The organism is Mucilaginibacter sp. McL0603 (genome assembly GCF_049992945.1).
Lineage (GTDB): Bacteria > Bacteroidota > Bacteroidia > Sphingobacteriales > Sphingobacteriaceae > Mucilaginibacter.
Genome location: NZ_CP188251.1, coordinates 2,937,055 through 3,052,397 on the forward strand (window position 1 = coordinate 2,937,055; position 115,343 = coordinate 3,052,397).

A 115,343-nucleotide genomic window follows, 5' to 3' on the forward strand; every position below is an offset into this window, starting at 1 on the left:
GGACGATGAAAAATTATATTACTACTGAAAAATATGTAAAGGAGTTCTTGAAAGTTCATTTAAAAACAACAGACATGTTCCTGTCGGAGCTGAATTATCAGTTTATTACTTTGTTTGAAAATTATCTCAGAAAAAGAAAACCTGAAAAGGGGCAGAGGCCCCTTAGCACCAATGGGGTGATGAAACATATCGAACGCTTTTGTAAATTGCTGAATCTGGCGGTACGGCTGGAATGGTTGGTCAGAAACCCTTTTCAAGCCTATAAGCTAAAGTTTCAGAAGGTAGAGCGGCAATACCTTACAGGGATAGAACTAAAGACAATAGAGGGGAAGAAATTCAGCGTTCCGCGCCTGGAAGTAGTCCAGGATCTTTTTATATTCAGTTGTTATACCGGGCTGTCATATATCGATGTGTTCAATCTGAAGAAGGATTATCTCGTTGAACGTGGACCGGATGAATACTGGCTGCTCACGAGGCGCCAAAAAAGTGATGAACCGGTTAAGATACCCCTATTACAAAAGCCGCTGGCGATCATCAGGAAGTACCGGGACCATCCCCAGGTACTCGCCGAAGGTAAGCTGCTTCCGGCTTTGACTAATCAGAAACTGAACAGTTACCTGAAGGAGATCGCAGATATCTGCGGCATCACTAAACCCCTGACTTTTCATATTGCTCGTCACACCTTTGCTACCACGGTGACGCTTACCAATGGGGTGCCAATTGAAACTGTGAGCAAATTGCTGGGCCACACTCAGCTCCGGACGACTCAGGTTTATGCCAAAGTGGTGGAAAGCAAACTCGGTGATGATATGGCTCAACTGAGCCGGCGGTTAGCGAACAAATAGATCTTTCAGATCAATCGATTTTCTAAATTGTCCGGGGAAAATCCGGATGATGCCTGAGCGGCGGCGGGCGAATTTGTAGCCCGATCCTCCCCATATTTTAATGAGGACGGTTTGAAAGTATACATTTATTTTTGATAGCAGAAATAAACAGGATCATGGCCAGTGTTATTCCGGGGTTTTTTCTTTTCACCTGCTGCGATACTTCGGGAAGCTGTAATAATACCGGAGAGGCTGGTGAGGGAAAAAAGAAAAGGTAGCTGGGGACTGGCTGAACAAAAGAAAAGCCAATAAATAACAGGAGGGGGTGAAAAGTGAACGTGGAATTAATTACAAAAGATGATCTCGAGCTGTTCAAAAAGGAACTGTTCGAGCAGATGCAACAGATCATGAACAAGCCCCAATTCGGGGAGCAGAAATGGCTAAAAAGTTACCAGGTAAAGAACCTGTTAAAAATATCGCCTGGCACATTGCAGAATCTCAGGGTAAACGGTACGTTGCAGTTTACAAAAATCGGCGGGATCATGTATTACAAATATGAGGATATCGTTAAAGTACTGGAAGGACAGAAGGGGAGCAGCCTGGAAAGCAGACATCCCTTACGCAAATAATAGCCTCGCCATTCCAGGGATTGCTATGTCTTTTTTTTAAGGAGGGCTCTTTGTGCTTGCTGGGAATTGTTCATTATAGCACTTTGTTGATCGTTGGAAAAATGGGAGGGCCGAAGTTGTTTGAACAGGATAAAAGCGACGGCCTGCGTTTGGCAACTAATAAAGAATTACTTAATATTTATTAAATTTGGATTGTGACATGGAAAAAATTATGGAAACCCAATTTGTGACAGATGTGGTAACCGGGGAGCCTATAAGGGTCAACCTGAGTATGGATTACCAGGAGTATCTGGAGCTGGCTAAAAAAAATGACCTGCCTTTAACGCCGACGTCTACTATACAGGAACGCAATCCGCTGGATTGGTATTCACTGACCGAAAGCGCCAGTTCTATACTTAACGGACTTGTAGCCCTGGCATCCCGCGAGCATATGAAAGAACAGGATAAAGCAGATCCCGATCAAAAACGCTTGGCGGAGCTAATCGAGTTACGCAAAGAGGCAATTGCCGCAGTAAACAATAATGAAAATTTCGCGAGCCTTGAACGCATGGATGAGGTTATAAAAAAATATAGCCCGATTTTACAGGCCGAGAAAAAAAAACTTCAGATCTAAGCGATACGAATACGATCGATTTTTCAGCGTCCCTCGAGACATTGAACGCGGTTTCACCAAAGCAGTTTGAGCGGATTCAAAAGATCATAATTGATGACCTTACTACTGCCAAAAAGCCATCTGAAAGCCCGGTGGTTATTATTACAGGCGGGCAACCCGGTGCAGGGAAAACGGAACTGGAAAGATTGGCCCGGATTGAATTAGGCGGTAATATCGTTAGCTGCAACGCCGATAATTTTAGGGACTATCACCCCGGTGCTGAAGAAATTAAGCACAGATTCGAAACTTATTATCCTGAACTAACCGCCAAATATGCGCAGGACTGGAATAATGGCTTAAAAGTTTACTGTGAAGCAAACCGGTTGAATTATATCCTGGAAACTACTTTTTCATCCGGCCTGGTAATGAATAAAACCATTGCTGATTTGCAGCAGAAAGGCTACCGGGTGGAAATCAAATTGATAGCAGTGCACCCTAAAATAAGTTTATTGGGTACAAATGTCCGGTTTGAAGAAATGAAAGCCAAAGAAAAAACAGGAAGAATGGTGATCAAGGAAGCTCATGATGACCGTTACAGTAAACTGGTACCGACCCTAATAACAGTTCAATCTGCATCGTTATATAATAAACTGCAAATCTATGGCCGAAACGCGACATCTCATCAAAAGTCCGATATTGACGGAATACACCTGATCGCCACCAATCCCCCCGATGCGGTACAAGTATTCCAACAAGTGTTTGACCAGCCATGGCCGGCCAAAATGATGCAATATTTTGAAGAGAAAATGCAAACAGTTATCCGGCTTAAGGAAGCGAGGAATGCCCCTGCGGAGGAAATAGCCAAATTCAGGGAAGAAATGAGTGCGGAATATCTATCGCCCCGCCAGCTGCAGCAACTCTCAGATCAGCAGAGGCAGGAAGAAAATGCCGCTCAAAATTTGGGACAACAACAGGCCAAAACAACACGCCAGCAATTGAGGAAGGGGCCAAGAGTGAGGTGACGCTTTTGGCCCGGGTCACCGACGTGAAAGATGTGGAAGCTTGTTTAAACAAAAATAGTATCAGCAGATCATAAACCTATTTCCTAATATTGTGCCATGCGAAGAAAAGATGATGTCCTTTGGAAAGGCATACTCGAAGACGTCTTTGACGACTTTTTGCGTTTTCTGAACCCTGATGCCGAGTCACTGTTAGACTTTGGTAAAGGGTTTGAATTTCTGGATAAAGAATTACAGCAGGTGCTCCCGCCCGAAAATGAAGAATTTTCGCCAAAGGTCGTCGATAAATTGGTGAAAGTATTTACCAAAACCGGTGAGGAAAAATGGGTATTGGTGCATGTGGAAATACAGGGACAGTACCACCATGATTTTGCGAGCCGGATGTTCCGATACTATTATCGTCTGATCGATAAGTATGGGAAGCCCATCACCGCCTATGCCATCTTTACGGAGGCTAATCTTAAAGCCAGGCCTGATTGTTTTGAACTCGATTTTATGGGCACCAGTCTGAAATATACGTTTAATACGTATAAGATAGCCAGCCAAAGTGATGAAGAATTATTGGCGAGTGAAAACCCGTTTGCGCTCGTGGTTCTTACCGCAAAAACCGCTCTTTCAGGTAGCGGGATCAAAAGCAGCCTGGAACGGGATGAGCTATTGCTTAATTTAAAGCTGGAGCTGGCAAAACAATTGCTGATCAGACAGATACCAAAAGAAAAGGTACGGGTAATGATGAATTTTCTAAAATATTATACCCGTTTTGAAAATCCTGAAATAAATAGTAAATTTGAACTAGCTGTAGAAGTTTTAACCGAAAGGAGCAACACAATGGGTATTGAAGAATTATTATTGGACAGAGCAACCAAACAAGGTGAACAGAAAGGAAGCCATGATAAGGCAGTTGCGATTGCTAAGGAAATGAAAAAAGATGGTGTTGCCATTGAACAGATTGCGAAATTTACCAAGCTTTCTGTTGAGGAAATAGAAAAATTATAATCATTAAAGTTTTATAATATTCATGGAGCCACTGCATTTGTAGTGGCTTTCTTTTTTGCTGGTTAAACAGCCATCCCGATTATTTGACGACACCCTTTTCACTTTTCCGCCTCTCGGATGTGTTTTTTTTCCTCACCTGCAAGACTTTTACATCATGTTCAGGAGGCCCTTGGATAACCCATCCTCCATTTCATCAAAAGACACCGGCGCCAGCAAAATGATCGTCTTTCCCAACCTCACCCGACTTCGGAGGGGGAGGCCAGATTCCAGTTGTTGTTAAACAACTGTACATCTGGCCGATTGCGTGCAAGGCAATCTATCCCAATACCGGTGAGGGAAAGTTAAATGCCGGAATAACAGATGAAGCAGAAAGCGATGGGTCCTACTAACGTGATAAGGAACTACAAACTTTGCTGCAATGCTCGTGAAGGGCACGGCTCACGATGCGGCTAAAGGGTTTTGATCAGATGCTCTTTACCATTATAATCCACTCTCACTAACTCTTTTCTGTCGCAGTACTCATGAACCATATGTTTGTTAGTAGGACAAACCGACGCATCATAATAAGTAAGGTAGCCGCCCTTTGCAAACTTTTCCCTTTTGATAGCTTCAAAGGTCGGCCTTAGTCTTTCCCGTAGTTCCTCGATTGACAGGTCGAAGATCGAAACGGAATGGATATCTTTAGCAGGTATATTGCTCATGATCTCTTGAATTGCTCTCATACAAATATAGTTAAAAGGGTTAAAGAATAATAGAGGTTAACGAGCTTGCGGGGTTACTGGAGCGGCAAATTTAGTTGCCCGGTAAAGCATATATCTATGGGCGGCGGGAAAACTTCCAGGGGCCCGATCCTGAAAGTTTACCCCGGCAGGTCTGTTAGTCGCTTCCATGGTTTACAGGATGGCGCATGCTGGTTGGATCTGGGATATATTGTCCGCTCAAACAGGCCGCCCTGACAAATTATTCCAGCCTTTTGAAGCTTAAACTATTGATAGTGTATGATTAGATTTGCGTATTAATATTGGGTGTTGGCTCTAATTCTGATCAGGATACCGTGTGTTTTCTGAGTAACTAATTCCGTAATTATAAAAATAGCCTGCAATGCGCACATTTGTTATGGGGGACATACACGGAGCTTTCAGAGCACTCATTCAGTGCCTGGAACGATCCGGGTTTGATTATGAAAATGACCAACTGATTCCGTTAGGAGATATCGTGGACGGCTACCCGCAGGTATATGAATGTGTAGAAGAACTTTTGAAAATAAAACATTTGACCGCGCTTAAGGGCAATCACGACGATTGGTTCGATGAATTCATCAAATCCGATTTACATCCTTATTTCTGGAATCATGGCGGTAAGGGAACTTTGATCTCGTATTTAGAACATGCTGGAAAAAGCGGTCGTTTTTTCGCTAAAGGAAGCGGGTATAAAACCGCATTGGAATCACGGGATATTCCGGAAAGGCATAAACTGTTTTTCAGTGGGCTTAAGCCATATCATATTGATCAACACAACAGATGCTTCATACATGCCGGCTTTAACCGAAAATTACCCTTTCATGAACAAAAAACAACTGATTATTACTGGGATAGAAATTTATGGCGGCAAGCGCTTGAGCACGCTGAAAATGGAGAACCTTTTACCATGATGACGGTTTTTAAAGAAATTTATATCGGTCATACGCAAACGACGCATTGGGAAACGGACCAACCTTTACGGGCGTTTAATATCCATAACCTTGATACCGGCGCAGGGGGTGCCGGTCGATTAACCATTATGGATGTAGAAACTAAAGCATACTGGCAGTCTGATTTAACGTCGGATCTCTATCCGGGCGATTTAATGGAGAACCAAAAAACCTATTCGCATAGTTGAGCACGGTATAACCTGCATTTGAAAGCTATTATCAGAAGTACTGAAGAACAATTGGCGAAAAAGAACCTAAACCGGTACCGGTCGAAAGCAGATATAGCAATGCGTTCAACTCCATAAACTTTCATTTTATAAGAAATTTGCTTACTTTTGATTGAGTAAGTTCATTGACTATCACTTATACCGATAAACAGCTATAAAGGCGACCAAACCGCAGCATAATCTATGCGCCCTATTCGGTGCCCGTTCCTGTTTGTTTTCGATATAACTTATTGAATATCTTAGATTTAAGCGGCTGGATCATCGTCCTGCCATCCCGACAGATAGTGATACCAAAAAGAATCGAAATCCTGTAAATCGAAAGATTTACAGGATTTTGTGTTTTAGACCCCTTTATCTCTAGAAAATGCATCAGATGTCATTTAAATGTGTAAGAAATTACTGCTTCTTTGGCGGTATGAACATGTTTTTGAAAATATCAACACGTCTGCGCTTAATTTTACCTGCCTTATATTGATCGGTCCATTCTCTAAAGAAATTTAATGGCGGTTTTACTTTTATAATGCAGAGAAATATCCAATCAGGCGAAAATCCTCCGGAAAGTTAAATAATGTTAAACTACCCGATCTGTCGTGTCTAATCGCAATTTGCCCTCCTCTTTTCTCGTTCATGTAAATATTAACTTATCACAAACGAAATGTTGAGATCTTTAAAACCAACAGTATTTCTGGAGATCTTTCTGCACCTTTTGTTTTGGGCATTCATCACGTTCATGCCTATTCTTTCAGGCCCGTTTGGTCCGCGGGGATTCTTTTCGCCCTGGCATCTGGTTCTGATCAACACCTTGTTAGCCTTCCAGTTTTATCTGAACGCATTTGTCCTGATACCCATTTTTATAAGTAAAAAAAAGCAGCTTTGGCTTTATTTCGCCCTGATGCTGAGTTGTTTCATTGCACTCCACCTGGTCATTATCCATAGCAGGCCCCCTATGCCCTTTTTTCCGGGTTTTAAAAGGGCTGGCTTTCCGCCAAAGATTCCCTTTTTGGCCAATTTCAACTTGCTGCCACTGGCGGCCATTACTGCTGCTGCATTCGTCTACCGTTACCTGGCGGACCGCTTTCGCAGGATCAACGATGAACACGACCTTACTAATGTCGGCCTCGTTTCCGAGCTTGCATTTCTGAGGTCGCAGACCAACCCGCATTTTATCTTTAACGTTATTAACAGCGCCGTGGCATTGGCCCGCTTAAACCCGGCCGCTGTAGAACCGACACTAATACAAATCTCCCAATTGCTGCGACATGTCCTGTACCTGTCTGATCAGGAAAAAATAACCATGCGCCAAAAAACTGATTATTTGAGCAGCTATGTTCACCTGCAAAAATTACGGTTCGGGGAACAGATCAAAGTAGCCTTTCACATCAGTATCACCGCTCCGGAAAAGACACTCGAGCCGATGCTGCTTATTCCCTTTGTAGAAAATGCTTTTAAACACAGCTGTAGAAATACAGGCGACGCTGAGATCAGAATAAACCTTGTATCCGACGAAAAAAAGCTGGACCTCAGTGTTTATAATACTTACGATCCGGACGCCTTGCGACAGGACGAGCATCATGGCATTGGCCTTCACAACGTAAAAAGAAGACTCGCCCTATTATATCCAAACATACACCAGCTGTATATAAGTCAGTTCGAAAATACCTACCAGGTAATCCTTCAAATACAATTCAAATGATACAATGCTTACTTATTGACGACGAGCCCTTAGCACTCGACCTGATCGAAGACAACCTGAAACAGGTCGGCTACATCAGCATAGCAGGCCGGTGCCGCACCGCCGCGGAAGCGCTGACCTTTTTACAGCGTGAACCCATTGACCTGTTATTCTGCGATATAAACATGCCCGGGCTGAATGGTTTGCAGCTCGTAAGGAGTTTGATCACCAGCCCCATGGTCATTTTCATTACTGCCTACGAAAAATTTGCTGTGCAAGGTTTTGAACTGGATGTGGTGGACTACCTGGTAAAGCCTGTGGCGCTAGAGCGCTTCCTGAAAGCCTGTCAGAAGGCCCATCAGCTTTTTGAATTGAGAAAATTGTTACAGGGCAACATCCAGCCGCAACGAAAACACCTGTTCATACATGCGGAATATAACCTGGTTAAATTATCGCTCGATACAATTGAGTATATCGAGGGCCTGAAAGATTACGTCAAAATACATGTTACCGGCAGGGAAAGACCACTGCTCTCCCGGACGACCATCAAGGCCCTGGAGCTGCAGTTGCCACCTGATCAATTCTTCCGCGTGCATAAATCCTATGTCATTAATGTAGATTATGTCACCCGCATCCAAAAGGGGCGTATCAAGACCCTGAATTATGAGCTTCCACTGAGCGATAACTATCGTGATATGATAAATAGAATGATCGGCAGGCCCTTACCGGAAGCATAGATTAGTCTTTCGTCGGCACATCTAGTCCTTTCATCTCATTTATTTCGTTAGTCGCCGTTTTCAAGGCACTTTAGTGCCGACAGGAAGGACACGAATGAAGAAATTACTACTATTCCTGCTGGTACTTAATTTAGGACAACGGGTGCTTTGCCAGCAGCAAACCCAGAAAGTATTAAAGGGAAACACCCTGGATAAATTTGTTACCAGGCCGCTTGACGACCTGTTGGACACCTTATCAGCCAATTACAATTTAAGGATCGTTTTCGAACGCGATTCTGTTCACCGCTTTGATGTGGTAGCGCATTTTTTTAACGAACCGCTGAATAAAGTGCTGGACAAGGTATGCAGTCAATTTGACCTCAATTACTGGGTAGATGCCGACGGCATCATTTATGTCTTGCAAAATGTCGACGATATGGCCAGACTAAAGGTGCTTGCCCGAACCTTAAAACCCATAGAGAAGCCAAAACGGGATACGGTAAAAGCGGACACCCCGGACGAGCAGGATGTTGAAGCTTTGTATGATAAAAACAATAAATCCGTAACAAAAACGAATGTCCAGCCAAAACAGGTGATCACTGTGCCCCATATCGCCACGGAAGTACATTTGTCTGTAACGATCAACGGTCAGGTGATCGACCAAAGTTCGGGGACGCCGCTTCCGTCGGCAACCGTTCGGGTACGGAACAGCACGTTATCGGTCACTACCAACTCCGACGGAAACTTCGCAATTTTTCAGGTCCCTTCGGATACTGCAACACTTGATGTTTCTTATTCAGGTTATCAGTCTGATCATTTTAAAATGAACGCCGGAAAGCTCAGCAAACCGCTAGTTCTCGGCTTATATCCGGCACTCACTACCCTGAACGAAGTAACTATACTCGGCCAGAAAAGCGGTGTGATGAATACAGATGTGAAAAAAGTAGGTGTGCTGCAGCTCTCCCCGGCTAACCTTGATAAATTGCCCAACATCGGGGAAAAAGACATTATGCGTGCCTTCCAGTTGATGCCGGGAGTAGGGGCAACCAACGAGTCTTCGTCTGGCGCCTACGTGCGTGGCGGTACACCGGACCAGAACCTGGTCGTTTTTGACGGGTTTACCATTTACCAGGTAGACCATCTATATGGCTTTTTCAGTGCATTCAACAGCAATGCCATAAAAGATGTTCAGTTATACAAAGGCGGTTTCTCTTCCCAATATGGCGGCAGGCTATCCAGTGTCACGGAGATCAACGGAAAAGAAGGTAATAAAAACGAAACGGTCTATGGCGTTGATCTGAGCCTGCTGAGTGTAAACGCATTTATGGAGACTCCCGTGGGTGACAATTCTTCGTTGGTACTAGCGTTTCGGCGTTCTTACCAGGGGCCGTTTTATGATAAGATATTCAAACAGTTCAATACTTCTACCGCGGGTGGTTTTGGGGGAGGCGGGCCGGGAGGCCGCAGAGGAGGATTCGGTGAGCAAACCACACCAGCATCGCACTTTTATGATGCCGACGTTCGCTATACCTATCATTTAAATCCTGAAAATATATTGACCTGGAGCTTTTATTCGGGGTCTGACAAGACCGATAACAGCCGGCAGTTGCAGCTTCCTTCCTTCCTTGGGTCGGGAAGCGGACCGAGCATCACCGACTATACCACGTATGGCAATGTGGGCAGCAGTGTAAAATGGTTTCGGCAGTGGACCAATGAGATACATTCCAATACCTACATAACCTATTCCTCGTATTTTAATGATAGAAACAGGGGTACATCAGGCACCACCACCGATAGCAATGGGGATGAGACCAGTTTCAGCAATGGTACTGTAGAGTCTAATAATTTAAAGGACATAGGATTCAAGTCCGAATGGGAATGGCAGTTAGGCAACCAGATCAAGTTACTCTATGGCGGATTCGGGTCGCTCCAGCACATCAATTACGACTATGTGCAAAATGATACCACAAGTTTGATCAGCCAGCATAATACGGCACTTTCAGGTGGCGGTTATACCGAACTTGAGATCGACCCCAATAATCGGCTGCATTTACAGCCAGGACTTCGGAGTACCTGGTACCAGCCTACCGGCAAAGTATATTTTGAGCCGCGGTTTTCGGCAAGTTATGTTATTAATGACAACTATACCCTTAAAGCAGCTACCGGCCAATTTTACCAATACATGAACGAAGTTACCCGGGAAGATGTAAAGAACGGTAACCGAAATTTCTGGATTTTATCTAACGGGAGCAGTATTCCTGTAGGCATGTCAAGACATTTTATGGGAGGCATCAGTTATGAGAATGATCTCTTTCTTTTAGATGTGGAAGGTTATTATAAGGTGCTTAGCGGGCTAACGCAATTTACAGTCACGCAAACTGGTTTTGGACCCGGAGGCGGAACCCCCGGTGTAGCGGAGAATTTCTACACAGGTGCCGGAAGGGCAAAAGGAATAGAGATTTTATTGCAGAAAAAGCTTGGACGCTATACAGGCTGGCTAAGCTATACGCTGGCTGACGCTGAAAACAAGTTCGCGGTATATGGTGATCAATATTATCCTGCCGATCAGGACGTCCGGCATGAATTCAAAGCAATCAATATGTACCATTTGAACCGTTGGAATTTTTCAGCTGTATTCATTTTCAGTACTGGGCACCCCTATACAGCTCCGCTATCAACCTATTCGGTTACCAGCCCGGATGGCAACACTTCAACCTATTTTAATGTAAGTGCAAAAAATGCGTTGCGTCTTCCCGACTATCACCGCCTCGATCTTTCAGCCACTTATGACCTGCTTAAAATAAGCGGCAATAAAATAGGCAGTATCGGCTTGTCGTTGTTTAACGTTTACAATCATGTCAATACCTGGTACCGTGAATATTTTATCCAAAATAATGCTGCAGTTACTACCGATGTCAATTACCTCGGCTTTACACCTAATATTACGCTTAGTTTAAGATGGAAATAAAAAAATCTCTTTTTAAAATTTGCCTTGCTTTCAGCTGGATAGCAATCCTGCTCGCCTCCTGTAAAAAGGACAACCAGAGTTCTTCAACCGACTTGCCTGTAGTTCAGGCTTACCTTTATGTCGGCCATACATTGACCGTCAAACTGTACCAGCAAAAATCCCTGACAGATACTGCAAAATATGGCGCAGCTATCACAGGGCAGGTATTGTACGTCTCAGACGGAAGCAACCAGGTCAAACTTACCGAATCTGCAAAGGGCACCTATACCTATAATGACAATGCTTTTTTGACTGCAGGCAAAACCTACACGCTCAGTTTTAATTATCTCTCGAAGGAAGTAACTGCAAAAACAATAATGCCATCGAAACCGCAAAATTTCGCTACTCAACATACCACAGTTATCTACACCAGGCCCACAAATGTCAATGTAACTTCTGACACGCTGAACAGATTTACCTGGGACAATCCCGATTCATTGAACCATGTGCTGGTGTTTGATAATGTAGATGATACCTTTATTGCGCTGGGGCGGGCAACCGGCTTTAGTAATAGTAATTCTAATATATTCGAGATGAACACGGATCGCAAATCTGCTTATTATGTAGTTTCCAATAGCTTTCCATATTACGGAACCTATCAGGTCATTCTACTCCGCGTCAACCAGGAATATATTAACCTCATAGAAAGCAACATTCTTAATGCTAACTCACAAAACCTGCTCAATGTTCCCACAAATGTAGTAAACGGCTTAGGTATCTTTACAGCGATGCAAGCAGACACCCTTAGTTTCAGTCTTGCTGATTAAGAATATGAAATCTATCAATATCTATTCCTGTGTATGACGTCAGCCTTTTCTCAAACAAACACTGTAACTCATCTGTAAGAACACGATTGAAAGACATTTTCTATTTATCCCATATAATGCGACTATCTCCCAAATATGTCATCTGATAGTAACTATAGTCAGTTTCTTTATTCTTCTTCTTTTTCCTTAAAATGTTTCCTGACATTAATCGTCTACCACGGTAGGATGGGTGCAAGACGTGTCCTTCCATCAAACAATTAATGATTAAAAAGATTCTGACATAGAGATGAGAAGACTACCCCTTATTTTATTGGCATGGGTTATTGCCGATGTTTATTTTTTCCAGGCTGTAGGAACACTTACAGCTAACAATTTGATTCTGTGTGGATATTGGTTAATAGATGTGTTGATTGTAACAGGTTTTGGGGTTTTGATCAATCTTCGCAGAACGAATCGTCAACCGGCAAAGCTCATTTCATGGCTGATGGCCCTAACTTTACTTACAGTTGTTCCTAAAATTATCGCTTCGCCAGTTTTATTACTTGAGGATATAACCCGGATTTTTAGACATTTTCCGCCCAGGGCACAATGGGTTAGTGAACTGGCATTAATACTAGCAGCAGTGCCATTTTTAGGTTTGCTTTATGGGATGACCGGTGGCCGACATCGCTACAAAGTACATAAAGTAACTTTGAAGTTCGATGATCTGCCTGAGGCATTTGACGGCTTCACGATCACGCAATTGTCTGACATACATGCAGGCAGTTTTACCGGTAAGAAAGGTGTGGAAAAGGGGATTGCAATGGTCAATCACCAAAATAGCGATCTGCTGCTTTTTACAGGTGATTTAGTGAATAATCAGGCATCTGAAATGGAGCCGTGGATAGAAACCTTTTCAAAACTGAAAGCACCTTATGGTAAATATTCGGTTTTAGGAAATCATGATTATGGCGATTACATAAAATGGGAAAGCAAACAGGCTCAAAGTGCCAATCTTAATCAACTAAAAAAGGTTCACAAAGAGATAGGCTTTAAATTGCTTTTGAATGAAGCTACTACGATTCAAAAAGATGGTGAGTCTATTGCCTTGGTAGGAGTGGAAAATTGGGGGAAAGGCGGTTTTCATAAATATGGCAGCCTGACCAAAGCCGCTTCAACTGTGCCGGATGAGGAATTTAAAATACTGATGTCGCACGATCCTTCTCATTGGGAAGCCAAAACGCTGGAAAATTTAAAACATATCCATCTTACCCTTGCCGGGCATACGCATGGTATGCAGTTTGGCATTGAGTTATTTGGTTTTCAATGGAGCCCGGTTAAATATGTTTACCCTCAATGGGCAGGCCTTTATAAGATAAATGGCAAGTACCTGTACGTTAACCGCGGTTTCGGCTTTCTGGGCTTTAAAGGCAGAATAGGCATATGGCCGGAGATTACCGTTATCACTTTAAAAAAGGCTTAAATGAACAGCACTTCAGGAATTGATAGCAATATAATCTGAAAACACCCATCGATCATCTCCTATACGGCCCCATTCATCATTTGATTCCAGGATTGTAACCGTAGCATTTCTTTTAAGCTGATCTACCGGTGCAAAATCCGCACCTGGCCCACTACGGACATTGAGAACATCTGCATTTACTACTCCTGTTTTGGGTGTTGGGTTCTCTGGAATTGTGTTATTTTGATAATTATCGTATGCCTGTTGCACCAATGGTAAAAAGTTTGCAGTGGCATTGTCAACTTTGTTCCCTCCAAAAAATGCAGTTCCGGGACAAGTCTTGTGATCCAGATAGCCCGGATCGTTTTCTCCATTATCACGGAAACCGTCACTTTGCCTGAACCAATGATGGTATACCAGGCTGGTAGAATTCACCGGAAGTCCGAATTTAAAACACAGTAGTGCATTAATCCTAATAATTGTTTGTCTTTGAGAATCGGTCATGGTATCCTGGTTCCGGTCGAAGTTGCGAGGTTTTCAATACAAATCCCACCGGTATTGTGCCCATGGATACAGGTGGGTATGAGCGAAAGTGGTCGTCCGGTGCATATCGACCCATCCGGGAAGGTGTTATAGTGTTGAGCTATTTGTCCAAATCCCCTTGCAATATGGTCTGCTTCCATGCTGGTCATTTTTGCAAAATGGTTGCTCCCGTTAAAATTCCGGTATGACGGACTCCATGTATGATGGGTCTGTACATGATTAATCACCCTTAGATCAGAAATATCCATGTTTTTAATGTAGCCTTCAAATTTCTGCAGGTTCATTAAAATAAACTTTCCCTGTGTTTGCATATGAGTAGAATTTAGCCTACTGCAATTGGTGGCGGAGTAGGAGTGGACGGATTATCGACTATAGTAGTCATTTCATTAATATTTCGCTGATCTGTTACCGGTTCCTGGTTTATTGTTTGAGGATTGGGATTGTCGTTCTGTTGTGTTTCCTGAATTGTAATTTGTTGAGCGTTATCCTGTGGAACCTCCTGGTTTATTATTTCGGGGTTAGGATTGGTATTTTCCTGTGTTTCCTGAGTTGTAATTTGTTGAACGTTATCCTGTGGAACCTCCTGGTTTATTATTTCAGGGTTAGGATTGGTGTTTTCCTGTGTTTCCTGAGTTGTAATTTGCTGACCATTATCCTGACGTATTATTTGATTTATTTCAGCGTCAGAATTGGTATTCTGCTGTGTTTCCTGGAGCGCAGTTTGTTGGCCATTAGCCTAATGCGTTTCCTGGTTTATTTCAGGATCAGGGTTGGCATTTTGCTGTGTTTCCTGAACTGTTGTTGCTGTGTTTGAATTCTGTGCCGCTCCATTATTTGTTAATTGGGGATTAGTGTTAATAACCTGGGGTGTTTCCGGAATTATCGTTTGCGGAATAATTACCGTCACTCCATTATTTGGTAATTGGATAGTAGAGCTATTGCCTTGTGCTAAAGTTTGATCGGCTATTCCATTAATTTTATTATCGGGTACCGCTCCGTTGTTTGTTGTTTGAACATTAAGAGCATTATTGGGGGCTACGGTTTGATTTGTTGCCCCCGTATCCTTGTTATTATCTTTGTTTGTTACTGCGTTATTATCAGCATTATTTTGAGCCGCAGCCTGGGCTTTCAGATCATTGTTTTCCGGTACTTTTGTTCCAACATACGATGCTGAGCTTATACCTGCCAAAAAAAGCAGGGTAGACGAAAACACAGGCATACTTTTGTTTGCTATGGTATAGGTGATAAAATATAATCCCAATACAAGGTTCCATGCAAACGATTGTATACGTTGTACACTGTAACTTTCTCCATCAGATGTCAGAAGGTCCTGAATAAAGCCTTTTGTAAGTTTTGAAATGTCCTGATTGTTCTGTTTAAAACGGTTATCGATCAACGTAGCCGTCCCTGTGGTTCCCATACTTATTCCCAACATAATTAAGATCGACGAGTTTAAAGAAGTAGGAATATCGGTAAGTATTACGGTATAAATAAAAGCTGCAATAACCAGTATTGTCCAAAACATTAATTGTGTTAGGGAAAGGCTATATGCCTTGGTTTTATCTCCCTGGTGCAAAGTATTGGTATCAAAACACAAATAAACAAAGCCGCCAAGTAAAGCCGCAAACAAAACCAGCCAGGCAGCTAATGTTTTATTATAATAAAAGATGATATTTACATTAGGGACTTTAGAGTCCTTTTTTAGCGACGACATTCCTTCCCATCCAATGGAAGCATCTACATTAGCAAAATTGTCCCAAAAACTAGGTTTATTAGCATAAAGAAAATTCCAAGCCTGCTGTGTAGTGTCATTCCTCTTTAATTGAATATAAATTTCTGCTGTTTGGCCCAGATCGGGTATTTTGCCGGTGGTTAACATCATATCAGTAATTCCACTTTCCCAGGGTGTACATATTCCTTTAAGTTCTATTCCATTGGCATAAAAAATCACTTTTGCCCGGTCATTTGGCCTGGTCTTTAAAAATGTCATCGGATTTGAGATGGTGAAGTGGACTATAGTATTTGGATAAGCAACAACGGAGTTTTTAGCAGAGCCGGTTTTAGGGTCAGGCTTAAAATCCTTAGCATAGCTGCTTTGGCTTTCATTGAGTTTAACAATCTGGATAGATGTTACCACAGATGCCAAATTTGTGAGCGAGTCCGGAGCAGTAACTACGTGTGGTTTAACCTGAGCAAAAATATACTCTGTGCTTAGGCATGCGAAAAGCAGTAGTAATGCAGATATTTTTTTCATCCCGATAAAGGTTAAATTTGGTTAGGCTTTCGAGAAAATATTATTTCTTAAAACTTAACCCTAAGTTACATAAGTCTTAAATAAATCCCAAACGTATTTTTACGCTATTTTCAGATAATCAAATAGATAGCTTTTTATTTTTGATTTTTCTGTATAGATTTACATATACCTTCAAAAGCGTATAAAATAATACCTTGACCGCTTTAATTGCTTATTATTTAATTGCGAATCATATTAAGTAGATACCTTGATTAACGAAGAACAATATGAATGATAAAAATAACTTTTTAACACTGGGCAGAACGCCGGTTGAAAGCCAATGGCATGTTTTAAGAACTGATGGTGCCGATGTTCCGCCCTTATATAATAATAAAGGTTTGATTGCAGAGAATATTCCGGAATGGGTCATCCGAAACCTGGGGAACGTCTGGCAAACTCCTTATACGCCTTATCCATCTTATACAGATCCAGACAACAACGGGGTTTTTAAAATACCCAAACCATCGGACGCTCCGGTTACAATTGCTTTGCTTAGTGATTGGGCATCAAATACCCTTGAATGCCGAAAAATAGCCCAGCAAGCCGGTATAAATGATTATAGTATCCATCTTGGTGATACCTATTATGTTGGGAATGCCCAGGAGATTGCCGAAAATTTTGACCCCAGCCAGGGCGGATCATGGCCATATGGGACGCTGGGGAGCTTTGCAATGGCGGGAAATCATGAAATGTATTCGGGCGGTAAAAGCTATTTTACCCAGTTGTTACCGGCAATGGGGGCATATCAGGCTGACATTGAGGAACCGGTTCAGGTACAACAGGCTAGTTTCTTTTGCCTCGAAAATGATAACTGGCGTGTTATTGGCCTTGATACAGGATATACCTGCTTAAAAGGCATTACAGAAACGGACGATACAAACCTCAACCTGCACCAGGAACAATTGGATTGGCTGGAAAATACTGTCAATTTGAAAGAGGACAATCGCGGTATCATTATATTATCTCATCATCAGTGTTTTTCGGCTTTTGAAAGTGAATTTCTTAATCCGGCCAGTACCATTTCTAATTTAATGGCATCTGGCAGAAATATAATCTGGCTTTGCGGTCACGAACACTGGTTTTCTATTTATGGACCTAACACAATAGCTAATGGGGTTAATATTTTTTGTCGCTGCGTAGGCAATGGCGGTATGCCCGTAGAGCTCGATGTTCAGGGTGGTGTTAAAAAACCTCAAGATCCAAATAATGTCCACAACCCCCGCAACAGGAACCTTGTTTTTTATGATCAACGGCAAAGAGAAGTACTGGGAAATGGTATACGTTTGGGGCATAACGGCTATACCATTCTTACATTGCAGGGGAATACGGCAATAATTTCTTATTATGATGATAACTTTATGCAAGGTGATGGAAGAAATATCTTGGAAGAGAGTTGGTCTATCGATACCACAACAGGCTTGCTAAGTGGAACTTCAATTAAAGATCTCACCATCAATGGTGCTCAACCCGCAGCACTGCAGCTAAGCCTGTTTGGTGATAGAGCCGAAGATGCAATTAATGTTTAAGTCGATATATGTTAATCTTTAATAATTTTCAATTATGGCTAACTTTAATAGTGCTTATGATTTGACAATGAAAGCCGAAGGCGGGTATTCAAATAACCCTGCCGATACCGGCGGCGAGACTTTTAAAGGGGTCTCCCGGAAAAATAATCCTGGCTGGTCTGGCTGGGCAATTATTGATGCCATCAAAGCTACCAATCCTCCAAGTCTGAATGCTGCCCTTAATCAGAATAATGATTTGCTGCAGAAGATAATGACTTTTTACCAGGTCAATTACTGGGATGTTAATCATACAAGTGATATTAATGACCAACAGATGGCCAATCAGGTATTTGACACGGCAGTTAACTGCGGAACAGGTACTGCCGCAAAGTTTTTGCAAGAGGCGGCAGGAGTAACGGTTGACAGGATGATAGGCTCACTTACCCTTGCAGCGGTAAATGCTGCCGATCCTAAAACCTTATACAATCAATTTATTGGCTTCAGGAAACAATATTACCTGGATATTATAGCGCGCAGCCCGTCACAGGCACAATTTCAACACAGTTGGTTTAGCAGATTATGGCCTTATCAAGATCCTGCGCAGAGTTCTGCACAAGGTTCTGCGATCGCCTAATTATTATTGTTGGGGCCCCATCCGTTTTTGAGTACCCTCATGTAATTGGCCCAGCATATTTTATCAATTTCATCGCGTGTGATGCCATTAATTCCCGCTATGGCATTCACCAGCATGGGCATTTGACGTTCCCCTGCCAGATCACTTGGAATGGTGGTAAAGCCATCAAGGTCAGATCCAATGGCAATATGTTCATATGTTCCGGAGTTTCCTGCGCTGTCGGAAACGTCACGTATAAACTCAATACATTCAATAACAGACTGAATGCCGGGGCCTGAGTTGTCATTGCCATTAAGCCAGTAGTCCATAAAGATTATCCCGAGTACACCCCCACAATCTTTTATTGCGCAAATGTCGTCTGCATTTGGCAGGAAGGTGGCATAAGCATCCGGGATGCCTGGATTATTCCTTAATGCGACTTCTCTTATACCGGTATGTGCAAATACCAGCGGGCGTTTTTTTGAACGTGCGTTATTAAGGGCAAATATCATCGCTTTGGCTCCCGGATGGCAATGGCATAGATCTATTATAATGCCAAGGTCAAGCATTTTGCTGATGACGTTTTTTGCGATATCTCCATTATACCCGTTTTTATAGGTATTATAGTTGGCCGGATCATAGCTTATATCATCAGCCAGCCCGGGTGGAATGCCGCCTGAAGAAGAAACCAGGATGTTCTGGAAAAAATGGCCAAGTGTGAACTGACATAAACCCATGTTTGTCAAAGTAGTTACGTTATCTATCAATTGCTCTTCGGTAATATCACCGTTGCCAAGACTATGTGCGCCTTCAATGCTATGCAGAAATACAGTAATGCCATCATTGATCTTATTCTGCAAATCAGCATAATTTTTGGCGATTGCAACATTTTTTCCCAATGTATTCCTTGCATATGCGATCTGATCTTCAAATAACTGAATATATGACTGGATTTGCACAAAGGAAGCATTTGCTGATGATTTGTCTTCCAGTATTTCGTTAAGCCTGGCGCACAGTAAATCTACCAGCCACCTTAATGTGCGGAAAATGAATTTCTTCATTTCCTCGGTATTTAATTCCGTTTCGGGTAAATAATAAACAGAAACGGCAATACCCACATTGCCCTGGTTCATCTGTGCAATGTTTACAAAACAGTTTTCACTAAATTCAAGGTTTACGGGGTATACTTCATCATAAACATGATGGGATGGAAATAACCATGTTTTTAAAGCGGGATGACAATGGATGTCGATTACTTGTTGCTCTACCATGATCAAAGGATTTAATTGATGAATGTTTTAAATTGACGAACGAAATATATGTCTGAAAAAATTGAGACACCAAGACATGATATTTATTAACTTGATCTAAGTTAAGTACTTATGGTTTTTATTTCAATACGTGTTTTTACGCAATTTTATGTTGATCTGAATTTAAATTCATACTCAAACGATACCTTTTTATTGTCTCATATCAACCCAATATTGGACATATTGCGTGTATATTTAAAATATTCTAAACAATAAAAGTGGCCTGATGGCTTTCATGAACATTAAATTAAAATTTTGTCAATAACTTTTTCATTTCTGTATACCCATCGTGTTGTGATTTGATTATTTTTGTTTGTAAGATCTGCTAAATAGTATGCTAGAACAGGACTCAAAATCAGCCGCCGATTACGCCCGCGAACTAAAGGAACGCCAGCGCCTTCTTGGTTCTGACTCTAATGCTAAAGTTCAGGAAGAACTCCATTTTACATCCTATCCCACAGGAGAGCCGGGCCATTATATTAAAGAGTATGTTGGTGGCAGAAGAGTATTGGTTGAAATAGACGCGGTTACCGGTAAAGAATATTTTCTGAGGGAACTATAAGGTTCGATTTCACTTTTCCGGGATTATAAAATTAAAACACTTTCCAGGTTGTGCTACCTCCTTTTTTTTGTTATTTTGAAATATTATCGCATCAACTCAACGGTTGCAATGAGTGCTTAACATAAACTGTTTTTCTCTTAAACCAACATAATATAGTGATGGATGGTTTTAAGCTTTAATCAGGCCTTTTTGGATGAGATAGGTAACAATATTGGTGTATTAATACAATTAATAATACGTTAACAAGATTGTTACTTGTAGCGCCATATGTTTTTATCAATTTTGCAGGATACATCTGAGTAAAACAAGATAATAATAGGTTATGGATAATCATATCATTGTGGTATTATTATTATCTTAATGAATATTAGTTTATGAGAAATTATTTAATAAAATTGCCAATTAGTGTCTTTTAATATGGCAAACAATTCTTTTAGCAAGAGTACCTTCCGAGCTCTTTTATTTACAGTCGGATTGTCTTTTTCGGTGTTCACATTGCATGCGCAAAATGATAAAACGAAAACAGTCGCCCCGTCTTTAGCTGTGCCGGATACGAGCACGAATACTTTGCTTTTACCTATGACCATGCAGGACACCGGTAAAACAGGTGCTGAATCTTTAACACTAAAGCAGTGTATCGATTTTGCTATGCAACATCAGCCATCTTTAAATATATCGCTAATCAATATCGATATTACCAAAACAACTAATTCTATTAACCTGGCCGGCTGGCTGCCACAAGCGAGTGCTTCGGGTGACCTGATCCATTATATTCAGTCACCAAGTAGTGGCAGTCCAACTACTACTACCGGGGGTACTTCAACAAGAAGTGGCAGCTTTATTAATACTTTTATACCAGGCTTGACGGTTTCCCAGGCTATATTTAGTCCAAGTCTTTTATATGCTGCTAAAGCTGCACCTATATTGGTTAAACAGGCACAGCAAGTTACCGATAGTACTAAAATATTTTTGGTTTCGGAGGTCAGCAAATCCTACTATAATGTGTTACTTACCCTTGAACAGATCAGTGTTTTAAAAGAAGATACAGCACGCCTTGGCCGAAGCCTTCGCGATGCATATCATCAGTACAAGGGCGGGATTGTTGACGAAACAGATTATGAGCAGGCCGCTATTACGCTTAACAATTCTATGGCTCAGTTGAAGCAGGCAAAAGAAAATGTTGTGCCTCAATATGCTGCTCTGAAGCAATTAATGGGGTATCCGCCACAGAAGCAATTCAACGTTAATTTTGATACTGTTGAAATGGCTTCAAATATCCATATTGATACACTACAACAGCTTCAATATGAAAAGCGTATAGAATATCAGCAGATAATGACTGATAAGAGTCTGCAAGATCAGACTATAAATTTTAATAAATTACAATTCTTACCCACTGTCTCTGCTTTTTATAATTATAACCTAGCTTATCAAAATAATCAGCTCTCCCATCTCTTTAATAATTCCTATCCAAATTCGCTGATCGGCTTATCATTAAGCATACCTATTTTTACGGGATTTGCAAGATTACATAGTGTGCATAAAGCAAAGCTTCAACAGCAAATAATAAGTTGGAACGAAGTGGACTTGAAATCACAGATATACAAGGAATATACGTCTGCTTTAGCTAATTACAAGGGTAATTATTACAATTTGCAATTATTGCAAAGAAATGTGAACCTGGCAAAGCGGGTTTATTTTGTGGTCGATCTTCAATATAAACAGGGGATTGTTCCTTATCTGAATCTGATCACAGCCGAATCGAACTTGATAACGTCAGAAATAAATTATTTAAATGCTTTGTTCCAGGTACTGTCAAACAAGATAGATCTTCAAAAAGCAATGGGCAATATTACATACTAATGCATAACCAAAACCCCTCTATGAATAGAGTATTGTTAAGTACAATTCTTGTTAGCTGCCTTATTTTGGGAGCCTGTAAAAAGAAACAACCTCCGCAGAACACCGAGGTGCCTGTTAATTTATTGAAACTTACACCCAGGACCGTGTTATATTACGATAAATATCCCGCAACTACACGTGCGTTAAAGCAAGTAAATTTGCTATCGCAGGTATCTGGCGCAGTTACCGGTATATTTTTTACAGAAGGTACAAAAGTACAACAGGGTCAAAAATTGTACGAGATTGACGAACGCATATATAAAGCGGCTTATGACCAGGCGGTTGCCAACTTAGAAGTATCTAAAAGCAGCTTGGTTCAAGCGCAGCAGGATGCTGACCGTTATGATTACCTTAATAAATACAACGCCGTAGCCAAACAGCAGTATGACCATGCAGTAGTTACCCTTGCACAGGCAAAGAGCACCGTAAAAGCTTTGGAGCAGGCGGTAAAAACGGCCAAAACCAATTTAACGTATGCAACAGTTTACGCACCGTTTACCGGAACCATAGGTATAAGCCAGGTTAGGGTGGGAGAAGTTGTTACTCCTTCGGTAACCACGCTCGACACCCTTTCCACTGATAATCCAATGGCAGTTGATTTTATCATAAATGAGAAAAATTTGCCCTTCTTCGAGAAATTGCAGCGTGAAAAAGTAAAAATCGACTCTCTTTTTACCGTTTTACTGCCTGATAATTCGCTGTATGATCATCTGGGCAAACTTTCCATTATAGACCGGGCTGTTGATCCGCAAACTGGTTCCATTCGTGTGAGACTGGTTTTTGATAACCCTGGATTTTCTTTGAGGGCAGGTATGAGTTGTGTAGTACGTGTGCATAACCAGGACGTCGGGCCGCAATTGGTAATACCAAACAAAGCTGTTATTGAGCAAATGGGCGAATATTTTGTATATGTTGCAAAAGATACTGTGATAAAAGTAAGTGCAGACAGCTTGAAGAAAATGGATCAAAAAGCTGCTGCCGATGCAAATAAACCAAAATTGATTGCGGTACAAAAAAAGGTTAAGACCGGGCAGGTAGTAGGGCCTGATATTGTTATTAAAGGCGGCATTAACGCTGGCGACAGAATAGTTGTAGATGGTTTACAATCATTGCACGATGGCGCCCCTATTACAACGGCAAATAAAGTAGGCCCGGGTGGGGGCAAACGAGGCGGGTGATTTTAGGTCTTAAGTCAAAAGTCAAATCAAAATAATAGAAAATGACTTTCTCCTTTCGGCCCTGGACTTAAAATCCAAGATATCAGACTCAAGACTTTAGATTTTAAAAAGAATGATTGCTAATACCTTTATAAAGCGGCCAGTAACTGCAATAGTAATTTCTATTGTACTGGTGATTACCGGTACGGTTAGTATTTTACTGTTGCCTATTGACCAATATCCTGACATTACCCCACCAGTGGTGCAGGTGAACGGACAGTTCATTGGCGCTGATGCCCAAACCGTGGAACAAACCGTGGCGACACCTATTGAAGAACAGGTAAATGGTACGCCGGGCATGGAATACATGCAGAGCAACAGCACCAATAATGGGGCTATGCAGCTTAATGTAACCTTCAAAATAGGCACCAATATAGATGTAGCTGCGCTCGACGTGCAAAACCGCGTGAGTATTGCTACGCCATTACTGCCTTCAGCGGCCAGCCGGCTGGGCCTTACTGTGCGTGCGGTTAATCCCAGCATGCTGATGATGGTAGCGATATATGCACCTAAAGATTCACACAACATTACCTTCCTTGATAACTATACCAATATTTTTGTCCAGGATGCGTTGTTGCGGGTACCGGGGGTAGGTACAATAAGCCGGTTTACTGACGACTTTAGTATGCGTGTTTGGATGAACCCGCAAAAAATGGCTGCTAACGGTATTGAGCCGCAGGATATTATTAACGCGCTTAACGCCCAGAACGTACAGGTGGCAGCAGGTACCGCCGGCGTGCCGCCGCAAGCGCCAACGCAAACTTATGAGCTTGGTATTTTGGTGAACGGGCGCTTAAGTACCGTCCCTGAGTTTCAAAACATCATTATAAAAAACAACCCTCAAACCGGCGCACTTGTTTACCTGAAAGATGTTGCCCGCATAGAATTGGGTAAATTCACTTTTTCAAGTAACTCATTTGTCGACGGTCATCGGGCATCATATCTTCAAATATACCAGGCGCCTGGCAGTAATGCGCTCGAAACCGCTAACGGTGTTTATGCAGAGCTCGCCAAGCTGAAACAAACCTTCCCGACAGATGTAGCTTACAGCGTTCCGTTTGAAGCTGTAACCGTTGTAAAGGTTTCGATGACCGATGTGGTACAGACCCTATTAATGACCCTTGGTCTGGTGGCTATCGTGGTGTTCCTCTTCCTTCAAACTTTTAGGTCAACGCTTATTCCTATCCTTGCTATACCTGTATCCATTTTCGGTACATTCTGCTTTTTTATCCCGCTTGGCTTCACCATTAACACCCTAACCATGTTTGGCTTCGTACTGGCTATCGGTATAGTGGTGGACGATGCTATCATCGTGGTGGAGGCAGTGCAGCATTATATCGACCATGATAAGATGTCGCCCAAAGAAGCTACCTACCAGGCGATGAAGGATATTTCGGCGCCGGTTGTAGCCATCGCGCTCATTCTTGCCGCCGTATTCGTACCGGTTGGGTTCATTCCCGGCATTGTGGGCAGGCTGTATCAGCAATTTGCCATAACCATTGCCATTTCGGTAATAATCTCGGCTTTCATAGCGCTTTCGCTAACACCTGCACTATGTACTATGCTGTTAAAGCCGACAGACGAAAGCAAGAAAAATAAAGGACTTACCAAATGGTTCACCAAATTCAATAACTGGTTCGACAGGGTAACAGCGAAGTACACAGAAGGTGTGCGCCGCAGTATAAAAGGGGCACGGTATATAGTTATCCTGCTGCTTTGTGTTTGCGTAGGCACTTACTTCCTCTTCAAGTCCAAGCCGACTGGTTTTATTCCTTCAGAAGACGACGGCAATTTATACGTAACATACCAGCTGCCGCCGGCATCATCTACAGCCCAGTCGGTTGATATCATGACCAAACTGATGAAGGTAGTTTCGGGCACGCCCGGTGTTGGCCACTATGCCGCGCTGTCTGGCCTTAACGTGGTAACTAACGCTACTAATTCCAACAACGGTACTATTTACGTACAATTGAAACCCTGGGACGAGCGCTCGGGCGATGATCAGAAGGTGCCCGGTATTATTAAGGTAATGCAAAAACGTATTGCCGATGCAGGCGTTACCAATGCTTCGGTTGAAGTAATACAGCCTTCGCCGCTTCCCGGTGTTGGCTCGACGGTAGGTTTCAGTATGCAGATAGAGCAGCGGAGCACTAATGATAACCTGCAGGATTTTGAACGGGTTGTTAATCGTTTTGTTGATTCTGCTAATAAAAACCCCGCAATTACTAAGGCTTTCAGCTTTTACACCGCCCACACACCTAACATGAGCCTTACAGTGGACCGAGAAAAATGTGAAAAGATGGGTGTCAGTATTTCTGACGTATTTACAACTATCGAAGCTTTTACTGGCAGTTTGTATATCAATGACTTCACCACCTATAATCGTACATTCCACGTGGTAGTGCAGGCCGATACCGTTTACAGGGCGTTAATATCTGATATGGAGAAGTACTATGTGCGCAACTCCAACAACAAAATGGTACCTTTAGGCTCCCTCATTAGTTTTAAGCCGGTTGAGGCAGCTCCACTGATATCGCACTTTAATATTTTCCGCTCGGCTGAGATAGACGGTTCATCTCCACCCGGTGTCAGCTCCACTGATGCAATCGCTGCGTTACAGGCATTGGCCAGCAAACAACTGCCACAGGGTTACACCTATGAATTTTCGGGGTTAAGTTATGAGGAATTGAAAGCCGGGTCTGTAACTATGTACATATTCGCGTTCTCCATCACCTTCGTCTTCCTGTTCCTGGCTGCGCTTTATGAAAGCTGGTCAGTTCCGTTTTCGGTGTTGCTTGCGGTGCCGATAGGGGCTTTCGGGGCTATTTTAGCTTTAGTGTTGGTGCCTTCTCTTACTGACAACGTTTATGCGCAGATCGGTTTGATCACACTGATAGGCCTTGCGGCAAAAAACGCCATCCTTATAGTGGAGTTTGCCAAAGTCCGGGTAGACCGCGGCGAAGACCTGCTTGATTCGACGCTCGAAGCCGTAAGCCTTCGTTTACGCCCTATTATTATGACGTCCATGGCCTTTATACTAGGTGTGCTTCCATTAGTTTTCGCAACTGGCGCGGGTGCAGTAGCACGGCGTACAATTGGTATGACCGTGTTGGGCGGTATGTTTGCGGCATCTACAATTGCTATATTTGTGGTGCCAGTGCTGTTCGTAATAATAACCCGTGCGGCTTACGGTAAGGAAAAATTAGATTACCTGAAAAAGCACCACAAAGAACTGATGGAAAAAGCGAAAAAAGTTGAAGCGCAAAATATCGACCCGGAACTGGAATTTGAATTACAGAAATCACGCGACCTGCATAAGTCAATCGAATCATGATTGCTAATACTTTCATAAAACGGCCGGTAACTGCTATCGTCATTTCCCTTGTTTTGATGATAGCCGGGGTGATATGCATTTTCAACCTGGCTGTTGATCAATATCCCAATATTTCGCCGCCCAGCGTAAGTGTAAATGCCAGCTATACCGGCGCTGATGCCCAAACCGTTGAGCAAACCACCGCTATCCCTATCGAGGAGCAGGTGAATGGTACCCCTGGCATGGAATACATGCAAAGCACCAGCAGCAACAGCGGCAACATGAACCTGCGTGTAACCTTTAATATCGGCACCAATCCACAGATCGCTGCGCTTAACGTGCAAAACCGTGTGGGTATTGCGACCCCTCTTTTGCCGGCAGTAGTAAGTAAACTGGGTGCTACCGTACGCGCCAGCAATCCCGACCAGTTGATGCTGATTGCTATTTACTCGCCGAAAAAGACACATAATATTACCTTTCTTGATAACTATACCAACACATTTATTCAGGACGCAATTTTAAGGGTACCTGGGGTAGGCGATGTGCAAGCGCGCACCGACCAGTTTGCAATGCGGATATGGCTCGACCCTGATAAGATGGCTTCTTATAGCCTGATGCCGTCGGATATAACCACTGCGCTTAGCGGGCAAAACGTATACGTTGCTGCAGGGTCGGTAGGTGCGCCGCCACAAAATCCGAAACAGGCCTTTGAAACCGGCATATTGGTAAATAGCATGCTTAGCAAGCCCGAGCAATATGAAAAGCTGATTGTAAAAACCATCCCAGGAACAGATAAAATGATCTATTTGAGAGACATTGGCCGGGTTGAGCTCGCCAAATTCACTTACTCAGGCGGTTCTTTTGTGGATGGTAACCGTTGTTCGCTATTGATGATCTTTCAATCGCCGGGAAGCAATGCGCTGCAAACAGCCGATAATGTTTACGCAAAGCTCGCAGAACTAAAAAAATCATTCCCGTCGGATGTTGAATACGTTGTTCCCTTTGAATCGGTTACTATTATCAAGGTGTCAATGGACGAGGTTATAGGTACATTGATTAAGGCGCTGATATTGGTTGCTATAGTGGTATTCCTTTTCCTCCAAAACTGGCGATCTACAATAATACCCATATTGGCTATCCCGGTATCCATTTTGTCTACTTTCTGTTTTTTCATTCCTTTAGGATTTACCATCAATACACTCACTATGTTTGGGTTCGTGCTGGCTATCGGGATAGTGGTCGACGATGCCATCATTGTAGTGGAAGCCGTGCAGCATTATATTGACGAACAGCACATGTCGCCTAAAGAAGCTACTTACCAGGCGATGAAAGAAATTTCAGCGCCTGTTATTGCCATAGCACTCATTTTGGCTTCGGTATTTGTTCCGGTTGGGTTTATCCCCGGCATTGTTGGCCGGCTTTACCAGCAATTCGCCATCACCATAGCCATATCGGTAATTTTTTCGGCCTTTATCGCGCTGTCGTTAACACCGGCCCTTTGTACACTTTTGCTGAAGCCCTCACATCATGGTTCAAACCCGACCACCTGGGTTGGCAAATTTTTTGCCTGGTTTGATCGTATTTTCTTTGGCAGCTTCAACCGTATGTTCGATAAGCTGAACAGCAAATATGCCAATGGCGTTAAGCGAAGTATAAAACGCTCTGCACTCATTATAAGCGTTTTGGTAGCCATATGCGTGTTGGCTTTAATTCTTTTCAGGCAAAAACCATCTGGCTTTGTCCCATCGGAAGACGGCGGACGACTGTTTGTAACCTACACCATGCCTGACGCATCTTCAACCACAGCCTCCAACGTTGTGCTGGCAAAGCTGATGAAGATAGTGGGCTCAACGCCGGGCATATTGCACTTTGTGGGTTCATCGGGTTTCAATATACTTGGCGGCGGCGGTAATAACAGCGGCACCATGTTTTGTATGTTAACCCCTTGGGACCAGCGCACAACCCCACAAACCACAGTGCAGGGCATCATGGACAATATTAAAAAGCGGGTAGCAAAGGCTGGTATAAAAAATGCTACCGTTGTAGCTATTCAACCGCCGCCAATAAGGGGTATCGGGATAGCGGCTGGTTTTTCAATGCAAATAGAACAGGGAAACTCAACGGATGATATTCATGCGTTTGAAAAAAATATTCAGAAGTTTGTCGCTGTTGCCAAAAAAACGCCGGCAACTTCAACCGCATTTAGCTCGTTTACGGCTCATACGCCAAGCTATACCGTTACTGTCGACCGTGAAAAATGCGAAAAGCTGGGCGTAAACATCTCCGATGTATTTTCTACTATGCAAGCCTTTATGGGCAGTTTGTTTGTAAATAATTTTACTTTATACAACCGAACTTATCATGCTGTTATTGAAGCCGACACTGCTTATCGTGCACTAATCACTAATATTAACAGATATTATGTGCGCAACCACAGCGGAAATATGTTGCCGTTAAGCACCCTGATAACTTACAAGGCAGATGCAACAGCAACATCGATATCTCATTTTAACATATTCCGGTCGGCTGAGGTAGACGGCTCTATTCCGCCGGGTTACAGCAGCGGCCAGTCATTAGATGCGCTTAAGCAAATTGCGGCCAAAGTACTCCCGCGTGGTTACACTTATGAATTTTCCGGCCTAAGCTACGAAGAGATCAAGGCGGGGAATATTACCATTTATATATTCCTGTTCTCCATCATTTTTGTGTTCCTCTTCCTGGCTGCATTATATGAAAGCTGGTCGGTACCTTTCTCTGTGCTGCTGGCAGTACCGATAAGCGCGTTCGGTGCGATAATAGCTTTAACGATGGCCCCAACCATTACCAATAATGTATATGCCCAGATCGGTCTTATCACACTGATTGGTTTATCGGCAAAAAACGCCATTCTTATTGTTGAATTTGCCAAATTACGTGTTGACCGTGGAGAACCGCTGCTGGAATCGACCATCGAAGCAGTACGCCTGCGTTTCCGGCCGATCATTATGACATCCATGTCCTTCATCTTCGGCGTGTTGCCGCTGGTGTTTGCCACGGGTGCCGGCGCAGAGTCCAGGAATACTATTGGTATTGCCGTTTTGGGTGGAATGATAGCCTCGTCAACTATATCTATTTTCATTGTTCCGGTATTATTTGTACTGTTCACACGCTTATCCTACGGCAAAAAACAGCTTCAATGGCTTCAAGACCACCACGACGAGTTGCTGGAAAAGGCAAAAAGGGTTGAGGAAAGTAATATTGACGCTGAACTGGAATACGATATTGCCGAATCTCGCGCAGAGAATGAAGCCAGTCGTGAAAAGCATGGAAAGGATCTGGGGAGTAAACATTGATTTTACCCCTTTGATCTAAATTTTAGTTCAAACTTTTTCTGAACTCGTTGGGGGTTATTCCCTCAACCCGTTTAAATAGCTTAAAGAAATAACTGAGATTGTTGATCCCGACAGAATAACAAGCCTGGCTGATGGTAACATTCATGTCTTTGAGTAATTTTTTAGCTGCTTTTATCCGTTCCTGTATAATAAAATCAACCGGACTTATATCAAACTCTCGTTTAAAGCACCTGAAAAAGTTGGGTTTGCTCATGTAGCAAAGGTTACTAAGCTTATCAATGGTGATATCTTCGTGAATATGTGATTTGATGTATTCAACCACAAAAGCAAAACGGTTGGTACTGGTGTTTTTATGATAACTATCTAATATCAGTTTCCTGGCCTGTGTTTGCATTAGTCTGATGAGTAGTTCTTTCAAGGTGAAATCTACCAGTACATCTTTGGCTGCATTGTTTTCAGTGCTGATGCTCAACAAGCGATCAATAGTTGTTTTGATCTCTAATGTGTTTTGTAAATGAAAGCAGGATAGATCGATTTTCCAGCTATCATCTTTTTCAACCTTCGGATATTTTTCATTAAGCAGATTTAATGTATCCTGTAAAATATCAGCCTGAACTGCCAGGGCAATGCATTGCGTAGGGTTCTCCTGATTAGCTTCCGGGAAATCGATCACCATTTCTTCATGATCAGGTACAATAACAGATTCGCCTGGTAAATAATCAAATTGTTCGGAGCCAAACAAGTGCATTATCTTTTTACCGCGCAACATGGTAGTCAGCACCATATCATCAAAAACTAATCTTACTTTTTCGGATTGCTGCCTGGTTTCATAAACGTTTAGCTCACAATGCTGCATGGTGTAAACCGACCGGTTTTCAACCAGTGTGCGTAAATCTTTTTCGGCTTTTAAAGGCAACAAACCGGGTTTAAAATTATGCTGCATAATTGTTTAATTAGCAATAATTAGTTGATAACGCCTGAATCGGTAAGGTAAATTGGTTGTAATAAATATAAGAATAAAACGATATTCTAACATTAATATTTTAATACATAAAACTGATAGGATACTGCATAAATGGTGGATGCCTGCATGCTTAATTTTATAAAAAACCAATTACTAAAATAATCTACAACTTATGGAAACCCAATTAGCAGAACAACACCTGGTAGCAAAACCAGCGTTTAAAGATCATTATGATAATTTTATAGGCGGCGAATGGAGAGCACCTATTAAAGGGCAATATTTTGAAAACATTTCGCCGATTGATGGGCAATCTTTTACCAAGATCCCACGGTCGGGTAAGGAAGATATTGAACTTGCATTGGATGCGGCACACAAGGCATTTGAAACCTGGTCGCATACATCACCAACGGAGCGGAGTAATGTATTGCTGAAGATCGCCGCCATAATGGAAGAAAACCTGGATTATTTGGCTGCGATAGAAACTGTAGATAACGGTAAACCTATCCGTGAAACCAAGGCAGCCGACCTGCCATTGGCTATTGATCATTTTAGGTATTATGCTGGTGTGATCAGGAGCGAGGAAAGCACGGTAAGCGAACTGGATTCTAATACAGTATCTTTAAACATACATGAGCCGATTGGGGTAGTAGGCCAGATCATACCGTGGAACTTCCCGTTGTTAATGGCTACCTGGAAACTGGCTCCTGCCTTAGCTGCAGGCTGTACCGTAGTAATGAAACCGGCCGAACAGACGCCGGTAGGTATATTAATATTGATGGATCTGATAAAAGATGTTTTGCCTGCAGGGGTAGTAAACATTGTCACCGGGTTCGGGCCTGAAGCAGGCAAACCTTTAGCAAGTTCGCCGAGGGTTGCCAAAGTTGCATTTACAGGAGAGACTACCACCGGGCGCCTTATTATGCAATATGCATCCGAAAACCTGAATCCGGTTACAATGGAACTCGGCGGTAAATCGCCTAATATATTTATGCCAAGCGTAATGGATGCCGACGATGAATTCTTTGACAAATGCCTGGAAGGTGCAGTAATGTTTGCACTGAACCAGGGCGAAGTTTGTACTTGTCCATCCCGTTTGCTGGTACATGAATCTATCTATGACCGTTTTATTGAAAGAGTGATCGAGCGTGTTGAAAGTATCAAAATGGGCCATCCGCTAGACCCAACAACCATGATGGGTGCACAGGCCTCACAGGATCAGTATGAAAAGATCCTTTCTTATATCGAAATAGGTAAAGAAGAAGGTGCCGAAGTATTAACAGGCGGAGCTAAAAAATATATCGATGGCTTAACAGAGGGTTATTATATACAACCTACTGTTTTGAAAGGTCATAATAAAATGCGTGTATTCCAGGAAGAGATATTCGGGCCGGTTGTATGCGTAACTACGTTCAAATCAACAGAAGAAGCCATTGAAATTGCTAATGACTCGCTTTATGGTTTGGGTGCAGGTGTCTGGACGAGGGATGCACACGAGTTGTATCAGTTACCAAGAGCTATACAAGCCGGTCGTGTCTGGGTGAATTGCTACCATGCTTATCCTGCACATGCACCATTTGGCGGATATAAAAAATCAGGTTTTGGGCGCGAAACACACAAAATGATGTTGAACCATTACCGCCAGAACAAAAATATGCTGATCTCTTATGATAAAAAGAAGCTGGGCTTTTTTTAATAGTTGAATGATTAATGCAAAGCATCATGGCATTTATTGTCATGATGCTTTTTACTTAAATATTTATGGCATCAGCAGAAAGAATTTCGGCAACCCCTGAAGCAATCAATTTGATCAGGCAATTGCGTAAAGAGCATGGCGAGTTAATGTTTCATCAAAGCGGTGGTTGTTGTGATGGATCGCAACCAATGTGCTTTGAGAAGGGTGAGTTTAAAGTCGGCTCAAACGACGTTTATTTGGGAGATGTAGATGGATGTGGCTTTTTTATGAGCAGTGACCAGTTTGAATACTGGCAACATACTAAACTGACCATGGATATTGTACCGGGACGGGGATCGAGCTTTTCATTAGAAATTCCGCTCGGCCTGCGATTTATTATACGGTCGAGGTTATTTACTGATGAAGAAATAGCCAATTTAAGTCCCGTAATTTCAGGAGAAGAGTATTACCTGGAATAATTAATTAGCGTAACTGATGCTATCAAAAATATCTTTCATTACAGGCTTTGAAATAAAGGTTGTAGCGAAAGGATATGATTTTGAACGGTTAATATCTACGGGATCAATAGAAGAAGAAACGATATAAATATTAATATTTTTTTTCAATGATTGATAAATACCCTGGAAGCGGTTTAAAAAATCCCAGCCATCGAACATTGGCATATATAGATCGACAAAAATATAATCAGGAAGTGATTCTGAATCTGATTTTTTCTCTTCAAGGTAATCAAGTACAACTTCCCCATCAAAAGAATAAGTCGCCTGGTTTGACAAGGTGCTGTTCTTAATGGTCATCTGAACTATTTTATGGAAAATAGGTTCATCATCAATTAATACCAGTTTGCACATTGGATTAAGTTTAGGATAAATTAATAAAGGTAGAAAACTATTAATTATATATTGTAATTCAAATTTAGTGAATTAATAATCAACCAATTAATTTATTTATCAACATTTTCTTGCTGTTAAATACTATTAATAATAATTGAATCGTTCAAATTAGTACTGTATTTTTTTAATTATTATGCAATTTTTGACTGTATGGAATCTATAATATCTTCATATTTATAGGATCCCAATGAATGGTTTTGTTTTGGAAATAGCTGTCATTGCAGGCAAGTGCGGGTGCAGCCGCTCTGAAACCAAATTCTGCGTCTTCTACAACAGCCTTGCCAGTGCGCATTGAATCAAAGAAATTAGCGAAATGCTCATTGGATGCATTATAGCCCTCTGGCGCCATATAGGTTACCGGGTCAAGTTTAGGTACTTGCTGATCTGCAGCTGAATATTTTTTATTATAATCATCCATCAGCGCCTTTTGCATACTTCCGGGGTAGGTTAATAGAGAATCCCAGCCACCTATGCCGGGAGCTACAGCCATTTTATTTTTATGGATGGTAAAACCATCACCTTCACCAGAAAGATCAATAACACCTTCAGATCCGATAACCCTGGTAGAGGTTCTTTCACCTTCGCCGCTTATAAAATTAACCTGCAATGATACCTGGAATGCAGGATGTTCCTGCGTTTCGGGATAGTGTATAACAGCCGTCATTACATCTGGTACGTTACGGCCATCTTTCCAATAGGTAAGATCTGCAATAGAGAATATTTTATCAGGCCCTTTTGAGTTGGTAAGGTAGTTAATGCCGGTTAAAAGATGTACAAACAAGTCTCCTGCTACACCTGTACCGTATTCACGGTAATTTCTCCAGCGGAAAAAGCGGTTACTTTCATAAGGATGCTTTATTTTTTCAGTAGCCTGGAACCTTTCCCAATCCACAGTTTGCGGTGAGGCATCCAATGGAATAGTGTATTGCCATGCACCCAGCGCATTTTGCCGGTTAAATGATGCCTGTATGGTATTGATCTTACCTATAGCCCCTGCCTGGAACATTTCTTTAGCCTTCTGGAAAGCAATGCTGCTTATGCGCTGACTGCCTACCTGGAAAATGGCCTTAGTTTCCTTTTGCGTTCTGATCTCGTCTAAACCTTCGCTGATATAATGCACCATTGGTTTCTCGCTGTAGACAGCCTTTCCGTTGCGCATGGCTTCGGTTGCAATACGGCTATGCCAGTTATCGCTGGTGGCAATGATCACAGCATCTATGTCTTTACGATTTAATATTTCGCGATAATCTCCAGTAGTAAAAACACTGGGACCATAAAGTTCTTTTGCTCTATCTAATCGGCCTTTGTACAGATCGCAACAGGCTGCCAGTTCAATTCCGGGGGATTGCAGTGCAGCATAGGTGTCGTTGTAACCCATAATACCCATTCCTATGGTTGCAATACGTATTTTATCATTCGGAGTGATCCTTTTTTCAGCTTGTAAAATCCTTCTCTCGTGTTCTTCCTGTGCGGCTAAAGTGGTAAGTCCAGCCGAAGTAAGGATAATGGTGCTACCTAATTGTTTTATAAATTTTCTGCGATCAGAGGACATAGTCTATATGTTAAAGGTTAAAAATTGGTAAAAGTGTAACTGGTAAAGTCCGGGGAAGACTTTTGTATTGCAATATAATAAAAGATCAATTGCGCCATCAATAGCTTGTTAAATAATTTAATGGTGTATTATGGACATTCTTTTTATGATCTTATTTAAAACCGCCATTATAGTTATTTGCGAATTGCTATTTTCACCCCAACCAATTATTTTAGTTTATCAACCTATGAACAGACGCCATTTTGTAAAAATATCAGCTGCAACTACTGCAGGAATATTATTTAGCAGGATAACTTCTTTAGCAGAAGGGTTTGCACCCATAATTAACTTGCCAGATGAGGTGTGGGCACAATCGGGTAAAGATTGGGTTCATTTAAAGCTTTCGGGTTCAACATATAGCAGCAACGGGATAGAAGTTAGCCTTAAACAGAATAGTGATGCTTTGTCAACATACGTTCAATCACCCGGGGTAGAGTTAAATGCTGTCCGCTTAAAATGGAATTATGGAGTAGCCCAGTCTACAAAAATTTTAGGCGATCATTGGGAGCGATCATACGGTGATCTGGCATGGAAAAGCCCGGATGCTGATGTTAAAAATCCATGGTATGTGATATTACATGATGGAAAGCAATCAGCATGTTTTGGCGTTAAGACAGGTTGCAATACCATTTGCTGGTGGACAGTAAAACCAGATAGCCTTGAGCTAACTATGGATACACAATCTGGTGGGGTTGGCGTTCAATTGGGGCAGCGTAAATTGCATGCGGCGGATATCATTACCACTAAAAGCAACGATGGTGAAACACCATTTACCACCACACAACGTTTTTGTAGATTGATGTGTCCAAATCCGCGTCTGTCTAAAAAGCCGGTGTATGGTATAAACGACTGGTATTTTGCCTATGGAAATAATTCGGTTAAGCTGATCAAAGAAATTACCGCATTAATGACTGACCTGGCACCTAATACTGATAATCGTCCTTTTTCAGTGATCGATGCGGGTTGGGCAACTTACTCACCTTTACTGCCGGGTGATGGTGGTTTTATGGATGATTTCTCTAAGCCGAACGATAAATTTAAAGATATGCATCAAATGGCTGAGGATATCAAAAAGCTTGGTATGCAGCCGGGTTTATGGACAAGACCATTATGCGCCAAACATGATGATAAGGCCAGTTTGCTTTTACCGCCTATTCCCGGACGCGATGATCCCAAACAGCCCATCCTCGACCCAACCATTGAAGAAAATATTGCACGCATTAAATATAATATCGATACCTATAAAAAATGGGGCTACAAATTGGTGAAGCATGATTATACTACTTATGATATCATGGGTAAATGGGGCATCCAGATGACAGACTCCTTGACGACACCAGGTTGGCGGTTTAATGATAATAGTCATTCTACTGCTGAGATCATCAATCAATTATATAATGCTATCCGCGAAACAGCGGGTGATATGTATATTATAGGATGTAATACCATGAGTCATTTATCTGCAGGGGTATTTGAGATGAACCGTATTGGAGATGATACCAGCGGCAAAGAGTGGGACCGCACACGCAAGATGGGTGTGAATACTTTAGGCTTCAGGATTGCGCAGCATAATGCCTTTTATGCAACTGATGGCGATTGCGTAGGAGTAACCCCTGATATATCCTGGAAACGCAACAAGCAATGGATGCAATTACTTGCCGAAAGCGGAACGCCTTTATTTATATCACCCCAACCAGATGCTTTGGGATCGGAGCAAAAGACATTTATTAAAGAATGCTTTGCTAAAGCAGCGAAAGTACAACCAACAGGTGAGCCTTTAGATTGGATGAGTAACCCGAGACCGGAGAAATGGAAATTAAATGGGAGAGTAGTGAATTTTGATTGGAGTTAAAAAAATATTCTGAAGTTTTAGTTTCTTAATAATAAATATGGCTGAAATGCATAACAACAATCCACCAACTGAAAATGAAATAAGTGCCTTTTTAAATCATATAGATTTTAAATTACCAGATAATTTCATTGATTTTTTTAGAAAAGCAAATGGTTCTGAAATAAATAAGAGTCAAGATTATATCGTCTTATGGCCTATAAGAGATATTATAGATTTAAATAAAAAATACAACGTTGAATTATTTGCACCTGGTTTTTTTATTTTCGGTTCTGATGGTGGTGGCACCGCATATGCAATAGAAAAGGATTCGGGTAATGTCTACGACATACCTTTTATAGGTATGTCAAAAGATGATGCTGTTCTCAAGAATAAAAGCTTTTTGGATTTCATAAATAGTCTTGGATAATCATGTCAAGATTATCATCTTATATGTATGGAAAATGCCAAAAACACTACCCATCACCGCAAGATCATCCACATCGATATGGATGCTTTTTATGCGTCTGTTGAGCAGCGGGATAATCCAGAACTGAGAGGAAAGGCGATTGCTGTAGGTGGCTCACCGGAAGGCAGGGGTGGGGTAGTTGCTACTGCAAGTTATGAGGCGCGCAAGTTTGGGGTGCGTTCGGCTATGCCATCAAAAAAGGCGCTGCAGCTTTGTCCCGAAGTGATATTCGTTCGACCGCGTTTTGCAGCATACAAGGAAGTGTCACAAAAGATTAGGGAGATATTCAGGCGTTATACTGATCTTATCGAACCGCTTTCATTAGATGAAGCTTATTTGGATGTAACACAGGATAAGCAAAATATTGGCTCGGCTATAGACATCGCCAAACTGATCAAACAAGCCATTAAGGATGAGTTGCAATTAACAGCTTCAGCCGGTGTATCTATTAATAAGTTTGTAGCTAAGATCGCCTCGGATATGAATAAGCCGGATGGTTTAACTTTTATAGGCCCATCTTCTATTGAATCCTTTATGGAAAAGCTGGCAGTAGAAAAGTTTTTTGGCGTGGGAAAAGTGACTGCTGAGAAAATGAAAAAAATGGGCTTGTTTACTGGTGCTGACCTTAAACAATTACCCGAAGATGAAATGGTAAAGCATTTTGGTAAAGCAGGTCGCTTTTATTACCAGATTGCCCGGGGAATAGACAATCGGGAAGTACAGCCTAATCGAGAAACGAAGTCCATAGGAGCAGAGGATACTTTTCCTTATGATCTGACAGAGATCGATGAAATGAATATCGAACTGGATAAGCTATCTCAGACCGTTGCTAATCGCCTGCAGCAATATCAGCTTAAAGGCCGTACAATCACCCTGAAAATAAAATATGGTGATTTTAAACAGATTACCCGCAATTATTCGGTAACAGACCCTGTGGGCGATTTCGGGGTCATATCTCAAACAGCTAAAAATTTGCTTTTAGCTACGGAACCGGAAGGTAAAAGAATCAGGCTTTTAGGGGTAACGCTATCTAATTTCGGCGAAATTACACTCAAACAGAAAAAGACCGATCATCCAGATCAGTTGGAGTTGTTTTGAATGCTTGATTGAATCGAGAATAGAATATTGCCGTTTAACTCAATCAAACCAACAACGGAAAACTTAACTTTTTTTTGCTTTGTAACAAATATTTTATACTTTCACCCCTATATAACCACTGATTAAACCATTTTCTTGAAAAAAATTGCAGCCATATTACTCCTTGCAGTTCACCTATTTTATTTAGGCGGGTATATGCTGGTTTTTCAATACTTCATTCATAAATCTGATGTTCAGATAGTTAAGCAGTTGTATGATAACAAAGTTGATAATGTGAAATTGGTGGAATTGAAAATTCCTGTTCACATGCCAACTATTGACGACTGGACAGAGTATGCCAACATACAAGGTCAGATACAGCTGAACGATGCGTACTATAACTATGTGCGCTTGAAAATGACAAAAGATACTATGTACCTGATATGCCTGGCTAATAAGGTTAAAGCAAACCTTGTTAAGGCCAACATTATCATGGCTAAAAATATTAACGATGTGCCTTTGAGTAAAAAAGGCGTCAGCAATTCATTCGCTAAAAAATCTGATCTGGGATACGACCATGTTTACCAAATTGTGCAATGCGATTATGTGCCATTAGCAAATCTGGTTAAAGGGAATTCTAACTCCTTTTTATCTCATTTAAGTAACCCTTATATTGAGTCTCCCGGCAAGCCGCCGAATACTGCCTGTTAAGCTGTCTGCTTACTTATTTCTGAATCTATTCATGGAAAAATTGTATGAATGTGTGTTCATTTATTAATGATATCATAACATGCTTTAGTTCCATTAAATCTTACAATGTAGTTATAAGCAGCGCGTCTACTCTAATCTTGTTGTTTTGTGGCTATAAAAATTATTGCAACGAAATAACGCCGGTCAAATCCTTCAAGCCATTCATATTATTTATATAATTAAGATTATGATCATACTGAGCAGGTTCAGTAACTTAATACACACGGACAATCAAGATGAAGTTTTTTAAAATATCTATAATTCTTTTTTTAGCATTTCTGACATCCTCCTGCAGTCACAAGTCCTCAACACCGCCGGACGATGCCGCAGTACTGCATGAGAATGAAGACCAGTTAACGAACGTGATCATATATGATGTGTTCACCCCGCCGGTAGCCTCCAGGATCTATGGCTATACCTCGCTGGCAGCCTATGAAGCCATCCGCTATGCCGACCCGAAATACAACTCGATCACCGCTCAGTTAAAAGGCTTCGGCAACCCGCCCGAACCGGAGAAAGGGAAGCAGTATAATTATACACTGGCAGCCACCAAAGCCTTCTTTACGGTAGCCCATAAGGTGACTTTTTCGGTGGATACGCTGAAAAAGTATGAAGACGGCGTATATGCCCGCTTTAAGGATCAGCTGGACGAGGAGACCTATACCCGCTCAATGGACTTTGGCGAAAAGATCGGCAAGATGATCCTGAAAAGGGCTAATATGGACTATTACCCGCAGAGCCGCGGCAAACCCAAATATTTGGGCAGCGGCGACCCGGGCAAATGGCGCCCTACACCGCCCGACTATATGGATGGGGTAGAGTTCTGCTGGGGACAGATGCACCCTTTGCTGATCGATTCGGCCTCCCAGTTCCCGCCACCACCGCCACCCGCTTACAGTGAGGACAAGAACAGCGCCTTTTTTAAACAGGCGATGGAAGTATACCAGCAAAACAAATCGCTGAGCGCAGAACAAAAGACGATCGCCACTTACTGGGATGATAACCCTTTTGTGGTGGTGCATAACGGCCACATGATGTTTGCCGACAAGAAGATCACTCCGGGCGGACACTGGATGGGTATCACGGCCATTGCCTGCAAGCAAAGCCATGCCGGTGCGATAAAGACAGCCCAGGCTTATGCACTGACCTCGGTTGCCCTGTTTGAATCGTTCATCACCTGCTGGCAGGTGAAATACAATTACAGCTACGAAAGGCCTGTATCGGTGATCAATGAGAAGATAGATCATGACTGGCTGCCGCTGCTGCAGACCCCGCCCTTCCCGGAATATACGGCAGGGCACAGCACGATCAGTGCAGCCTCGGCTACCGTGCTGACCCATGTGTTTGGTGACAACTATAAATTCCAGGATACCAGCGACCTGCATTACATCGGTCTGCAAAGGCATTTTGACTCGTTCAACAAAGCTGCACAGGAAACGGCGATGAGCAGGTTCTATGGCGGTATCCATTACAAAAACAGTTCACTGATGGGAGCCGAACAAGGCAACAAAGTAGGTGAATTCATCTGGCAAAAACTGAAATTGACTAAATAGAATAAGCAGAATGTTAGTATTAGATAAAAAGATACATTATACACTTCGTTTTGCAGCAGCCATGTGCTTTATAGGGCATGGAGCTTTTGGGATTATTACCAAGAAAATATGGCTCAATTATTTTGCCGTGTTTGGCATAAGTCACAACATGGGTTATCACCTTATGCCAATAGTAGGTATACTGGATATTCTGATGGGGATATCCTTAATATTTTATCCCACCAGGGCGATCTTATTATGGCTTGCTGTATGGGGCTTCATCACTGCTTTATGCCGTCCATTATCCGGTGAGCACTTTGCCGAAGTTATTGAACGTGCCGGAAATTATGGTGCGCCGTTAACCTTACTGATATTATCTGGCTTTGCCGGTAAAAAGATCAAAGCATGGGTAGCTGGTATTAACCCGGATACCCTCATCAATGAGAAAACATTGGCTGCAGCTACTACCTGTTTACGAATAATAGTATTTCTTTTATTAACCGGTCATAGCTGGCTGAACCTGGTAGAAAAGAAAGGGCTATTAGATCAATATGCATCTATTGGTTTTTCAAACCCGGCACAGGTAGCGCACATTGCTGGCATATTTGAAATACTCGCAGCATCAAGCGTTCTTATCCGCCCTATACGTTCTGTACTGATCGCATTACTGGTTTGGAAAATGGGAACCGAACTATTTTACCCTCACTGGGAAGCGTTCGAATGGATAGAGCGTGGCGGAAGCTACGGAACCATTCTGGCTCTGTGGTTCATATTGCCACAGGTATCAATTTTAAAACGAAATTCTTTACAAACAACCTAATTACAACAATTTTCAACCAAAACAAATTATGAAACTACTTTATAAATTAAATCTTATCACTTGTTTTTTTCTTTTATTAAATCATACTAACGTTTTTGCGCAAGGATGCGTTGCTATCCGCAGTACCGGTGGTGTATGCACAATGGATGAACACCCCGACAGTTCAATTAAACACGGGGCATGGTTGTTTAACAGTAACAGCCGTTATTATAAGTCTTTCAGGCACTTTGTAGGCAAACAAGAGCAATTTCAGCGTACGGAATTACAAAATAACGTTATCAATAAAGTTTTTACCCAGGATTTCGGATTTACCAGGATATTTAATGATCGCTGGTCAGTAGCTATTGACATTCCTTTTGCTGATAACAGCCGTTCGCAGGTATCAAAAGGCGGGACAAGATTTAGTACTCATTCATTTGGATTAGGTGATATACGTGTTACCGGGTATTATTGGCTACTTAATCCCGCAAAAGTGCATGATGGGAATATACAGGTTGGCTTGGGTGCAAAATTTGCGACAGGCGCATATAACTTACAGGATTATTTTTTACAGGCTGATGGAACTAAAGCTCTTGGCCCATTGGATCAGTCGATACAACTGGGTGATGGTGGAACAGGTGTAAGCGCCGAAGTAAATGCTTATTATAACCTATCGCATAAATTTGGATTTTATGGTAATTTCTTTTACCTGGCAAACCCAAGAGACGTAAACGGAACGCCACGTTCTGCAACGCCGGCCAGCCCCACCACCATAGCAGCAACCGGCGATATCCAAAGCGTGCCTGATCAGATGCTGATCAGAGTAGGTGCCAGTTTAGCTGTTAATCATTTTGATTTTTCGGCCGGCTTCCGTGATGACTGCCTGCCAGTGCGTGACCTTTTCGGGCAGAGCGATGGTTTCAGAAGGCCAGGTTATATTTTATCCGTTGAACCAGGAGTAACTTATCGAGTTAAAAATATAGCCATATATGCATTTGTGCCGATCGCTATCATTCGCGACCGTACACAAAGTGTTCCTGATATCAGAACCACAGAAATAACAGGAGTTTATACCCACGGAGATGCAGCTTTTGCTGATTACGTGGTTAACATAGGACTTACAATAAAATTTTAGTTGAACACGTATTTACTGATTGTTTAGTTGAAAGCCGGGAGTTGAGATCCCCGGCTTTTTTTATGAACTAACGTTCTATCTATTATGTAAATATTAGGTTGATTCAGCGTCACAATTTGAATATTAAATTCTGCATATCATTAATACTTTATAGTTTTATACTATGAATACAGCTGAACAAAATTTTGCAGCGCTGGGACTTAATCTGCCTCCAGCACCTCAGCCTCTGGGTGTTTATAAACCTTTTTTAATCGACGGAAAATATCTGTATGTTTCAGGTCACGGTACAGTAAAGGATGATAAAAGCCTGATAATCGGTCGTATAGGTCAGGACATGAATGCTGATGAAGGGAAGCTGGCTGCCCGTCAGGTTGGTCTGGCGATATTATCCACCATAAAAACTAATTTGGGAAGCCTGGATAAGGTAAAACGTGTGATCAAGGTATTGGGTATGGTAAATTGCACGCCCGATTTTGAAAATCATCCTTTTATCATTAACGGCTGTAGTGAACTGTTTGCCAAAGTATGGGGCGAGGACAATGGTATTGGTGTACGAAGTGCGGTAGGAATGGGTTCTTTGCCAGATAATATACCAGTGGAGATAGAAGCTTTGTTTGAGTTAGTTTAATTATAGTACTGAGTTTTGAGTATTAAGTTTTGAGTTCTAAGAGCCTGTCTCTTATTTACATTTTAAAATGTCAGAACAATAAGTTATAAGTAATATTTTAATGCAGGATTTTAAAAAGTTAGTGGTTTGGCAAAAAGCGATAAAGCTAATAACTGTAACATATCAAATTGTTTCTACCTTCCCGTCAGAAGAAAAATATGTGTTAATCAGCCAACTTAAAAGGGCGGTGTTGTCTATATCAAATAATATAGCAGAAGGCTGCGGACGGTTTACTAAAAATGATTTTGTGCATTTTCTTCAAATGGCATTAGGATCAACTAATGAAGTGGAAAACTGTATTTTAGTCAGTAAAGAACTCAAATACTTAAATGATGATTCATTTGAAACTCTAAATAAACAAAATACAGAAGTTCGTAAAATGCTGATTGCATTAATAGAAAAAATCAGAAAAGGTGAATAGTATTTTATACTCACCACTTAAAACTCATTACTGATGACTCAAGGGAACTGGTATATTATAAAAGACATCGAAAAATTAGATACCCCTGGATTGGTGATCTATCCCCAAAGGGTAAGGGAAAATATTAATATCCTTAAGAGAATGATCGATGATGTGTCGCGTTTGAGGCCGCATGTTAAAACGCATAAAAGCAAAGAAGCTGCTTTATTGATGCTGGATGCAGGTATCACCAAATTCAAATGTGCAACAATAGCCGAAGCCGAAATGCTGGGTATGGCTAATGCACCTGATGTATTATTGGCTTATCAGCCTGTTGGCCCCAAGCTTGAACGGTTTATCGAACTGAACAAAATTTATCCCGCAACCAAATTTTCTTGCCTGGTTGATAATAGCATTTCCGCGCAGAGCATTTCAGATACAGCGTTAAAAAATCATTTAAAGATCAATGTTTACCTCGATCTGAATGTAGGTATGAACCGTACCGGTATAACGCCGGGCTTAGAAGCTCTGCAATTATACATCGATTGCAATGCATTACCGGGAATAAAATTGATAGGCTTACATGCTTACGACGGACATATCCATGATGCAGATTTGGCAGTGCGAACAAAAAGGTGCAATGAGTCTTTTGAGCCCGTAAAAAAATTACAGCAAAGTATTAAAGAAAAAGGCTATCCTGAACCTATAATTATTGCAGGAGGTTCACCCACTTTTCCAATTCATTTGAAAAGGAAGGTGGTAGAATGCAGTCCCGGTACATTTATATACTGGGACAGGGGATATAGCTTGACCTGTGCCGAACAGCCCTTTTTAACAGCTGCATTAGTAGTATCAAGAGTAATATCCTTGCCTGATGAGACTAAATTATGCCTGGATGCAGGCCATAAATCAATATCCGCAGAAAATGAATTGAACAAGCGAATCTATTTTTTGAATGCACCGGAATTGGTCTTCATCGGTCAAAGTGAAGAGCATTTGGTGGTGGATGCGGGCAAGGATCATCATTATAAAGTAGGTGATGTATTTTACGGCCTGCCATACCATGTTTGTCCGACTATTGCTTTGTATGAGCGGGCAATTACCATTGAAGATTATAAGATAAGCGGAGAGTGGAGAAATATAGCCCGAGACCGGAAAATAAATATTTAAAGTTGAGTAAGTTGATTGCGTTGGATCAAGTTAATTTGTAAACTTTCAGCTCACTCAAACTATTCAATAATTCAAGCAATCAAGCCAATGTTTACCATAGATGCCCACCTCGATCTGAGTATGAATGCCCTGGAATGGAACCGCGATCTGCGCCGACCAGTTTCAGAGATTAATGAACGTGAAAAAAACCTGACTGATAAACCCGATCGGAGAAATGGTACAGTATCACTTCCTGAATTGCGTAAAGGAAATATAGGGTTGGTAGTGGCTACGCAGATCGGCAGGTACGTTGCTCCGGATAATCATTTACCCGGCTGGCATTCGCCAGAACAAGCCTGGGCACAAACGCAGGGTCAACTGGCTTGGTACAAAGCCATGGAGGAAGATGGTGAAATGGTGCAGGTAAACGATCTGTTGAGTCTTGAAAGACATATTGAGCTATGGAAATACGGTCAGCCTAATCAGTACAGGCCAATCGGGTATATTTTAAGTTTAGAGGGTGCTGATTCCATTATTAGTTTGAAACATTTGGAACGCGCTTATAAGCATGGTTTGAGAGCGATCGGTCCGGCGCATTACGGCCCCGGCAGATATGCCAATGGAACGGATTCAACCGGGGAAATGGGCAAAGAAGGACTGGCATTACTGAAAGAAATAGAACGACTCGGTATCATACTGGATGCAACGCATTTATGCGATGATGCTTTTTGGCAGGCGCTGGATAATTTTAACGGTCATATATGGGCAAGTCATAATAATTGCAGGGCGTTGGTGGATCATAACCGTCAATTTAGTGACGAGATGATAAGAGAATTGGTAAACAGAGATGCTGTAATAGGAGCAGCCTTGGATGCCTGGATGATGGTGCCGGATTGGGTGAGGGGCGTTTCGACTCCAAAAGTAATGAATTGCAACCTGGAGGTAATGATAGATCATATCGATCATATTTGCCAGATAGCCGGTAATGCTTTACATGTGGGTATGGGGACTGATCTTGATGGCGCATTTGGCCGTGAACAATGTCCGTATGATCTGGAAACAATTGCTGATCTGCAAAAAATTCCTGCCTTATTAAAAAAACGCGGGTATACCGAAGCTGATATGGAAAACATGATGCACGGGAATTGGCTGCGCTTCCTAAGGAATGTATGGGCGTGATTTTTTAATGGAAGTTGATTGAGTTAGATTAGGTTAATTAAGTTGAATAAGTTACAGAATGTATTTATTTAATCAGCCATTAACTAAATCAACTTATTCAACATAATCAACTAAAAATATGAATGCAGAACAAACCAGGTTGCAGGATGATGATTGGAAAAAATGGGGACCGTATGTAAGCGATCGTCAATGGGGAACCGTTCGGGAAGATTACAGTGCAAACGGAGATGCCTGGAATTATATTACTCATGACATGGCACGCAGTAAAGCTTACCGATGGAATGAGGAAGGTATTGCCGGTATATGTGATGAGCTGCAATTGGTGTGCTTCTCTATAGCTTTGTGGAATAAAAAAGACCCGATAATCAAGGAGCGTTATTTTGGCTTAAGTAATCCTGAAGGTAACCATGGCGAAGATGTAAAGGAGCTATATTATTACCTGGATAGTACACCCACGCATTCGTACATGAAAATGCTGTACAAATATCCGCAGCAGGAATATCCTTACAAATGGCTGGTTGATGAAAATAAAAGAAGAACCAGGGATGACCCGGAGTTTGAACTAATAGATACAGGCATATTTGACCAGGATAAATACTTTGATGTATTTACCGAGTATGCCAAAAGTGTACCTGGAGAGATATTTATAAAAATAACTGTTCATAATAGGGGTGATGAAGATGCTGCTTTGAATATTCTGCCTACGATCTGGTTTCGCAATACCTGGGATTGGGGATATGATGATTATCAACCATGCCTTGCCGAAGATTCGCCTGGGGTGATGGATGTTTATCATAAGGATTTGGGGCAATATTGGTTAAAGACTGAAGGTAAACCGGAGTTTTTATTTTGTAACAATGAGACCAATACTAATCGCTTATACAACGCTAACATCGGCAAAGAGTTTTTTAAAGATGGTATTAATGACCACCTGATACATGGGGTAAATACTGTCAATGCAAAAAAGAAAGGTACAAAGGCAGCTGTAAACTACGATATTAAAGTTGCTGCAAAGCAAAGCGTTACCCTTCGTCTTAGGTTAACGCAAGATGCCAAAAATACCTTTGATGATTTTGATAAGATATTTAAAGACCGCAAGACCGAAGCTGACGAATTTTATAATAACCTGCAACAACACTCCAGCGATACGGATCACGGAATGATACAACGCCAGGCTTTCGCAGGCATGTTATGGAGTAAACAATACTATCATTACGATATTCATAACTGGCTTCATGGTGATCCGGTCGGGCCGAAGCCTCCTGCTGAAAGATTGAATGGACGTAATAACAAATGGGAACATCTAAATACCCGGGCCATTATATCTATGCCTGATAAATGGGAATATCCATGGTTTGCATCATGGGATCTGGCTTTTCACTGTCTGCCTTTGGCCAATGTAGATATGGCATTTGCCAAACGGCAACTATTATTGTTAATCCGGGATTGGTACATGCATCCAAACGGGCAATTGCCTGCCTATGAATGGGATTTTGGAGATGCTAATCCACCTGTACTGGCCATGGTGACCTGGACTCTGTATAAACAGGATAAAGAAGCAAATGGTGGAAATGGCGACAGGAAGTTTTTGGAACGTATATTTCATAAACTGATGCTCAATTTTACCTGGTGGGTAAACCGGAAGGACGCACAGGGCAATAATATTTTTGAAGGCGGGTTTTTAGGCTTGGATAATATTGGAGTATTTGACAGGAACGCAAGATTGCCGAACGGTCAATATTTAGAGCAAGCAGATGGCACCAGCTGGATGGCGATGTATTCGCTTAATTTATTGCGGATCGCATCAGAACTGACCGTGGCTAATGTGGCTTATGCAGATATTGCATCCAAATTCTTTGAGCATTTTATTTATATAGTAGGAGCGATGTCAAACCTGGGCCAGAATAATGAAGGTTTATGGGATGACGAAGATGGTTTTTTTTATGATCAGCTGCGTTCGCCAGACAACAGTGTACAGAAAATGAAGATCAGAAGCATTGTTGGTCTGATTCCCTTATTTGCAACTGAAGTGCTGGATGACAGTGATATAACCGATAGTCCAATATTTAAAACCAGGATGAAATGGTTCGCTGACAACCGTCCCGACCTGGCCTCACTGGTTTCAAGATGGAATGAGAAAAACGCTCAAGGTAAACACTTGCTGAGTTTGCTGAGAGGATACCGTATGAAATCGCTATTACGCTATATGCTGGATGAAAACGAGTTTTTAAGCGAATACGGCATTCGTTCGGTATCTAAGTATCATTTGAATAACCCTTATCGTGTACAAGTCGACGGGCACGAGTTCAGCGTTAAATATTTACCTGCCGAGAGTGATAGCGGATTGTTTGGCGGTAACAGCAACTGGCGTGGACCGATATGGATACCGATCAATTATCTGATCATTGATAGTCTGCACCGTTTTCATCAGTATTATGGTGATGATTATAAAGTGGAATGCCCTACCAACTCAGGCAATTTTATGAATCTGAAGGAAGTGGCTGACAATCTATATTACAGACTGCTGAAAATATTTTTGCGTGACGAAAACGGCAAACGTGCGGTGTTTGGTCACTATGATAAAATACAATTTGATCCTGAATTTAAAGACTATATACTTTTTCATGAATATTTTGATGGCGATAGCGGCCGGGGAGTGGGTGCGTCACATCAAACCGGATGGACGGGTTTGATTGCCAACTGTTTATTGTAATTTATGCGAAAAGGATAATTTATAAAAAATATTCTTTTAAATAAATCATTCCATTCACATAAGTATATTTACTAAATTGTATTCTTGTAGATATTATAAACCAGATAATGAACTCTAAAATTACCGCCATTGGCGTATACGCCCCCTCTAAAATTATACCTAATGATTGGTTTGCCGATAAAATAGAAACGAATAACGAATGGATCATATCACGAACCGGTATTAAAGAACGACGATTTTCGGAACCGGATGAATACACCAGTGATATGTGTGTTAAAGCGGTACAAAACCTTTTAGCTGAGAACCCGGGTATCACTGTAGACGGTGTTGATTTCATTTTGGTAGGTACCACAACTGCCGACCAGGTAATGCCCAGCATGGCCAGCCAGGTGCAGAACTATTTTAAATTGCCAAATACAGGATGCCTTGATATTATGGCTGCTTGCGCCGGTTTTGTTTATGGCTTGATATTGGCCAAAGGGTTAATTGCAGCAGGTACACATAAAAAAGTACTGGTTTTAGGCGCCGAGACTTTGTCCAAATTCACAGACTATACAGATCGTACTTCGTGTATATTGTTTGGTGATGGGGCAGGTGTGGCCCTGGTAGAAGCTTCAGAAAAATTAAAAATATTTAGTGGTGTCACCGGCTCGGATGGCAGTCATGGTAAAGATCTATATCTCTCGCAACATGCTTCTGTAGTTAACGGTGAGCAAATTGACCCTAATGGCAAGATCCATCAAAATGGCAAGGTGGTATTCAAATGGGCGGTACAAACGATGAGTCAAAAAGTAAGGGAATTACTATCCATTAATCATTTGGAATTGGAGCAATTAGATTGGGTGATACTTCATAGTGCCAACTTAAGGATTATTGAAGCGGTTGCTTCGGAGCTAAATTATCCGATGGATAAAATGTTAACCAGTATTGAGCAATTTGGCAATACTTCATCTGCATCAATTCCTCTTTCATGGGATCTGGCATCTAAAGCCGGAAAAATAAAGCCTGGGAATAAAATATTATTGTTAGGCTTTGGCGGTGGGTTGACTTATGCCGGAGTAATTGTTGAAGTTTAATAACTAGAAGTTTAATACTTCAAACTAACTTTGAATATAAGCCTGCACAAATTCATCATCGCCTACAGCTTTTATAATATCAGCAATGATATTGAATTCCTGCGATTCAGACTCAATAGAATTAGAATATTCGTCTAAATCGTGTGCATAGTCTATGGCTTGCTGTTCATCGTCAAAGTGTATTATTACATTATTGTTTATTTCTGAGCTGAACCCATTGGGCGGAGCAGGTATATTATATTTTTCGAGCTGATTGAAGGTAAGCCCGGATGCTCCGTTCGAAGGTATATCTATATTTAGCATATGTTGTCTGTTTGTAGATATTGTTCCAACAAAAATATACTAAAAATGTTTCCTGTTCTATTGTACACAAACGTCTTAACAATTTGATAATCTTGCTTATTTTGATTTAACAAGCGCTTTAAGTATCTTAAAGCGGCAATAAATTTAAGCGCTATTAAAAATGTCTGATTCTCAACCAGAGCAATTAAAAAAAGTATTAAAACCCATTCACTTATGGGCTATTGCTGTAGGGTTGGTGATATCTGGTGAGTATTTTGGCTGGAATTTAGGCTGGGGTGTTTCTGGCACTATCGGATTTCTTATAGCTACATTAGTGATCACGGTAATGTATATTACCTTTATTTTCAGCTATACCGAACTAACGACAGCTATACCACACGCAGGTGGCGCATTTGCTTATGCCTATCGTGCAATGGGTCCAATCGCCGGACTGATAGCCGGTTATGCTACGCTTGTTGATTTTCTGTTTGCTACACCGGCTATTGCTTTTGCGCTGGGCAGTTACCTGCATTTTTTATACCCAGCAGTACCTGTTCTTCAATCGGCTGTTGCATTCAACCTGGTATTTATGCTGATCAATATCTGGGGAGTGAAAGAATCGGCAACCTTTTCGGTGTTTATTACCATTTTGGCTGTAGCCGAGCTATTACTTTTTATGGGAATCATTTCTCCGCATTTTAAAATGAGTAATTATTTAAGTCACCCTATGCCATTTGGTTGGGGAGGAGTATTCGCTGCTCTACCTTTTGCCGTTTGGTTTTACCTCGCTATTGAAGGTGTGGCGATGATAGCCGAAGAGGTGAAAGAACCTAAAAAGAATATTCCCAAAGGCTACTTATACGGACTTGGTACTTTGATGTTTTTGGCACTGGGAGTAATGATACTGACAGGTGGAATCACCGATTGGCGCAAACTAAGCAACCTGGATTATCCCTTGCCTGAGGCCATTGGCATTGTATTAGGTAAATCAAACAATCTAACTAAAATATTTGCCAGCATTGGTTTATTTGGGTTGATAGCATCATTTCACGGCACCATACTAGCTTCATCGCGGCAGGTGTTTGCTATGGCGCGTAGTAGCTATCTGCCACGTTTCCTGTCTGGTGTAAATCATAAATTTAAAACGCCTCATTGGGCCATTATCGCTGGTGGTGTAGTGAGTTTTATAGCTCTTTATACCGGTACTACCGCTCAGATTATATTGATCTCAGTAATGGGCGCAGTGTTAATGTATATGATAAGCATGATCAGTCTGTTTGTATTGCGGAAAAAGGAGCCTGATTTGGAACGTCCGTTTGCATCACCTTTTTATCCATATTTCCCGGCTATAGCCTTGATATTATCGAGTATATGTCTATTTGCCATTATTTATTATAACTGGGCCCTTAGCGTTTATTTCTTTGGAGGCCTTGCTACTGCTATTTTAATATTCATGCTGATGGGCAAACATAAAGTACGGATCACTGATGATGTGTTATTAGAAAAAGCTGCCGTAATGATTGAATCAGAATAAGCTATGTCATACCATCACACCATCGGCAGAAAAACCTATAGGTTCAAAGATCTGAAAACATTGCTTGCCAAAGCTTCACCTCATCGTTCGGGTGATGTACTGGCTGGCTTAAATGCCGAAAGTTATGAGGAACGGGTCGCCGCACAAATAACACTTGCAGATATACCTCTTAAGACTTTTTTGAATGAAGCTATTATACCTTATGAGAAAGATGAAATTACAAGATTAATTATTGATAATCATGACGATAATGCTTTTAGTTTAATAAATAGTTTAACTGTTGGTGAATTTCGGGATTGGTTGCTAAAGGATGAGACCAACGCTTCAACGCTAAAAAAGATAGCGCCTGGTATCACTCCCGAAATGGTTGCAGCAGTATCCAAATTAATGCGCAACCAGGATCTGATCGCAGTAGCAAAAAAGTGCGAGGTAGTAACTAAATTTAGAAATACGATAGGACTGAAAGGGCATTTTTCGACCCGGCTCCAACCTAATCATCCAACTGATGATCCCAGGGGGATAGCAGCCAGCATGATCGATGGCTTGCTGTATGGTAGCGGTGATGCGGTGATCGGTATTAACCCGGCTACTGATAGCCCGACTGATGTCAATAACTTACTGTTATTGATGGATACAATGCGACAGCAATTTAATATACCTACCCAAAGTTGTGTGCTTTGTCATGTTACTACTACATTGGAACTCATCGGGCAAGGTGCACCCGTCGACCTGTGTTTTCAATCTATAGGTGGTACAGAACGGAGTAACTCCAGTTTCGGTATCAGCCTGAGTTTATTAGATGAAGCCTACGATGCGACCTTATCGCTGAAAAGAGGAACTGTCGGCAATAACGTGATGTACTTTGAGACCGGGCAAGGCAGTGAGCTATCTGCCAATGCACATGAGGGAGTGGATCAGCAGACTGTTGAGGCCAGGGCTTATGCAGTTGCCCGAAAATATAACCCGTTGTTGGTAAATACGGTTGTAGGCTTTATCGGACCTGAATATTTATATGACGGCAAGCAAATAATACGTGCAGCTTTAGAAGATCATTTTTGCGGAAAGCTAATGGGGCTGCCAATGGGTGTTGACGTGTGCTATACCAATCATGCCGAAGCTGACCAGGATGATATGGATAACCTACTGACATTACTTGGCGTGGCAGGATGCAGTTTTATTATGGGAGTACCCGGATCAGATGATATCATGCTCAATTATCAATCAACTTCGTTTCATGATGCTTTGTATATCAGAAAGGTGCTTGGATTAAGGCCGGCACCAGAATTTGAGCAATGGCTTATTAAACAAGGAATAACAGATAAGTATGGGATGCTTAAAGCGCAAAATGATTTTAAGTTATTAATGGGGATGAAGAATTTATGGACAAAATAAAGCCCGGACACATTAATGAGAATGACCCTTTTGCGTACTTAAAGGAGTTTACTGCTGCACGGATAGGAATAGGCCGGACAGGAGCAAGTATTCCTTTAAAGCAATCATTGGCATTTAAATTGGCACATGCTCATGCAAGGGATGCTGTGTATTCTGAACTCGACACTGATAAATTATCCGAAGAGCTAAAACAATTTGAATTGCCGGTTTTACAATTGCATAGCCAGGCGGCTTACCGCGAGCAGTATTTACAACGACCAGATCTGGGCAGGCAGTTGAATGAAGAGTCCGTGGAAACTTTAGGTGGCTATGATAATTATGATATAGCTATAATAATTGCTGATGGCCTTTCTGCAAATGCGGTCAATAGTAATGCTATAGCGTTATTAAAAATATTGATCCCCCAATTACAGTCTGCCGAACTAAAGTTCGCTCCTGTATGTCTGGTAAAACAGGGAAGGGTGGCAGTTGCCGATGATATCGGTATGCACCTTAAAGCTAAATTGTCACTTATCCTGATAGGTGAAAGACCCGGATTAAGTTCGGCTGATAGTGTAGGTGCTTACATTACATTTAATCCGCAAACAGGATTAACAGACGAATCGCGTAATTGCATTTCTAACATCAGAGCGCATGGTTTGAGCTTCAGATCAGCCTCAAAAAAGATATTTTACCTGGTACAGGAAGCTTTTAAGAGAAAGTTATCAGGCGTAGGATTGAAAGACAACGCAGGGTTATTGTCTGAACCATGATTTACACGATTAAAAAATTAACTTGATTTTTATAGACAAGTAACAGGAATCATGAAAATCCCTAAATCCTATAAATCATGGTTCAGACTATTTTTTACTTCAAATATCCATCAAAAGTTATAAAATCCCGGTTAGCGCTGTTAACTGATAAGGAAGCATAGCCATCCGAAGAAATACTTAATGACAACCGACTCAGGTTCTTTACATCTGATGGTATAATAGTGATTTCCCAACCGCCTTTCTTCTTTTCTTTAACCTCATAGGTAAACTTGGTAGAAGTAAATTTTAGGCCACCATCACCACCTCCATAAGGTACATCAAAATAAGCCCGGCCAAAATAGGGTAAAAATGATATAACACTATCAGGAGTTACGCGCAGGTCATATTCTGAGGTTAGCTGTTTACCGCCACCTCTTTGTGGCAATACATAATTAGCCAGAAAGGTGTAATGCTTCGACTCAACATTTTTTTTTATAGCAGCAACTTTTGCCGCTTTTTTATCCTTGCTTGATGATTGTGCAATAGCAACGCTTAACCCTGTGCCTGCAATTAATAAAAAAGCCAGAATGATTTTTAGTGTTTTCATATGAAAGAGTTGGTTTAGAATTAGGGAAGAATAAGATAAAGTTAATTAAAGTATCTTTAATAAAAAAGGCCCTGAAACATCAGAGCCTTAATCTTTTTAAAATTTATTTTTTAAATTAAATTAACGCTGCGGTTAACAAATTCTGTCAAATCAGCACCGGTCAGTAAACCTTGTGAAAGCAACGCAAGATCAAAAGCCTGACGGGCCACTTGTGTTTGTTCCTGCTCATTTTCGTCCTGTAATATACGGGTGATCAACTTGTGATTGGCATTAATAACCACTTTATAATTATCAGGCATGCTGCCATAAAAACCCATACCGCCACCCATAGCAGCCATTTCTTTCATACGGCGCATAAACTCATCCATGGTTACAGTGACAGGTAATTCTTCAGGATTGAGGCTTTCCAGCTCCACCTTAAAGGCAGGGCGATTAATTGCCTTATCAAAAATGGTTTTCACTTTTATTGATTCATCCTCAGTCAAAATGTGAGCAGGCGCATCTTCTTTCTTAATCAGCTTATCAGCCACATCGGAGTCCACACGTTTAAGCGATGTTTTTTCGAGTTTTTGCTCTAAACTGCTGACAAAGTGGCTATCTATAGGAGAGTTCATCAACAATACATCATAACCTTTTTTATTGGCTGATTGGATAAAAGCATCCTGTTTTTCAGGATCATTGGTGTAAATATAAACCACTTGTCCATCTTTATCTGTTTGCTCAGGTGCTACTTTTTCCTTGTATTCTTCCAATGTAAAGTTTTGTTTGGCAGTGTTGGTTAACAGTGCGAAATCTTTTGCTTTGTCATAAAATTTCTCTTCGCTTACCATGCCATACTTTACAAACAGGCCAATGTCGGGCCATTTTTCTTCGTAAGCTTTGCGGTCGGCTTTGAAAAGTTCGGATAGTTTATCAGCTACTTTTTTGGTGATATACGTATTGATTTTCTTTACACTGCTATCAGCCTGTAAAAAACTACGCGATACGTTCAATGGAATATCCGGTGAATCGATCACCCCATGCAGCAACATCAAAAATTCAGGTACGATATCTTTTACTTCGTCGGTAATAAATACCTGACGCGAATATAATTTGATCTTGTTACGTTGAAAATCGAAGTCGTTTTTAACTTTAGGGAAGTATAAAACACCAGTCAGGTTAAACGGATAATCCACATTAAGATGTATCCAGAAAAGCGGCTCTTCTGAGAAAGGATATAATTGTTTATAGAATTCCAGGTAATCCTCATCTTTCAAATCATTTGGCGATTTTGTCCAGATAGGATTGGTATCATTGATAACATTAGGAACTTCAACCGACTTGTATTTTGGTTTGCCTTCTTCATCTTCGCCATCAGGTTCGTCTTCGGTTTTTGTTCCGAAGATAATAGGTACAGGTAAAAAGCGGCAATATTTATCCAGTATTTCTTGTAATTTATATTTGCTTAAAAACTCTTCAGAATCTTTATTAATATGCAGGGTGATCTCGGTACCACGTTCAGTCAAATTGCCATCACTCAGTTCAAATTCGGTACTGCCGTCGCATTCCCAGTGGGCAGGTTCAGCGCCTTCCTGGTAAGATAAGCTTTCAATTTCTACTCTATCGGCCACCATAAAGGCAGAGTAGAAGCCCAAACCAAAACGACCGATGATCTCATTGGCATCCTTGGCTTCTTTAAACTTATCCATAAATTCGGTAGCACCCGAGAAAGCAATCTGATTGATATATTTTTTGATCTCCTCTGCTGTCATACCAAGTCCGTTGTCAGAAATGGTAATTGTTTTCTTTTTTTCGTCAAAGGCTACTTCAACGCGAAGGTCACCCAGTTCGCCTTTGTATTGGCCTAATGAGCTCAGACGTTTGATTTTTTGCGTAGCATCAACAGCGTTAGAAACCAGCTCGCGCAAAAATATCTCATGGTCTGAGTATAAAAACTTTTTAATGATCGGGAAAATATTCTCGGTGTGTATCGAGATTGTTCCTTTTTCTTGCATAATCTATAATTGTTTAGAAATGAATGTACTTTATCCATGCCCATTCATCAATGCTTGTTCCAAAGTTGGGATATTGTCAAATTGGCAGGATGGATTTAGTTGAATGAGTTGATTAAGTTGGATTGAGTTGATTGATTTTTTATAGTGAATTGATAAAAGCTTTGATCAAAGTTTTAAGTCTTTGAGCTGTATATGGACTGTCACATTACCACTGGCATCCATCTTCGATCGGACAAATTGTATCAACAATGTAGTCTCTGGTGTAAGTTTGGCATCGATAGCGCCTAGTATTTTTATCATCGCTTCGTGAGCATTTTCACCGCCGGTTGATGCAGTGATGTGGGCGGTAGGTTTACCTGAGAAGGATGCGCTGGAAACTGTCCAATCCAAAGCATTTTTCAAAGCTCCAGGGACACCATAGGCATACTCGGGAGTGCAAATGATAATGCCGTCGGCTTCGGCTAATTGTTTACGGAATGAAGTTACTGCAACTGGCGGAGTATCATTATCTAATCCTGGATCGAATGCTGGTATCTCGCTTATGCCATTGTAAATGTTATAATTGATATTTGGTGGCATCATTTGGCCTAATGCACGCAATATGGCATGATTAGATGAACCTAAACGCAGACTTCCGGATATGGCGAGGATGTTTTTGGTTTGCATTTGGAAATGAAAATTCAATAATAGGGAATAGTCAAAATAAGCTGATACTACTTAATTGATTATTGCATGAGACTGACTGTAACGCTGTGGCAACAAAAAAGCTGTTCCTTGTGAAACAGCTTTTTTGTTGGGGGGTGAGGGGTATTGGAAGCAGTGAGATTTACTCATTTAAGCCAGGCATTGGTGCTGCTTCTCTTAATAAGCAGATAAACTATGGCAACTGAAAAAACAACATGAAAATACCCAAATTGAACGGCAACTCCTGCATTTAAACAAAAAATGAATACTGCTCCTACAGCATTAATAACAAGAAGGGCTAATGCGATTTTTGTGGCTAATTTAGTTGCAGCTAAATTGTCTGGTCCGTAAACAATTTTATTCGGAAGAGCCAGTATAAACTGGATAACAAATACAAAAATCACAAGTACATGTATTGGTGCTTTGTCGGCATTATAGCCCATGCTTTCACCAAAAAGAGGCAGAATGCTGAAGAAGCAAAGTCCGGATAGAAAGAGCTTTCTATCTAATTTTATTGCTCCGTAAACGGTTAATAGCACTAGGGCTGCGCCCACGACTGTGAAAATTAATTCAACTGTTGAGTTCATGATAATTTAGATTTTAGGGTTTAATAATTGGTTTATTAAATAAATGTAGAAAATGGAATTCAATAAATCTAATTATTCTGGATATAATTACTTATTACAGAGTTATTTAAGCTCTTATGTATGATACAGGTGTACAAGAATAGCTTGTGGTAGAGTATATCCATTTTTTTGATGAAACCTGGTTGATTTGTGCTTTTATGATTTAAGAAAGTCGTAAGCTATCACCCAATGCCTGTAGTATCGCATGATTGGATGAACTCAAGCGAAGGCTGCCGGAAATAGCGAGGATGTTTTTGGTTTGCATTTGGAAATGAAAATTCAATAATAGGAATTATCATTTTGAGGTCGAAACACGGGATTGTAAAAAGCTTTTTTAGTGTAACAGAATAGAACTACCTACATGTTATTCAGGGCCGGAGTGTTGTGTAGTGGCTCTAATGCTAATGTTTATATTTCAGCGAGTCTTTACAAAGGGAATATAGCCATGCTGATTTTACTTCGCCAGTTTTACCAGATATGATTTTATACGAAAGTGCATTTTTTTGCTTTATTACCGAATCACTTATTTCTGCCGAATCATAAATATCCATTAATTCGTCTGTGAATGCTATCCTGCCTGCCTTATTATTATTATCAACATAGATAAATACAGGCATATTATGATTACTCTGATCGATAATTTTTTTTGTGACTTTAAAGCTTATTTGTTGTTCATAAACCTCTTTATATAAATCGCAACCAGCATATTTTTTATTATAGTCATCGAGATAATGGAATGCCAAATAACATATTAGAATAAAAGCAGGGTAAATTAATAATCGCCATTTCATGCTTAAAGATATAGAAATAAAAATATTCTGGTAATAAATCACGATGACTCGGGGAAAACATTACCCATGCTATCGTATGTGTGCAACGTGTATTTCAAGTGGCCGATATCGTAATCGCACTACACCTATATCACCCCACAAACTGCAGTAAAAACGCCGATCCCTTGCCTTCAGCAGATTGCACCTGGATATTGCCTTTGTGCAACAGCATAATCTGTTTGCACAAGCTAAGCCCGATCCCACTACCCGTTTTACGAGTACTAAAGAATGGAATAAATATTTTATCAAGTAATTCTGTTGGTATGCCTGATCCGTTATCTGCAACTCTCACCACAGTACGGTTATTAGGTTGTACTTCAGCCGATAGTGTAATACGAGGGTCCTCTTTATCTTTTACGGCCTCAATAGCATTTACCAGTAAATTTATCATCACCTGCTCTAAAAGATTAATATCTGCTTCAATTGCCAGGGCAGGGTCGCGTAACACGATCTCCAGTTCTATGTGCTTTTTCTCCAAAGAAGGCTGCATCAAGCTATTTAAGTTTTCGAAAAGGTCACGTACCATTATTTTTTTCAGATCAAGCTTCGTGATCTTATTCAGGTTACGGTAGCTCTCGGTAAATTTTAATAATCCCTCACTGCGTCTTTTAATGGTATCTATACCCAATTCTAAATCTTCCAATTGACTGCTGACCGGGCTATTAGCTATTTCAGGAGCTTGCAGGCGGTTTTTTAACGTGTCAGCTAATGACGAGATAGGGGCCACTGAGTTCATGATCTCGTGTGTCATTACACTCAATAGTTTTTGCCAGGCTCTTGATTCAGTTTCATCCAATGCCTCGCTTACATTTTGGAATGCCACCAGTTTATATACTTTATCTTCACTTCGCAGCACACTGGCGGTAATGAGTATTTTGAACTGTTGCTGGTTTCGGGTGATAGCTATTATCTTGCTTTCGCCCGGCTTTATTTCAATGATCTCCTTGTATAATGCTTCCTCACGTTTTTCTAAGGAGGAAATAGTTTTAAGATATGGGATGCCGATGATCCTTTTAAAGGCTTCATTTATCCAACCCGTTTCTCCTGTATCGATCTCATATGACAGGATACCGGTATCCACCAGTTCCAATATCTTTTGCAGGTAATGATATTGTGTTTCCCGTTCCCTGCTGATTAGCTTAAAGGTTGTGTTGATCTCGTTAAAACCTTTACGAAGTGGTTTGAGCTCGTTAGGTGCCCTGCGCACATCAAAATGACGGGAGAAATCCCGGTAATGTATTGATTCAACAAATTGGCTTACTTCATCCTGCGCCTTTTTCTGAAAACGGATCATATCTATCAGTTCGTAAACCAATAGTGGACAAGCGATTACCATATACAGGTAAAGGCCCTGCACTGCAATAATTGCTGTACCTGTCAATGTAATAAAAAGTATCAGCACACGCAGCAAAAGCCGCCATTCGTAACGTTTAAATATCATATTTGCTCAGTCTGCGGTATAAGGCGGTACGTGTTAATCCAAGCTCTTTTGCGGCTCGTGTAATATTGCCATTGTTTTTTTCGATCACTCTCAGGATAGCATTTTTTTCGAGTGTGCTCAATGGTACATTGTCTGCATCTGTCTCGCTTTCACCGGGTGTTTCAAGTATAGAAAATATCAGGTCGTCAGCTCTCAATGTATGGTCATCAGCCATAATAACCGCCCTTTCAATAGTATACTGCAACTCGCGTACATTGCCAGGAAAATTGTATTGTTTTAATTTTTGTAAAGCGTTGGCATCAAAATCAACTGCCGGTTTCAAATATTTGCCAGCGTATAGTTTGGCAAAATGCCTCGCTAGTATTACAATGTCCTCGTTTCGTTTACGAAGCGGGGGCATATTGATCTCCACTGTGTTAATACGATAAATCAGATCCTTACGGAAACGATTCTCATTCGCCAACTCATACAATGGTAAGTTTGTAGCACATATTAGCCTGATATCAATATCAACTGCTTTGTTAGTACCCAGGCGTGTAACCTGCCTGTTTTGTAATATGGTTAGTAATTTAGCTTGTTGTTGCAGGCTGATATTGCCAATTTCATCTAAAAACAAAGTGCCACCTTCAGCATCTTCAAAGCGGCCTGTGCGATCTTCACGTGCATCCGTAAATGCACCTTTTTTATGACCAAATAATTCACTTTCAAATAAAGTATCAGTTAGAGCGCCCACATCCACTTTTATAAACGGTTTATCTGCACGTAATGAACGTTCGTGAATAGCCTTGGCCATAAGATCCTTACCAGTTCCATTCTCGCCCAGGATCAAAATATTGGCGTCAGTAGGGGCAATCTTATTTACCTTATGAAATATATCCTGCATCACTTCCGAATCACCTAATATGGATGTATTCCCAACGGATTTTACAGTTGCCTTTGCAGGTTTACTACCTTCCTGTTTATCAAGTAATTCCCTGATAGTAGCGATCAATTTCTCATTATGCCAGGGTTTTACCACAAAATCATTTGCGCCTTCTTTTAAAGACCGCACAGCCAAATCAATATCCCCATAAGCAGTGATCATGATCACACAAACATTCGGTTTCCATTCCTTTATTTTCCTCAACCAGTACAAACCCTCATTGCCTGTATTAATTGCACTGTTAAAGTTCATATCCAGCAAAACAAGGTCAACCTGATTACGCTGTAATAGCCAATTCAGGTTTTCAGGATTTTTCTCCGTGATCACTTCCTGAGTTTCGGTTTTGAGTAGAAGTTTAACCGCGGTTAATACGTCAATGTCATCATCCACAACTAATACAGTTGCCTTTTTTAGTATCATAGTATTCTATTTGTTTGTGGCCAATAGTTTATGGTTAATAGTAAAAAGCCCTAAATTAGTAATAAAAAAATAGCTTATAGCTGTAAGTTGTATGCTAATCATCTATGAATGGTGAATACAATTTCTGTGCTAAATTCTGATGTACCTATTATATCCGCTATAAATGATTAACTATGAACTATTAACTATGAATCATTACCCTTAATAATCAAAACTCAGTGTATCATAACCGAACACTTGCTGTAACAGAAGCGTACGCTTTGATTTGGTATTTTGATATTAATATACTGGAAAACAGCAATTTAATTTGTGGCATGTCTTTTTATAACCAATAACAAAATATAATTTATAACCGTGGACAGAAAAATTGAAAAAAGTACCTGGAACAGAAAACGTATACTAACTATTGCGGGCATTATGGCACTGGTAGCGCTGATTGTATTAGCCATTTACGGCACAGCAGGTAAAAGCAAGTATAATGCACCTATTGACCGTATTACTATCAGCGAAATAAAGAAGGGACCTTTTCAGGAGTTTATTCCAGTAAATGGCGTAGTGTTACCACAGATCACTATTTATCTGGATGCAGTACAAGGCGGTACAGTGCAGGAAAGATATGTTGAAGACGGAGCCAAACTGAAAAAAGGCGATCCGATCTTAAAATTATCCAACACGGATGTGGAATTAAGTTTGGCCAATTCTGAAAATAGTGTTTACGGGCAACAAACGCAGATGCAAATATCACAGAACAACGCGGCACAAAATACAGTAAATAAGTTGCAGACGATGGCCGACGCGGAAAGTGCCTATAGAGAAGCTGAACGTGTATATACTTTGGATAAAAAACTATATAATCAAAAGGCTATAGGATTACAGGAATATCAGCAAGCTGAAAATACATACAACTACCAATTAAAGAAAAAGAATCTTGCGAGAGAAATATTGAGACAAGATACCATCCTTTTAAGAGAACAAGATGCCCAGGCAAAAGAGCAATATCGTCAAATGAAGAGTAGTTTGCAGTTGATGCGTAAGGAGGTGGCTGATTTGACTGTAAAAGCACCTATAGACGGACAATTAACATCACTGGATGCAGAAGTAGGTCAGAACAAAAATAAAGGCGAACACCTTGCTCAGATCGATGGTTTTTCAGGACTAAAAGTACAGGCCCTTGTGGATGAGCATTATATAGCGAGAGTTATACCTGGCCTTACAGCTTATTATCCAACCGATGATAAAAACTACAAACTTATTGTAAAGAAGGTTTTTACGCAAGTTTTAAATGGACAATTTAAGGTAGATATGCTATTTGTGGGTGAAATACCTCCAGGCCTGAGAAAAGGACAGACTTTGCAGGTACGCCTTGCATTTAGTGATGAAGCACCGGCTCTGTTACTTCCTAAAGGCGGTTTCTATCAGCAAACTGGTGGTAACTGGATATTTAAAGTAAGCGACGATGGCAAAACGGCTTATAAAGTAGACATACAATTGAACAGGCAAAACCCTGATTTCTATGAAGTAACCAGGGGCTTGAAACCCGGAGACAAAGTAATTACTTCGAGCTACGAGAATTATGGTGATATCCAGGAACTTGTGTTAACGAAGTAACGTTTTGTAACTAAGCAACGTCTTATAAAAAACAACGTCCTATAAATAGAAAAACTGATTATTAACTAACATAAAAACAAAAATCAAATCCTTAAGCTAAACCAAAGGATTTAGGAGGCGCAAATGATTAAAATTACAGATCTTGAAAAATTTTACCGCACAGAAGAGGTAGAAACTATTGCACTGAACAAACTTTCGATCCATGTAAATACAGGCGAGTTTGTGGCTATAATGGGCCCTTCAGGTTGCGGTAAATCAACATTGTTAAACATATTAGGCATGCTTGATGATCCGGATGGCGGAAGTTATATGTTCAATAATATTGAAGTTGCCCATTTTAATGAGCGTAAACGTGCCGACCTGCGCAAGCATAACATCGGTTTCGTATTCCAGAGTTTTAACCTGATTGATGAGTTGACTGTATTTGAAAACGTTGAGCTCCCATTGATTTACACTGGCGTACCAAGCTCTGAAAGAGTAAAAAGGGTAGAAGAAGTGTTGGATAAAATGCAGATCATGCATCGCCGCAATCACTATCCGCAGCAGTTATCAGGTGGTCAACAACAGCGTGTGGCTATAGCCCGTGCGGTTGTAAATAAACCAAAATTGATACTTGCGGATGAGCCCACTGGTAACCTGGACAGCAGTAACGGTAATGATGTAATGGAATTGTTAACCGATCTGAATGAGCAAGGAACTACTATCATTATGGTAACGCACTCTGAGCATGATGCCCGTTACAGTCACCGCATTATTCGCTTGCTTGACGGTCAGACCGTCGTGGAAAATATAATGATCTAATCATAGGATCATTTCTAAAACTCGATTAGTTAAATAATCAGTTGATTAATGTGTGTCTCCCTAGCCCCCTTCTCTTTGTAGAGGGGGCTAGTTTGAGAGTTATTTCCTAAGAAATCTGCTAAAAAGTTTTCTCCTCTTTGGGGAGGTCAGGAGGGGTTATGTTAAAAAACTATATCAAAACTGCATTCCGTAGCCTTACCAGGAACAAGGCATATAGTTTTCTCAATATTTTCGGCCTGGCCATAGGCATAGCCTGCACTGCTCTGATCTTTCTATGGGTGGAAGATGAAGTAAATTTCGACTCCTTTAATACTAAAAAGGACAGATTGTATATCGCACGTGAAAACGAAAGATTTGATATACAGGTGTTTACCCACTCATCGACTCCTGGCATGATGGGGCTGGCTATGAAAGAGGAGTTACCCGGAATAGCCAATACCTGCCGCACAACCGAAGGGAATATCCCATTTTTATTTGCTGATGGCGACAGATCCGTTTATGCTACCGGAAAATATGTCGATCCATCAATATTTAGCATGTTCACCTTGCCATTTGTTCAGGGTAATGCAAGATCGGCATTCTCACAAGTTCATTCTATCGTAATTACCGAGAAAACTGCCAAGAAGTTTTTTGGCGATTATAAAAATATTATTGGTAAGAACATTCGTGTTGATAATAAACAGAATTACGTTGTTACCGGCGTACTAAAAGACATACCCACAAATTCAACTTTACAATTTGAATGGATAATGCCATTCCAACTCTATTTTGATCAAAACTCATGGTTAAAGGATTGGGGGAGTCAATCAGTAAACACTTTTGTTGAACTGAAGCCCGGTGTAACCCCGGAAACTATAAACAAACAACTATACAACTATATTCAAAAACGTGATCGTGCGCAATTGGGCCATGTTTTCTTATTTGGTATGAACAACTGGCATTTGTATGATAGTTTTAAAGACGGCAAAATGACAGGTGGGGGCCAGATAGAATATGTACACTTGTTTACAATAATTGCCTGGATCATTCTCTTTATAGCCTGTATTAACTTTATGAACCTGGCTACAGCCCGTAGCGAAAAACGTGCCCGTGAAGTGGGGGTAAGGAAAGTATTAGGTGCCGGTAAAAAATCACTGATAGCTCAGTTTATCGGCGAATCCATATTTATGGCATTTATAGCCGCAATGATTGCTGTATTTGTCGTATTGGCAGTGCTTCCAGCGTTTAACACTTTGGTTCAAAAACAATTAACAGTTGGATTAGGTAAAGTTAATCACATCGCTATACTATTATTTATTACGCTAATTTGTGGTTTGGTAGCAGGTAGCTATCCTTCCTTATATCTCTCATCATTTAACCCGGTATCGGTACTTAAGGGGATAAAATTAAAAGATAGCGGCGCTTCTTTAGTCCGTAAGGGCTTAGTGGTATTGCAATTTACAGCATCAATTGTATTGATAATAAGCACCATCATTGTCTACCAGCAGATCCAACATGTTAAAAGCCGCCAGTTAGGCTTTAATAAAAATAACCTGATAGAAATGAACCTGCAGGGGCAGATGGGCTCAAAATTTTATCCAATAAAGCAGGATCTACTAAACACAGGACTTGTAGAAAATGTGGCCCTATCAGACCATGCCATTATTTATGGGGGTAATAACACCTCAAATCTTACCTGGGAAAGCAAGCCACAAGGTTCAAAAGTACTCATATCTCAAAGGTATGTTACGCCTGAATTTATGGCGACATCAGGTTTAAAGATACTCGAAGGAAGAAATCTTACTGTGACAGATACGGCAATGCCAATGCGTATAATAATTACACAGTCATTGGAAAAATTAATGGGTAAGGGAAGTGCTATCGGAAAAACGATACATCAGGAAGGCGATACTACATCGGGTACCGTGGTTGGCGTGGTGAACGATTATGTTTATGGTAATATGTATGGCAAACCAGACCCGGTTATTTTTTTTAGCGTTCCTCCAAGAAATGCTTCGGTAATGTATGTCCGAATAAAGCAAGATGCTGATATTGAAAAAGCGCTATCTGGCATACAAAACATAATGAAGAAAGATAACCCAGCTTATCCATTTGATTATCGTTTTGTAGACGATCAGTTTAGCCAGATGTTTTTGAGCGAAATGCTGGTAAGTAAGCTTTCAAGAGTATTTGCTGCACTGGCCATAATTATTTCATGCCTGGGTTTATTCGGACTGGCGGCTTATACTGCAGAACGCCGGACAAAAGAAATAGGAATACGTAAGGTTTTGGGTGCAAGCGTATCAACAATTACAAGTCTGCTTTCGAGGGATTTTTTACAATTGGTAGTATTGTCCTGCTTAGTTGCGTTTCCGGTTGCATACTGGCTGATGCAAAACTGGCTCAAAACTTATGATTACCATATCAATATACAATGGTGGGTATTTGCAGTGGCCGGGGTTACAGCAATTGTTATTGCATTGGCTACTATTAGCTTTCAATCAATAAAAGCGGCATTAACAAACCCGGTGAAGAGTTTACGCAGTGAATAGGTAATTGATTTGTGAGTGTAGTGCTATTAGAAACTAAAGGTCAACCAATTAACTAATGAACAATTGAACCAATGAACTAAAACTATGATAAAGAGCTATATCACTATCGCATTCAGAAATATCAGGCGTAATTGGAGTTATGCATTTCTGAATATTTTCGGGCTTACCTTAGGTATCGCTTCCTGCCTCATTTTATTCCTTGTGGTAAGAAATGAACTTACTTTCGATAATTACAGCAAGGCAAATCGCATTTATCGTGTTACGCTGAATGCAATTGATTTTAATTCAAATGTATCACTAGCTGTCGCACCCAAAATGCGAAACGATTTCCCTGAGCTGGAACAGGTTTCGCAGGTAATGTATAGCCAGGAAGTGATGATCAAGATCAATAATAATCGCTTTAAGGAAAAAGATTTTGCCTTGGCCGATGAGCACCTGCCTCAAATATTTGATTTTCAATGGATATCCGGCGACCCTAAAACCGCTTTGAAAGAGCCCAATTCAATTGTACTTACTGAGAGCATTGCTAAAAAATATTACGGTAACACCGATCCGATGGGGCAGGTGATCAACGTTGAAAACCAATTTAATGCTAAAGTTACCGGTGTTATTAAAGATCTTCCCCCTAATCGGAGCGTGCCATTCCAAATCCTGTTATCGTTTGAAACCATCAGGAACCAGGTTAAAGGTAATATGAACAATTTCTGGGATATTGGCGGCGGGTTTTTTACTTTCATCTTATTACCGCCAAATTATCCAATTCAGCACATAAAGGACCGCATTCCGCAGTTTTTACATAAAAACTGGAACCTTAATCCAAAGGAAGTCAGGCTACCACTTCAACCGCTAAAAGACATTCATTTCGATCAGCGGTACATCAATAATGTCGTTACGCCAACCTCAAAAGATACCTACTACGCTTTGTTTGGCGTCGCGCTGCTAATCATTGTCACTGCCTGTATAAATTTTGTCAACCTCGCGACTGCCCAGGCCATAAAAAGAGCTAAAGAAGTTGGTGTACGTAAAGTTTTAGGTGCCAACCGAGGTCAGTTAATCAGGCAGTTTTTGGGCGAGACTACGGTTTTAGTATTATTTTCCCTGATCCTAGGCGTTGTGCTTGCTGCGATGTTTCTGTCAAGTTCAAATGCCTGGCTAAATATAAAACTCGATCCAACTCAACTGGCACAGCCAATGGTTATTGCTTATATCCTTGGCATTTCCATAATGGTTATTCTCATTGCCGGTTTATACCCTGCATTTGTGCAATCAGCCTTTCAGCCGGTGGATTCGTTAAAGGATAAAGGCGCCAAATTTATAAAAGGGTTCACCCTGCGCAAAGGGTTGGTTGTTGCCCAGTTCGCCATCTCGCAGATATTGATCGTCGGAACGATCATCGTGGCCAATCAAATGAACTTTTTTGAAAACCAGGACCTTGGGTTCAACAAAGAAGCAATCGTTTCATTTTATATTCCTGATAATGCTAAAAAAGATGTATTACATGAGCAATTGGTTAACAATGCTGGTGTAGAACAGGTTACGTTCTCTAATGGCGCCCCATCTTATAATAATAACTTCAACAGCTTTACGGCTCCGCAATTTGGCATAGTCAAGGATGATATTTGTGAACTGAAACGTGTTGATGAAAACTACATCGACATGTTCGGCTTGAAAATGCTTGCGGGTCAGAAGATATTCAAAAAATCTCCAAAAGATACGATCCTTCAGATTGTTGTTAACCAGACTCTTATTGAGAAAATGGGAATAACAAATCCTGAGAAAGCAATTGGGCAGCATATAAAATTCGATAATACATCTGCTACGATCATAGGTGTAATTCATGACTTCCAAAGTGAATCAAAGCATAAAAAACGTCGGGCCTGTGCATTATTTTATAATCCCAATAGCGTCTTTATGGCGAGTGTGAAACTACGTGCCGGTACTATAAACAAAACCATGGACAAGATCGGTAAATCATGGTCGGCTTTATTCCCTGATAATTTATTCGAATATAAATTCCTGGATGACCACATCGCCGGCTTTTATATCCAGGAGCAGAAAGAATACACTGCCTTTAAGATATTTTCAGGCATTGCCATCATTATCGGTTGTTTGGGACTCTATGGCCTCGTGATGTTTGCTGCGGCGCAACGCACTAAGGAGGTTGGCATCCGTAAGGTGCTTGGTGCACCACTCATAAGCATTATCGGCTTGTTCTCAAAAGAGTTTGTCACGCTGATCGTAATCGCGTTTGTCATTGCAGCACCGGTAGGTTATTGGATGATGAGTAACTGGCTGAACAATTACGCCTATCACATCAGCATAGGCCCAGGAATATTTTTGGTGGCTATTGTCGCGTCGTTTGCTATTGCAGCCATAACTATTGCTTATCAAACAATAAAGGCCGCCACGGTGAACCCGGTGAAGAGTTTACGATCAGAGTGATTTAGTAATAATTAATAGTCACTGATAATTAGAGTTTAGAATTTAGTTTTTTAGAATTTGAAATCATGATACGAAACTACATCAAAACTGCATTCAGGAATCTTTGGAGGAACAAAGCATTTTCTGTAATTAACATTGTTGGCCTTAGTGTTGGCCTGGCGTGCTGTATGCTCATCTTTTTGTATACGATGGATGAGGTGAGTTATGATCGTTTCAATGTTAAAGCTGATAAGATATATCACTTAACAGCCACATTTACCAGTCCTTCGGGAGAGGCTCACAAAATATCAAGTACAGGCCAAATACACGGACCTTCATTTAAAGAAGCGATTCCTGAAATTCAGGATTTTGTAAGGTTGCAAAGCGCAAATTATACTATTAAAAAAGGTAATGATGTGTTTGACCAGGATGCTTTATTTACAGATGACAATTTCTTTTCAGTTTTTACTTTTCCACTATTGCAAGGCAATCCAAAAACGGCTTTGAAGGATATTCACTCAGTTGTACTTTCTGAAGAGATAGCGGAGAAATATTTTGGCAAAAAGGATGTGATGGGTCAGGTACTCAACCTCAAGGTGGGTGATAATTTTCAGCCTTTTACAGTGTCTGCAGTGATGAAAAAATCACCCCAAAACTCATCGGTTAAAATAAAGATGCTGCTTCCGATGAAGTTTAATCAATTAACCAATAATGATACGCATTGGGTCAACTTTTTCCTGAATACATTTTTTATAGTTAAGCCCGGTACAAATATCAAGTCTCTTGAAACAAAAATTAATAAGGTGTTTAACCAGGAAGCTGCAAGCCAAATCAAAGATGAACAAAAAAACGGATTCACCGATAAAGTCTCATTCGGATTGCAACCATTGCTGCAAATGCATACCAGTACTGATTTTCCTGCTGATAATGGTTTATCTGATGCCAGCAACCCCGTTTATTCTTATATCTTAACTGGTATAGCCCTGTTTATTTTAGTTATCGCTTGTATCAATTTTGTAAACCTTACAGTTGCCCGCTCAATCAAAAGAGCCAAGGAAATAGGTATCCGTAAAGTGGTGGGTGGTCAGCGTGGTCAACTGATCATGCAGTTTTTGGGCGAATCGTTTGTCCTGAGTTTCGTTGCTTTTGTATTGGCAATTGTGCTGGTGCAATTGGCATTGCCATTTTTTAATACACTTGCAAATAAAGCACTCTCGTTTTCTTATTTACTCAGCTTTAAACTAGTGGCCGGGTATATTGGTATATTCCTGCTTACTGGTATTCTGGCTGGATTTTATCCGGCACTGGTGCTCTCCGGGTTTAATCCTGTACAGTCCTTGTATAACAGGCAAACTTTTATGGGTAAAAATTACCTTTCAAAAGGTTTGGTGATATTGCAATTTACCTTGTCAACATTCCTGATCATTTCGACAATAACCATTTATTCTCAGTTTAACTTCCTGATGAATTATGACCTGGGGTATAACGATAAAAATGTTGTGTCTATTAATTCTTTTGGTCTCGATAAGCAGAAGTTGGCTTTGTTTAAAACGGAATTATCAAAAGACCCGGCAATCAAAAGTATCACCGCTGACCAGGGAGGAAGATGGGGTACTATAGCTCATGTTAACAATGGTCAAAAGCTTGAATTCGATATGAAGCATATCGATGAGGATTATCTCCCGCTTTTTGAAGTCCCCGTTATGAAAGGAAGAAATTTCTCGAAAGATATGGTTTCAGACAGTGGTAATTCAGTACTGGTAAATGAGTCTTTTGTTAGAGCAGCCGGCTGGAAAAAGCCTATAGGTGAAACGGTTGATTTCTTTTATAACAAAAAGAAATATACTGTTGTGGGTGTGGTAAAGGATTATCACTTCCTGTCGTTGACAGAAAAAATCCCGGCAATGCTATATTCTATGAATCCGCAATATCCTTATGGTAATATTTTCATTAAAATAAATGGCACAAACAAATCTGCTGCATTAAATCACATTGAAAGGGAATTTAAACAGGTGTTCCCGTTTATTCCCTACCAATATATCTTCAAGGATGCACAAAATGCTGAGCAATATGATAAAGAATCTAAATGGAAGCAGATAGTGACCTTCGGCGCAATACTGACCATCTTTATTTCATGTATAGGGCTTTTTGGTCTTGCAACTTTATCAGCCGAAAAACGCAAAAAAGAGATCGGCATCAGAAAAGTTCTGGGGGCAAGTGTCGAAGGAATTGTGAGGAAGCTTTCGACTGATTTTTTAATATTGGTTTTGCTGTCAGCCATAATCGCTGTCCCGGCTGCGTTATGGGCCATGCATAAGTGGCTGGAAAATTATCCTTACCGTATCAGTATGAATGCCTGGATATTTTTATTTGCTGCTGCTTTCGTGGCTATCATCGCTTTGGCTACGGTTGGTTTTCAGGCAATTAAGGCTGCAATCGCTAACCCGGTAGACAGTTTAAGAAGTGAGTAAATTTATTATGATTTAATTGTCGAATGCATGCAACCTAATGTGTTGTGAAGTCGTCTGATATAAAAACAATTAATAAACTATGAAACCATTTATTAAACTCTTATTAGCTATATTATTAGTAGTAGGTAACTGCTATGCTTTTGCAAAACCCAAGGCGGCTTTACTAGATGATAGCACATTTGTAACTGTTGACCGTCATGTTTCAGGTTTTAATAGTTTACATATTTCAGGTCCTTTTGATGTACACATTACTCAGGGTACTATTGAATCGGTTACGTTGGATGCGCCCAAAGAAATATTGGATCGTATAGTTACTGAAGTCAACAATGGAGAGCTAAGAATAAGTAATAAGCACGATAACTGGGGTTGGAGCGAAAAGAGCTGGTGGAGCGATAAAAGCTGGTGGCGTCATCACAAAAAGATTGTGGTGCATGTAACGGTGAAGGATTTAAATAGTATTAAACTCTCCGGTTCGGGCAGCGCCTTATTTGAAGAAGGACTTTCCTCCAATTCTTTAAAACTGATGGTTAGAGGTTCTGGCAATATGCAGGGAAAAGTTGCTGTTAAAAAATTAGAAAGCCACATTTCAGGTTCAGGAAATATTAAATTATCCGGTACAGCCGAAAGTTCCTCTATCAGCGTAACAGGTTCTGGCAGCTTTACAGCGCCTGAGTTGATCACGTCGAATTCTGCTGTTCATCTTTCAGGTTCGGGGGGTGCAAAAATAAATGCCAATGATAAAGTTGATGCAGCTATAAGCGGCTCCGGCGGGGTAAGTTACACAGGTACTGCGAAAATTGTTAGCAGCAAAAAAAGTGGCAGCGGAAGTATCAGCAGGTTTTAAATGCCATGGCTTCTTTTTGATTTAGAATTTAGTATTTAGAAATTAAAATTTGAAGGCATCATGATCAGAAACTATATCAAAACAGCGTTTCGTAACCTTTTAAAAAATAAAGGGTTTACCGCTATTAATATCCTGGGACTTGCTTTAGGATTGGCAACTTGTTTGCTTATAGTGTTTTATGTATTTGACGAGCTGAGCTACGATAGATATAATACCAAAGCTGATCGCATTTATCGTTTAAATAATAATATCAAATTTGGTGGGAACGAAGGCTCATACTCAGAGTCTCCTGCGCCCACAGCTGTTGCACTGAAGAGCGATTTTCCCGAAATTGAAGATGTAACCAGATTTAGACAACGCGGCGGGAATCAGGTTAAAAAGGGCAATCAAAATATCCAGGAAGATAATATGGTTTATGCAGATCCTGCTATTTTTAATGTGTTTACACTGCCTATGAGTGATGGGAATCCATCTACTGCTTTAAAGGAAACACATTCGGTTGTAATAACCGAAAAGATGGCCCTGAAATATTTTAATAGTACAAAAGCGGTAGGTAAAGTATTGACTTTTAATGACACAGCTCTTTATAAAGTGACTGGTGTAATAAAAGACATACCTAAGCAGTCACATTTTACTTTCGATTTCTTTATATCGATGCCATCACTTACCGAAAGCAAGGACGACTCCTGGTTTAGCAACAACTTTGATACTTATATTCTGTTCAGGCCTGGTGTGGATTATAAAAAATTTGAAGCCAAGTTTCCCGAATTCATAAGAAAGCATGCTGAAGCCCAACTGCAAGGCATTTTGCGCATGACCTTTGCAAAACTGGAGCAAACTGGCAATTACTTTCGGTTTAGCCTTATCCCGCTGCTGAAGATACATTTGGAGTCTAAAACTAAATACGACATGGGAAGTAAGGGCGATATTAAAATCGTCTATATATTTTCAGCAATAGCCATATTTATATTGCTTATAGCATGTGTTAATTTTATGAACCTTTCTACCGCCCGCTCTGCAAACCGCGCAAAGGAGGTGGGTGTGCGTAAAGTATTAGGTTCACCACGTAAATACCTGATCGCTCAATTTTTAACAGAGTCTGTTATGGTAACCCTGGCAGGGGCTATTATTGCGGTATTTGTGGCCTGGGCTTTTCTGCCTTTATTTAATCAGGTTTCAGCTAAGGAGCTAACTGTCACTCCTCAAATTATTGGCTGGCTGGTTCCGGTAATGATCACATTTATTATTGTGGTGGGTTGCATTGCTGGTTCTTATCCTGCATTATTTCTTTCAGGTTTTCAACCTATCGAAGTGCTTAAAGGTAAACTGGCTTCCGGTTTTAAAGGCGGAATGTTCCGTAACTCGCTGGTGGTTTTCCAGTTTTCCATTTCCATTTTTCTGATCATTGGCACTGTTGTTATCTACAATCAGTTAAAATATATCCAAAGTAAAGATCTGGGTTATGACCGCGACCATGTACTCATAGTAAACCAGGTATGGACACTCGGTAACAAAGCCAAAACATTTAAACAGGAAATTAAACAATTAGCAGGAGTAAAGAGCGTGACTTTGACAGGATATTTGCCAACGTCGGGCTACAATAACAATTCTTCTCTATTTAAAGATCCAGTATTAGATGCTAAAAGAGCTATTCAAAGTGCCATATGGAATGTTGATGAGGATTATATACCTACACTTGGCATAAAAATGAAGTCGGGGAGGAATTTTTCAATTGATATGAAGACCGATACAAGCGCAATAATAATAAACGAGGCCGCCGCGCAATTATTAGGATTTTCAAATCCACTGAATCAAATTCTTTATTTGCCGATGGATAGCAAAGCCAGCATTATGAGGCCGTTTCATATTGTTGGTGTTATCAAAGATTTTAATTTCAAATCACTCAAGGAAAATGTAACACCATTAGTTTTATTCGATAGTGAAGATACAGGGAGTCTGAGTATACGCATTAACTCTACTGATATCCCTTCATTATTGGCACAGGTTAAAAGCAAATGGAAGTCTATGTCGCCTAATTTGCAGTTTAATTACTCGTTTATGGACGAAGATTTTGATAATAATTATCGTACAGAGCAGCGTATCGGACAAATCGCTATTTCGTTTACATCCCTGGCAATTGTAATTGCCTGTCTTGGCCTATTTGGCCTGGCGGCCTTTGCAGCGGAACAGCGTACTAAAGAAATAGGTATCAGGAAGGTATTAGGAGCTAGTATGTCAACAATTGTAGGGATGTTGTCTAAAGATTTTCTGTTGCTTGTGCTTATAGCCATCTGCATAGCATCGCCATTTGCCTGGTGGGCCATGCACAAATGGCTCGAGGATTTTGCATATCATCAGAATTTTCAATGGTGGATTGTAATAGTGGCAGGTCTAGGCGCTGTCTTAATTGCCTTTGTTACCATAAGTTTCCAATCAATCAAAGCCGCATTGACAAATCCGGTGAAGAGTTTGCGTTCGGAGTGATTAGAGAGATTAGTGACCTGTGATTGTTACTAATTAAAGGTATTTGGTATAAGCAAAATAACTAATGACTATTGACTAATGACTAATAAGCTAATATCATGATCAAGAACTATTTCAAAACAGCCTGGCGTAATATCTTAAAGAATAAGTTTTACGCGAGTATCAATGTGATCGGTTTAACTGTGGGGCTTACGGTTGGACTGCTGATTTTGCTTTGGGTAAATGATGAATTGAGCTTTGATGGGTTCCATAAAAAGACTGACCAACTCTATCGGGTGAATGCCCAATTAGGTACCGGGACCACCAAGCAGGTATGGGACGGGGTACAGGCACCTATTGCAACGTTTGCCTTAAGAGAAGTTCCGGGTGTACAAAACGCGGTAAGATTGGTCACGAATTTTAGCTACGCTATTTTTAAATACGGCGATAAAACACTGGAGCCCGGCGATAACGGGATGTACTATGTTGATCCATCGTTCTTTAAGGTTTTTGATTTCAAGTTATTAAAGGGAAATGCTGATCGCCCGTTTCCGACTGACCAGTCTATTGTCATTACTGAAACTACTGCTAAACGCTTTTTTGGCGATGCCGATCCGATAGGCAAGGTTATAAAGGCAGATAATAAGGATAATTACACGGTCGCAGGTGTTATGGCCGATTTTCCTGAAAACTCCAGTATCAAGGCTGATATGCTATTCCCTATTAATTTACAGGCTAAACAATATTCGGGTAAAGATTACTGGAAATCAATGGATTCGGATTGGGGTAATTATTATGCCACTACCTTTTTGCAGTTACAACCCGGTATATCTGTAAAGTCGATTGAGGATAAGCTAACACAAATACACATTCGCAATCAGCCCGGGGCCGACGCAGCAAATGTGAAATACTTGATGCAACCTTTATCAAAATTGCATTTGTATAATTCTGATGGCTCGGAAGGGGCTATACAAACTGTCAAAATATTCTTCATAGTTGGAGTGCTGATATTGCTGATCGCCTGCATCAATTACGTTAACCTTTCTACCGCCCGTGCGATGATGCGCTCGAAGGAAGTGAGTATTCGGAAAATTATCGGAGCTGAAAGGCGTCAGTTATTTGCACAGTTTGTTGTTGAAACCGTTTTGTTTTTCACCGTTGCATTGCTGTTTTCATTTGTGGCAGTAAAACTGTTGATGCCGGTATATAACGACGTTTCCGGTAAGCAGATGACCTTTGATTTAGCCGATATAAGCGTGTGGAAAGTGATCGGGTTGATTATCATAGGTACACTTGCTGCATCGAGTATTTATCCGGCGTTATTATTGTCATCTTTTAAGCCGATCAATGCATTAAAAGGGAAAATATCCATGGGTATTGGCAATGTGCTTTTCAGAAAAGTATTGGTAGTATCCCAGTTTATATTTTCGGTTGGCTTGATCATCGGGACACTGGTTATTAATGCACAATTGAAATATATCCGCGAGAAAGACCTGGGTTATGATAAATCACAGGTTTTCTGGTTCGGCATGCGCGATATGCAGAAGAATTATGAAGCCGTACGCGCAGAGTTACTGAATCAACAAGGTATACAGGGCATTACCAGTGGCGGCGACAATATAGTAAGTATTGGTAATACCACAGGTGATACGGATTGGGATGGAAAAGCAGTTAACCAAAGTTTTATGATCCACCCGATGAGTATTGACAAGAACTTTTTTGATCTGTTCAAATTAAAACTGGTTGCAGGCAGTAGCTTTTCAGGTGCTAAAGCAGATTCTGTTCATTTTATCTTGAATGAAACTGCGGTGAAGCAGGCCGGTATAAAAGATCCAATAGGAAAAAGATTTAAACTGCATGATTGGAATGGTACAATCATTGGGGTGGTAAAGGACTTTAATTTTGCATCGCTAAAGCAAAAAATTGAGCCTTTTGTATTCTTTTTCCGCCCTCAAAATAGCTGGCGAATGTTTGTAAAAACTTCCGGCAATAATTCGGCACAGGCGATCAGCGCAGTAAGAAACCAGTGGAAGAAGTATAATGCTCAGTTCCCTTTTGACTATAATTTCCTGGATGATGAATATGACAAGATGTATAAGTCTGATCAGCGTTCTGGAACCCTCTTCAGCATGTTTGCAGGGATTGCGATACTTATATCGTGCCTTGGACTTTTGGGATTAGCCACCTACACGGCGCAGGTAAAGATCAAAGAGATAGGTATCCGCAAAGTATTGGGGGCAAGTGTTGTCGATATCACAACAATGCTTTCAAAAGATTTCCTGAGTTTGGTGCTTATCTCATTATTGATAGCCAGCCCGATTGCCTGGTATTTAATGAGTAAGTGGCTGCAAAACTACACCTATCGAACTCATCTTGCGTTGTGGGAATTTGCCCTGGCAGGTACGGTAACTATACTTATTGCCTTTGCAACCATTAGCTATCAGGCTATAAAAGCGGCACTTACAAATCCAGTAAAAAGTTTGAGAAGCGAGTAAGACTAGTCAATGATCATTAGAGTTTTAGGATTTAGCGATTAGTATTTAGAGTTTACAATTTAGGTTTTAGAATTTTTAAAAATCATGTTACGAAATTATTTCAAAATCGCTTTGCGCAATTTGTGGAAGAACAAAATGGCTTCTTTCATTAACATTTTCGGACTAACTATCGGGTTATGCAGCTGTTTGCTGATCGGATTGTATATTCAGCACGAATTGAACTACGACAACTTTCAAAAGAAAGGCGACCGCATTGCCCGTGTGATAATGGAGTACAAGTTTGATGGTGGTACAGAATTTAAGAAAGGCAATTTTACAAGCGCCCGGGTGGCACCAATTTTCAAACAGACATTTCCTGAAATAGAATCCGCGGTAAGGATGACCGACTACACCCGCGTGGTACAATACCGGGATAAGCTCATCAATGAGAAGTCATTTATGTATGCAGATCCTTCCTTCTTTAACCTGTTTTCCTTCACATTACTGCAGGGTGATCCGGCTAATGTGCTTAAAGCGCCTAATCAGGTTGTAGTAACAGAATCTACTGCTAAGAGATATTTTGCTAATGAAAATCCGGTTGGGAAAGTTATGAAAGTAGGCACCGATACCACGCTTTATCAAGTGACAGGCGTTATACAGGATTGCCCTTCAAATTCGCAGATAAAATATGATTTCCTGGCATCATGGTCATCATTAAAATTGGCGGATGAAGAGAAAACTTACTGGGATGCAAATTATACTACGTATTTATTGCTAAGAAATAAAGAATCTATAGCCCCACTTCAAGGCAAGATCACACCATTTATGAGAAAGGAAATGGCTGGACAAGGAGCAACCGTAAATTTCGACCTGGAGCCTTTTGCAAAAATCCACCTTTATTCTCCGTACGACGGGTTCGAACCTAATAATAGCATTACCTACATTTATATTTTAGAAGCAGTTGCCTTGTTAATGCTGATAATAGCCTGCTTTACCTATGTTAATTTAAATACAGCCCGTTCTATGGAAAGGGCAAGAGAAGTAGGTGTACGTAAAGTGATTGGTGCAGACAATAAACAACTTTTCTGGCAGTTTATTGGTGAATCTGTAATGATCTGTACAATTGCCACTATCCTGAGCATTATTTTGGCAGCTATTCTTCTTCCCGTGTTTAACCAACTCACAGAAAAACAATTAAACATTAGTGCTTTCTTATCATTCCAATTTATTGGAGGGGCATTAGCATTAATCATATTGGTTAGTCTGCTGGCTGGTACTTACCCTGCTTTGATACTTTCTAATTTTCAACCGGTAAAAGTGTTAAAGGGAGCTTTTAAAAACACTGATTCGGGGCAGTGGGTACGCAAATCATTGATCGTATTCCAGTTCTCCATATCGGTAATGCTTATCATAGCTACTTTTATCATGCAAAAGCAGCTTAATTATATTCAAAACCGGAAATTAGGTTATAATCGCGACCAGATCCTTGTGTTACCGATGGACAATAAAATGCTGGCTAAGGTAGATTTAGTCAAACAGGAACTCAGATCAAATTCTAATGTAATCAGTGTAGCCCGTTGTACCAATCCTCCCACAAATATTGTGAGCGGATACAATATGCGTTCGTCCACAATGCCCGAAACCCAACAGATAGCGGTTACAGCCAATGTTGTGGATGAGGATTTTGTTAATACAATTGGGTTACAGATACTAACAGGCTCAAATCTAACACAGCAGGATGTAAAAGATGCATCTTATGACGATTATAAAAAGAACAACTTCCATTTTATTTTAAATGAATCAGCCGCGCGACAATTGGGGTGGACACCTGAACAAGCGATTGGAAAAAAGATGTTCCTGGATGATTCCCGTCCGGGTTATGTTAAAGCGGTTGTTAAAGATTTTAATTTCGAATCACTGCATAATCCTATTCGGCCATTAGTGTTGTTTCCGGAAGCCAGGGGACAGATATTGTTATTGAAATTAAAAGGCAATAACCTTCAGCAAACTATTTCTTTTTTGGAATCAAAATGGAAACAACTTGTGCCTTACCGGCCTTTTGAATATCATTTTCTTGATGAGGATTTCAATAGACTATACAGTTCTGAGCTACGGTTGGGAAAGGTACTAACCATTTTTGCCTCTATCGCTATTATATTGGCGTGTTTAGGTTTGTTGGGATTATCATCTTATTCAGCCAAGCAACGCATTAAAGAAATAGGTATACGCAAAGTACTGGGTGCAGGCATAGGTAACATTGCAGCTTTGTTATCGGTTGATTTTGTGAAATTGGTTTTTGTAGCTATCATTATTTCAACTCCGATAGCCTGGTGGATGATGAATACATGGTTGCAAAGCTTTGCTTATAAAACACAAATGAGCTGGTGGATATTTGTATTTGCCGGAGGTAGCGCAGTATTTATCGCTTTGGCAACTATCAGCTTTCAAGCCATTAAAGCTGCATTAGCAAATCCTGTTAAAAGTTTGAGGAGCGAGTAATTTTTAGTCTTAAGTCTCGAGTTTTGAGTATTAAGTCGTTGCTTACTTTTAACTCAAGACTAAAAACTCAGGACTCAAAAGACTGTATCATAACCGTACACTTGTGTTACACAAGCGAACATCTATTTTTATTCTTTTTATAATAAATAGTTGATTTATAATTGATTATCTATTTGGTATTTTTTTTAACACTTCTTATAAATTATATCTCCATATTTAAAATAGGATAGAGTTTAGGATTTAGAACTTAGAATTTAAAAGAATCATGATAAAGAACTATTTGAAAGTTGCCTGGCGCAACCTGGTCAGAAATAAGTTTTTTTCGGCTATCAATATATTGGGTTTGGCTTTGGGGATGACATGCAGTATCCTGATCTTATTATGGGTGCAAAATGAGTTAAGCATTGACTCATTTCATACCAATAAGGATAGATTATATTCTGTTTATGAACGACAGTTCTATGATCATAAAGTGCATGGACAATATTCAACTCCGGGTATTCTCGCAGACGAGTTAAAAAAAGTTGTACCTGATATTGAATATGCCACTGAAACTACACTTGGGGATATAAGTACTTTCCGTGCAGGTGAAAAAATATTGAAAATGCCAGGTGGTTTTGCAAGTGCTGATTTTTTTAAGATGTTTAGTTTCCCATTAATACGGGGCAATGTTCAGTCAGCGTTAAACGATCCGTCCAACATAGCTATTTCCAGAAAAATGGCTGAGGAGTTTTTTGGTAGCCCACAGGCAGCTATTGGAAAATCAATAAGGTACGAAAACAGGGTGAATTTTAACATCGCTGCGGTATTTGAAAATGTTCCTGAAAATGCATCTGAAAAATTTGATTATCTGGTCAACTGGTTCCAGTATTTAAAAGACAACCCATGGGCTAAAAATTGGGATAGCAATAGCCCGGCTACATTTATTATGTTAAAACCCAACACAGATGCCGTAACTGTAAATAAAAAACTCACTCATTTTGTTGACACTTATCTTAAACCCAGCCCTGCCTTCAAAGAGGAATTGGCAATGCAAAAGTTGGATGAAACTTATCTTAATTCTGATTTGAAAGAAGGAAAACCATCCGGCGGCAGGATTGAATATGTCCATTTGTTTAGCGTTGTTGCCGTCTTTATAATGCTCATTGCGTGTATTAATTTCATGAATTTAACAACAGCGCGCTCAATAAAGAGGGCTCGTGAAATAGGTGTGCGGAAAGTAGTAGGGGCGGTTCGGTCTGTATTGATCAGGCAATTTATTGGCGAGGCTATACTGTTAACCTTTTTGGCAGTACTGATTGCTGCATTCCTGGTTGCTGTATTGTTGCCGGTATTTAATTCGGTAACACAAAAACAGATTGAATACCCCGCCGGTCAGTTTTCTTTTTGGTTATGGCTTGCAGGTCTGACATTGGTGACGGGATTTATTTCAGGCAGCTATCCGGCATTATTCTTATCAAGTTTTAATCCTGTTAAAGTGTTGAAGGGTACAGTAAAACTTAGTGCAGGTTCAGCCATGTTTCGTAAGGGATTGGTGATTTTACAATTTTTCTTATCAATTATACTTATTGTCGGAACGATAGTGATATCCAAACAGGTGAATTACATCCAGAATAAGAATTTAGGTTATGACAGAGAGAATATGATTTTTGTCCCTGCTGAAGGTGATCTGGTATCAAAATATGAAATTTTTAAAGATGAAGCTTTAAAAATGCCCGGTATTAAAAATATAACCCGCATAACATCTAACCCAACAAACTTCAGCAGCAGCACAAGCGGGGTGACATGGGACGGTAAAGACCAGAATATCAATATCGAGTTTACCCAGGTGAGCGTAGGTTATGATTTTATAAAAACCATGAAGCTGCAAATGGCACAAGGCCGCGATTTTTCAAAAGATTTTGCGACGGATACGATAAATTACCTGATCAATGAAACCGGGTTAAAAAGAACAGGTTACAAAGACCCTATCGGAAAGCCGTTTACCATGTGGGGTAGAAAAGGGAAAATAGTCGGGATTTTAAAAGATTTTCATTTCCATTCACTTCATAATGCGATTGATCCATTAGTAGTGCGGCTGGGGGAGAATCTGGATTATGGCAGTATCTTGATACGGACACAACCGGGGCAAACAAAACAAGCGATAGCAACTATTGGAAAGCTTTGCCGCGAACTTAATCCCAATTTTACTTTCACCTATCAGTTCTCGGACCTCGAATATCAAAAGCTATATAACAATGAGCAAGTAATTAGTAAGTTATCTGATGCTTTCGCATTCCTGGCAATATTTATTTCGTGCATGGGATTGTTGGGATTAGCTATGTTCACTGCCGAGCAACGTACCAAAGAGATAGGCATTCGGAAGGTATTAGGCGCAAGTGTAGCTTCATTATTTACACTTTTATCCAGGGAATTTATCATACTGGTAATTATTTCACTATTTATCGCAACGCCAGTGTCATGGTATGCAATGAATAAGTGGCTATTGAATTATCACTATCATATCGACGTTGCCTGGTGGGTATTCCTGTTATCAGGTGTGATAGCAATACTGATTACACTGGTAACTGTTAGTTTCCAATCAGCAAAAGCTGCGCTGATGAATCCGATTAAAAGTTTGCGTTCAGAGTGATTTATTTGTCATTAGTCACTGGTCATTAGAGTTTAAGATTTAGAGCTTAGAATTTTATAATCATGATAAAAAATTATTTTAAGATCGCCTGGCGCAATCTTTGGAAAAACAAAGTGTTTTCCGCTATCAACATTATTGGCCTGGCTGTAGGCATGGCGGCATTTATGGTGATCATGATGTTTGTTGCCTATGAAAAAAGCTTTGATAACTTTCACACCAAAAACATTTACAGGTTAAATGAGGTGCAAACTGTAGGCAGCGAAGGTACTACTCAAAAGGTGGCCTTATCAATGTTCCCGATGGGACCTGCTTTGAAACAGGAAATTCCTGAGATCAAAAACTTTACAAGGATAAGATGGCAACAAAAATACCAAATGACTTATGACAAAAAGAAGCTCTTTTTACCTCAAACATTTTTTGTTGATTCAACCTTCTTTAAAATATTTGATTTTCAAATCGTTCGCGGCGATAAGCTGGGTTTATTAAAACCGCATAGTGCGATGATCACTGAGGAAACGGCAAAAAATTTATTTGGTGATACCGATCCGATTGGGAAAACAATAACACACTACGGTGATGATACGGTTACTTTCGCTGTAACAGCCATATTGGCTAATGTACCTAAAAACTCGCAATTACAATTTGATGCCTTATTCTCTTTCAGCAGTATATACAAGCCATGGATGTTTACTAACTGGGGTGGTAACTGGCTTAATACCTATCTTGACCTCGCGCCAGGTACCAATCCTGCATCGCTTGAGAAAAAATTTCCGGCATTCATAAAAAAACACCTCGGTCCGGACGGCAATAAGTACATGAAACTGTTTGTTTTGCCACTAAAGGATGTGCACTCTAACTCGGCCGATATCGGGTTAGATTATATCAATTTCCAAAAATTTGATAGAAAGTCGACCAATCTTTTTGCCATAATAGCACTTATTGTGTTAGTTATTGCATGTGTTAATTTCATTAACTTATCTACTGCACACTCGACAGAAAGGGCAAAGGAAGTGGGGATTCGCAAATCAATAGGAGCACATCGTTTTCAGCTGGCTATTCAATTTCTCAGTGAAACGGTTTTGATCTCTTTTATCGCATTGGCATTTGCAATAGGATTGGTTGAACTATCTCTGCCTTATATTAACAATCTAAGCGAAAGGCACATTTCATTAAATATATTCAACAGCTTGGGCTTTATAATTACTGTTTTTGGTGGTACAATATTGATAGGGGTATTATCAGGTATTTACCCGGCCATATATTTATCTTCTTTCCAGGCGGTAAGAGTTTTAAAGGGTTCAATCAAAATAGGTAAGGATAAAGGACTACTTAGGAACATATTGGTTGTTACACAATTTGCCAGTGCCATTTTTCTAATGATAGCCACTGTGTTTGTGCTAAGGCAGTTACGTTACATGCAGAAACAAGATCCGGGTTACGATCGCGAACAGATTGTTAATATTCCTTTAGACGGTGTTACTACAAAAAAATATGATTCGTTTAAGAGTGCATTAGCCGGCAATACTTTAATAACTGGGGTTACAGCTTCGCAGGATATTTTAGGAAGCCATTTAGATCAAACAACAGTAACATTTAAACCAACTAATGGAGCAAAGCAGCAGTTGGGCACAACGCTGCTGGTTGTTGATACTAATTATTTAAACCTCTATAAAATTAAGCTGGCAGCTGGTAAAAACTTCTCTGGTGGCAAAACACCCGATGGTCGTGAATATATTATTAATGAAGCACTGGCTAAAGAGCTTTTGAAAGACACTCCCAAAGCACCGATGTCGTCGTTAATAGGGCAGCAGTTCGGATTTGATTCATTAGGTACTATTCGAGCTGTAGTAAAAAACTTCAATTTTAATTCATTACAGTATAAGATCGAGCCATTATTTATGGTGGGCGCTGTACATTGGGGCTTTAGGAATATCTCAGTTAAGATCAATGGTGGACAAACTTCACAGGCGCTTGCTTTTATAAAATCAAAATGGAACAGTATTTATCCTGATTATCCTTTTGAATACCAATTTTTAGATGACCACTTTAACGAAGTTTATAAGGCAGATGACCAAAAAAGTCAGATTGTGGGTATCCTTGCCGGCCTGGCCATATTTATATCTTGCTTAGGATTATTTGGTTTAGCATCTTATTCTGCCGAAAAAAGGGTGAAGGAAATAGGTGTCCGCAAAGTATTAGGGGCATCCGTGCAAAGGATTGTACTGTTACTGTCTGGCAATTTCCTTAAACTGGTTTTGATCGCTAATATCATAGCATGGCCCTCAGCCTGGTATGCAATGCATGTATGGCTATCAGATTACGCTTATCGCATTGACATAACGTGGGTGACCTTTGTCATTGTTGCCGTTGTATCTGTGCTGATAGCACTTTTAACAATCAGTTTCCAGTCTATTAAAGCTGCGATTGCCAATCCGGTAAAGAGTTTGCGAAGTGAGTGATGAGAAATATTTAACAATTTTTATAAACTCATGCAACGTATGGGTTTAAAAGTAAGTCTAATAGATAAACCAAAACAAAAATTATGAAGACTTTTATTTTATCATGTTTTATTGCCATGCAGGCAGCTACATGTTTAGCACAGGACGATAAGACCCCATACCTTACCAAATCATTAGCCAGTGACGCTATTAATAGCGTTATAGTAAATACGTCAGCAGGCGGTATTGAAGTTAGCGGACAAAGCGGTCAGCAACCGAGAGTAGAAGTTTATATCAGGGGGAATAATAACCGTGTGCTTTCAAAAGAAGAGATCAAAAAACGCCTTGATGAAGATTATGATCTGAGCGTTACAGTTAACGGGCATGAGGTAACAGCTATTGCTAAAACAAAACATCATTTTGATAACTGGAGAAACCAGATCAGTATTTCATTTAAAGTATTTGTTCCGGAAAATTCATCTACTGATCTGAAAACCAGTGGTGGGGGAATTCAACTGGATCACCTTAAAGGCACAGAGAATTTTACCACAAGTGGTGGTGGGTTACAAATTGATCACCTAATCGGAATGATACATGGTCATACTTCAGGAGGCGGCATTGAAGTCTCTAATTCCAGCGAAGACATAGACCTGCAAACCAGTGGTGGTGGTATCAATGCGAAAAATTGTAGCGGCAAAATCAAGCTGAATACTTCGGGTGGCGGTTTGCGTCTTGAAAATTTAAAAGGAGAAATCAATGCGCATACCAGTGGCGGTGGCGTAGAAGGTAGCAATATAGAAGGTGAATTGATCACTAGTACGTCAGGCGGTGGTATCGATTTGAAAGGAATGAATTGCAGCCTGGATGCTACAACAAGTGCCGGTAGTTTGAATGCACAGATGATTCATGTTGGAAAATATTTAAGATTGAATTCAAGTGCAGGAAACGTTAATATAGAATTGCCTGCAAAGCAAGGCCTCGATCTTAATCTAAGAGGCGACAGAGTGAATCAACATCAATTTAATGGCTTTAACGGGGAATGGAATGAAAACCATGTAAGAGGTACTGTTAATGGTGGGGGAGTACCTGTAACAGCATCTGCATCAAGTGGCGATATTAACGTGAGATTCAATTAATAATAATCAATCAACATACCTAATAAATAAAATTATGAAAGCATATATCATATTATTTGTCCTGGCCTGCCAAAGTGTTTTTGTAGTAGCACAGGAAAACAAGCCACCTTACCTTACAAAACCCTTGTCAGGGGAAGCTATCAAGAACGTTTATGTAACTACATCTGGAGGCAGCATTACTGTTAGTGGTGCGGCAGACGAGAAGCCACGTATAGAGGTCTATATCACAGGTAATAATGGATTTACCCCATCAAACGATGAGATTAAAAAACGCCTGTCAGAAGATTATGATCTGAATATATCTGTTAATGGTGGCGAATTACGCGCCACGGCCAAAAACAAACATGATGGCAATTGGGACTGGAAAAAATCGTTGAACATTGCTTTTAGAGTGTATGTATCAAAAAATGTAGCTACTAACCTGGAAACAAGCGGTGGAAGCATTCATTTAGATAATTTAAGCGGCGACGAAAAATTCGGTACAAGTGGTGGCAGTTTACATATTGATAAGCTAACCGGTAATATACACGGAAGAACCTCTGGTGGAAGCATATCAGTTTCTAACTCGGGTCAGAACATCGATCTGCAAACCAGTGGCGGTAGTGTTCATGCCGATAATTGCACAGGAACCATCAAATTGGAAACTTCCGGTGGATCATTGCATCTGAACGAGTTAAGCGGGAAAATTGACGCTACAACCAGTGGTGGCAGCATACAAGCCAGCAACATTAAAGGCGAATTACGCACAGGAACATCTGGCGGTAGTGTTAACTTAAGTGGTCTTGCCTGCAGTTTGGATACCTATACCAGCGGCGGAAGCATCAATGTGGAAATAAGCCAATTAGGTAAATATGTTAAAATAGATGCCAGCAGCGGTCACGTTGATCTGCGTTTACCAAACAAAGGACTTGATTTAAACCTGCGTGGTAACAAGGTTAATGCTGACCTTGGTAGTAATTTCAGCGGAACTAAAGACAAAGACAGGATAGAAGGCAAACTGAATGGTGGCGGTATACCTGTTGATGTTAATGGCGGTGGTCGTGTTAACCTGACGCTGAATTAATAATCAGTGATTAGAGATTAGTTAACCAGTGATTAGTCAATTGGGATGCCTTTATAATTCGTCAATAATCTTTAGAGTTTAGATTTTAGGATTTAGAGCTTATTACATCATGATAAAAAACTATTTTAAAGTTGCCTGGAGAAATTTAAGACGAAACAGCCTTTACAGCCTGATCAATATTGGTGGTCTTGCTATAGGTATGACGGTTAGTTTTATGCTGCTCATATATGTTTATAATGAGTTTAGTTTCGATAAGTTCAATACGAATAGAGATCGCCTGTATCGTGTTCTGAGGAATCAACCAAGCAACGGCGAACTCATGACTAATGGGGCTACGCCGATACCTCTTGCTCCGGCAATGATAAAGGACTTCCCGGAGATTGAAAAAGTAGCGCGTACCAACTGGCCCTATGATGTCCTCGTGAATTATAAAGACAAGTCGTTAAAGGTAAATACCATGGCCGCAGATCCGTCAATACTGGATATGTTCAGTTTTGATTTTATTCGCGGTAACAAGAAAAGCGCGTTTAATGATATATCATCCATTGTACTTACCGAATCAAGTGCTAAATCAATATTTGGCGATGTCAATCCCATCGGACAAGTGATTAAATTTAATAACCAGGTTCCGCTTAAAGTTAGTGCTGTGATAAAGGATAATCCAGTGAATTCAACTTTTAACTTTAATGCACTTATTTCATGGGATCAGTTGGCGGCTCAGCAAAGCTGGTTGAAAACTTCGGGTTGGGGTAATTATTCTTTCATGACTTATGCTATGTTGAAGCAAGGTGCCTCACAAGCAAAAGTCAACGCCAAACTAAAGGGTATAGTAGCTAAATATGATCCGAATAATAAAGAGAACACCATATTTCTATATCCTTTTGCAAAATTTCACTTATATAGCGATTTTAAAAATGGTGTGGCTGTAGGCGGCGAAATTGAGCACGTGCGCCTGTTTTTATTCCTTGCTATAGGGATACTGCTTATTGCCTGTATCAACTTTATGAACCTTTCAACCGCCCGCTCAGAACGACGTGCGCGGGAAGTTGGGATTCGTAAAGCAATAGGTGCCCGGCGTTGGGGATTGATCACACAGTTTATGGGCGAATCCCTGTTGATGGCGTTTATATCGTTTGCGTTTTCATTGATACTGATATACAGTTTAATCGATGATTTCAGTACTATTATTAATATAAAACTTTCTATTCCATACACCAACGTATATGCCTGGCTGTCTGCTCTGGGTGTGATCCTGGTGACTGGGATAATAGCAGGAAGTTATCCGGCATTTTTCTTATCCGCATTCAGGCCTGTAAAGGTGCTGAAGGGCCAGTTAGTATCAGTGAAATCAACCATAACACCACGCAAAACACTGGTTGTAATCCAATTTGCATTCGCAACCTTCCTGATATTATCGAGTATATTTATTTACAAGCAGATCATCTTTATAAAGAATCGCCCTGTTGGATACGATCAGCGTGGCCTTGTCGAACTACCTGATGAAGGTACTATGGATAAACAGTTCGAGAACTTCCGGAGAGATGCCATTAATACAGGTGCAATTACAGACGGGGCATTAACAGGTAATAGCATATCTAATAATAATAGTAGTTCATGGGGGATTACCTGGCAGGGCCAGTTACCCGGTGAAGACAAACTTCCGATAGATCAAATAGCTGTTACTTATCATTTTACCAATACTTACGGATTAAAGCTTGTGGAAGGTCGTGATTTTTCAGAAGCATATCCTGCTGATTCAGCAGCTATTATACTTAACCAGGCTGCTGTAAAACTGATGCGTTTTAAAGACCCTTTGGGACAGATGGTAAAATATCAAGGGAATCAATGTAGGGTAGTAGGGGTAGTTGAAAATTTTGTGTGGGGATCGCCACACGAACCCGTTAAGCCTGCCATTATAGGTTTCATAAAAGGATGGACAGGAAGTATTGGCTTGCGCCTTAACCCAGCAAAATCAGTAAGCAGCAGTATGGCGATCATACAGGATATTTACAAAAAATACAATCCTGAGTATCCATTTGAATATAAATTTGTTGATGAAAAATTTGCCAGTAAGTTCCGCACTGAAAAAATGCTGGGTAATATGGCTATTGGTTTTACTTGCCTGGCAATTATCATTTCCTGTCTGGGTCTGTTTGGATTAGCCTCATTCTCTGCTGAACAACGTCGCAAAGAGATTGGCATACGCAAAGTATTGGGGGCATCTATCAGCAGTCTTTGGCTTAACCTGTCACAAGAATTTGTTTGGCTGGTATTGATAGCATTTCCGTTTGGCGCATTTTTTAGCTGGTATTTAATAGATAAATGGATGGCTGATTTTACTTACCGGACCCCATTAAGCTGGTGGGTATTTATAGCTACAATGGTGATAAGTCTTATTATCTGTATGATAACAGTGAGCTGGCAGGCAATAAAAGCGGCACTTACCAATCCGGTAAAAAGTTTAAGAAGTGAGTAACCTTTTTCTTTGACGGGTAGTCTTATAAATAATTCGATAACCGGTTGATAAAATCTTAAGATCATGATAAAGAATTATTTAAGAAGTGCATGGCGTAATATCACAAAGCACAAGTTTATTTCATTCATTAATATTTCAGGCTTAACCATTGGTATCACGTGTTGTCTACTGATACTGGCTTATATCATTAATGAATTGAGCTATGACAGATATAATGAAAATGCCGACCGCACGTACCGTGTTACCCGCATTTTTTATTCACGGGATGGTTCCGAGAACCTGCACCTGAGCTCTATAGCACCACCATTCGGTCCACTGCTGAAAGTGGCATTCCCTGATATACAAAAAGTGACCCGTGTGTTGCCAAGTGGCACAACTGTATTCAAATACAAGGACAAGTTATTTAACGAGCAGAGTGGTTTCTTTGCCGACGAAAACTTCTTTAATGTTTTCACTGTCAACGTAACTGAAGGGGATAAGAAGACAGCATTAAATGATCCTTATAGTTTGATGATCACGCCCGAGATTGCCAAAAAGTATTTTGGCAATGAAGATCCTATCAATAAGACAGTCATTTTGGATGATACCAAACACGAGTTTAAAATTACTGGGATTTTTGAGCCATTTCCTTCAAATGCCCACATGCACCCGAATATTTTAATGTCGTTTAATACACTAAAGGATACAGCAATAATGGGCGAAAAACAGTTAGAAACTAACTATGGAAATAACTCATTCTATACCTACCTGCTTTTGCCAAAGAATTACAATTCCGAAATGATTAGTGGGCAACTAAATAATTTTTTGGATAAATATGTGCACATGCCTGGGACGCCCCCTAATATAAAAACCTCTCAGACTACAAAGCTAACCATGCAAAAGCTGACCGACATCCACCTGAAATCGCGCCTGGATGATGAGATAGAGCCAGAAGGCAGTATGACACGAGTATACATTTTTTCAGTTATCGCTGTGTTTATCCTGCTGATCGCCTGCATTAATTACATGAACCTGTCAACCGCCCGGTCTGCATTACGTGCTAAAGAAATAGGGGTACGAAAAGTGATTGGTGCACAACGGAAAGAGATCATCAGGCAATTCCTCGGCGAATCGGTACTGGTTACCTGGGTTGCGTTGATCTTGGGTATGGTGTTAACCTGGTTGTTATTACCATATATCAACTCATTGGCTCATTTAAATCTCGCTTTCAGTAGTTTGTTCAGGTGGGATATTTTGATCTGTATACTGTGTCTGCCATTTTTCATAGGATTGCTCAGTGGCTTGTATCCTGCTATTTTCATGTCTTCGTTCAAGCCGGTACAAGTACTGAAAGGAGTATTAAAAGTAGGTTCCGGAAACATTTCCTTCCGTAAAGTGCTTGTTGTGGTACAATTCTCTGTTTCAATCGTCTTGATAGTGGCAACCACTGTAGTGTTTCAGCAACTGAGCTATATTGAGAATAAATCGCTGGGCTTCAATAAAGATCATATCCTGGTTACTGCCTATTCGGGCACATTAACCAAGCAGTTTGAATCTTTCAAACAGGAATTACTTAAAAATTCGGCAATACGGGCTGTTGGGCGGTCATCCCGTATTCCTTCCGGTCGTTTGCTGGACGATCAGGGCGCACAGGTGATAGAAGGAGGTAAGAGTGTACCAACCAATATCGAGTTGAAATACATAACCACCGATTTCGGTTTCATGGATACTTATGGAATGAAGCTGGCTGCCGGCAGAAATTTTTCCCGTGATTATTTAACAGATACGGCCAGATATATCATTAATGAAACCGCTGTTCGGCAATTGGGCTGGAAAACACCGCAAAACGCTATCGGTAAAGACTTGACATATGGTAACACCAAAGGAAAGGTGATCGGTGTGGTGCATGATTTTCATTTCGAATCATTGCACCAGGCCATTATCCCGATGTTGTTTTTTCTTCCCCCTCCTTCAAGCGGATATTATAACAGCATATCCATAAAAGTGAATGGAAATAATGTACAATCGGCAATAAATACCATAAGGGATACCTGGCACCAGTATGTGCCGAATGTGCCATTCGATTATACCTTCCTCGATGATCGTTTCCGGAAATTATATGACGCCGAGCAGCAGGAAAGCAAGTTGTTTACCATATTCTCATGCCTGGCCATATTTATTGCCTGTTTAGGTTTATTTGGCTTGTCCGCATTTACCATATCTCAGCGCATAAAAGAAATTGGCGTTCGCAAAGTATTGGGTGCCAGCGTGCCGCAAATTGTGGTTGAATTATCCAGAGATTTCCTGAAACTGGTTATTATAGCAGCCGTAGTTGCACTACCGGTATCATGGTTTTTCATGCATCATTGGTTATTGGATTTCGCATCCCGGATAGATTTAAGCTGGTGGGTATTTCTCGGAGCCGGTGTCATAGCATTCATCATAGCATTTGCTACGATTGGTCTGCAGACGGTAAAGGCTGCCAATGTAAACCCGGTAAAAAGTTTGCGGTCAGAGTGATTAGTGACTAGTTAACCGGTGATCAGTTGTATCACATCAACATTCCTGATCACTAATCACTGGTTAACTAATTAACTACAACAAACTGTATCATAACCGTACACCTGTTGTCCGCTTGCGTACATTGGGTGTATGGTATCTTATTTTAATATACTAATAATCAATAGTTTGTCTTATTGGTATAAGTTTTTATGCTGATTGTGCCTAACCAGTACAGTCATGATTAAGAACTACTTTAAAATCGCCCTCCGTAGTTTTAAACGGCACAAGCTATTTACCTTCATCAACATTATTGGATTGTCCATCGGTATTTGCGCCGCTTTGGTTATCTATCTCATTGTTAATTATGATTTTAACTTCGATAAATTTCATAAAGATGGAGATCGGATATACCGGGTGGTTACCGATTACTCCTTTGCCGGCGAAGTAGGTCACAATGGAGGTGTTACATGGCCATTGAGTGATGCCGCAAAGCATGACGTAACAGGTTTGGAAGGCACTGCGCAGTTTTTTACACTAAATTTCAGTGCTACTATACCGAACGGAACAAAGGCCCCGGCAAAATTCAAAAATGAATCGAATATTGTTCTAACTGATGGACGGTACTTTAATATGTTCCCTTATAAATGGCTTGCCGGTTCAGCTGGAACCGCATTGAACGGCCCCAATCAGCTCGTTTTGACGTCAGATCGCGCCAAAACGTATTTTCCCTCATTGTCATATAGTCAAATGTTGGGCAAACAGGTTGTTTATGAGGACACTCTAAAGATGACTATAACTGGCATCGTGCAGAAGTTTGAGGAGAACACTGATTTCAAATTCCAGGATTTCATTTCAATCAATAGTATCAACACTGCAAAATCTTTAAAGGATCAGGTACCACCTGACTGGGGCAGCACCACTTCAGCATCACAACTTTTTATTAAACTTTCTCCAAAAACTTCTACTGCGAATGTTCAAAAACAATTGAATGCTATATTAAAGAAATATAATCCGCCCAAACCGGAAGATAAGGGAAGCACTCAAAATTTCAGTTTACAAAAACTAAGCGACCTGCACTTTGACGAGAAATACGGCAATTTTGATATGAACAATATCGCCAGTAAAAATACGCTATACGGATTATTGGTTATTGCTGCATTTATTTTGGTGTTAGGTTGTATAAACTTCATCAACCTTTCTACTGCACAAGCCTCGCAACGCGCTAAAGAGATCGGCATACGTAAGACAATGGGGAGTTCCCGTTTTCAACTTATTGGACAGTTTTTGAGTGAAACATTCCTGGTAACGCTTATTGCCGTCATTATATCAGTATTATTAGTGCCAGTAGTTTTGAAAGTATTTTCTGATTTTATTTCAAAGGATATCAAATTAGATCTATCAGGCCATCCGGGAATGATCGTTTTTATTGTCTTATTAACGATAACGGTGAGCTTAGTAGCCGGCTTTTATCCGGCTTTGATTCTATCCAATTATAAACCTGTATTGGTCCTTAAAAACCAGGCTTACAGTGGTACCCATAAAACACGAAATGCATTGCTCAGAAAATCACTCACTGTTACCCAGTTTATCATAGCCCAGTTTTTTATTATGGCTACTATACTGGTAAGTAAGCAGATATACTATGTTTTGCATAAAGATCTGGGTTTTAAAAAGGATGCTATCCTGGTTGTTAATACTCCATACAAGAATAACACTGATAATAAGAAACAGGTATTTGCACAGCAACTCCGTTCCATTCCTCAAATTCAAATGCTAAGTGTCGGATGGAGTGAGCCATCTTCGGGAAGTACCATGTCTCAAACTACGGTTTATAAAGACGGTAAGAAAGAGATTAAAACCGATCTTCAGTTAAAGGAAGGGGATGAGAACTATATCAGCGTTTACCATATAAAATTGCTTGCCGGCCGCAATTTGCATGTGGGTGACACTACGCGACAAACCCTGATCAATGAGAAATATGCCAGGATACTTGGTTTCCGTGATCCGAAGCAAGCGATTGGTAAATATTTAGGCGATAAGCCTGATAACAAACGTGAGATAATTGGTGTAGTGGGCGATTTTTATCAGCATTCGCTGCACGCACCTATCAAGCCACTTGGTATTGAATATCATGGTTCCAAGTATAATAACGGTACATTCCACATTGCTTTAAAACCACAAACGGCAAACGGTAACGAATGGAAAACAGCCATAGAAAATATTAAAAGCTCATGGAAAAAATTATATCCTGACGATGATTTCAATTACAGTTTTTTTGATGAAAGCATTGTTAAATTCTACGAAAATGAGCAACATATGTCCAAACTGCTAACATGGGCAACGGGGCTTTCAATCCTCATCAGTTGTTTAGGGTTATTAGGTTTGGCTATGTTCACTACTAGTCTGCGGACAAAAGAAATTGGCGTTCGTAAAGTACTGGGTGCGACAGTTTCCCAAATAGTTACTTTATTATCAACAGAATTGGTTGTACTGGTTTTACTGTCATTTTTGATAGTTACACCTTTAGCCTGGTGGGCCATGAATAAATGGATGCAAAACTTTGCAGATAAGACGACCATAAGCTGGTGGATATTTGCCCTAAGCGGCGTTGGCATGTTGTTGACCGCATTCCTGACTTTAAGCTTTCAAACAATCAAAGCCGCTATAGCTAATCCTGTGAAGAGTTTGCGCTCAGAGTGATCAGAGATAAGTTATTTAGAGCTTAGTTGTTTTTGTACTGATATTATTCCACCATTGAACCAATAAACTACTTATGATAAAAAATCACTTCAAAATCGCATGGCGTAATTTACTAAGGCACCGGCGCATGACCCTTATTAATGTCGCAGGACTGGGTATCGGTATGGCTGCCACTATATTAATTGTACTTTGGGTGCAAAACGAATTGAGCTTTGATAAAGATCAGCCTGATGCGATCAACATCTATCGTATTAAAACCAAATTGGCCATATCGCCGCATGAGAATTGGTTATGGGAGGGTGCACCATATGCATTGGGTGAGCATGCACAAAGAGAGATTCCTGAAATAGAAACTTTAACCCGGCTATCGCCCTCAAACTACAGTGATGTTAATATACATTATAAGGATGAAATCATATCCGAGAAAAATGCAGCTTATGTTGATAACCAATGGTTCAATGTGTTTCATTATGATTTTGTCGAAGGTTCAACTGATGAGTTCAATAAAACCCCTTTTAGTTTGATTCTTACACAATCGGCAGCAAAAAAATACTTCGGGAATAGGGAAGCTGTAGGCGAGATAATGCGTATCGATTCAAATAATTACCAGGTACGGGCTATTGTAAAGGATAATCCTGCAAATTCGAGTTTTCAATATAATGTTCTCATCCCTATTGCTGCTCAACTTTCAAATGCAGATGCTAAAAAAAATGCACTTGTTTGGGGCAACTTTAATTACTTGACTTTTGTAAAGCTAAAACCGAACACCGATAAGAAAAAAGTATCAACTGAATTGTTTAACATATTGCATCGTAATCGCGATAAGGACGATGGCAAAGCATCATTTAGTTTGGTCAACATCAAAGACATGCATTTTGAAAATGATTTGATGAATTCTTCCTTTTTGCACGGTAATCATACGATTGTTAATGTATTTATAGCACTTGCTTCACTGCTATTAATCACCGCGTGTATCAATTACGTAAATCTTACCACTGCACGGGCCAGTATTCGCTCAAAAGAAGTTAGTGTCCGAAAAATCGTTGGGGCGGGACGGCTACAGTTATTCGGACAATTTATGTCTGAATCATTGTTAGTGAGTTTATTGGCAATCGCTTTATCACTGGCTTTAGTTCAATTAGCTATGCCATGGTACCAGGATTTTACAGGAAAACATTTCATCAATCCTATTTCATCGCTTTTAGTATGGGAGATTGTAGGTGTAACGTTATTAATATCATTTGTGCTCAATGGATTATATCCTGCTTTGTTACTCTCGTCATTCAGTCCGTTGAATGTATTCAGAGGTAAATCTATGCTTAATTTTAAAGATTCCTGGCTACGGAAATCGCTTGTTATAGTGCAGTTTACCATTTCTGTAATACTGATAATTGGAACATTGGTTATTTACAGGCAATTAAATTATATCGAAAATACCGATCTTGGTTATAATAGGGCGCACATATTTACTATAAATATGCCATGGAAAGCAATGGGCAAAAATCCCTGGAAAGATGGGCCTGCTATCTTAAATAGTATTAAGCAGGAAATGAAACAGCAAAGCTCAATTGCTGAAGTTTCACTTGCCCAGGGCCAATTAGTTAATTTCTCCAATGGAAGCTCCGGCTCTTTTGACTGGAATGGCAGACCGAAAGACTTTGATCCTGAATTTGCGCCATTGGAGGCTGACCAGGATTTCCAACACCTGATGAATATTGGAATCAAAGAGGGGAGATGGTTCAATGGCGGTAAAGCTGATTTGCACAATGTGTTACTTAATGAAACAGCTGTAAAATTGATCCATTTGCCAAAGCCTGTTATCGGACAAAGATTTATTCACCAGGGAGACACAGGAGTGATCATTGGTGTGGTAAAAGACTTTCATTACAAGAGCCTTCATGAAAAGATAGGGGCTATGATAATTGCTAATAGTGGTATTACCGGAACGATATATATTAAGACAACACCAGGAAATGCGAAAAAGGCAATTGCAGCCGTACAAAAAATAATGGAGAAATTTGCCCCGAATGACCCACTGGAGTATCATTTCCTGGATGAAACTTATGATAATTTATATCATAGCGAACAACAGTCGTCTGTACTTATTGCATTATTTGCTGGCATCGCTATACTGGTTTCAGCTTTAGGCTTATTGGGCTTAGCAGCGTTTGCTGCTGAGCAAAAAGTAAAAGAAATAGGCATACGCAAAGTACTTGGGGCAAGTGTGCAGCACATTGTTTCATTGCTTTCTGTTGATTTTTTGAAAATGGTGGTCATAGCCAGTATTATCGCTTTCCCGATTGCCTGGTGGGCCATGAACAAATGGTTGCAGGACTTTGCTTACCGCATCAGTTTATCCTGGTGGATATTTCTGCTGGCGGCCTGTATAGCACTCGTCATTGCTTTAATAACCGTTAGCATGCAGGCTATAAAAGCGGCTATGGCTAATCCGGTAAAAAGTCTGAGGAGTGAGTAGTCATTAGACAATGGTCATTTGTCATTAGAGTTTAGGATTTAGCTATTAGTATTTAGAGTTTAACTATTAGAGTTTAGAATTTTGCAAATCATGTTAAGAAACTACATCAAAATAGCCTGGCGTAATCTTATACGTCAAAAATTATTCAGCCTGATCAATATTTCCGGTTTGGCAATAGGCCTGGCAGTATGTATGCTCATTATGCTGTATGTTGCACATGAGCATAGTTACGACCGTTTTCAAAAGAATGCCGATCGGATATTCATTCCTGTTGCGCAATTGAAGATGAATGGCAGTACCATGAATTTGGATTATATGAGTTATGCTGCGGGCCCCCTGATCAGTCAGGGGCAGCCGACAGTTGAAGGGTATATGCGTACATTGGGATACTTTAAACCAGTAATCGTAAGCAATCCGTCTTCACCCGATAAGAAATTTTCTGAAAAGAAACTGGTGTTTGCTGATGCTGGTTTCTTTAATTTTTTCTCATTCAAATTGTTATCCGGGAATGCTTCTAATGTCTTGACCAAGCCATTTTCTGTAGTGATATCACAGGATATGGCTAAAAAATACTTTGGCGAAGAAAACCCTATAGGGAAACTGATCACTTTAAAAACCGATAGTGCATATACTTACCAAATAACCGGCGTTGCCGAAAACTGTCCGTCCAACTCATCAGTTGAGTATAATTTTGTAGCATCCGGCTCAAGTTTTCTTACGATGAAGGAGGCAAAGGATTACCTGGGGTCACAAGAGATTAGTTTTGGATCATTTAATGTTTACCTGCTCTTGAAGCATGCCTCGGATACGGCTAATTTGCGGCGCAGCCTTAATATGGCGGTTGTGAAAAAGGGGAAGGACTCCCCGGATATGAAGTTTTTATTAAGGGCATTACCAGACATCCACCTAAATTTCAATGAGGGTGATCAATCCAATATAAAATACCTGAAAATATTTCCGCTTGTCGCGGTTTTGATTTTATTACTGGCACTGGTCAATTACATGAGCTTGTCGACTGCACGGGCCACACTTCGCGCAAAAGAGATAGGAGTACGTAAAGTAGCCGGTGCCAGCAGAAAGAGCGTGGCAGCACAGTTTTATGTGGAATCGGGTTTGTATGCGGTATTATCATTCATTTTGGGCTATATCATTTGTTATTTGTTTAAACCTGTATTTCTGAATGTATTGCAGCTTAAAATTGATGATACGTTTCTTTATAACCCTCTAGTGCTGACTTTATTGGGCGTTTTGCTACTCATTACAATTCTTGTTGCCGGAAGTTACCCTGCGCTGGTATTATCAGCATTTAACCCTGTCGTCACACTTAAGGGTAAAATGAGTAAACAATCGGGTGGTGTCACCGTACGAAAGGTATTTACTACACTCCAATTTGCTATATCGGTAGGGTTAATCATCTGTGGGATCATTATTGACCGTCAGCTTTATTATTTCAGGCATGCAGATACCGGAGTCGACCGTGATAATGTGATCATGATACCTGTAGGAAACAGTTTCGGTAAAAACTATAACTCATTTAATCATGATATCAAGTCATTGGCAGGGGTGAGCAATGTCGCGACATCACGCTACGCGATGTTTACTTTTTATGACAACTATGAAATAGAAGGTAAAACCAAAGATCAAAATGTGATGCTGCCTTCACTTGCAGTCGACAATAATTTCATATCAGTATTAGGTCTGAAATGGAAATATCCACCCTCATCTCCATCACAGCTTGAAGGTAACGATAAATTAGTGATCAATGAATTAGCTGTAGAACAACTTCATCTGAAAGGAAACCCGATCGGTGCTTTTGTTAAATCCGGTGGGCGAAATTTAGAGATAGCAGGTGTGGTAAAGAACTTCAATTTCGGTTCAATGGAATATGTCATTAAGCCGCTCGGGCTTTTCGTTGTACCTGATACGCACCCATATTGGACTATGCGGGATGGCTGTAACCTGTTTGCTAAAATAAAGCCTCATACCAATTTACCAACCTTATTGAGTTCAATGGAAAGTATCTATAAAAAATATGATAAAGATGCACCATTCAATTACACGTTTATGGATGATTCATTTAATGCACAGTATAAAGCTGAAGACCGGCTGGCATCCATATTCAGCATATTTACGGCGATAACCATTGTATTGGCAGGTATGGGCTTGTTCGGTTTAGCTGCTTTTACCATTGAGCAACGCACTAAGGAGATTGGCATACGGAAAATATTGGGAGCAAGCCTATCATCCATCACTTCTTTATTGTCGGTTGACTTTCTGAAACTTGTACTCTTATCTATCCTGATAGCATCACCGATAGCCTGGTGGGCAATGCATGGCTGGCTGGAGCATTTTGCTTACCGCATCAATATTCAGTGGTGGATGTTTGCCTCTGCAGGTTTATTAGCCATTATTATAGCCATTATAACAGCTAGCTATCATGCATTAAAAGCTGCGATTGCTAACCCGGTGAATAGTTTACGCAATGAGTGATTAGAGATCAGTTAACTAGTGATTAGTTAATTAGTGATTAGTTAATGCCTGTATTTTACCTCTATACCAACTAATCTCTAATCACTAACCTCTGGTTACTAAACACAACTGTATCGTTTCCGAACAGTTAGTGTTACATATACGAACATATTCGTAATGCTTATACCTATTTAATGTTTTGATAATTAGATAGTTGTATTTTTGGTATGCTTTTGATTTATAAATTATAAGACCAATCACTATTAGCCATGATAAAAAATTATATCAAAACCACCTTACGCAGTCTGTTAAAGAACAGATCTTACAGTTTCTTAAATATCACTGGGTTAGCTATTGGTATAGCCTGTGCATCGCTGATATTTTTATGGGTTCAGGATGAGCTGACCTTTAATCACAATTACACCAAGCGTAATGTGTTGTACAAGGTCTACGAGAATCAAACCTATGTAGGTAAAACCAGTACATTTTTTGGCACGCCAGGGCTTATGGCGAGGGCAATGAAGACTGAAATACCAGGTATTAAGAATGCAGCAAGAATGACAGGCGATGGGAATAGCGCGTTATTCGCTCTTGGTGATAAAACCATAACCGAAATAGGTAACTATGCTGATCCTGAAATATTTTCGATGTTGCAGCTGCCTTTTGTTAAAGGCTCTGAAACTAATGCCTTTCAACAATTACACTCAGTTGTGATCAATGAAACTATGGCGAAAAAGTTTTTTGGAGATGCTGACCCAATGGGAAAATCGCTTAGAATAAATAATGAGCAGGAATATATTGTAACCGGAGTTTTTAAGGACTTGCCAAAAAACTCAACTTATCAGTTTCAATGGCTGGCGCCGCTACAAAATATCGACCATAAGCAACCCTGGATGGATATTTGGGGGGCCAATTGGGTACGTACGTTGGTTGAATTGGAACCAAATGCCAATTTAACTGCTGTTAATCAGAAATTAAGTCATTATATCGCGTCTAAAACCAAAAGCACTAATACCACGGTATGTTTCTTGTTTTCAATGAACGATTGGAACCTGCACAATAAATTTAGTGACGGTAAGATGGACGGAGGCAGGATACAATATGTAAAACTATTCTCTTTTATCGCATGGATCATTTTACTTATTGCTTGTATCAATTTCATGAATTTGTCGACTGCACGTTCTGAACAACGCGCCAAAGAAGTAGGGGTCCGTAAAGTAATGGGAGCCGGTAAAGGTAAATTGATCGGCCAGTTTATTGGTGAGGCAGTAATCATGTCGTTTATTGCTGTTTTGATAGCCGTGGGTTTAATTTATCTGGCGATACCCTCATTCAATACGTTGGTTCAGAAGCAATTGTCAGTTGACATCTTTGACCCATTGCATTTGATATATTTAGTATCAATAAGTCTTATAACTGGTTTATTGGCAGGAAGTTATCCGGCATTTTATTTATCGTCGTTCAACCCGATAGCTGTTCTTAAAAATATAAAAATTAAATCAAGTGTAGGTTCAGGTTTAATACGTCAGAGCCTGGTGGTGATTCAATTCTCTGTCTCTATTATACTGATTATCGGCACAATAATTATTTATCAGCAAATTCAGCATGTAAAAAACCGCGACCTCGGTTACAGAAAAGACAATTTGGTTTACATCTATTTGCAAGGTAATCAGGCAGATCATTTTACGGCTGTATATAACGACCTGAAACAATCGGGTGTGGTGGAAGACGCAGCCTTAAGCGATAATACGGCATTAGAAGTAGGGAGCAATACAGATAATTACTCATGGGAAGGAAAAGATGCATCGAAAAATCCACTGATATCATGGGAAAATGTAAGTCCGCAGTTTATTTCAACCATGAACATGAAGCTGGTAGCCGGAAGGAATTTCAATACTACCCCGGCTGTTGACAGCACTAATGTGATCATTAATGAAGCTTTTGCAAAACAAATGGGCAAAGAGGGTAGAGTAGGTGGAATTATAAGGGACGGTGGTAAAAAGGCATATCAAATCATAGGCATCTTAAAAGATTATCTCTATAATGATATGTATGCCGAAGCAGCACCTTTATTATTATACAGTCGTTCATCGGGTATGGGAATCTTAAGTATGCGCTTTAAATCAGGAGTTAATATGCAGGATGCCTTAACCAAATCAGGCACAATTATAAAAAAAGATTGTCCTGGTTACCCTTTTGAATATCAATTTATTGATGAGGACTTTAACCAATTATTTAAGACAGAAACATTAACCGGCACATTAGCAGGTGTTTTTGCTGGACTTGCCATATTCATATCGTGTTTAGGTTTGTTTGGCTTAGCCGCTTATACAGCCGAGCGTCGTATCAAGGAAATTGGTATCCGCAAAGTACTTGGTGCCTCAGTATCAGGATTGGCCGGCCTGCTCTCAAAAGACTTTTTACTATTAGTAGGCATTTCCTGTGTAATTGCATTTCCTGTAGCATTCTGGGCATTGCATAAGTGGTTAGAAAGTTATCAATACAGGGTTGACATTAACTGGTGGGTGTTTGCGATGGCCGGTATTTTGGCTGTGCTTATTGCTTTGGCGACAGTAAGTTTCCAGGCAATAAAAGCTGCACTGACTAACCCTGTTAAGAGTTTACGCAGCGAGTGATTTTTGTTAACCTGTAACGTTTGTTAATTAATAGAGTTTACAGGTTAGAATTTAGAGTTTAGAAATTAAGATTTAGAGATTAACCATCATGATAAAAAATTATTTGAAGATTGCCTGGCGCAATATGCTGAACAATAAAGTTTACAGCGCGCTAAACATCGTTGGCCTTGCTGCCGGGATGGCTGTAGCACTGATCATTGCGTTATGGGTATTTAACCAATTCTCATACGATAAGTTTCTTCCTAATAACGATCAATTGTACCAGGTTGAATTGAATTTTACAGATCAGCATGAGGGAGAACATACCCAGCAGGCAGTATCTCTTCCAATAGCAGATGTACTCAGAAAAGAGTATCCTGAAGTGAAATATGTCGCTGAATCTGATTGGATGGGGTGGCATGGTCTGTTGGTTGGGAACAAAAAACTTTACATGAATGGGGCTGGAGTAGGATCGGATTTTTTAAAAATGTTCCAATATCCATTAATTAAAGGCAATTCAAATACAGTTTTAAAAGATGCTTATTCCATTGTCTTAACGGAATCAACAGCAAAAGCCTTATTTGGTGATGCAGATCCGATCAATAAAACTATCCGCTTTGACAATCAGCACGATCTGAAGGTTACGGGCGTAATGAAAGATGTACCAAAGAATTCCTCATTACAATTTAATTTTCTGATTCCTTTTAGCTATAACGAGCAAACACAGGACTGGATGAAAAATGCGCGTACCACGTATTATAACAACTCCTTTCAAATATTTGTGCAACTACAGCCCAATGCTGATTATGCTAAGTTAGCACCTAAAATAAAAGATATAGTTTATAAACGCGGCCCAAAGATGCGGCCTGCTAAACCGGTGGTTTTATTACACCCATTGAAATTTTGGCATTTGTATTCAGATTTTAAGAATGGCAAAGAGGTAGGAGGGTTTATCGAATATGTACACCTGTTTAGTATTATTGGTATATTGGTATTACTGATCGCTTGTATCAACTTTATGAACTTATCTACAGCACGTTCTGAAAAAAGAGCGAGAGAAGTTGGTGTACGAAAGGCTATCGGTTCACAACGCCGCGATCTGATTTTTCAATTTTTAACAGAATCTATTCTGATCACTTTTATGGCATTTTTGCTATCTATATTATTTGTTCAGCTTACATTACCATCATTTAACACCCTAACAGGGGATTTCATTAATATTCCTTACAGCAGCCCGGTCTTTTGGTTTATCATGATCACTTATGTTTTTGCTACAGGTCTATTAGCCGGAAGCAGACCCGCTTTTTACCTGTCATCATTTAACCCGGTTAAGGTATTAAAAGGAAGTATCCAGGTAGGCAAAGCAGCTTCATTACCACGTAAGATATTAGTAGTGCTTCAGTTTACATGTTCAATTGCATTGATTATAAGCACCGTTATAGTTTATCAGCAAATTCAATACGCAAAGGATAGGCCCACCGGATATAGCGCTGACAGATTAGTATCTACCGATATGAGTGATGACCTGAGCAACCACTATGATGCGCTTAAAGCTGATCTTTTACAAACCGGCACGATCGAAAGTGTCACCAAAGCATCAAGTCCGCTTACGGGTGTTTATATGCATACAGGTATCGAAAAATGGCCGGGCCAGGGTGCTGGTGAACTGGGTTTAAATGTTGGTGGCGTATCAGTATCAGATAACTATTTCAAAACTGTCGGAATGAGTTTGATCAAAGGACATGACTTTTCTAGCAACTGGAGTTCTGATACATCAAATATTATTATAAATGAGGCTGCTGTAAAACGTATGGGCTTAAAGGAACCCATCAACCAGGTTATTAAATATGACGGTATAAATGGGCCCGCAAGAATAATAGGGGTAGTAAAAGACGCTCTGATGGATTCACCGTTCACGCCTGTTGAACCGACTGTGTTTAATCATGGGCGAGGCGGTAATTTCATTATATACCGTTTATCGAGAGGGGTACATACACATGACGCCATTGAAAAGATTACAAGGATATTTGACAAATACAATCCGGCATATCCCTTTATCTACCAATTTGTAGATGACGAATACAACCATAAGTTTAACCTGGAAGTCCTGGTTGGCAAACTGGCCGGTGTGTTTGCGGGATTAGCAATTTTTATCTCTTGTCTGGGACTATTTGGTTTAGCCGCGTATGTAGCCGAACAACGTACCAAAGAAATAGGCGTACGCAAAGTTCTAGGTGCTTCAGTGGCCCAGGTTTGGCTCCTATTATCCAAGGATTTTATTGTATTGGTGATGATCAGCTGCCTAATTGCATCGCCTATCGCTTTATATTTCCTAAGTAATTGGTTGCAAAAATATAATTATCGGATCAGTATAGGCCCTGGGGTATTTATATTGTCGGCTGTCACGGCAATCATCATCACATTGGTTACTATTAGTTTCCAGGCGATAAAAGCAGCCTTGACTAACCCTGTTAAGAGTTTGAGAAGTGAGTAGTCATTAGTCAATGGTCATTTGTCATTAGAGTTTAGGTTTTAGAATTTTAAAAATCATGATACGAAATTTCATCACAACAGCCTGGCGCAATTTGCTTAGAAATAAAAGCTATGCAGCCATCAATATTGTCGGCTTAGCTATAGGCATAGCAGCCTGCACGCTTATATTCCTGATTGTTCAATTCGAAACGAGTTTTGATAACTTCCACTCAAAGAAGGATCATATTTATAGGGTTACCACTGCATTTCACAACCCCGACGGGATACATTTAGCCAGCGGCACACCACTACCGCTTTCGGAAGGGTTGCGAATTGATTTTCCACAGCTAAAGCAAGTGTCTGCGATAATGCAAAATGACGGAAGCCATTACTCAATCGGGAATGGTAGCAAAGGAGAGGGTGTAAAGAAATTCAAGGAAGATTGGGCATATTATGTTGAGCCGCAATTTTTTGAAATTTTTGATTTCGGATGGCTTGCAGGTGATAAAAAAACAGCTTTATCCGAACCATTTTCAGTTGTTTTATCACAGGATGAAGCTGATAAATTTTTTGGCAACTGGCACGATGCAATGGGGAAGATCATCAGGTATGAAAATAAAACTGACCTGAAAGTAACGGGTATTATTAAAAATACACCTGCCAATACTGACATGCCCCTTAAATTGCTAATCTCTTTCGCAACAACGCGGATAAAAGGCGGCGATAACTATGGCAACATACACGATTGGGTAAGTACTTTTGGTGATCTTAATTGCTATATAATCCTGCCGGATAATATGAGTGTAGCGCAGTTCAATCAAAACTTAAAAACTTTTGTAAAAAAGCATAAACCTGCTGATTATGTGAAAGACGGATTGCAATTGCAACCACTAAAAGACATGCATTACAATACTGAAGTTAATGTCTTTAGCGGGCATCCTTTTAGTAAGCAATTGATCAATGTGATCAGCCTGATAGGTATATTCCTGTTGTTGATTGCATGCGTTAATTTTATCAATTTGGCTACGGCACAAGCAGTAAACAGATCGAAAGAAGTAGGTATACGTAAAGTGCTGGGTAGCAATCGTAATCAACTAATATTTCAATTTATTAGCGAAACCCTGATCATTACATTATTTGCAGTGGTACTGGCTATCGGAATAGCTGAATTGACCCTCCCGATGCTGAATAAATTGCTGGAAATAAAATTAAGCAGCAGCTTCCTGGCTGATCCGGTATTAATTTTATTTTTAGTCTCCACTGTCGTTTGTGTGACCCTGCTTTCAGGATTTTATCCTGCTTTGGTTTTATCCGGATTTAATCCGATCGAAGCTTTGAAAAACAAGATTAAAGCGGGGCGATCAAGCGGTATTTCGTTAAGGAGGACATTAGTGGTAGTACAATTCTGCATAGCGCAGATTTTGGTAATAGGTACACTGGTAATCATCTACCAAATGAATTATTTTAGAAATAAATCGCTTGGATTTGATAAAGACGCCATCATGACCGTTCCTTTCCCCGGTGATAGTACCAGCCGGGCAAAAATAAATACTTTAAAGGATCAGCTTTTGCAGCAACCGGGTATCAAAGATGTGAGCTTTAGTTTTGCAAGCCCATCGGATAATAACGGCTGGAGTAGTGATTTTAAATACAATAATGTGCCTAAACAAACCAATTTTAGCGCTAATTTAAAATGGGCTGATGCAGAGTATTTTAAGTTATATAATCTACAGTTTGTTGCTGGCCAGGCATATACAAAGGGTGATACTATACACGGCTGGGTAGTAAACGAAACCTTGTTACACAAATTAGGTGTACGTGACCCTAAGGATGCTATTGGCAAGTATATCAAATTGTGGGATGATAAAAATAAAAACGCGCAAATTGTAGGGGTAGTTAAGGATTTTAACATAGGTTCGCTGAAGAACGAGATACCACCTGTGTTGATGAGCACTTGGAAGAATGTATATCAGAAGCTGAACATCAAAATACAACCTACAAATATTAACCAGACTTTAGCTTCTGTTGAACGACTATGGAACAGTACGTTCCCAGATGGGATGTATGAATATCAATTCCTGGATGAAAAAATTGCTAACTTTTATAAAAGTGAAGATCAGCTTTCACAGCTTTATAAAATATTTGCAGGGATTGCTATTTTCATTTCATGCCTTGGATTGTACGGACTTGTTTCATTTATGGCCGTACAGCGAACGAAAGAAGTAGGCATTCGAAAAACTCTGGGAGCGTCGGTAGGTCATATTGTATATCTTTTCTCTAAAGAGTTCACCATACTTATTGTTGTGGCATTTGCTATTTCAGGTCCCGTCGCCTATTATTTTATGCATAAATGGCTGCAGGATTTCACTTATCGTATACCTATAAGTCCGGACATATTTATTCTGGCAATAATTGCATCAATTGCTATCGCATGGATAACTGTTGGATATAAAGCTGTTAAGGCAGCTTTGGCTAACCCGGTTAAGAGTTTGAGGTCGGAGTGATTGGTGATCAGAGATTAGAGACTAGTTAATCAGTGATCAGTCAACCAGTAACCAGTTAAAACAATAAATCCTTCTCAGTTGAGACGGATTTTTGTTATTAGGCATAACTAATCACATATCTCTAACCTCTGATTAACCAACCCCAACTGTATCATAACCGAACGCATCGTGTTACATAAGCGAACACTGAACAAAATCAATTAATGCATAATTAGTTGATATATAATATGTTGAAACTTTGGTATATTATTCATTGCTTAATGCCAAAATGAATTAGTATTATTAAATGAATAATTCATTTAATCACTAATTCAAATAATTTAAACAAATGTTATCACTACAACACATATCAAAGTACTACCAGGTTGGCGGAAACAAGAATATCGTATTAAACGACATTAGTCTTGAAGTAGATGAAGGCGAATTCATTTCAATTATGGGCCCTTCAGGATCAGGAAAATCAACTTTACTGAACGTGATTGGCATGTTGGACGAACCATCAGAAGGCTATCACTATTTTATGGGTCAGGCTGTTCATCAACTTAGAGAAAAGCAGCGCTCGGCTTTGTATAAACAATATATCGGGTTCGTTTTTCAGGCTTATCATTTGATCGACGAATTGACGGTTTATGAAAACATTGAAACCCCACTGATCTACCAGGATGTAAAAAGCTCTGAACGTAAGGCCATGGTAGCTGATATGCTGGATAGATTCCAGATCGTGGGTAAAAAAGATCTTTTTCCTGCGCAATTATCAGGTGGTCAGCAACAATTGGTAGGTATCGCACGGGCGCTGATAGCTAAGCCTAAACTGTTATTGGCGGATGAGCCAACAGGGAACCTGAATTCCAAACAAGGGGAAGAAATAATGGCACTGTTTAAAAAATTAAATAAAGAGGACGGGGTAACCATCATTCAGGTAACACATTCTGAGAAAAATGCGGAATACGGAACACGTATTATCGATCTTTTAGATGGTAAAGTCAATTCCTCAAGAAAGTTCTGATCTACAAACAATATATTAAAATGCGATTTACTAAATACATATTAACACTTCTTTTTATAACAGGCAGCTTTTTGGCATTCGCTCAAAAAGTCGACTCAACTAAACAAATAACATTGCAACAATGCCTTGATATTGCTGTAAAAAACAACTTGCAGGTAAAACAAAACGATTTAGCGGCACAATCGGCACATATAGATCTGATGCAGGCGAAAGAAAACTTATTACCAACGGTAACTGGTAATGCTAATCGCCGGTTTAGCCAGGGGCTTGGTGTTAATACGGTTACCAATACTTATGTAAATCAATCACAAACTAACGATAGTTACAATTTAGATGGCGGACTTACATTATTTAATGGATTTGCACTTCAGAATGCAATTAAATCTGCTTCACTGGCATTCCAGGCAGGTAAGATGGAATTTCAGGCTGCAAAAGACGTAGTTACAGTGACTGTGATCACAGGATATTTAGCCATACTGGATAACGCAGAGATATTAAAAGCAAGTGAAAGCCAGTTAGCCGTGGCAAAGGAAAATGTCGACAGGTCAACAATTTTAGAGAAGGAGGGCGCAAACAAAGCCGCATCTGATCTTACTGACTTTCAGGGAGTATACGCAACAAATCAGGTTGCTGTAGTTAATGCGCAAAATAACCTGGATGCTTCCAAACTTAACTTATTTCAATTGATGAATATAGCATATCAACCCGATGTGCAATTCCAGTCATTAAATGCTGAAGCTTTTACTGGTAATTATGGGTCTGACCCAAATCAAATTTATCAAACTGCCTTACAACAATTGGCTACAGTAAGGGCTTCCACATTACGTAGGGAAAGCGCTGAAAAAAATGTTAAATCTGTAAGGGGCTTATTATGGCCTTCGTTAACTTTAAATGGTGGGTTGTCAACAACATATTCAAACACTGCAACTAAATCGACATTTATTGATTCAGTAACTAATGCAATTCCTGGAACATATGTTAATGGGCCTTCAGGTAAACAATCAGTTTTTAGTACTCAGGCAAATAACTCAATTCAGAAAATTGGTTACGGTGAGCAGTTCAGGAACAATTATGGCACTTATGTACAACTTGGCATTACAATTCCAATATTCAGCAATCGTATCAGGTATAATGCTTTGTCTAAGGCTAAAATTAATTTAATGAGCTACCAGAATATAGAAGAAAACACCAAGATACAAGTAAAGCAAAATATTGAGCAAGCTTATTATAACATGATGGCAGCCTATAAAAAGTACCAGGTATTAACCGAACAGGTAAAAGCATATACTGAAAGTTATAGAATATTTAAGCTTCGTTTTGATACGGGCGTGATAACTTCGGTTGATTTTATTATTGCGAAGAATAATCTGGATGCTGCTACTGTTAATATGATCACTGCTAAATATGACTATTTTATCGATAGCAAAATATTGGATTATTACCAGGGAAAACTATCATTATAAGAAATATAAAAAATTCGATCCTAATACCTTTATATCATAATTTTTTGTATACCAATCCATTAGCGAGCAAAGTGTTATTTTAATATCACCTTTTGTTAAAATATATAATAACATTTTGCTTGTTTAGTATTATACTTATTGTATAAAGCACACTATATTTAAAGGCCAATTAAAACTTATGTTTAAAAGAGCCTTTATAGCAACCTGTATCGCTTTCTTTCTGATCTGTACCAAATTATTTGCGCAAAGCTTACCGGATAGCGGTCAATTCAAAATACGGTTAAATCAAATGGGCTTTTATCCCGCAACTCATAAAATAGCTATTGTTTTAGCTGATAAAGAAGCTGGTTTTTCTTTGCAAACAGCCGATAAACATAATGTATTTAAAGGTAAACTCAGAAAGTCCCTTAAGCGGGATTTTGCAGGAAATTACACTTTTATAGCTGATTTTTTGGATTATAAGAAGCCTGGGAATTATATTTTAAATGTTTCCGGGATCGGCAATTCGTATCCCTTTATTATTTCTAGTTCAGTCCATAAAAAGGTTGCTGACGCATCGATTAAGGCATTTTATTTTATTCGTGCTTCAATCCCGCTAGAGGGAAAATTTGCAGGCAAGTGGAAAAGAGCAGAGGGCCATCCCGATGATAAAGTATTGGTGCATTCTTCGGCAGCAAGCACAGAGCGCCCCGAAGGAACGGTAATTTCTTCACCACGCGGATGGTATGATGCAGGAGATTATAATAAGTATATTGTTAATAGCGGAATATCAACCTATGCATTATTGTCATTATATGAGGATTTTCCTGCATATATGAAGACGGTCAATCTAAATATTCCTGAAAGCGGTAATGGGATTCCTGATCTGCTTAATGAAACGCTGTGGAACTTAAGATGGATGCTTACTATGCAAGACCCTAATGATGGCGGAGTTTACCATAAATTGACTAATGCAGCATTTGACAAAATGATAATGCCTGATAGTGCGATCACAACACGTTATGTAGTACAAAAGAGCACCGCTGCCACATTGGACTTTGCAGCAGTAATGGCACAAGCAGCAAGGATATTTAAACAATTTCCAAAGGAATTGCCGGAACTGGCAGACTCATGCCTTAAGGCATCTCTCAAAGCATGGGATTGGGCACAAAAGAATCCTGATGTGCTTTATAATCAGAATGCAATGAATCAGAAGTTTAGCCCCCAGATAACAACAGGCGATTATGGCGATAGAAATATAAGTGATGAGTTTATTTGGGCTGCGTCTGAACTTTTTGTTACTACACAGGATGATCAATATGTAAGGAAAATAAATATTATGCCTGATGATAATATGCCCTTACCCTCCTGGAACCAGGTGCGTTTATTGGGTTATTACTCTATCATTCGTAATAGTGATCATTTAAACTCTACAGGATTTAAAGAAATTCCGGAATTGAAGAAAAGGCTATTAGCTTTTGCTGATAACATGATCAAAGGAATTGATAGTACTGCTTACCAAACTGTGATCCAGAAGAGAAAATCCAATTTTATTTGGGGCAGTAATGCAGTTGCTGCAAATGAGGGTATGGCACTGATACAGGCTTATCAACTTTCGCACGATAAGAAATACCTTAAATATGCATTAGATAACCTGGATTATATTTTGGGCCGTAATGGCTCAGGATACTGTTATGTAACAGGCTATGGAAGCAGACCAACTATGCACCCGCATCATCGCCCTTCAGTAGCAGATGGTGTTGTCGACCCTATACCAGGTCTGCTGGCAGGCGGCCCCAATCCCGGCATGCAGGATCATATCAAAGTTCCCTCAATAGTACCCGACGAAGCCTATATTGATAATGACCAGGCTTACGCCGCAAATGAGATCGCTATTAACTGGAATGCTCCTTTAGCTTATTTAGCTAATGCAATAGAAGCTTTACAAAATGATATAAGTAATTAATATTCAAATTAATATATTAATTTTATTAAACCAATAATCAAACCCAAAGCAATGAGACGGATATTTATAATCACGATCAGTTTAGTTTTTTTTACTGCTGCAATGTTGATGGCGCAGCAAAAGAAAGAAGCACCCAGCGAGCTCGACAAAAAAGTTGATGCGTTAATTGCTAAGATGACCCTGGAAGAAAAAGTAGGGCAAATGACGGAAGTGACGTCAGATGTGGTATCTAAATCAAATACTGACTCACATCAGCTTGATTCTGACAAATTGAAAGAAGCCATTATGAAATACCATGTGGGTTCTATACTCAATGTTACGGGGCATGCTTATGATCGTAAACACTGGTATGAGGTAATATCTCAAATTCAGGCAGCAGCTGATAAAGACCGATTAAAAATACCGGTTATCTATGGTATCGATGCTATTCACGGAGTTACCTACACATTGGGTAGTACACTTTTTCCACAAGAAATTGCTATGGCTGCTACTTTTAATAAAGACATAGCGCATCAGGCAGGGGAGATCACTGCTTACGAAACAAGGGCAAGCTATATTCCGTGGAACTATTCGCCGGTTTTGGATTTAGGTAAATCGCCTTTATGGCCGCGTATTTATGAAACCTTTGGTGAAGACCCTTATTTAGTAAAAACTATGGGCGCTTCCATTATTAAAGGTTACCAGGGCAATGATGTAGGTGATAAATACCATGTCGCTGCCTGTATGAAACATTACCTGGGCTACAGCTATCCATTAAGCGGAAAGGACCGTACACCTGCCTGGATACCTGACCGTTACATGCGTGAGTATTTTTTACCGCCGTTTGCCGAAGCTGTAAAAGCAGGTGCTAAGACACTGATGATCAATTCAGGCGAAATTAATGGTGTGCCAATCCACGCCAGTAAATATATGCTGACTGATGTATTGCGTGGAGAATTGCATTTCGATGGTGTAGCAGTAACTGACTGGAGAGATATTCAATACCTGCATGATCGTCATCACATTGCTGCAACACAAAAAGAGGCAGTAATGATCGCCGTAAATGCCGGCGTTGATATGAGTATGGTGCCTTATGATTATACATTCTTTACTTACCTGATTGAACTGGTTAATGAAGGAAAAGTACCGATGAGCCGTATCAACGAAGCTGTGCATCGCATATTAAAAGTTAAATACGAATTAGGCCTGTTTGAGCGCCCTGTAGGCAACCCGGATGATTACCCTAAGTTTGGTTCAGACGAGTTCCGTAGTGTAAGCTTGCAGGCTGCAACAGAGGCTATTACTTTGTTAAAGAACAACAACAATGTGCTTCCGCTTAAAAAGAATATCAAAGTATTGGTAACCGGGCCAACTGCTAATACGCTGCGTTCATTAGATGGTGGCTGGAGTTATAATTGGCAGGGTGATTTGGCTGATCAATTGGCTGTCGGCAAGAACACTATACTTAAAGCAATACAGCAGAAGATAGGGAAGGAGAATGTAACCTATCAGGCTGGTGCTTCTTTTGACCAGTTACAAAACATTGATGATGCTGTATCTGCCGCTAAAAATGCAGATGCTATTGTGCTTTGCTTGGGCGAATTATCTTATACAGAGAATGTAGGAAATATTGACGACTTAAGTATCCCAGCCGCACAGACTCAATTAGCACTTGAGCTGGCTAAAACAGGTAAACCTATCATCTTAATATTGGCTGAGGGCCGGCCTCGCATAGTAACTGAAGCTGAAAGTCACTCAGCAGCTACTTTGATGACTTATTTCTCAGGTAATGAAGGTGGTGATGCATTGGCAAATATTCTGTTTGGGGATGCTAATCCTTCAGGTAAATTGTCTATTACTTATCCGAGATTTACCAATTCACTTAATAATTACTACCGCAAAAATCTTGAGAATGGTAATCCGGATGATAAGCATGGTTATAATCCGCTTTATGAGTTTGGTTTTGGCTTAAGCTATACCACTTTCAATTACAGCAACCTGCATATCAGCAAACCTGATCTAAAGAGTGGTGAAACTCTTACTGTTACTGTGGATGTGAAAAATACCGGGCAGTTAGAAGGAAAAGAGTCTGTTCTGTTATATACCAGTCAGTTGTATGCGAGTATATCTCCCGATACCAAACGTTTGCGGGCTTATAATAAGGTCGACTTAAAACCAGGAGAAACGAAGACTGTGACCTTTAAAATCACACCTGAAGACCTTGCGTTTGTGAATGACATAAGCAAAACAGTTGCAGAAGCCGGTGATTTTAAATTAATGATTGGCGACCAGACAGCAGACTTTAAATATATCAGCAACGAAACACCTTCACGAACAGGAAAATTATAAACCAAATCTTATCACAATTCATTATTCCGGCGATTTTATAAAAGATCGTCGGAATAAATGTTAAATAAACATTTTATTTTTCATTGCTGTAATATATATTTGTCTACGCCCTCTATGGCTAACCAATTATAATATTTAAAACGCATGAAAAAGGCATTATGGATATACAGTTTTAGTGCTGTATTCTTAGTTATATCTTGTTCAAACAAAGGTTATTCTCCAGCCCCGCAACAGTCATCAACTTATAAGGCACCGGTTGTTTTTTCTACATTCAATAAGGGAGCCGATATAAGCTGGGTGACCCAAATGGAGTCATCAGGTTATAAATTCTATGATAAGAGTGGGAATCAACAAGACTTATTCGCTTTAATGAAAAGTCTTGGCATGAATTCAATCAGGCTCAGGGCATGGGTTAACCCAACTGATGGATGGTGCAATACCGCCGATGTGGTGGCAAAGTCCATCAGGGCAAAAAATGCCGGCATGAAGATACTGATCGATTTTCATTACAGTGACAGTTGGGCAGATCCGGGCAAACAACCTAAACCTGCTGCATGGGCCAATTTGAATTTCGCCGCGTTGGTAACTACTATGCAGGATTATACGGTGACCACATTAAATGCTTTAAAAACAAATGGCATTACACCTGATTGGGTGCAGGTAGGTAATGAAACTAATGATGGTATGCTTTGGGAAGATGGACGTGCCTCGACCAATATGGCTAACTTCGCTGCATTAATAAAAGCCGGTTATCAGGCTGTTAAATCGGTAAGCAGTACCACAAAAGTTATTGTTCATATATCAAATGGATATGATAGTACTCATTTTAGGTGGATGTTTGATGGCTTGAAAGCAAATGGTGCCCAATGGGATATTATCGGTATGTCATTGTATCCAACAACTGCTAATTACACTACGCTGGATGCGCAATGCCTGGCCAACATAAACGATATGGTTTCGCGATATAGTACACCTGTGATGTTAGTAGAAGTGGGTATGGACGCATCTGATCCAACCGATAGCCGCGCTTTTTTAACCGATATCATTACCAAAGTAAATTCAGTTGCCAATGGAAACGGACTAGGTGTGTTTTATTGGGAGCCTGAAGCTTACAATTGGCAGGCATATGGTTTGGGCGCTTTTGATAGCACCGGTAAACCAACCATTGCCCTTGATGCTTTTGGAAACTAATGTTCTAAACAATTGCAGTTACAAAAAATAAAAGGCAGATACAAAAGCTAAACGCGATAAAGTACATAACACTCATGCCTATCATTTTAGTGATCGTCCTAAACCGGCTGCTATGATATACCACACGTAACGAGCGATATATATACCATAAAATATAGAATGTTGCTATTGCATTTATCCATTGCAGTATTATAATCGCACTTTCAGGAATAACCATTTGCAGCAGCATTATAATTGCAAGGAAAAGGAACAAAAAACAATGTAAATGGAATGTGTAGATCAGGTGTTCCA

Annotated in this window: 79 protein-coding genes (2 of these 79 only partly in view); 62 read left to right on the forward strand and 17 right to left on the reverse strand. The window is 40.2% G+C overall.

Going from position 1 to position 115,343, the window contains the following annotated elements; translation table 11 throughout:
- The 5 genes from ACPPVU_RS13665 to ACPPVU_RS13685 form a co-directional block, all read left to right on the forward strand.
- Positions 1 to 845, forward strand: partial view of a site-specific integrase gene (locus ACPPVU_RS13665; RefSeq protein WP_426667067.1) — the 3' portion only. It extends 388 nt beyond the left edge of the window; the window shows 845 of its 1,233 coding nt (coding positions 389-1,233); the start codon falls outside the window, past its left edge; its stop codon occupies positions 843 to 845.
- A gap of 311 nt (positions 846 to 1,156) precedes the next feature.
- Positions 1,157 to 1,453, forward strand: a complete 297-nt coding sequence (locus ACPPVU_RS13670; protein ID WP_426667068.1) for a helix-turn-helix domain-containing protein — start codon at positions 1,157 to 1,159, stop codon at positions 1,451 to 1,453.
- A gap of 211 nt (positions 1,454 to 1,664) precedes the next feature.
- Entirely contained in the window at positions 1,665 to 2,066 is a 402-nt protein-coding gene (locus tag ACPPVU_RS13675) for a hypothetical protein (RefSeq protein WP_426667069.1), read from the forward strand.
- Positions 2,067 to 2,107: 41 nt separating this feature from the next.
- Positions 2,108 to 3,067, forward strand: coding sequence for a zeta toxin family protein (locus ACPPVU_RS13680; protein ID WP_426667070.1), 960 nt, complete (start codon positions 2,108 to 2,110; stop codon positions 3,065 to 3,067).
- A gap of 96 nt (positions 3,068 to 3,163) precedes the next feature.
- Positions 3,164 to 4,060, forward strand: coding sequence for an Rpn family recombination-promoting nuclease/putative transposase (locus ACPPVU_RS13685; RefSeq protein WP_426667071.1), 897 nt, complete (start codon positions 3,164 to 3,166; stop codon positions 4,058 to 4,060).
- A 449-nt stretch (positions 4,061 to 4,509) separates the two neighbouring features.
- On the opposite strand, the gene ACPPVU_RS13690 is transcribed toward ACPPVU_RS13685, so the two are convergent.
- Positions 4,510 to 4,782 (reverse strand): hypothetical protein, encoded by a 273-nt coding sequence (locus ACPPVU_RS13690; protein ID WP_426667072.1) that lies wholly within the window; start codon positions 4,780 to 4,782, stop codon positions 4,510 to 4,512.
- 379 nt (positions 4,783 to 5,161) lie between these two features.
- Between ACPPVU_RS13690 and ACPPVU_RS13695 the strand changes: the two genes are divergently transcribed.
- From ACPPVU_RS13695 to ACPPVU_RS13720, 6 genes are all read left to right on the forward strand, one after another.
- Positions 5,162 to 5,938: a metallophosphoesterase gene (locus ACPPVU_RS13695; protein WP_426667073.1), complete on the forward strand. Its 777-nt coding sequence runs from the start codon at positions 5,162 to 5,164 to the stop codon at positions 5,936 to 5,938.
- 694 nt (positions 5,939 to 6,632) lie between these two features.
- Positions 6,633 to 7,670 (forward strand): sensor histidine kinase, encoded by a 1,038-nt coding sequence (locus tag ACPPVU_RS13700; protein ID WP_426667074.1) that lies wholly within the window; start codon positions 6,633 to 6,635, stop codon positions 7,668 to 7,670.
- Positions 7,667 to 8,386: a LytR/AlgR family response regulator transcription factor gene (locus ACPPVU_RS13705; protein WP_426667075.1), complete on the forward strand. Its 720-nt coding sequence runs from the start codon at positions 7,667 to 7,669 to the stop codon at positions 8,384 to 8,386. The genes ACPPVU_RS13700 and ACPPVU_RS13705 overlap by 4 nt, the downstream gene beginning before the upstream one ends.
- Before the next feature lie 94 nt (positions 8,387 to 8,480).
- Positions 8,481 to 11,333, forward strand: coding sequence for a TonB-dependent receptor (locus tag ACPPVU_RS13710; RefSeq protein WP_426667076.1), 2,853 nt, complete (start codon positions 8,481 to 8,483; stop codon positions 11,331 to 11,333).
- Positions 11,324 to 12,139: a DUF4249 family protein gene (locus ACPPVU_RS13715; RefSeq protein WP_426667077.1), complete on the forward strand. Its 816-nt coding sequence runs from the start codon at positions 11,324 to 11,326 to the stop codon at positions 12,137 to 12,139. Before ACPPVU_RS13710 ends, ACPPVU_RS13715 begins: the two co-directional genes overlap by 10 nt.
- A gap of 286 nt (positions 12,140 to 12,425) precedes the next feature.
- Entirely contained in the window at positions 12,426 to 13,601 is a 1,176-nt protein-coding gene (locus ACPPVU_RS13720; protein ID WP_426667078.1) for a metallophosphoesterase, read from the forward strand.
- 12 nt (positions 13,602 to 13,613) lie between these two features.
- On the opposite strand, the gene ACPPVU_RS13725 is transcribed toward ACPPVU_RS13720, so the two are convergent.
- The 3 genes from ACPPVU_RS13725 to ACPPVU_RS13735 form a co-directional block, all read right to left on the reverse strand.
- Positions 13,614 to 14,015 carry an SH3 domain-containing protein gene (locus tag ACPPVU_RS13725; protein ID WP_426667079.1) on the reverse strand — a complete coding sequence of 134 codons (402 nt, stop codon included), beginning with the start codon at positions 14,013 to 14,015 and terminating at the stop codon, positions 13,614 to 13,616.
- A 65-nt stretch (positions 14,016 to 14,080) separates the two neighbouring features.
- Positions 14,081 to 14,434 (reverse strand): hypothetical protein, encoded by a 354-nt coding sequence (locus tag ACPPVU_RS13730; RefSeq protein ID WP_426667080.1) that lies wholly within the window; start codon positions 14,432 to 14,434, stop codon positions 14,081 to 14,083.
- A 425-nt stretch (positions 14,435 to 14,859) separates the two neighbouring features.
- Positions 14,860 to 16,377, reverse strand: coding sequence for a hypothetical protein (locus tag ACPPVU_RS13735; RefSeq protein WP_426667081.1), 1,518 nt, complete (start codon positions 16,375 to 16,377; stop codon positions 14,860 to 14,862).
- Between the two features lie 266 nt (positions 16,378 to 16,643).
- Between ACPPVU_RS13735 and ACPPVU_RS13740 the strand changes: the two genes are divergently transcribed.
- Both ACPPVU_RS13740 and ACPPVU_RS13745 read left to right on the forward strand, forming a co-directional pair.
- A complete protein-coding gene (locus tag ACPPVU_RS13740) occupies positions 16,644 to 17,942 on the forward strand; it encodes a metallophosphoesterase family protein (protein WP_426667082.1) in 1,299 nt (432 codons plus the stop codon).
- Between the two features lie 34 nt (positions 17,943 to 17,976).
- Positions 17,977 to 18,555, forward strand: a complete 579-nt coding sequence (locus ACPPVU_RS13745; protein ID WP_426667083.1) for a glycoside hydrolase family 108 protein — start codon at positions 17,977 to 17,979, stop codon at positions 18,553 to 18,555.
- On the opposite strand, the gene ACPPVU_RS13750 is transcribed toward ACPPVU_RS13745, so the two are convergent.
- Complete coding sequence (locus ACPPVU_RS13750; protein WP_426667084.1) at positions 18,552 to 19,805, reverse strand: dipeptidase; 1,254 nt, start codon at positions 19,803 to 19,805, stop codon at positions 18,552 to 18,554. The two genes, ACPPVU_RS13745 and ACPPVU_RS13750, sit on opposite strands and share 4 nt — an antisense overlap.
- A gap of 373 nt (positions 19,806 to 20,178) precedes the next feature.
- Between ACPPVU_RS13750 and ACPPVU_RS13755 the strand changes: the two genes are divergently transcribed.
- The 5 genes from ACPPVU_RS13755 (at position 20,179) to ACPPVU_RS13775 (ending at position 30,170) form a co-directional block, all read left to right on the forward strand.
- Positions 20,179 to 20,406, forward strand: a complete 228-nt coding sequence (locus ACPPVU_RS13755) for a hypothetical protein (protein WP_426667085.1) — start codon at positions 20,179 to 20,181, stop codon at positions 20,404 to 20,406.
- Positions 20,407 to 20,823: 417 nt separating this feature from the next.
- Positions 20,824 to 22,269, forward strand: a complete 1,446-nt coding sequence (locus tag ACPPVU_RS13760; protein WP_426667086.1) for a TolC family protein — start codon at positions 20,824 to 20,826, stop codon at positions 22,267 to 22,269.
- Between the two features lie 20 nt (positions 22,270 to 22,289).
- Entirely contained in the window at positions 22,290 to 23,486 is a 1,197-nt protein-coding gene (locus ACPPVU_RS13765; protein WP_426667087.1) for an efflux RND transporter periplasmic adaptor subunit, read from the forward strand.
- Positions 23,487 to 23,598: 112 nt separating this feature from the next.
- On the forward strand, positions 23,599 to 26,859 hold the full coding sequence (locus ACPPVU_RS13770; protein ID WP_426667088.1) for an efflux RND transporter permease subunit: 3,261 nt from the start codon (positions 23,599 to 23,601) through the stop codon (positions 26,857 to 26,859).
- On the forward strand, positions 26,856 to 30,170 hold the full coding sequence (locus ACPPVU_RS13775; RefSeq protein ID WP_426667089.1) for an efflux RND transporter permease subunit: 3,315 nt from the start codon (positions 26,856 to 26,858) through the stop codon (positions 30,168 to 30,170). Before ACPPVU_RS13770 ends, ACPPVU_RS13775 begins: the two co-directional genes overlap by 4 nt.
- A 22-nt stretch (positions 30,171 to 30,192) precedes the next feature.
- Here ACPPVU_RS13775 and ACPPVU_RS13780 read toward each other — a convergent pair whose 3' ends face one another.
- Positions 30,193 to 31,113, reverse strand: coding sequence for an AraC family transcriptional regulator (locus ACPPVU_RS13780; protein ID WP_426667090.1), 921 nt, complete (start codon positions 31,111 to 31,113; stop codon positions 30,193 to 30,195).
- A 193-nt stretch (positions 31,114 to 31,306) separates the two neighbouring features.
- Between ACPPVU_RS13780 and ACPPVU_RS13785 the strand changes: the two genes are divergently transcribed.
- Together ACPPVU_RS13785 and ACPPVU_RS13790 are read left to right on the forward strand one after the other, a co-directional pair.
- Positions 31,307 to 32,827: an aldehyde dehydrogenase family protein gene (locus ACPPVU_RS13785; protein ID WP_426667091.1), complete on the forward strand. Its 1,521-nt coding sequence runs from the start codon at positions 31,307 to 31,309 to the stop codon at positions 32,825 to 32,827.
- 65 nt (positions 32,828 to 32,892) lie between these two features.
- Entirely contained in the window at positions 32,893 to 33,285 is a 393-nt protein-coding gene (locus ACPPVU_RS13790; protein WP_426667092.1) for a DUF779 domain-containing protein, read from the forward strand.
- Here ACPPVU_RS13790 and ACPPVU_RS13795 read toward each other — a convergent pair whose 3' ends face one another.
- Entirely contained in the window at positions 33,286 to 33,675 is a 390-nt protein-coding gene (locus tag ACPPVU_RS13795) for a response regulator (RefSeq protein ID WP_426667093.1), read from the reverse strand.
- A gap of 199 nt (positions 33,676 to 33,874) precedes the next feature.
- Positions 33,875 to 35,269 (reverse strand): Gfo/Idh/MocA family oxidoreductase, encoded by a 1,395-nt coding sequence (locus tag ACPPVU_RS13800; RefSeq protein WP_426667094.1) that lies wholly within the window; start codon positions 35,267 to 35,269, stop codon positions 33,875 to 33,877.
- 226 nt (positions 35,270 to 35,495) lie between these two features.
- Here ACPPVU_RS13800 and ACPPVU_RS13805 point away from each other — a divergent pair, with 226 nt between their 5' ends.
- The 13 genes from ACPPVU_RS13805 to ACPPVU_RS13865 all read left to right on the forward strand — a co-directional run bounded on the left by ACPPVU_RS13805 (position 35,496) and on the right by ACPPVU_RS13865 (position 50,082).
- On the forward strand, positions 35,496 to 37,160 hold the full coding sequence (locus ACPPVU_RS13805) for a hypothetical protein (protein ID WP_426667095.1): 1,665 nt from the start codon (positions 35,496 to 35,498) through the stop codon (positions 37,158 to 37,160).
- Positions 37,161 to 37,197: 37 nt separating this feature from the next.
- The gene (locus ACPPVU_RS13810) at positions 37,198 to 37,566 is read left to right on the forward strand and encodes an SMI1/KNR4 family protein (protein ID WP_426667096.1); all 369 of its coding nucleotides are present in this window, start codon (positions 37,198 to 37,200) and stop codon (positions 37,564 to 37,566) included.
- A 27-nt stretch (positions 37,567 to 37,593) separates the two neighbouring features.
- Positions 37,594 to 38,703, forward strand: coding sequence for a DNA polymerase IV (gene dinB, locus ACPPVU_RS13815; protein WP_426667097.1), 1,110 nt, complete (start codon positions 37,594 to 37,596; stop codon positions 38,701 to 38,703).
- Positions 38,704 to 38,838: 135 nt separating this feature from the next.
- Entirely contained in the window at positions 38,839 to 39,393 is a 555-nt protein-coding gene (locus tag ACPPVU_RS13820; protein ID WP_426667098.1) for a hypothetical protein, read from the forward strand.
- A 275-nt stretch (positions 39,394 to 39,668) separates the two neighbouring features.
- The gene (locus tag ACPPVU_RS13825) at positions 39,669 to 40,985 is read left to right on the forward strand and encodes a vanadium-dependent haloperoxidase (protein ID WP_426667099.1); all 1,317 of its coding nucleotides are present in this window, start codon (positions 39,669 to 39,671) and stop codon (positions 40,983 to 40,985) included.
- Between the two features lie 10 nt (positions 40,986 to 40,995).
- The gene (locus ACPPVU_RS13830; protein ID WP_426667100.1) at positions 40,996 to 41,784 is read left to right on the forward strand and encodes a hypothetical protein; all 789 of its coding nucleotides are present in this window, start codon (positions 40,996 to 40,998) and stop codon (positions 41,782 to 41,784) included.
- A 28-nt stretch (positions 41,785 to 41,812) separates the two neighbouring features.
- Positions 41,813 to 42,898, forward strand: coding sequence for a hypothetical protein (locus ACPPVU_RS13835; protein WP_426667101.1), 1,086 nt, complete (start codon positions 41,813 to 41,815; stop codon positions 42,896 to 42,898).
- A gap of 163 nt (positions 42,899 to 43,061) precedes the next feature.
- On the forward strand, positions 43,062 to 43,526 hold the full coding sequence (locus tag ACPPVU_RS13840; RefSeq protein ID WP_426667102.1) for a RidA family protein: 465 nt from the start codon (positions 43,062 to 43,064) through the stop codon (positions 43,524 to 43,526).
- Positions 43,527 to 43,626: 100 nt separating this feature from the next.
- Positions 43,627 to 43,986, forward strand: coding sequence for a four helix bundle protein (locus ACPPVU_RS13845; protein WP_426667103.1), 360 nt, complete (start codon positions 43,627 to 43,629; stop codon positions 43,984 to 43,986).
- A gap of 33 nt (positions 43,987 to 44,019) precedes the next feature.
- Entirely contained in the window at positions 44,020 to 45,135 is a 1,116-nt protein-coding gene (locus ACPPVU_RS13850) for a D-TA family PLP-dependent enzyme (RefSeq protein ID WP_426667104.1), read from the forward strand.
- An 87-nt stretch (positions 45,136 to 45,222) separates the two neighbouring features.
- Positions 45,223 to 46,293 carry a dipeptidase gene (locus ACPPVU_RS13855; protein ID WP_426667105.1) on the forward strand — a complete coding sequence of 357 codons (1,071 nt, stop codon included), beginning with the start codon at positions 45,223 to 45,225 and terminating at the stop codon, positions 46,291 to 46,293.
- A gap of 118 nt (positions 46,294 to 46,411) precedes the next feature.
- On the forward strand, positions 46,412 to 49,006 hold the full coding sequence (locus ACPPVU_RS13860; protein ID WP_426667106.1) for an MGH1-like glycoside hydrolase domain-containing protein: 2,595 nt from the start codon (positions 46,412 to 46,414) through the stop codon (positions 49,004 to 49,006).
- A gap of 107 nt (positions 49,007 to 49,113) precedes the next feature.
- Positions 49,114 to 50,082: a ketoacyl-ACP synthase III gene (locus ACPPVU_RS13865; protein ID WP_426667107.1), complete on the forward strand. Its 969-nt coding sequence runs from the start codon at positions 49,114 to 49,116 to the stop codon at positions 50,080 to 50,082.
- Between the two features lie 24 nt (positions 50,083 to 50,106).
- Here the strand turns inward: ACPPVU_RS13865 and ACPPVU_RS13870 are convergent, their stop codons facing one another.
- A complete protein-coding gene (locus tag ACPPVU_RS13870) occupies positions 50,107 to 50,385 on the reverse strand; it encodes a hypothetical protein (RefSeq protein ID WP_426667108.1) in 279 nt (92 codons plus the stop codon).
- Between the two features lie 160 nt (positions 50,386 to 50,545).
- Here ACPPVU_RS13870 and eat point away from each other — a divergent pair, with 160 nt between their 5' ends.
- From eat to eutC, 3 genes are read left to right on the forward strand one after another with little or no spacing between them, the layout of a single operon-like run.
- On the forward strand, positions 50,546 to 51,898 hold the full coding sequence (gene eat / locus ACPPVU_RS13875) for an ethanolamine permease (protein WP_426667109.1): 1,353 nt from the start codon (positions 50,546 to 50,548) through the stop codon (positions 51,896 to 51,898).
- A gap of 3 nt (positions 51,899 to 51,901) precedes the next feature.
- A complete protein-coding gene (locus ACPPVU_RS13880; RefSeq protein ID WP_426667110.1) occupies positions 51,902 to 53,290 on the forward strand; it encodes an ethanolamine ammonia-lyase subunit EutB in 1,389 nt (462 codons plus the stop codon).
- Positions 53,278 to 54,042, forward strand: a complete 765-nt coding sequence (gene eutC, locus ACPPVU_RS13885; RefSeq protein ID WP_426667111.1) for an ethanolamine ammonia-lyase subunit EutC — start codon at positions 53,278 to 53,280, stop codon at positions 54,040 to 54,042. The genes ACPPVU_RS13880 and eutC overlap by 13 nt, the downstream gene beginning before the upstream one ends.
- A 94-nt stretch (positions 54,043 to 54,136) precedes the next feature.
- On the opposite strand, the gene ACPPVU_RS13890 is transcribed toward eutC, so the two are convergent.
- The 7 genes from ACPPVU_RS13890 to ACPPVU_RS13920 all read right to left on the reverse strand — a co-directional run bounded on the left by ACPPVU_RS13890 (position 54,137) and on the right by ACPPVU_RS13920 (position 61,545).
- The gene (locus ACPPVU_RS13890; RefSeq protein ID WP_426667112.1) at positions 54,137 to 54,628 is read right to left on the reverse strand and encodes a DUF4251 domain-containing protein; all 492 of its coding nucleotides are present in this window, start codon (positions 54,626 to 54,628) and stop codon (positions 54,137 to 54,139) included.
- Positions 54,629 to 54,738: 110 nt separating this feature from the next.
- A complete protein-coding gene (gene htpG, locus ACPPVU_RS13895) occupies positions 54,739 to 56,622 on the reverse strand; it encodes a molecular chaperone HtpG (protein ID WP_426667113.1) in 1,884 nt (627 codons plus the stop codon).
- 165 nt (positions 56,623 to 56,787) lie between these two features.
- Positions 56,788 to 57,288 (reverse strand): NADPH-dependent FMN reductase, encoded by a 501-nt coding sequence (locus ACPPVU_RS13900; RefSeq protein ID WP_426667114.1) that lies wholly within the window; start codon positions 57,286 to 57,288, stop codon positions 56,788 to 56,790.
- 164 nt (positions 57,289 to 57,452) lie between these two features.
- Positions 57,453 to 57,893 (reverse strand): hypothetical protein, encoded by a 441-nt coding sequence (locus ACPPVU_RS13905; protein ID WP_426667115.1) that lies wholly within the window; start codon positions 57,891 to 57,893, stop codon positions 57,453 to 57,455.
- A 440-nt stretch (positions 57,894 to 58,333) separates the two neighbouring features.
- Positions 58,334 to 58,723, reverse strand: coding sequence for a hypothetical protein (locus ACPPVU_RS13910; protein WP_426667116.1), 390 nt, complete (start codon positions 58,721 to 58,723; stop codon positions 58,334 to 58,336).
- A 130-nt stretch (positions 58,724 to 58,853) separates the two neighbouring features.
- Entirely contained in the window at positions 58,854 to 60,203 is a 1,350-nt protein-coding gene (locus ACPPVU_RS13915) for a sensor histidine kinase (protein ID WP_426667117.1), read from the reverse strand.
- Positions 60,193 to 61,545, reverse strand: coding sequence for a sigma-54-dependent transcriptional regulator (locus tag ACPPVU_RS13920; RefSeq protein WP_426667118.1), 1,353 nt, complete (start codon positions 61,543 to 61,545; stop codon positions 60,193 to 60,195). Before ACPPVU_RS13920 ends, ACPPVU_RS13915 begins: the two co-directional genes overlap by 11 nt.
- A gap of 354 nt (positions 61,546 to 61,899) precedes the next feature.
- Here ACPPVU_RS13920 and ACPPVU_RS13925 point away from each other — a divergent pair, with 354 nt between their 5' ends.
- The 26 genes from ACPPVU_RS13925 to ACPPVU_RS14050 all read left to right on the forward strand — a co-directional run bounded on the left by ACPPVU_RS13925 (position 61,900) and on the right by ACPPVU_RS14050 (position 115,052).
- Positions 61,900 to 63,153 carry an efflux RND transporter periplasmic adaptor subunit gene (locus ACPPVU_RS13925; protein ID WP_426667119.1) on the forward strand — a complete coding sequence of 418 codons (1,254 nt, stop codon included), beginning with the start codon at positions 61,900 to 61,902 and terminating at the stop codon, positions 63,151 to 63,153.
- Positions 63,154 to 63,276: 123 nt separating this feature from the next.
- Entirely contained in the window at positions 63,277 to 63,954 is a 678-nt protein-coding gene (locus tag ACPPVU_RS13930) for an ABC transporter ATP-binding protein (protein WP_426667120.1), read from the forward strand.
- A gap of 158 nt (positions 63,955 to 64,112) precedes the next feature.
- A complete protein-coding gene (locus tag ACPPVU_RS13935) occupies positions 64,113 to 66,485 on the forward strand; it encodes an ABC transporter permease (RefSeq protein WP_426667121.1) in 2,373 nt (790 codons plus the stop codon).
- 84 nt (positions 66,486 to 66,569) lie between these two features.
- Positions 66,570 to 68,927 (forward strand): ABC transporter permease, encoded by a 2,358-nt coding sequence (locus tag ACPPVU_RS13940; RefSeq protein ID WP_426667122.1) that lies wholly within the window; start codon positions 66,570 to 66,572, stop codon positions 68,925 to 68,927.
- 65 nt (positions 68,928 to 68,992) lie between these two features.
- A complete protein-coding gene (locus tag ACPPVU_RS13945) occupies positions 68,993 to 71,377 on the forward strand; it encodes an ABC transporter permease (RefSeq protein ID WP_426667123.1) in 2,385 nt (794 codons plus the stop codon).
- Positions 71,378 to 71,456: 79 nt separating this feature from the next.
- On the forward strand, positions 71,457 to 72,221 hold the full coding sequence (locus tag ACPPVU_RS13950; RefSeq protein WP_426667124.1) for a head GIN domain-containing protein: 765 nt from the start codon (positions 71,457 to 71,459) through the stop codon (positions 72,219 to 72,221).
- 60 nt (positions 72,222 to 72,281) lie between these two features.
- Positions 72,282 to 74,705 carry an ABC transporter permease gene (locus ACPPVU_RS13955; RefSeq protein WP_426667125.1) on the forward strand — a complete coding sequence of 808 codons (2,424 nt, stop codon included), beginning with the start codon at positions 72,282 to 72,284 and terminating at the stop codon, positions 74,703 to 74,705.
- A gap of 98 nt (positions 74,706 to 74,803) precedes the next feature.
- Positions 74,804 to 77,179: an ABC transporter permease gene (locus ACPPVU_RS13960; RefSeq protein ID WP_426667126.1), complete on the forward strand. Its 2,376-nt coding sequence runs from the start codon at positions 74,804 to 74,806 to the stop codon at positions 77,177 to 77,179.
- 84 nt (positions 77,180 to 77,263) lie between these two features.
- Entirely contained in the window at positions 77,264 to 79,657 is a 2,394-nt protein-coding gene (locus ACPPVU_RS13965) for an ABC transporter permease (protein ID WP_426667127.1), read from the forward strand.
- A 265-nt stretch (positions 79,658 to 79,922) separates the two neighbouring features.
- Complete coding sequence (locus ACPPVU_RS13970; RefSeq protein WP_426667128.1) at positions 79,923 to 82,289, forward strand: ABC transporter permease; 2,367 nt, start codon at positions 79,923 to 79,925, stop codon at positions 82,287 to 82,289.
- Between the two features lie 62 nt (positions 82,290 to 82,351).
- Positions 82,352 to 84,748: an ABC transporter permease gene (locus tag ACPPVU_RS13975; RefSeq protein WP_426667129.1), complete on the forward strand. Its 2,397-nt coding sequence runs from the start codon at positions 82,352 to 82,354 to the stop codon at positions 84,746 to 84,748.
- An 83-nt stretch (positions 84,749 to 84,831) separates the two neighbouring features.
- A complete protein-coding gene (locus tag ACPPVU_RS13980) occupies positions 84,832 to 85,863 on the forward strand; it encodes a DUF4097 family beta strand repeat-containing protein (protein WP_426667130.1) in 1,032 nt (343 codons plus the stop codon).
- Positions 85,864 to 85,897: 34 nt separating this feature from the next.
- Entirely contained in the window at positions 85,898 to 86,926 is a 1,029-nt protein-coding gene (locus ACPPVU_RS13985; RefSeq protein ID WP_426667131.1) for a DUF4097 family beta strand repeat-containing protein, read from the forward strand.
- 109 nt (positions 86,927 to 87,035) lie between these two features.
- Positions 87,036 to 89,402, forward strand: a complete 2,367-nt coding sequence (locus ACPPVU_RS13990; RefSeq protein WP_426667132.1) for an ABC transporter permease — start codon at positions 87,036 to 87,038, stop codon at positions 89,400 to 89,402.
- Between the two features lie 63 nt (positions 89,403 to 89,465).
- The gene (locus ACPPVU_RS13995; RefSeq protein ID WP_426667133.1) at positions 89,466 to 91,901 is read left to right on the forward strand and encodes an ABC transporter permease; all 2,436 of its coding nucleotides are present in this window, start codon (positions 89,466 to 89,468) and stop codon (positions 91,899 to 91,901) included.
- Positions 91,902 to 92,120: 219 nt separating this feature from the next.
- Positions 92,121 to 94,583 carry an ABC transporter permease gene (locus ACPPVU_RS14000; protein WP_426667134.1) on the forward strand — a complete coding sequence of 821 codons (2,463 nt, stop codon included), beginning with the start codon at positions 92,121 to 92,123 and terminating at the stop codon, positions 94,581 to 94,583.
- Between the two features lie 73 nt (positions 94,584 to 94,656).
- Complete coding sequence (locus ACPPVU_RS14005; RefSeq protein WP_426667135.1) at positions 94,657 to 97,059, forward strand: ABC transporter permease; 2,403 nt, start codon at positions 94,657 to 94,659, stop codon at positions 97,057 to 97,059.
- Between the two features lie 90 nt (positions 97,060 to 97,149).
- Complete coding sequence (locus ACPPVU_RS14010; RefSeq protein WP_426667136.1) at positions 97,150 to 99,549, forward strand: ABC transporter permease; 2,400 nt, start codon at positions 97,150 to 97,152, stop codon at positions 99,547 to 99,549.
- Positions 99,550 to 99,797: 248 nt separating this feature from the next.
- Positions 99,798 to 102,164, forward strand: coding sequence for an ABC transporter permease (locus ACPPVU_RS14015; RefSeq protein ID WP_426667137.1), 2,367 nt, complete (start codon positions 99,798 to 99,800; stop codon positions 102,162 to 102,164).
- Positions 102,165 to 102,252: 88 nt separating this feature from the next.
- A complete protein-coding gene (locus tag ACPPVU_RS14020; protein ID WP_426667138.1) occupies positions 102,253 to 104,637 on the forward strand; it encodes an ABC transporter permease in 2,385 nt (794 codons plus the stop codon).
- A 55-nt stretch (positions 104,638 to 104,692) separates the two neighbouring features.
- On the forward strand, positions 104,693 to 107,119 hold the full coding sequence (locus tag ACPPVU_RS14025) for an ABC transporter permease (protein WP_426667139.1): 2,427 nt from the start codon (positions 104,693 to 104,695) through the stop codon (positions 107,117 to 107,119).
- Between the two features lie 328 nt (positions 107,120 to 107,447).
- Complete coding sequence (locus ACPPVU_RS14030) at positions 107,448 to 108,125, forward strand: ABC transporter ATP-binding protein (protein ID WP_426667140.1); 678 nt, start codon at positions 107,448 to 107,450, stop codon at positions 108,123 to 108,125.
- A gap of 20 nt (positions 108,126 to 108,145) precedes the next feature.
- Positions 108,146 to 109,588, forward strand: coding sequence for a TolC family protein (locus ACPPVU_RS14035; RefSeq protein WP_426667141.1), 1,443 nt, complete (start codon positions 108,146 to 108,148; stop codon positions 109,586 to 109,588).
- Positions 109,589 to 109,766: 178 nt separating this feature from the next.
- Complete coding sequence (locus ACPPVU_RS14040; protein ID WP_426667142.1) at positions 109,767 to 111,533, forward strand: glycoside hydrolase family 9 protein; 1,767 nt, start codon at positions 109,767 to 109,769, stop codon at positions 111,531 to 111,533.
- Positions 111,534 to 111,584: 51 nt separating this feature from the next.
- A complete protein-coding gene (locus ACPPVU_RS14045) occupies positions 111,585 to 113,861 on the forward strand; it encodes a glycoside hydrolase family 3 N-terminal domain-containing protein (RefSeq protein ID WP_426667143.1) in 2,277 nt (758 codons plus the stop codon).
- Positions 113,862 to 114,005: 144 nt separating this feature from the next.
- Positions 114,006 to 115,052 carry a glycoside hydrolase family 53 protein gene (locus ACPPVU_RS14050; RefSeq protein ID WP_426667144.1) on the forward strand — a complete coding sequence of 349 codons (1,047 nt, stop codon included), beginning with the start codon at positions 114,006 to 114,008 and terminating at the stop codon, positions 115,050 to 115,052.
- A gap of 4 nt (positions 115,053 to 115,056) precedes the next feature.
- Here the strand turns inward: ACPPVU_RS14050 and ACPPVU_RS14055 are convergent, their stop codons facing one another.
- Positions 115,057 to 115,343: the 3' portion of a DUF3667 domain-containing protein gene (locus ACPPVU_RS14055; protein WP_426667145.1), read on the reverse strand. The gene runs 796 nt beyond the window's last position; only the last 287 of its 1,083 coding nucleotides appear in the window; its start codon lies beyond the right edge, outside the window; its stop codon occupies positions 115,057 to 115,059.

Coding starts and splice junctions, on each gene's coding strand:
- ACPPVU_RS13675 (WP_426667069.1), top strand. CDS start 1,665: ATGGAAACCCAATTTGTGACAGATGTGGTAACCGGGGAGCCTATAAGG.
- ACPPVU_RS13685 (WP_426667071.1), top strand. CDS start 3,164: ATGCGAAGAAAAGATGATGTCCTTTGGAAAGGCATACTCGAAGACGTC.
- ACPPVU_RS13690 (WP_426667072.1), bottom strand. CDS start 4,782: ATGAGAGCAATTCAAGAGATCATGAGCAATATACCTGCTAAAGATATC.
- ACPPVU_RS13695 (WP_426667073.1), top strand. CDS start 5,162: ATGCGCACATTTGTTATGGGGGACATACACGGAGCTTTCAGAGCACTC.
- ACPPVU_RS13700 (WP_426667074.1), top strand. CDS start 6,633: ATGTTGAGATCTTTAAAACCAACAGTATTTCTGGAGATCTTTCTGCAC.
- ACPPVU_RS13705 (WP_426667075.1), top strand. CDS start 7,667: ATGATACAATGCTTACTTATTGACGACGAGCCCTTAGCACTCGACCTG.
- ACPPVU_RS13710 (WP_426667076.1), top strand. CDS start 8,481: ATGAAGAAATTACTACTATTCCTGCTGGTACTTAATTTAGGACAACGG.
- ACPPVU_RS13715 (WP_426667077.1), top strand. CDS start 11,324: ATGGAAATAAAAAAATCTCTTTTTAAAATTTGCCTTGCTTTCAGCTGG.
- ACPPVU_RS13720 (WP_426667078.1), top strand. CDS start 12,426: ATGAGAAGACTACCCCTTATTTTATTGGCATGGGTTATTGCCGATGTT.
- ACPPVU_RS13730 (WP_426667080.1), bottom strand. CDS start 14,434: ATGCAAACACAGGGAAAGTTTATTTTAATGAACCTGCAGAAATTTGAA.
- ACPPVU_RS13735 (WP_426667081.1), bottom strand. CDS start 16,377: ATGAAAAAAATATCTGCATTACTACTGCTTTTCGCATGCCTAAGCACA.
- ACPPVU_RS13740 (WP_426667082.1), top strand. CDS start 16,644: ATGAATGATAAAAATAACTTTTTAACACTGGGCAGAACGCCGGTTGAA.
- ACPPVU_RS13745 (WP_426667083.1), top strand. CDS start 17,977: ATGGCTAACTTTAATAGTGCTTATGATTTGACAATGAAAGCCGAAGGC.
- ACPPVU_RS13750 (WP_426667084.1), bottom strand. CDS start 19,805: ATGGTAGAGCAACAAGTAATCGACATCCATTGTCATCCCGCTTTAAAA.
- ACPPVU_RS13755 (WP_426667085.1), top strand. CDS start 20,179: ATGCTAGAACAGGACTCAAAATCAGCCGCCGATTACGCCCGCGAACTA.
- ACPPVU_RS13760 (WP_426667086.1), top strand. CDS start 20,824: ATGGCAAACAATTCTTTTAGCAAGAGTACCTTCCGAGCTCTTTTATTT.
- ACPPVU_RS13765 (WP_426667087.1), top strand. CDS start 22,290: ATGAATAGAGTATTGTTAAGTACAATTCTTGTTAGCTGCCTTATTTTG.
- ACPPVU_RS13770 (WP_426667088.1), top strand. CDS start 23,599: ATGATTGCTAATACCTTTATAAAGCGGCCAGTAACTGCAATAGTAATT.
- ACPPVU_RS13775 (WP_426667089.1), top strand. CDS start 26,856: ATGATTGCTAATACTTTCATAAAACGGCCGGTAACTGCTATCGTCATT.
- ACPPVU_RS13780 (WP_426667090.1), bottom strand. CDS start 31,113: ATGCAGCATAATTTTAAACCCGGTTTGTTGCCTTTAAAAGCCGAAAAA.
- ACPPVU_RS13785 (WP_426667091.1), top strand. CDS start 31,307: ATGGAAACCCAATTAGCAGAACAACACCTGGTAGCAAAACCAGCGTTT.
- ACPPVU_RS13790 (WP_426667092.1), top strand. CDS start 32,893: ATGGCATCAGCAGAAAGAATTTCGGCAACCCCTGAAGCAATCAATTTG.
- ACPPVU_RS13795 (WP_426667093.1), bottom strand. CDS start 33,675: ATGTGCAAACTGGTATTAATTGATGATGAACCTATTTTCCATAAAATA.
- ACPPVU_RS13800 (WP_426667094.1), bottom strand. CDS start 35,269: ATGTCCTCTGATCGCAGAAAATTTATAAAACAATTAGGTAGCACCATT.
- ACPPVU_RS13805 (WP_426667095.1), top strand. CDS start 35,496: ATGAACAGACGCCATTTTGTAAAAATATCAGCTGCAACTACTGCAGGA.
- ACPPVU_RS13810 (WP_426667096.1), top strand. CDS start 37,198: ATGGCTGAAATGCATAACAACAATCCACCAACTGAAAATGAAATAAGT.
- dinB (WP_426667097.1), top strand. CDS start 37,594: ATGGAAAATGCCAAAAACACTACCCATCACCGCAAGATCATCCACATC.
- ACPPVU_RS13825 (WP_426667099.1), top strand. CDS start 39,669: ATGAAGTTTTTTAAAATATCTATAATTCTTTTTTTAGCATTTCTGACA.
- ACPPVU_RS13830 (WP_426667100.1), top strand. CDS start 40,996: ATGTTAGTATTAGATAAAAAGATACATTATACACTTCGTTTTGCAGCA.
- ACPPVU_RS13835 (WP_426667101.1), top strand. CDS start 41,813: ATGAAACTACTTTATAAATTAAATCTTATCACTTGTTTTTTTCTTTTA.
- ACPPVU_RS13840 (WP_426667102.1), top strand. CDS start 43,062: ATGAATACAGCTGAACAAAATTTTGCAGCGCTGGGACTTAATCTGCCT.
- ACPPVU_RS13845 (WP_426667103.1), top strand. CDS start 43,627: ATGCAGGATTTTAAAAAGTTAGTGGTTTGGCAAAAAGCGATAAAGCTA.
- ACPPVU_RS13850 (WP_426667104.1), top strand. CDS start 44,020: ATGACTCAAGGGAACTGGTATATTATAAAAGACATCGAAAAATTAGAT.
- ACPPVU_RS13855 (WP_426667105.1), top strand. CDS start 45,223: ATGTTTACCATAGATGCCCACCTCGATCTGAGTATGAATGCCCTGGAA.
- ACPPVU_RS13860 (WP_426667106.1), top strand. CDS start 46,412: ATGAATGCAGAACAAACCAGGTTGCAGGATGATGATTGGAAAAAATGG.
- ACPPVU_RS13865 (WP_426667107.1), top strand. CDS start 49,114: ATGAACTCTAAAATTACCGCCATTGGCGTATACGCCCCCTCTAAAATT.
- ACPPVU_RS13870 (WP_426667108.1), bottom strand. CDS start 50,385: ATGCTAAATATAGATATACCTTCGAACGGAGCATCCGGGCTTACCTTC.
- eat (WP_426667109.1), top strand. CDS start 50,546: ATGTCTGATTCTCAACCAGAGCAATTAAAAAAAGTATTAAAACCCATT.
- ACPPVU_RS13880 (WP_426667110.1), top strand. CDS start 51,902: ATGTCATACCATCACACCATCGGCAGAAAAACCTATAGGTTCAAAGAT.
- eutC (WP_426667111.1), top strand. CDS start 53,278: ATGGACAAAATAAAGCCCGGACACATTAATGAGAATGACCCTTTTGCG.
- ACPPVU_RS13890 (WP_426667112.1), bottom strand. CDS start 54,628: ATGAAAACACTAAAAATCATTCTGGCTTTTTTATTAATTGCAGGCACA.
- htpG (WP_426667113.1), bottom strand. CDS start 56,622: ATGCAAGAAAAAGGAACAATCTCGATACACACCGAGAATATTTTCCCG.
- ACPPVU_RS13900 (WP_426667114.1), bottom strand. CDS start 57,288: ATGCAAACCAAAAACATCCTCGCCATATCCGGAAGTCTGCGTTTAGGT.
- ACPPVU_RS13905 (WP_426667115.1), bottom strand. CDS start 57,893: ATGAACTCAACAGTTGAATTAATTTTCACAGTCGTGGGCGCAGCCCTA.
- ACPPVU_RS13910 (WP_426667116.1), bottom strand. CDS start 58,723: ATGAAATGGCGATTATTAATTTACCCTGCTTTTATTCTAATATGTTAT.
- ACPPVU_RS13915 (WP_426667117.1), bottom strand. CDS start 60,203: ATGATATTTAAACGTTACGAATGGCGGCTTTTGCTGCGTGTGCTGATA.
- ACPPVU_RS13920 (WP_426667118.1), bottom strand. CDS start 61,545: ATGATACTAAAAAAGGCAACTGTATTAGTTGTGGATGATGACATTGAC.
- ACPPVU_RS13930 (WP_426667120.1), top strand. CDS start 63,277: ATGATTAAAATTACAGATCTTGAAAAATTTTACCGCACAGAAGAGGTA.
- ACPPVU_RS13935 (WP_426667121.1), top strand. CDS start 64,113: ATGTTAAAAAACTATATCAAAACTGCATTCCGTAGCCTTACCAGGAAC.
- ACPPVU_RS13940 (WP_426667122.1), top strand. CDS start 66,570: ATGATAAAGAGCTATATCACTATCGCATTCAGAAATATCAGGCGTAAT.
- ACPPVU_RS13945 (WP_426667123.1), top strand. CDS start 68,993: ATGATACGAAACTACATCAAAACTGCATTCAGGAATCTTTGGAGGAAC.
- ACPPVU_RS13950 (WP_426667124.1), top strand. CDS start 71,457: ATGAAACCATTTATTAAACTCTTATTAGCTATATTATTAGTAGTAGGT.
- ACPPVU_RS13955 (WP_426667125.1), top strand. CDS start 72,282: ATGATCAGAAACTATATCAAAACAGCGTTTCGTAACCTTTTAAAAAAT.
- ACPPVU_RS13960 (WP_426667126.1), top strand. CDS start 74,804: ATGATCAAGAACTATTTCAAAACAGCCTGGCGTAATATCTTAAAGAAT.
- ACPPVU_RS13965 (WP_426667127.1), top strand. CDS start 77,264: ATGTTACGAAATTATTTCAAAATCGCTTTGCGCAATTTGTGGAAGAAC.
- ACPPVU_RS13970 (WP_426667128.1), top strand. CDS start 79,923: ATGATAAAGAACTATTTGAAAGTTGCCTGGCGCAACCTGGTCAGAAAT.
- ACPPVU_RS13975 (WP_426667129.1), top strand. CDS start 82,352: ATGATAAAAAATTATTTTAAGATCGCCTGGCGCAATCTTTGGAAAAAC.
- ACPPVU_RS13980 (WP_426667130.1), top strand. CDS start 84,832: ATGAAGACTTTTATTTTATCATGTTTTATTGCCATGCAGGCAGCTACA.
- ACPPVU_RS13985 (WP_426667131.1), top strand. CDS start 85,898: ATGAAAGCATATATCATATTATTTGTCCTGGCCTGCCAAAGTGTTTTT.
- ACPPVU_RS13990 (WP_426667132.1), top strand. CDS start 87,036: ATGATAAAAAACTATTTTAAAGTTGCCTGGAGAAATTTAAGACGAAAC.
- ACPPVU_RS13995 (WP_426667133.1), top strand. CDS start 89,466: ATGATAAAGAATTATTTAAGAAGTGCATGGCGTAATATCACAAAGCAC.
- ACPPVU_RS14000 (WP_426667134.1), top strand. CDS start 92,121: ATGATTAAGAACTACTTTAAAATCGCCCTCCGTAGTTTTAAACGGCAC.
- ACPPVU_RS14005 (WP_426667135.1), top strand. CDS start 94,657: ATGATAAAAAATCACTTCAAAATCGCATGGCGTAATTTACTAAGGCAC.
- ACPPVU_RS14010 (WP_426667136.1), top strand. CDS start 97,150: ATGTTAAGAAACTACATCAAAATAGCCTGGCGTAATCTTATACGTCAA.
- ACPPVU_RS14015 (WP_426667137.1), top strand. CDS start 99,798: ATGATAAAAAATTATATCAAAACCACCTTACGCAGTCTGTTAAAGAAC.
- ACPPVU_RS14020 (WP_426667138.1), top strand. CDS start 102,253: ATGATAAAAAATTATTTGAAGATTGCCTGGCGCAATATGCTGAACAAT.
- ACPPVU_RS14025 (WP_426667139.1), top strand. CDS start 104,693: ATGATACGAAATTTCATCACAACAGCCTGGCGCAATTTGCTTAGAAAT.
- ACPPVU_RS14030 (WP_426667140.1), top strand. CDS start 107,448: ATGTTATCACTACAACACATATCAAAGTACTACCAGGTTGGCGGAAAC.
- ACPPVU_RS14035 (WP_426667141.1), top strand. CDS start 108,146: ATGCGATTTACTAAATACATATTAACACTTCTTTTTATAACAGGCAGC.
- ACPPVU_RS14040 (WP_426667142.1), top strand. CDS start 109,767: ATGTTTAAAAGAGCCTTTATAGCAACCTGTATCGCTTTCTTTCTGATC.
- ACPPVU_RS14045 (WP_426667143.1), top strand. CDS start 111,585: ATGAGACGGATATTTATAATCACGATCAGTTTAGTTTTTTTTACTGCT.
- ACPPVU_RS14050 (WP_426667144.1), top strand. CDS start 114,006: ATGAAAAAGGCATTATGGATATACAGTTTTAGTGCTGTATTCTTAGTT.